Genomic DNA, 115,343 nt, shown 5'->3' on the forward strand with positions numbered 1-115,343 from the left:
TTGGCGACTTGTGGAGAAATAAAGCCTATAAATACAAGGATAACATAGAATATAGTTCCTTTGCCGTATCATAATTGATACAATATGGCAAAGGAACTATATTTATATAGATGGGAAGATATCGGATTATATCTAATTTGAAATAAAATTGTTAGTGAACAGAAAAACCCCCATTGCAAAGTGAAGTTTGCAAAATAATTCATAACCTTGCAAAGAAAATTTAATAATCTTGATTTCTAATATTTATGGCTAATTTAGAAAAAAGTTGTTGTTGGCATTTTGCAGAGCAGGCTGGAGGTCGTGAAGATGGTCCAAACAATCCTATGGATGGAAACTTCAAAAAGACACCTTATGCTTCGCTTATTCGAGAGTCTATTCAAAATTCTTTAGATGCAGCACTAGATGATAATCAACCAGTACAAGTTAATTTTGAAATTGGCAGAATAAGAGCCAACGAGTATGAGAGGTTTTTTGAATTAAAGGGTCATATACAGGGTTGCATTGATCATTATCCTTCGAACGATGATGCTAAGGAAACGTATAATCCCATGATTGAATATCTCACTAGTATGGAAAGGTTTGACAATCTTTATTACATAAAGGTTTCAGACTTCAATACAAAAGGTATGAATTACAAAAATAGAACTCAATCTGATTATACTAGTGAACCCTTTTATGCGTTTGTTAGAGCAGCAGGAGTTTCTTCCAAAAACGACAGCTCAGCTGGTGGTTCATTTGGTTTCGGCAAGGCAGCATATTTTTATATATCCCCATTGCGGACTATTTTAGTTTCAACGAAAACTCAATATGGTACACATTTTTTTGAAGGGGTAGCATCATTGTGTACACATCGATTTATGAACGATGGTAAGAAGTATGTTGCTGTTGGATATTATGACAATAACGATGGAGAACCTATAACAAAATACGATGATATTCCAGAAAAGTTTAAGCGCGATGAAACAGGGACTGACATTTTCATTATGGGACTTAAACTATCAAAGGACAAGGAAGAAGCCAATGGCGAAAAAACTGCGATATATAAAGAAATGATAGAAGCAGTATTACGCAATTTTTGGCTTGCTATCGAATTCGGAAAATTGGAAGTTAAAGTTGAAGATACTATAATAAATAAAGAGAATCTTCCTACTATCATGGAGGAGTATTTCCCAGATAAAGAAGATACAAAAAGGAGAGAAAGACAATATAATCCTCGCCCATATTGGGAAGCGGTTCATAATAAAGAATGTGATAGAAATCATGTTTATATAGAGAAGACATACCCCAAACTTGGTCTTGTTAAGTTCTATGGCTTGAAAGTTCGTGGAGCACAGGATAAAATTCTATATATGCGGCGCCTACACATGCTTGTTAAGGCTCGAAGGACTCAAAGTGCAAATGGAATATATGGACTTTTTCTCTGCGATAACAAATTCGGTAATAAAATTTTAAGAAATACTGAAAATCCTGCCCACAATGAATGGGCTGCTGGTAATTGGCAGATTGACGGCAAAAAAGCTAAAGATGGAATAGATGCTATAGAAGAAGTTGATAGATTTATTATAGACGTTCTTGAAGAAATATTTGCTGGTCGTGAGAAAAATGTCCAACAAATACAAGGATTGGAAGAATTTCTATATATACCTACCGAACCGACTGAAGATGATGACTTAGATAATGACTCTTTAACTGGGGAGCCAGTAGACGAAAGTGATGACGGAAATTCGATGTCAACAGAATTGTCTGATCCTATCCATACCCCAATTGAAGGAAAAACAGAATTAGGAAAGGTTCTGATATCAGATACAAGTGCCTACATACAACGTGACGAACATGGGAATGTTTTATCTGGTCACGGCATTCGAAAGAGGAGAAATCAAGGTGGAGGTGGAACAGGCACACGCAACATTGATGGACGTTATAAATCAGAAGATAAAGGTGTGAATGGTGAAGTTCTCCACGAAATACCTGTAACTTATAGAAGTTTTGCACAAAAGATAAATGATCGTGTTTTTCACACATTAGTCATTCATTCGGAATATGAAGTTGAAAAAGGTAGAATTGATTTGATGGTAGGAGGTGAACAATCTGATGATGTTATTAACATTGAGTATTGCTCCAAAGGTGATGTGCGCGATAACACAATTTCAAATCTTACGATTTCAAAAGGAAAAAATCTTTTAACGATAAGGTTTGCTGACAACATGAAGCATGCCGTAAAGCTTGATGCATATGAATCTAAATAACATATCACTTCCATACCCAGTTTTGGGCATAAGCGATGATATTTCACCATTGCTGCCTACCGATTGCGTTTCTGTATCAATGGAGCAAGATTTAAGGGATTATACGTTTAGTATCAATCTCAAATTCCAAAACGAAGATATAGAGCGTTTGATAAAGGAGGAAAAGGCAGAATACACTTGCGAATATTCATGTGCTAGAACTATGCTACGAATTTGTCTAAAATCAGATGAGCCTTCGTTCACAATAACTATACCAAGACGGAGTATTAACGCTCGCCTTGAATTTAATTGTTTCGTTTCTGTCAAGTCACCGATAAGCCAGTACGCCAATTCGGGCTTTAACGATGACTATTTAGGTTTCACCTTTGACCTGGAAGAAGGCGACATATTAGTAGCTTTCCCACAATTCCACTATGACGCGGATATAAAGTTTGACAGACTGCAAACAGCAGGTTCGTTTATGCAAATTAAGGAAAGCAATCTACATACGGAAGTCTTTTACGATATTTCTGGTGACAAAATAGATATTTGTCTTCCGACATCACATTATCAGTTGTATTGTCATCCTAAAGTTAAAGGAGCCATGGAAATCATCCATTCGTCGCTTGTAATGAACGCTCTTACCTACGCTTTACAAAATATACATGATCATGAAAATACGATGTGGGCAAGAGCAATTGACACAAGACTAAGGACAGAGGATGGATTTTCAATCGATGAATTAGAAGACGTATCCAAAATTCCCAGTTTAGCCCAACGTCTACTTAAAGATCCTTATAATCGATTATTCAACCACTTAATTTTAACATCAACTCCAGAGGACTAGATATGCAACTTCAACGAACCTTTAAGGAAAGTTATAAGAATAAGCTTCGCGACGCAGTAAAGTCTGGCGAAGCGATTGAACTGTACTCAAAAGATTCTTTTGAAATAGACAACCACTTTGTAAAAAGACTGGCAAATGTATATGAACCAGACTTTGACATAGGTGAAAAGATGTTGGAAACGTATGACGATGATTTCAAGTCCGCTATCACATTGTACGAAGCATATAAGGAAATTTCTCCACTTTTAGCTTCTAGCGAAACATTTTGGGTATATTTGACGCATACTACTTTGTTTAATTATACTCAACAACGCTGGCCAAATGTTTTGCGAAAAACTGCAACATCAAGTTATATATTAGACCATTGGTTTATGGGAGGAAATGGCTTGTTAAGAAATGCTGCCGCATCATTATGGTGGAGTATAAAGTGCACATATGATGAAGAACGAAATAATAGATATGAACTTTCCGAAATTTTATTTAACAACTATACCTTAAGAGTTAATACGTTTGGAATATCTACTATCATTCGCCATAAGGAAGCAATGATAGGTATTTTGGAATATATAAAGGAAAACCCTGAAGTTATGTTGTCGTTTGAAAATAGAGGAAGATTTATTTCTAAATATTTCAATCGATTGGGGGGGAGTAAAAATCTTTCATCTTTAGATAGAAATTACTTTAAAAAGATTTGTTATTCTTTACATGAAACAATAATGAGTATTACAACAAGGGAACAAACTCTAGATGAAACTTTATATTATGAATAGTAGTGATACTGTTTTAATACATGGTATTTCATATTCCTTAGTGAAAGTGTATCCTTATATAAAATTTCTAATCTAAAGTTAAGTATTAAGGTCATATTCAATATGGCCTTTATGTTCTTCATTTAATCTTGAACTATCATTTTAGGAAATAACGTAAAATGAAATAAATAATTTTGAAATGTAAACTTGTCCCGTTTTTTGTTAACTCTTTATTGTAAACTATATTCAGGGCAAGTCAGTTCGAGGGTGTTCACGGGTGTTCACAGTGTTCATGGGTATTCACGGTGTTCACGCGTTCACGATGTTCATTTCTCCATAGCGTGAACACGTGAATATTTTGGTGTTAAATCATCAAGGTGAAAATTTCTGCGAGCATCAAGTTTATTATTTTAATGATATCAGTATATATTTATTTTGATAAGTATCAAGAAAAGAAATGCTAATACAAAAACGTGAATAGGCAGTATATCAAGAATAAAACCACTGATTTCGCGGATGACACAGATTTTTTCCTCCATAAATTATCCATAAATTAAACCACGAATTAATCACGTAACCGAGCTTTGCTCGCTTGCCTCAGCAAGAATTAAACATATAATTTTATGAATAATTTATGGGCAATTTATGTCCATTCGTGGAGAACAAGCGTCACGTCCTTCATGTCCTTCGCGGGCAAGAAACTACTGAACTCACGTCAAGGTTATTAACTTGATATGATATTATTTATACTTGATACTATTTTATTCTTGATATTATCTCAAAGGCACCCGATGGAGAAAACGGCGATGTACTGTGTTTGATGAAAAGATTAAAACACGTTTGGCAATAGAGTACGGTTAATAAATATCTTCTATAGGGATAGTCTAAAGAATATGTAAATTGATGATATAAGTTCATGTTCACGTGTTCACGCTATGGAGAAATGAACACCGTGAACGCGTGAACACCGTGAACACCATGAACGCTTACAGAAACAAAGAAAATGAAGAAGGGCGCAGACACCCGCGCTGAAACGGTTTTATTGCAGGAACATGTTGTTCCCTTTATTTTTGATCTTTGCAAAATGTTCATTCAAAAAAGCATTTCCGTCAACTCGTGTTTATAAATTCTTAGTATTGTAAAAATTTTAAATAATTTTAAGTATGTTTTTACGATTTGTATCTGAATTGTTTAAACATATTTTGTTAATTTTGCAAACTGAACATTTTTATAACAAAACAAGATATATTTTAATGGCCGAAACAAAGAAAATCAAGACAGCCCTTATTTCTGTATTTCACAAGGACGGTTTGGATGACCTTCTGAGCGCTCTTCACGCCGATGGTGTGGAATTTTTGTCAACCGGTGGCACACAGCAGTTCATTGAATCACTGGGTTTCCCCTGCCGCAAGGTGGAGGACGTTACGGGCTACCCCTCCATTCTTGGTGGCCGCGTAAAGACGTTACACCCCAAGGTATTCGGTGGCATATTGGGTCGGCGCGGACTGGAAGGCGATGTGGAACAGATGGAGAGTTACGACATTCCTGCCATAGATCTTGTTATCGTTGACCTCTACCCCTTCGAGCAGACCGTTGCAAGCGGTGCGAGCGAGGCGGACATTATTGAGAAAATCGACATCGGCGGCATCAGCCTTATACGCGCAGGTGCAAAGAACTTCAACGATGTAGTCATCATTCCCTCCAAAGCCGAATATAAGCCATTGCTCGAGATTGTGAAGGCACAAGGCGCATCCACCACGCTGGAACAACGCCGCGAGTTCGCCACAAAGGCTTTTGGTGTGAGCAGCCATTACGACACAGCCATCCACAACTGGTTTTCCGGCAAATAAGACACGTTAATCAAAAAACAGAAAAAGACTCTACCATCAAGATATTATGGCAAAATTCAGCACATTCAAGATATTTGAGAAGTTTGAGAGCCTGAAGAACAGCCGCTTCCTCTCCAACCTCTTTTCGTTCACACAAGAACTCGCCATGGACCTCGGCACGGCGAACACCGTCATCATCAGCGACGGCAAGATTGCCGTAAACGAGCCATCGGTAGTAGCCCTTGACGTACATACCGACAAGATGGTGTCCGTTGGCGGACAAGCCAAGTTGATGTATGAGAAGACGAACAGCAAAATTCGCGTGGTCCGTCCGTTGCGCGATGGTGTGATAGCCGACTTCAACGCCTGCGAACAGATGATGCGCGGCCTCATCCGCATGGCTAATGACGGCAAACACCTCTTCACCCCGAGCCTGCGCATGGTGATAGGCGTACCGAGCGGCTCAACAGAAGTGGAACTGCGCGCTGTACGCGATTCTGCGGAACATGCCGGCGGACACGACATCTTCCTGCTCTACGAGCCTATGGCTGCCGCGATAGGTATTGGCCTCGACGTGGAAGCCCCTGAAGGCAACATGATTGTTGACATTGGCGGTGGCACCACGGAGATTGCAGTAATTTCGCTCGGCGGCATCGTATCGAACAACAGTATCAAGATGGCTGGCGACGACTTCACCACCGACATTCAGGAATACATGAGCCGCCAGCATAACGTGAAGGTCAGCGAGCGTATGGCAGAGCGCATCAAGATCAATGTTGGTGCTGCCCTGACCGACCTCGGTCCCAACGCACCTGAGGACTACCTCGTGCATGGTCCTAACCGCATCACAGCCCTCCCGATGGAGGTGCCGGTATGTTATCAGGAGATAGCCCACTGCCTGGAAAAATCCATTTCGAAAATCGAAGCCGCTGTGCTCAGTGCGCTTGAAAACACACCACCGGAACTCTATGCCGACATATACAACAACGGCATCTACCTCACCGGTGGCGGTGCTCTGCTTCGAGGTCTCGACAAGCGCCTCAAGGACAAGGTAGGCATCAACTTCATCGTGGCAGACGACCCATTGCTCTGCGTGGCAAAGGGCACGGGCATTGCGCTGAAGAACACGGAGCGCTTCCAGTTCCTCATGCGATAGAACACATATAATACTGAAAAAAGGTTTTGAAAAAGGGGTGGTTCCTCTAATTGGCATATAGAAGACAATTAGCGGAATCACCCTCAAATAACAAAAAAAGAAGACATTCCTCTCTCTCCACTGACCGTGCTGCCTAAGCAGGCACATCCAGTAAAAATGCACGATGAGAAATCTGATTGAGTTATTCCATAAGTACAACTACGTATTCCTCTTTGTCCTCTTGCAGGCAGTGAGCATGTTCATGTTGTTCAGTTTCAACGACTATCAGGGCAGTGTGGCACTGACATCTGCCAATTCTGCCGTGGCCACAGTTGACCGCCTGTATGGCGACATGGAAGCCTATTCCAAACTTAAAGGCACCAATGCCTCGCTGACCGACTCCATCACCCGTCTTCAGATGGAAAACAGCGTGCTGCGTCGGGAACTGGCAGCCGCCAAGCGCGACACGGCAGCCACAGAGCGCGAGGTGCTCAACACGCTCAACAAATACAGGCTCATCCCCGCCCTCGTTGTGTCGAACAGCAATTCCGACGACCTGAACAACTACATCATCATCGACAAAGGCGAGCGCGACGGCATCAAGGAATATTATGGCGTGGTGTCGGGCGGCGGCGTGATAGGCATTGTCAGCCTCGTAGGAGAGCGCTATTCGCTGGTGATACCTGTAGTAAACAGAAAATCGAGCATCAGTTGCCGTATTCGCGGCAAGGACTATTTCGGCTACCTGGGCTGGGACGGCGGCAAGAAACTCTACGGCTACGTGGACGACATTCCTCGCTATGCCGACGTGAAAGTGGGCGACTGCATAGAGACAAACGGCTACTCCGAGATTTTCCCACCGGGCATCTTCATCGGCAGGGTTACACGCATTGACGATGCCCCCGATGGTCAGTCCTACCGCCTCATCGTCAATCTGGGCATCGACTTTGCCAACCTGCGCAACGTTAATGTCATCGCCTCGTCGTTCAGGGCAGAAGTTGACACCCTGCGCAATCATGCAGCCATCATAGACGGGTCGGCAGAAGAAAAGAAACCCTAAAGCCATGAAGAAAGAAACAGTATGATTAAAACCGTATTATATCGCGTCAAGTGGTTTTTCTTGCTGTATTTCCTGCAAGTCATCCTCTTCAACCATATCCACATCTTCGGATATGCCACCCCCATGACGTACATCTTCTTCTTCATGATGCTCCCCAGCAACACACGTCATTGGATTTACGTGGCGCTCGGTTTTGCCATGGGTTTCCTAATCGACCTCTTCACGAACACCCCCGGTGTGGGCGCTTCAGCGGTATGCATCACCGGTTTCTGCACCCCTTGGCTGCTCAAACTCTTCGCACCTTCGGGCTATGCCTTTGAGGAGCCTTTCGAGCCATCATCGAGGACAATGGAATGGCTGCCGTTCATCCGCTTCACTGTGGCTATGGCATTGGTCAACACTTTTGCTTATTATCTGATAGAATCCTTCTCGTTCTTCAACATCGGTTTCTTATTGCTCAGCACACTCCTAAGCACCTTAATTACTGTGGTTTTCGTCTGCGGCATAGAATTCCTGAAGAACGGCACAAGCAAGAAGAAAGCCCCTTAACAACACCTGCGAATGCCAAACACGCTGAAATTCACGAATCGAAAGTATGTAATAGGCGGTATTGCAATCTGCATCATCGCCATTTACGTCATCCGGCTTTTTGCCTTGCAGATGCTCGACAACACCTACAAGCAGTCTGCCGATTCGAATGCTGTGCGGCGCGACGTGTTGTTCCCTTCCCGCGGTCAGATACGCGACCGCAACGACTCCCTGCTGGTTTACGACGAATCGTCCTACAACATCATGGTCAACATGATGGAGCAGCATGGTGTGGACACACTCGAATTCTGCAAGACCCTCGGCATCACGAAGCAGGACTACATCAACAAGATGCTTGATATTAAGGACGACAAGAAGAACCCTTCCTACTCTCGCTACAAGCCACAGGTGTTCATGACACAAATCAAGCCTGAGGACATCTCCGTGCTCCGCGAAAAACTGTTCCGCTTCAAGGGCTTCTACGTTGAGCGCCGCTCCATGCGCCACTATGCCGGCAGCGTTGGTGCACACATCCTCGGCGATGTGGGCGAAGCGAGCGAGAACGACATCCGCGAGGACTTCTACTATCAGAACGGCGACCTCATCGGCAAGTTGGGCGTTGAGCGTTCGTACGAAAAGGAACTGCGCGGCGAGAAAGGCGTACAACTCATGATGCGCGATGTGCGTGGCCGTACCCTCGGCCGCTATAAGGACGGGCTCTACGACACGAAGCCTGTGCCCGGAAAGGACATCAAACTGACCATCGACATCAAGTTGCAGGAGTTGGCAGAACGTCTGCTTCAGAACAAACTCGGCGCCATAGTTGCCATAGAACCCCAAACCGGTGAAGTGCTCTGCATGGCATCATCGCCCACATTCGACCCACAGCGCATGGTGGGACGGGAACGCGGCAAATATGTGCAGGAACTGACCAAGGACTCCATGCGTCCGATGTTCAACAGAGCCATCATGGGTGCCTATCCCCCGGGATCGACGTTCAAACCCACACAAGGACTGATAGGTCTGCAAGAACACATCATCACGCCCAACACCTCCTTCTCCTGCAACCATGGTTTTGAGATGAAAGGGCTTCATCTGAACTGCCACAGCCATCCCGCGCCGCTAAGCCTCGTGCCCGCGCTCGGCACATCGTGCAACGCCTTCTTCTGCTGGAACCTCTACCGCATGTTTAAGGACCGCGAGCATTTCACCTCTCAGGACGAAGCGATGACACGCTGGAAGGACCACCTCGTCTCCATGGGCTATGGCTACCGTCTTGGCATCGACCTGCCCGGCGAAAAGCGAGGCATGATTCCTAATGCGCAGTACTACGACAAATACCTGAAGAAATGGGGACCGCTGAGCGTCATATCCATCTCCATCGGACAGGGAGAGGTAACAGCCACACCGCTACAGATAGCCAACCTGGCAGCAACGATAGCCAATCGCGGCTATTTCTACACGCCCCACGTGGTGAAGGAAGTGGCAGGCGGACGCATCGACCCCAAATTCAGCGAAAAGCGCAACACCACCATCGATGCAGGCTACTACCGCTACATTGTGGCTGGTATGCGTAGCGCCGTGATGAAAGGCACCTGCGTCAACGCTGCCATACCCGGCATCGAGGTATGCGGCAAGACCGGTACGGCACAGAACCACGGCAAGGACCACTCGGCATTTATGGGATTTGCACCGATGAACGAGCCGAAAATCGCCGTGGCGGTATATGTAGAGAATGGCGGATTCGGGGCTGTATTCGGTGTGCCTATCGGGAAACTCATCATGGAACAGTATCTCAACGGCGAACTCTCGTCCGAATCGAAGTCGCAAGCCTCCGAGATACAGCACAAGCGCATCGACTATTCCGCACAGAGCATGAGGCGCGAGCGCGAGAAAGAACGCCAGAAGAAAGCCGCCCGCGAGAACAAGCGCAGAAAACAAAACTAACAACTCATCCCACCAACGGACAGAACAATGAGCACACCACTGCAAACACTCACCGCACGTAAGTCGACATTCTCGGTTGACTGGCTCGTCCTGTTGCTCTATCTGACACTTATCGTGTTCGGATGGCTCAGCGTGTGCGGTGCGAGCCATGAATTCGGCGATACCGACATTTTCAGTTGGTCGAGCCGATCAGGCAAGCAGTTGGTTTGGATTATATGCTCGTTCGGATTAGGTTTCTGCCTCCTCATGATTGACGAGAAATACTTCGACATGCTGGCAGCCTTCCTATATGTGTCGATGATGTTGCTGCTGCTTATCACGCCCTTATTGGCTACCAACACCAAGGGGTCGCTCTCGTGGATAAAATTAGGCCCCGTTAGCCTTCAGCCGGCAGAATTTGCGAAATGTGCCACCTCTCTCGCTGTGGCAAAAATGTTCAGTCAGTTCGGTTTCTCTTTAGGCAAACGTAAAGACCTTCTCAGGGCGGTGGGGCTCGTTATGCTCCCGATGGTGCTCATCGTCATGCAGCGCGAAACGGGTTCTGCGTTGGTTTACCTCGCTTTCTTCCTTGTGTTCTACCGCGAAGGCATGTATGGCAGTGTGCTATTCTGTGTGTTCGCCGCGGTGCTTTATTTTGTGGTGGGTCTGCGCTATGCCAACGACATCATGCCCGCCACTACTGCCTCTGTGGGCGAATACGTTGTGCTCGTACTGATATTCTTTTTCACCATAGGGTTTATCCACACCTACCTGCCGCGCGAAAGGCTGCGTAAGCCCTTAATATATGGTGTGGGCTGCTCAATAGCGGCTTATCTCTTCTCGTGGATAGTGAAGCCCTTCGATGTGAGTATCGTGCAGATCATCATTCTCGTTATGATGATATTCTATCTGCTTTGGCAGGGACTTACACTCCACAAACGCGCCTACCACCTCATTGCCGTCTTTGCCATAGGGTCGGTATGCTTCCTCTATGCCTCCGACTTCGCGCTGAACAACGTGCTTCAGGAGCACCAGCAGCAGCGCATCAATGTGCTTCTCGGCATCGACTCGAGTGTAACCGGCGCGGGCTACAATGTGCATCAGAGCAAGATAGCCATCGGTTCGGGCGGCCTGCACGGGAAAGGCTTCATGAACGGCACTCAGACCAAACTGAAATATGTGCCCGAGCAGGACACCGACTTCATTTTCTGCACAGTGGGCGAAGAGCAAGGCTTCATCGGTTCGGCAGCGGTGCTCAGTCTGTTCCTGGCGCTGATACTTCGACTGATATGGCTGGCAGAACGACAAAGCACCATCTTCGGGCGAGTCTATGGCTACTGCGTGTTGAGCATATTGTTCTTCCACGTCTTCATCAATGTGGGCATGGTGATGGGCCTGACACCAGTCATCGGCATACCATTGCCGTTCTTCAGTTACGGCGGTTCCTCGCTATGGGGATTTACCATCCTGCTATTCATCTTCCTGAGAATGGATGCCTGCGACCGCGTGCGACTCCATGTATAAATACAGCAACCTATCCGCAAAGCAAATGCCATGACGCAACAAGATAACGACAAGAAAAAGAAGATATTCCTCATCATAGGTGTAGGCGCCGTCCTGCTGCTCTTCATACTGCCTGCAAAGTATGCAGCCAATTCGAGACATACTGCTGCTGACAAATCTTCTGCCGAGAATGCACCGATAGCCATTCCCGACGTGGAAGAGACCGATACAGACAGCATACCCTTCGTCTCTTCTTCCATACCCGACTCCACACTCCACAACGATTCGCGCACTCCCGAGACCATGGGGCTTGAGGACGGCTATCGCAGCGGCATGGCAGACGGCAAGTCGCGGCTGTCGAGCGGGAAAAACGATGACAAAGGACCACAAAAGTCGCCGCAAGAGCAAAAGACATACACAGACAACTACCGCCGGGGCTATCAGGAAGGCATTGCTAAGAGCAAGGAGGGCGAACAGGCTCTCGATGCCAAAAATGACACACGAACCATAGAAGAAATGGCTGCAGAAGCCAGCAGTACCATACAAGGGGCTGTCATGGACTGAATACAGTGGATAGTGGAGAGTAATATTTACGTATGAGCTCCGGCGGAGCGATACAGCATAGGCAGGGGTGAAAGGAGCAAAGCGACTGAAACCCCTGTTATATGCAGTGAGAGAATGTGAGCCCGGTATGGGCGGCACAGAAATGTGAGCCCGGTATGGGCGGCACAGAAAAGTAATCACCACTTTTTGCTCCATTCTGTATCGCTCCGCCGGAGCTCCAATTGACGTTGTCATCATAACAGGGGTTCCATTCACTCCGCTCCGCTCCGTTCATTTCACCCCTGCCTATGCTGTATCGCTCCTCTGGAGCTCATACGTTATTTCCACTCTCAACTATCCTCGACACACTCCACTACAGCATCAGTAAGCCGGAGCTCATACATTATTTCCACTCTCAACTATCTCACGACTGTCAACTATCTCAGTCTCAGGCTATTTGCCACGACGGAGAGGCTGGAGAGTGCCATCAGCGCTGCAGCCCACATGGGTGTTATCTGCAGATCTATGCCGAAGGCACAGAGTGCGCCGGCTGCGAGCGGTATGCAGACAATGTTGTAGATGAAAGCCCAGAAGAGGTTCTGGCGAATCATGCTGACCGTGCGCCTCGACAGTGATACGGCGGCAGGTATGCTACGCAGGTCGTCGGTCATGAGCGTAACCTGTGCCACGTCCATCGCCACGTCCGTGCCCCGCCCCATGGCGATGCTGACGTCTGCACGTGCGAGAGCCTGCGTGTCGTTGATGCCGTCGCCCACCATAGCCACCACCTTGCCCTGACTCTGCAGTTCGCTGACCATTTTTTCCTTATCCTGCGGCAGGACCTGACTGCTATAGTGCGCCACACCTGCCTTCTCTGCCCAATATCTTGCGGCGTCTTCCTTGTCGCCGCTCATCATATACACTTCCACGCCTGCTTCCTGCAACTGCCGCATTGCCTCGGCTGCATGGGGTTTGAGCGACTCGCGCGCTTCGAGGGGCAGATTATCGGCTTTCGTAAAGTCAACGTTCTGGTTGGGAATGGTCAGTGTGCCTGTCTTGTCTATTACCACAGCATCCACCTTCCTCAGCAGTTCCAACGCCGCAGCATCTTTCACGAGCACCTGCCGCTCTGCCGCCTTGCCTATGCCCACCATGAGGGCAGTAGGTGTGGCAAGCCCCATGGCACAGGGGCATGCTATGACGAGCACCGACACGGCAGAAAGTATGGCACGCGGCAGGACCGCCTGTCCGCCGATGCCCCACCAGAGGAGGAACGTGAGCAGCGTGATACCGATGACGACGGGCACAAAGACGAGTGCAGCCTTATCCACTATGCGTTGCACGGGAGCCTTGGAGTTCTGTGCCTCTTCCACCATGCGGATGATGTGTGCGAGCGTTGTGCCTTCCCCCACTTCCTGTGCACGAAGGTGCAGCCTGCCCTGTGAAGGTATGGTGCCTGCAAGCACCCTGTCGCCCTTGCGCTTGGCAACCGGGGTGGGCTCGCCCGATATCATGCTCTCGTCCACATACACGGCATCTTCGGTCATGAAACTCTCTGCTTCGACCACTTTGCCGTCAACGGGTATCTTCTCACCGGCACGCACTTCGAGCAAGTCGCCCTTCTCAATGGTGGAAATGGGTACGAGCACCCCACCTTCTGCCAGGCGTGCCGTCTTTGGCGAAAGTCCCATCAACAGGCGGATGCTGGCGGACGTGGCATCCTTTGCCTTCTCTTCCAACAGTCGCCCTGTAAGGACAAAGGCGATAATCATCGTTACGGCATCGAAATACGTATGCCACTCCATACCGCGCGCTCCCCACACGCGCTCGCCCCAAATGGTGTTGAACGCGCTGAAGCAGAACGCCACAAAGGTGGACATTGCCACGAGTACGTCCATGTTGGCTGAGAAATGGCGCAACTGTCGCAAGGCAGAGACATAGAACTGCCTACCGCAGACCACAATGCAAGCCAAAGCAAAAACAAGGCACATCCAGTTCGCCATTGTTGCGTTACTCACAAATGCAGGAAGCATGGAAGTACACATTACCACCGCTGCAAACGTCCATGCGATAATCATCAGCCGCTTCAGACGGCGGTATGCCTGTGCCTCTATCTGTTCTGCAGAGCGGTCCGCCTCTATCACCATGTCGTAGCCTATGTCGCTCACGGCGGTTTTCATCTCCTCCGGTGTGATGACAGCAGGGTCATAGTCCACTGTGGCAGTGCGGCCCACGAGGTTCACTGCGGCATAAGAAATACCGTTGAGCGCATTCAGCCTGCGCTCCACATTGGCGGAACAGGCAGAACACGCCATACCGGAGACTGGGAAGATTTGGTGCATGGGGGCTTCTCTTTGAAGTTAACGAAGTTAGTCCTTTGAAGTTATTGAAGTTATTGAAGTTATCGCTTTGCTCGAAGTTAACGACATTACCTTATGCTGATTTATTTATCGGTACAAAGTATCGTCGTTAACTTCGATAACTTCGTTAACTTCGAGCGTAGCGATAACTTCAGAAATTTGAGTCAGGGATTTATTCCACATAGAAGCGTCCTGCACCTTCGATGGCATCCACGATGGCATCCTGGCTCACTTCGTCGGCACATTCCACCGACACCTGCTTCTTCTCAAGGTCGGCTTCAGCAGCACTCACACCGCCAATCGCCATAAGAGCAGCCTCCACACTCGCCTTGCAATGGGCGCACTTCATGCCTTGCACGTTGACTATCTTCTTTTCCATAATAATACTTTAATACTTGTTATTTTTAAAAACAGGAATCTAAAAATATGGTCTTCTACATTCTGCCTGAAAAGTATTTCCAAAGCGGTGCCACCATGAGCGCCTGCCGAAACTCGCCACGCGAGAGCATGTCGTACACCTTTTCCTTGGGATAAAGAAACACATCGATGTCCTCTGTCTCGTCAAGATGCTGAGCATCGATTTTCTCTACATCTACAGCCAGAAAACTATAAGACAGATTTGTCATCGCGCTGGCATTTGGGGCTATACTCATCAGTTCTGTCCATCTGCCTCCGCCAAAGCCTGTTTCTTCCAACAGTTCCCGCTTTGCAGCATCGAGGGGTGCTTCGCCTTGCTCTACCACACCTGCCACAAGTTCGAAGCATGTCTGCCTGATACCATAACGATATTGACGGACAAGAACGAAATCGTCATCCTTCGTAACAGCAATAACGTTTACCCAATCGGGGTATTCCAGCACATAATACTCCGGATGTATTTTCCCATTTGGTAAAAGGAGTTTATCCCTCCTCGCTGTAAGCCACGGACGACGAAACAGATATTCCGTCTCAATTACTGTCCAGGATTTGTCTTTCAGTTCCATTTCCATTTAAAAAGCGAAAAAACAAATGGTCATGCCATTCGTCTTTTCGCCAATGATATTATTATCGCTTTTACTTCACGACAAATTTCTTTCCATTCTTGATATAAACGCCCTTTGGCAGTGCTGAACCGGCATTGACACGCTGACCGCTGATATTGTAAACAACATTGTCTTCTGCGCTTTGCCGGTCTGTCGCTATAGTGGCAATAGCTGTTGTAGTACCACTGCCGTTAGCGATGCAGAGTTTCGGAGCACCGCTGCCTACCATTTCTCCGTCGAAGAAGGCTCGGAAAGGCGATACTGATGCCGTTGCAGCAAGCACAAAGTTGGCACCTTCAGCATCGATGGCATAGGCATTGGAAGGCGTTGTGTTGTAGTAGCAACCCTTGTAGCAATATAAAGAAGTGTAGGCCTGTGCCAAGGAATTACCTTCTACTTGCGCATTTTGTGCAGCAAATTTGAGAGGTACGTTCTGCAGATTCCATTTGCTACCCCATCTGTTGCCCGGAACAGCAATGATGTATGGCTGATTGGCTTCAAGTTCCTGCACAAAGTCGAAGTAAACACTGTCGTTATCGTCGATACCTACGAATTTCTTAATCCAGAGGTTCTTTCCTGTTTCTGATTCGCTCTTGAACCATTCCAAAGCGGTTTCCGTATTATCTGCCACCTTGCTTACACTTGTTGCAGCAAACGGGAGTACGAGTGTTTCCCATCCTCCTACGCCGTTAGTGCCAAGCAGCGGGGTGCGTGTATAACTGATGTTGGTTGCCGTAAACGTTTCTGGTGCATAGAACGGCTGGCCATCGGTCAGCGTGATATTTGCAGCAGTACCGTCAATAATCACGTTCTTACCATTCAAGCCTGTCACGTTATCTGTCGATTTTATGTAGAAGAGACAGTTTGGATTGGCATTGGTTGCATTCACGCTGACTGTGCCGTTGCCTCGCAGGTCAACTGCGGCAGCAGATGCCGGCACGGTGTAGGAAGAAGTGAACGCTCCTTGTGTCAACGTGCCGTCGAAACCATAGATATTCCTGCCGGAAACGATATTGATTGCAGAACTGTTTGTACCAATAAAACCGGTCGTTGTACTGTAAAGATAGAGATAAATAGCATTATAGTCTGTGACTGTATAATCTACGTTAAACGTCTGCGAGCCACCCGGCGCTATGTTGACGTCTTCCAGAGAAGTGTTGTCAAAACTGTTGAGATAACCGCCATCCGGATAAAGATACAACAACACGAGCGGACTTACGAAGACTTCTGTACTGTTATTCGTTACCGTCATAGTGCCTTTCACCACGCCATTGTATGCCGTTGACGGCACGTTGTAGGAAACCGTAAGGGCAGAATAGTCGCTCTTGTTTTCAGAAATGGAGATTTGAGTGGTGTACAACACATTTTCTCCATTGGCGTCTGCCGTAATCCAAATGTTGTAAGTGGCTGCTGATGTTGGGGTGAAGAACAGTTCAAATTCATCAGAACTGTTGCCCTTTATTGCTATACCTGTTCGGTTTACGGGATTGCCTTTTTCAGCAGTAGTGCTGGCAAAGAGATAAATCGTACCTGAATATTCCTTATCGCTTGAGTTGTCAATGCTGACCTTCAGTTCCTGTTCGATATTCACGTATGCAGCACTCATGTCTCTCAAAGAAGAAACGGTGATAGGCAAAGACACCACATGTACTTGCGGACTTGAATAGGTAACCGATCCGTTGTTCACGGTTACAGGCAGATAATAGTTGCCTTCGTTCCACAGCCAGTTTTCCGTACCTGATACGCGGCTGACCGGAATCACCCAATAGGTGCCGTTGGCTCTTGAAGAAAGATTGCTCAACGAATAGCCCCCTGATGAAATATAGGATGACGGATAATATGAATTTACACCTATGCTCACATTGTTTCTGAGATTGCTGTAAGCATACTGCCCTATCATTTCTATAGCACCTGTCGTTTGGTCATAGATACCGAATGCGATGTCAAATTCGCGCTGTCCGCCTGTTTCGTTGTAGATGCTGTAAGCAATGCGGTTGTTATTCACCACCATGTCTTTTGTTGTCAGTCGCAGCCCTGAAGTTGATGCATCAATGTCGCTTTCATACGAAGGCACCGTACCTACTCCTGCAGGACGCATTCCTAAAATACCGCCACGCGACATGGAATACCCGTCGGAAGAACTACTGGCACCGGTACCGGCATTGCTATTAGGGCGTAGCGTTACGAGCCTGAAATACCCGTCGCAACTTCCTTTCCATCCCCAGTTGATGTGGTACAGGCCTTCGCCGTCGTAGCCGTCGCATATAAAGGCATGACCGCCACCATCTGATTGACCTGAAAGGTAAACAGGTCTGCCTGCAGCGAGTTCACCATAAACAAGATTCTCCCATTTTGCAATGGAAAAGTTTGACGCGTTATGAAAAGTTGTGCTGGCATCAAATCCGAAATAATTCACGAGAGCACCGGGCACTCTCTCCGAAGATGCTCCCGAAGAATTAGCATAAGACATATTCACCGACTGCCCGCAATAGAGCATCAACTGTGCCACAGCCGTTGCACCGGCACCTGTAGCGCTGCTCGAATACGTGTCCTGCATATTTGCCCAATCTATCGCCGTACCTGCCGGAACAGCGGGTAGCGTTACGTCCTGACTGCCATTATAGGTGTTGGTCAATTCCGGGATAGCCGAAGTGGTGGCATTTGGAGTTTTCCAATAGTTGAGCAACTGAGCCATCGCTGTAGCCACACAACCCGTAACGGCATTTGTGCTGCTCTGCGTACCATTGGAATAATAGTATTTAGGACAAAGGTTGTTGTATGGCGCAGTTTGTCCCCATTTTGTAGTTATCAAGGGTGAGATGGATTTCTTTGCCGTTTCTGTTACTGCCATCAGTTTCGGTGCATTTGCCGTTGTGGTGGCGTCGTCCGTCGAAGCGGCTTCGCCAAGACTTTCCACGAAAGCGGCATAACCATCAAGGACTTCCTGCAAGGCTTCAGGTATGTCGCCGGAGAGATTGCCCTGGTCGGAATAGCCCACAATTTCTTCGAGACGTTCGTCGCCACTGACAATGACGAAACCGCCATTGTTCTTCACGTTGAAGATATAATATGGTGCCACTTCGCCTGCATCTTTCAAGTTTCCTGCATCTTTCAGTGATGCGCTGTGCCCTTTCGACTCAAGGAACTGTGTCGCCTTCTTGCGGGCGGCTGTGCGTGAGATGGTTTGTGCTTCAAGACCAAAGATAACCGCACTGCATAATAAGGTCAAAAGAAATTTTCTTATCATAACTTAACTGTTTTTTCAACTTTTGGTACCGGGATTCTGAATATCACCACCACCGGGCTCCGTTTCTTCGCCATTGAGAATGATGTTCACCATAGCAACAAGGTCGCTCACACTGATGGTGTTGTCGCCATCCATATCCGCATTAGTCAGCACGAAATCTGCTGAATTGATGCCGAGGATATAGTTTACTGCGGCTACAACGTCACTCACATTAACCACACCGTCATTGTTGGCATCTCCTTTTTTGGTGCTTTCTACCTGCGCAGTGTCAGCATAGGCATCTAATGAGCCTACTGACAAAAAGGCTGATAATGCAAAAATAACTGTAAAAATTTTCCTCATAAGTTTAATGGTATGTTCTATTAATTCTGATTATTGTTTGTATACTTCAGATATGTTCCATGTTGGCCGTTTTACGTTTTGTTTCCGTATCTTGCTCTTTTTCACTCGGTCACGTAGCCCGCTACGCTCCCTCATTCAAGAAGGCAACCTACTGAAAACGAACCGGTAAAACGTCTCAACATAATTAATAGAACATACCTAATTAGTTTGTTTGTCTTTTCCTTTATTTATAATTTTTTGCAAAAATAAGGAAATGTCTTCTTTTTTGCAACATTTTGAATGATAAAAAAGTAACAACATGCTCCTGCAATAAAACCGTATCAACACGGATAGTTGTTTGCCAGTCTTCATTTTCTTTTATTGGTGCATTTTGGACCATATTAAAACTTTTTACGTTTTTTCTCTTTATATTTAAATTAAAATGTGTAAATTTGCAACAATTTCGTACTTACTCACAACGAATAGACGATCAGACAGGAGTAGCACAAAAACATGAAGAAGATTCATATTTAAACTTTTTAATTAACTAATCAACATTATTAACTAACTAAATCCACAACAATGAAAAAGATTACATTTCTTTTGACATTCTTGCTGACAGCAGTTGTCGGCATGTGGGGTCAAACCGGACCAAACGGCTCTACGCAGGTTTCCAGCGCAGAGATTACAACCGGTTATTATTACCTCTACAACAATGGGGCTGCCAAGTTTTTGAGTGGTAGCACCGGCGCCTACCAATGGGTGGACGAAACCAGCCTGACTGGCGATGCCGGTCTCTGGTACATCCAAAACGAGGGTGCAGGATCTGACGGAAACATCAGATATTATGTTCAGGTTAAGGGCAGTAACAACTACTTCGGTGGTGTTGGTCCCGAATGTCCGCTTAATTCATCGGGAGTTTACCAACGCATCAGTGTTCGAGAAAGCGGTGCCTATTACACACTCTCCGGTCATCAGGTAGTAAGTCAAATTGGTAACAAGACAGCCATTAAGTACAACGGTACATCAGGTAATCTGATTTATCGTAATGGCGGTGATATAAATAGCTCCAGTTTCCCCACAGAAAGCCAGTGGGTAATATACAAGGCAGCTGTCTCCATCACTTACACCATTGCAGTGACAGGCACAAACGATGCAAATGCCGGTGTTCAATATCAAGGCACCAACTATACTAACGGAAGCACTTTCTCTACGAGCGACGACATTTCTGCTTCTGATTTCACCGCCAATGAAGTAACCGGCTACAAAGCCACAGTTACCGTCAACGGCACAACAATCAAGGTCAACTACGTCGAAGCAAAATACGCCGTTGACTTCACGGATCTCTATGTAACCAATACGTCAGTTGCTACAACGACAGATCCTATTGTAGAAGGTCAATGGTATGTGCTCACCCAGATTCGTAACGGCGAATCTCCCGCATACGACAATGGAACAGGAAACAACATAAAGCGTGCTCAAACATCTGTTACGGCAAACACTCTCTTGGTAACCAACACTCCTGCCAACGACATTAAGAAGTACTTAATCCGCTTCTTTAGCACGGGTGAAGGCAATGGCTACAAAATCCAGTTCGGAACAGGCAACTTCTGGTACGGCACAGGAAGCGGAAACGGTGCCCATTTGTACGCAAACGCTACAAATTCCACTGCGTTCCTTGTATACAATGCTACACAGACAAGTGGTAACTCCACAGGTTGGGCTATTAATGAAACAACCAATGGCACGACATACGGCAGAAAAGTGGACAACAACGGAGCTGGTGAAACCGTCGCTTTCTGGGATAACGGCCAGACAAGCAGTGGCGGTAACAACGTATGGAAACTCTATCCTGTTGAACTCGGTGCGCTTGTTCGCGATATTAATTTCAATCTTGAAATTACTGACGGCACTGTAACCAAGACATTCAGCAGTGTTACGAAGCCCGAAGGCACAACCATTTCTGCTATGGACTTCTTAGGCATCTCTACTCAGTACGCCACTTCTACAAGCCACACGCTCACCACAGCCGATGATGGTCAAACCGTAACGCTTACCGTAACTCCAACGGCGGCATTACCAGTGGCGAATGGTGCATACTACGCATGGCAGACAGCAGTTGGAAACAATCCTTCATACATCCATGTTGACGAGAATGGCGCAGCAGTAAACCCGAACGGTTACTCTATCAACCTGACAAAGCCTGTTACAGTTGACCACGTATGGCAAATCGAGGGTAACATCATAAACGGTTTCTCTCTCAAAAACGACAAGACAAGCCAGTATCTCGGCGGCCGCACAGCAGCGGCTGGTTATATGGCAATGGAAGCTACTCCATCGCTCTTTGCTCCCGTTTACAACAATGCAACGACTTTCAAATGGAAGAATGTTGATTACGGCTACTGGATTGACCGCGCCAGCGCAAAACCTTACGCACACACATCAGGTAATAACAACTCGCTGACACAACTCTACCCTGTAACGTTCGCGCTCTCTGACGCAACGGCTGGCAACATCATCGTAGGTGGCGACACCATCTCTGACTTCACACAAACTTACTACATCTCCAGCGATGCTACAATTGCCCTTGTAGCGCAAGACTTCTCCATCCTCGATTACAACGGCTCAGCCACAGTTGCAGAAGCCCTTGCAGCCCTCGGCGCAGCAGGTGGCACACTGACCATCAACGTAACACAGGAAATGTCGAACGTGACCATCAACGTTGTTAAAGACGGACAGACTGTCAAGACCGTAACCGTTGAAAACGTTGCAGCAGGACGCGCTGTTGACGTAGCAGAAGCCATCGGTGATGTACCTTACGTAACAGGTTACGATCCCGCAACGATTACAGCAACTGCCGACGATCAGACTGTGAATGTAACCTACACTTCTTCTCTGCCATTCACATTGGCAGCCGACCCGACAAGCAGCGAGGCACCGACATACGCAATGACGCTCCGTGAAAAATATGCTCACGGCAATATTGCCTTATCGACTTCTCAATACGACATCACAGACGAATACCTCTGGACGTTCGGCGGTGATGAGTTCAATGGCGTGACCGTTTACAACAAGGACTTCGGCTACATGAACGTAGGCTCTGAATCAGATAACAGTGTTGCCACATTCAGCAGTACTCCGACGCTCTTCACCATCAAGCCTAACTCAAACCAGGCTAATGGTTTCAACCTCAACATTCCAAACACGAATGCCTATATCAATCTCCGCGGTGATTATGTCAGCACATGGCTCAGCGATTATGCTGACGGTGAAGTAGGTTCTTGCCTCGTGGCTATACCTGAAGCAACTCATCTTGCAAACCTCATCAACAAACTGGAAGACTACTTCCATACAACAGACTTCGTAGGTGCCCTCGCTTCTGCTGATACCGCTGCACTTCGCGTGGATTACGAAGCACTGAAGGCTAATCCTACAAAGGCAAACTATCAGACATTCAAGGCTGAACTTGAAGCCAACTTTATAGATATCACTCCCGGTGCATACTACATCGTACGCAGTGCATTCTCGGGCTTCTACACAAACCAAGGTGAATATAAAGCATGGTACTACTCTGCTTCTACAGGTTCTGTGAAATGGAAAAACATGGATGCATCACCTGAATATCAGGTATTCCAAGTAGTTGCCAACGACAACGGCGATAACGTATTCTATAACCCAATGGCAGGTGTTTATCTGACTGCTGCTGATGGTTCTGTTTCTTCCGACATCAATGCGGCCAAGGCATTCACACTCACGGCTCTCGGCGGTGGACAGCAAAACATCCTCTTGGATGGCATTACTACACCTATCCACGCTGCAGGTCACAACAATGGTCAAGGTATTAATGGCAATTTGACTAACTGGTCAGGTAGTGCCAACTCTGCTTCTTCATGGTACATCATTCCACAAAACATTGAAGAAATCACACTGATTGCTCCCACAGGTGTGGCTGAAGGCGAAGAAGTAATACAAGGTTTTGCTAACGCAACAGATGCACAGTTGCCTACTTCCATCGGCGTATTCACCATTACAGAAGACCTCGCAGCAGGCGCACACCTCGATACGATTGCTTCAGGTAAGATTGCAGCCGGTCAGGGTTATCTCATCAGCGGTGTGAAGGGTGCTAAAGTGCCTCTCCTGCCCGTAGCAAGCGCAGTTGAAGCACCTGTAGGTAACCTCCTCGTAGCAGGCCAAGGCACCATAGTGAACGGTGGTTACATCCTTGCATACAAGAAAGGCGACACAGAGGCTAAGTTCTATCAGATAAATGGCCTTACAGTACCTGAGAACCGTTCATACCTGCCCGAAGGCACACCTACCCGCGGACTTGAATTCCTCTTCGGCGGTCTTGGTGACGATGTAACAGGCATCAACGGTATCACGACCGGTGCTGAAAACGGAGCCATCTACGACCTCCAGGGACGCCGCGTGAACAACGCTCAGAAGGGTGTTTACATCATCAATGGTAAGAAAGTGATTAAGTAAATCAAACCGGATTTTCCGGGAGTTCCGGTATCGCCGGAATTTCCGGAAAACCGGAAAATTCCAAAAAAAACAAACAAAAACAATGAAAAAGACTTATATCACTCCTGCTACAGCGATTTTCGAAATGCGCCACGAGAACGTCATCGCCACAACCATCCCTAAGGATAACAGCGGCGAAGGCATCGGCGACACCAACCAAGACGGTTTCGACTTCGCACCGAAAGATGACAACAGTTGGACCGACGGCAGTTGGACAAAGCCCTGAGGCGAGCCCTCTTTCTAAAATAAAAAACCACCGAGATCGGTGGTTTTTTTTATGCTTTGATTGTCCTTGCTTATCTTCTGCGCTTCTTTGACACTTTGTCAACGCATGAACCGCGGTTGACAGGTGCGCCATATACGCCATGCTGGGGAAGAGGTTGTCCTTTACGGTATTCCTGAGGACGAACACTTACCTTACGACGTGCCGGTGGCGGTGGCAACGGACGACGTGCACGGCGATATTTACTCTTACGATACTTACGGTTAGGAACCTGCATCACTTCATCCTGACTATTGGTTTCGGCTGATGTAACAACGGGCATTCCGAACATCATAACCGCCAACAGAGCCAATAACATTTTTTTCATGGTTTTGACGTTTTAAAGGGTTTAGTAGAAAGTTGTTAATTCACGAGTGATATTAGTGCAAATTTAATAAAAAAAAAGTAAATCCATCTCTTCTGGGCATTTTTTCGAGGTTCGTAGGTAAAATTGTGGTAAATTTGCACATAGTGATAAATAAGCCGTTAAACCGCCACAAGGCACAACACAAAAACATTATGCAAACAGGAGACAAAGCACCCGATATTCTGGGACGCAACGAAAAGGGCGAAGAAATACGCGTAAGCGACTTCAAGGGCAGAAAACTCGCCCTCTATTTCTATCCGAAGGACAACACCCCCGGCTGCACCGCTGAGGCTTGCAGCATACGCGACAACTATGCCGCCCTGCAGGCTGCCGGCTATGCCATTGTCGGTGTGAGTGTGCAGGACGAGAAATCGCATCAGAAATTCATAGAAAAGCACGAACTACCCTTCCCCATCATCGCCGATACAGACCACACACTCGTGGAAGCATTCGGGGTGTGGCAAGAGAAGTCGATGTGTGGCAGGAAATACATGGGCACCGTGCGCACCACCTTCATCATCAACGAGGAAGGCATCGTGGAAAAGATTTATGGTCCCAAGCAGATCAAGACGAAAATCCACGGCGAGCAGTTGCTGCAAGGTTAGTGTGTCATATAGGCGACTTTCAGGACGCTAACGACACGGATTTAACACGAAGGCATTACCGCAGACTTTTGAAGCAAATTATATCTTCGCTTCGCTTGATGACTACGCGAATAAAAAGACGACCTCCGCTACACCTTATTTATATGTAGCGGAGGTCGCTGTGTCTTATGTCTTGCAGAGTATTTCTTACAGTCTGCCGTCCACGATTTCCTTGGGCAAGAAACTCTTGACGTCGAAAATCACATGATTTTCCTTCACGAGCGCCTTCACGTCGAGGTCGTCGAACTTGCTGTGTGCCACAGCGAGAATGGCTGCATCGAATTTACCTTCGGGCAGTTGGTTCGTTACCTTGATGCCGTATTCGTGCTCTACGATGGCTGGTACAGCCCATGGGTCGTAAACGGTGATGTTCAGGTTGTACTCTTGGAGGGCTTTGTAGATGTCGATAACCTTCGTGTTGCGCACGTCGGGGCAGTTTTCCTTGAATGTGAAGCCAAGGATAACGATTTCCGAGTTGAGCACCTGAATACCCTTCTTGAGCATGTGCTTCACAGTTTCGCTTGCCACATATTCACCCATACTGTCGTTCATGCGGCGACCGGCGAGTATGATTTCCGGATTGTAGCCATAGCGCTGTGCGCACTGTGCGAGGTAGTATGGGTCAACACCGATGCAGTGTCCGCCGACGAGACCTGGCTTGAAGGGCAGGAAGTTCCACTTGGTGCTGGCTGCTTCGAGCACGTCTGTCGTATCAATGCCCATCTTGTTGAAGATTTTGGAGAGTTCGTTGACAAAGGCAATGTTGATGTCGCGCTGCGAGTTTTCTATCACCTTTGCAGCCTCAGCCACCTTCATGGTCGGTGCCAGATGCGTTCCTGCGGTAATAACCGATGCATAGACTTCGTTAACCTTCTTGCCGATTTCGGGTGTGGAACCGGAGGTAACTTTCTTGATGTGCTCCACTGTGTGCTTCTTGTCGCCCGGGTTGATGCGTTCGGGGCTGTAGCCGGCGTAGAAGTCCACATTCATTTTCAGACCGCTGACTTTCTCCACCACGGGGATACACTCGTCTTCCGTTACGCCTGGATAGACCGTGCTCTCATATACCACGATGTCGCCCTTAGAGATGACCTTGCCCACCGTGGTGCTTGCGCCGTAGAGCGGTGTGAGGTCGGGATTGTTGTTTTCATCTACCGGTGTGGGCACTGCCACTACATAGAAATTGCAGTCGCGTATTTTTTCGAGGTCGGTGGTGCAGATGAAGCCATGGTTGTTGATGGCATCCTGCAGGAGGTCGTCTGCCACTTCGAGCGTGGCATCGTGTCCTTTCATAAGGGCATCCACACGAGCCTGATTCATATCGAAGCCCACTGTTTCATACTTTGTTGAAAAAAGTCGTGCAAGCGGCAGGCCTACATAGCCAAGACCGATGACACAAATTTTAGTCTTTTCCATTATATTTGTTTTTTCTTGTTTTGTTTTCAGAGATTTTCCCAATACCAGCGTACAGCCTCCCTGAGGCCCTCCCTCATGCTGTATTTGGGGTCGTAGCCCATGAGTTGGCGTGCCTTGTCGATACATGCCAGTGAATGCGGAATGTCGCCAGCGCGGTTTGGACCGTGGGTGGGTTCTATCTTCCCTATTTCAGGGTCGAACTCAGAGAGGAATTCACGGAGATAGGACACGAGTTGGTTGAGTGTGGTGCGTTCTCCGAATGCGGTGTTGTAGATTTGGTTCACTGCTTCGGGGTTTTCTGTAGAAATGGCGAGCATGTTCATCTGCACCACGTTGTCGATGTAGGTGAAGTCGCGGCTATATTCGCCATCGCCGTTGATGTTCGGCGCTTCGTGGTTCATGAATTTCTTGACGAAGAGCGGTATCACTGCTGCGTATGCCCCGTTGGGGTCCTGGCGGCGTCCGAACACATTGAAGTAGCGCAAGCCAATGTATTCCGTGCCGTATGTCTTAGCAAACACGTCGGCATAGAGTTCATCGACATACTTGGTAATGGCGTATGGCGAGAGGGGCTTGCCGATAACGTCTTCCACCTTTGGGAGCGACTTGCTGTCGCCGTAGGTAGAACTGCTTGCTGCGAAGACGAAGCGCTTCACTCCTGCGTCGCGTGCTGCCACGAGCATATTGAGAAAGCCGCCTATGTTCACACTGTTGGTCGTGATGGGGTCGTTGATGGAGCGCGGCACAGAGCCGAGTGCTGCCTCGTGGAGCACATAGTCCATACCCTCAACCGCCTTGCGGCAGTCGTCCATATTACGGATGTCGCCCACTATGAGCGTGAATCTGTCGGGATAGGCTTCTATCAGCGGTAAGAGATTTTCGATATGTCCCGTTGCAAAATTGTCAAGACACACCACTTGGTCGCCATTCTTAAGTAAATGTTCACAGAGGTTTGAACCTATAAAACCGGCACCACCGGTTACTAAAACTTTACGCATGTGAGTATGTTCAGTTTATTCTAAAGCGTCTCGTCAAAACGGCCAGACAATTATAGCTTAATTAAGTTTTGCAAAGTTAATTATTTTTCAATAATTATTTAAAAATTATTGAAGAATATGTGTTTTGACAGGTGTGTAAGTTGCACATTTCAAACTATATATGACAATTTACAAAGAAAGGAGACACTCCTACCCACAAAATCGGGTGAAGTGTCTCCCTTGACAAATTGGTTGTTATTTATAACCTGCGGTCTGTTTATTTTACATAAACTTTCTTGCCTCCCTTGATGTAGAGTCCCTTACCTGGCTTGCTCACTCTGCGGCCTTGCAGGTCATACCATGCGTTTTCGTCAACAGTTACATTTCCGGCAGAAACGGTGTTGATGTCGGTTGCGATAAGTCCGCCGTAGAAGTAAATTTCGCTCAAGGCGAGGAATGAACCATAGCCTGTGGGGAACGTGATGCGCACATACTTCTTCGTTATCGGAGAAGTAAGGATGGCGCCAGTTTTTTCCTCATCTGTCAGGTTGAGGTTTTCTTCCACGATTTCCCAATTCTCATTGTCGTCAGACTGTTCTACAGTTACCTTCGAAGCACGGTAGTTCGTTCCGCGAGCGGGCAGATATTCGAATACCAAACTCTCGACGTCGATCAGGTCGGAACGTTCGATGGTAACACTGTGTGGATAGCCCGTTGACGTTGAATATTGTGAGTGCCAGAAGGAATTGACGTTGCCGTCGAGTACATTAGAAGCAGGAGAATTCTCTCTCGACGTCTCTTGGTCAGACCATGCTATTACTCTTCCACGCTTGCTGTTGTCTATCTTATCTCCGAGTGGTTCAAACACCTGAGACGTTCCAAAGTTGAGCGAGAACACACCCTTTGTGTCAACCCATGCATCGCCATCAGGACCGAAGCCTGTACGAACACCTGTCAGGTTGTTGCCACTACGATCGATGGCATCACCGCTACTCTGATTGAAATCGTAATAAAGTTTCAAAGCACCCTCATCGAGCGATGACATCACGTCAAGAATCGGCGAGTTGCTGTAAATCTGGATGCGAGACTGCCCCAAACGCTTGTTCCATACACGGAGTTCATCGATGGTACCAGTCATTGGCGTGGCTTCACCACCCAATACCAGGGCATTCCAATAACTGCTAATATCCGTAACAGTTGCTAATTTCTCATTGTTTATGAGATTACCGTCGCGATAATAGAAGATATTTCCTCTGAAGAAGCAGATGGCATAATGGTGCCATCCTGTCGTGAGGTATCCGGATGCAGAATTAGATGTTTCACCATTCACTGTGGTCGTTACTGTTCCGTTAGCAGCGCTCGTAATGCTGTAATCATTCGCACCACCATTGATACCTAATGAGTTGTCGCTCACTGTACCATTAGGATTGAACCAGAATTCAATGGTCCATGCCTCTGTAACGTCGGCTGGTGCAGGAGCGGTCAGTTTCTGATTACCTGTGAAGAAAAGACCATTCTTAGAGTCTGCATTACATACCGTAAGTACTCTGTTTGCAGACGTTGTACCCACACCATATTCATTCATTGCCGAATAATTGAGGTTATAAACACCTGGCTCGCTTGGTGAGATAGTAGTATTCAGACCCATCGCAGCCGTCTTGAGTTGGTCGGATACAAAACGCCAACAAGCGCTCGTTGGATCATAACTACTCTCGTCAGTCAATGTGGCGGATTCACCCTTAACGATGATGCTTGGATAGATACTGAACTTCGCCACAGGTGCAGAAGGCGACACTGTTACTTTCTTTGTGCTACTATACTTAGTTCCGTCGGGACCTGTAACAGTCAGTTTTACGTCGTACGTACCTGCAGCAGAATATGTTACAGCAGTAGTTGACGTTGTTGCCACCGGATTATCGGCTCCTTCCATTTCCCAAAGGTATGAGCAGCCTGGAACAGTGTTGTCACTTATAAGACTCAGACGATCGCTTCCATTGATTTGCCCGGCTGACATTCTGAATTCTGCAGATGGTGTTTCTCCCGCACCTACCTCGAATACGAGAGTGTCGGCAGCCGTTACTCCTTGTATATCAGCAACAGTAAGAATTGCAGTCTTTTCACCTGAAGTCAGGAAAGTAACAACGGGGCTTGCCACATTGTATGTCTTACCATCAATGGTCCATGTCTTGCTTACGGCAGTGATGGCACTCACATCGGTGAAGGTTACAGGAATACCCACTGCAGCGTTCTCAACAGCATTTATCTTGGCACGAAGTTTCGGTGGTGATGTACGGAAACCTGTGTCGCTTGTCCAATCAGAAGCTACTGTACCATTGGAGGTAATGAACGAGGCATGATGGCCTCCTACACAGTCGCGGAACTTCGTTTCGCCATTTTCCTCGATGGTATCCATCTTGTAGTAAGCCAGAAGACCCGCATACTGACTCGGGTTAAGGAGAGGGTACTGATATGCTGTAAGAAGCTCATTCCTTGTACGTGCTACGTTCCAAATACGCACTTCATCGATTTGTCCGTAGAGAGCATTGTTTGAACCACTATGTGAACCGAATTCGAAAGAACTCGTGCTGGGAAAGCCGCTGTAACTGCTTGAAGTGAAAGTGCCTTTCTGAACGCCATTAACGTAGAATGTCATGGTTTTCCCATCTACAACGATGGCAATATGTTTCCAAGATCCTACTGTCAAGACGTTTGATGTAGAACCACGTTCAGAACCGGTATTCCAACCCCAGGCCATGGAGCCGTCAGAATTTGCATGAGCCAGGAACTGTCCCCAGTTAGGACCAATCTGCTGATTATAGTTCTTAATTGTAGATGGCTTAATGCGGAACTCAATGGTACCTGTTGAAAGACCATTTGCAAACACGTCGGGTATGGCAAAGCCACCATTATTGAATGTACCTACATAATTGTCAACGGCATTGTCTTCCACCCTTGTTCTGACTGCTGCCTTGCTCTCTGTTGACATCACATCATGTCCGTCAATGTTATAGAGCGCTTTTACGGTATAAAGCACACCTGTTTCTATTGCCGTAGCCAGTTCTGTGGTCGTAGTTTGTCCTATTTCCTGATCGCCTTTATAAACATAATATTTTACAGGTGTCTGACCGGTTCCTTGCGGAGCATCCCATGTCAGACCATTTCCCGTAATCGACAGGTTGGTGGGCGCTACAGCACCTGTACCATTAACAACTACACTCATTATTACCTGCTTGCCACCGCCAGGGATATTCACACTGTCCGTCTCTAATACGAAAGGTGTTTCAATACCATTGGGATCGAGCGTGTAATCCATAATTGAAGCCTCATATACAGCACCCGTTCCTTCTGCATTGTTCTTTGTGTTTACAATGAAGAAGTATTTCAAAGGCTGATTTAAGTCATAATTCTCACTTACGTCAGTCAAGTCATAACCGAACTCCATCGGCTCGTAGTGCAACTGGTTATCTGCCCAGCAGCCCAACATCGGAACCATAGGTTGTGGGTCATCACCCGGATAGCCCTGATAGTTGAAGTGAACAAACGCTGTACGGTCTTTCGGTGAAGTGGCATTAAGGTCGTTAGAGACACCACCGCTAAGACTCATAGAAGAGCGCTGTGTATAAGTCATCTTCAATTTGATGACACGTTTCGGTTCATAATTCTTGCGGATAGTGTAGATTTCCGGCCACCAGCCTTCGCCGCTGCTATAGACAGTCTTGCCGTTCAGTTCAATGGGATGATTCACGGCACCTGCCGTGGCATACGGATAATACATGAAACCACCGTTGCCCCAGCCGGAACCCCAGGAATTGACGAAAATCCATGCGCCGGTCTCGTTCTGATTGAGAGCATTATTTTCTTCACCGTATTTGCCGTTGCCATCAAGGTCGAACTCAATGCGGTCGTCCCATCCGACAAGAGTAATAGCATGGTCAACCGACTCTCCCATATGAGTCAGATATTGCTTTCCTACCACGCCGGCAGCAGCATTAGCCTTTGTGTTGGCTATTGTTCCTGTACCGGCACCGCTGATGCCACAACCCAAACCGAGGATACCACCGGTTGCAAAACTCTCGTCACCATTGTGGTTGTAGAGCCACCGCTTTACAGCGAGCATACCCTCTGGAGTGGCCGTACTGGTGGGGAAGTTACTGGTATGCTTCAAACGATTCTTCATGGCAGCATACCATCTGTCATAACCTTGCATCCACCCACCGTCACCTGTAGCACCGGACTTAACTAATGCCTCCTCGAAACCATAGATTGAACTATACGGGAAACCGCCGTATGTGGGAATGTTAGGCACACCCGTAGCTACAGCCATCTGGTCCTTCGAAGAGCCGTTGTATGAGAACGGATAGACGAAATTAGGGCAAAGACGGTTTTCATTCAACTTACCGCTTACATGACGATGAGCGTTAAGTTCGTGCGTCAGCATATAGCCAATGCGAGATGACGGACCACAAGAGCCACCCGCCTGATTGAACACTGTCGGGAAATACATTGTTTCGCCGTTGTTCCAATGATCAGGGAGAACAATCTCGTCCTTCAGACCACGAGCCTTGTTTCCATCCACCATTACCGACCAATTCGGACGGAAGGTGTCATCATAATCGGGATATTTCGAACGGTCAACGTTATACTTGGGCGGCTGTGCCATACCACCCATAAACATACTGCCGAGCAAAAGTCCCAAAAGTAATCTTTTTGCTTTCATAAGTTCTTGATATTTAACTGGTTTTACTTATTTCTATTAAACATAGTTATTCAAGATAGCAAAAGTACAAACTATTTTTTCACTAAAAAAATTTTTACCTCAATTTTTAACCTCTACTTTTCAAAACCGCAACTTATCTCAAAAAAAACGAAATAGTGCGCCCATGGATGTTGAATTTATAAAAAATAATTAAAGGTACTTATACACTCGGAAAAATTGCTTACTTTTGCAGAAATTAAACGGAACTTAAAAATTAAGATGTCATGAGAAAAATTACCTCTCAACTATGCGCTCTCGTCGTTATCATGCTGGTAGCAATAAGCACCAGTGCTTATGCGGCAGACACGAAACTGACGGTTACGAACGCAGTTGCAACGAGTTACCAGTCGGGTGAAGGCATAGAGAAAGCCTACGATGGCAACACTTCCACAATCTGGCACAGTGCCTACTCGGGAACTTCATTCCCCGTGAACGCCACGTTCACACTCTCCAGCACATCGCACGTGGACTACATCAAGTACACACCACGTTCGAGCGGTACGAACGGCAACTTTCAGGAAGTAACGGTGTACGTTTCTTCTGCAGCAACGACGACCTACTCGGACGTTACCACAGAAGTAACTACGGTCAATCTCCAAGGCAGCAGTAGCGAAGCCTACATTTACCTTGGCAAAACGGGTGTGGATAATGTACGCAGCGTCCGCCTGTGTATCAAAAGCGGACAAGGCGGATGGGCAAGTGCAGCAGAAATATCCTTCTACAAGGCAGACAATACCATGCAGAATGAACTTGCCAACTATTTCGACGATGCACTCTGCACACAACTCAAAAGCACAGTTACAAGTGCAGACGGCATAGGGAACGAAACAGTGAAAACACTTGTAAGTTCATTGCTTTCTGACGCTGACGGCTACAAGAAATACCGTGTTGGAGAATTTGAGCCTTATGAAACTCTCTCTGTCCTTCGTTCTCGTCTGAAAATCTCTGCAGAATACTGCGCCTACGAGAACCCAACAGGTATTTATTTCAAACCCAACGAATCGATTTACATCCTTGCTCAAGACATACCTTCTTCCGAATCTGTGTCCCTGATTATAAAGAACTGGGGCAAGGCGAGTGACGACGAGGCACAGTCGCAGTCGAGTTTCATGCTGCACAACGGTCTGAATGTCATCACACCGACCCACAGAGGAAATGGCTATGTATCGTACTACAGCAACAATTACGCCACATTGTCCAACGTAAAACTTCACTTCATCAACGCCACTGTAACAGGCTACTTCGACCTTGATCGCGGTGACACAAATGCAGACTGGAAGAAACTCCTGAGCAATGCTACGAGCGACATTCTCGATGTACGCACCAAGCGTCTGCAAGTGGCTTTCCCACTCGAGACATTCAAAGCCAACTGCCCCAACAATGGTGTGGAACTGGCTAAAGCATACGATGAGATTGTTCGCAGGGAACGCGAAGTGATGGGACTTCTCTATTACAATAAGGAACCAAAGAACAGACAATTCTTCCGCGTGGTACACAGCGGCTTCATGTTTGCCGACAACATAGGAGCAGCAGTGGTCAAGAGCAGTGTGGGAGCATGTATTTCAGGCACTCCTTCAAGCCTCGACTTCTGGGGAATGGCTCACGAACTCGGTCACAACAACCAACTCACCCGCAGTTTTAAATGGAGTGGTTGCGGCGAAACAACGAACAACATCTACTCTGCATGGGTGCAATACAACCTGGGCAACAAGAACAGCCTCCGCCTTGAAGACGAGAAATCGGGTATAGACGACTATGCAGGCATGAGAGGCGGACGTTTCGAGGCATATCTTGAAGAGGGTGTTCGCAAAGGTATCAGTTGGCAACTTCAGGACGGACCCGACTATCATGGTGCAACACCAACAATAGTGAATGTTCAGAACGAAGATTATAACGGCAATAAGTTGTCCACCTATTCTAATGTGGAGACACGCAACTATGACCACTTCCTGAAATGCGTGCCACTATGGCAGTTGCAACTTTACACACATCTTGCAGGCCGCTCACCTAACATGTACGGAAAGGTAATGGAAGGCATGCGTAAATTATCAGACAACAGCCTAAGCAACGGAAGATTGCAAGTACAGTTCATGAAACTCGTTTGCGACAGCACACAGATGAACTTCCTGCCTTTCTTTGAAAAAGCCGGCATGCTCCGCCCCATCAACGCATACATTGAGGACTACAGCAAAGGATGGCTGAAGATAAATGCATCAATGATCAACACCCTGAAGAGACACGTCAGCAGTAAGGGCTATGCAGAAATAACCGACGAAGTAAACTACATCACGGCTCACAACTGGCAGACTTATGCCGAGCGCAAACCTTTGGAAGGCTCCACATTGGGCAGCGGTTGTACAGCAAGCGGCAGCACTGTCAGAGTGGATCACAGTGTATGGAAAAATGCCGTGGCATTTGAAACCTATAACAGCGAAGACTCGCTCATACGCATCACCATGTACGGGCTCGGCAGCAACGACAGTCACAGTTTCACAACAGTGCTATATCCGCAGGCTGAAGATGCAGCATACATTATGGCTGTGGGATACGACGGTACACGCATCCGCTGCTACGAAGCGGTCAGCAAAACCTTCAAGCCAGGCAATAAAATCTACCGCATTGTGAGCAACGTACGCAACAAGCCCATCACATCCGTTGCAGTTACTACCGACATCAATGGTAACTATTCAGACGACATGTTGAACAATGCCGCTACTGCAACTACCACAAGTACGCTCACCGACGTACACCAACTCTGGCGCTTCGAGCCTGTGGGCGATGGTTCTTACTACCTCGTCAACCTCAACACAGGTCTTTCCATTGGTGGTTCTTCAAACAGCAATGCTAAATTTATGGAAAAAACCGCAGCAGGCGGATACACCCTCGTTAATCAAAGTGATGACGTTTGGGCACTCTACAACAAGACCAACGGACAATACCTCAACAACTATGGTGGTGCAAGCGGTACAAACCTTGGCTATTGGAGTGGCGGCACAGGCGACAACAACAACCTTTGGAAACTCGAAGAAGTGCCTGAGATTAAGTTGTCTGTTGCCTCATCATTACTCACCTCTGCATATCTCCCCTTCGCTATACGCATGCCAGAAGGTCTGACTGCATACACAGCGATAGAAATGACAGTGAAGGACGGTACAGATGTACTCGTGCTCGAACCACTGCCAGGAGGACTCGTTCCGGCATACACGCCTGCAGTACTTATTGGTGAGCGTAAAACACACACCATAGAAGTAGTGCCCGACGACAACACCGCAGCACCTTCGGGCAACCTGCTACGCGGCACACTCCTCAAGATGACCGGCATCACAGCAGGCACTGTAGCCAACATTACGAATAATAGTACGAGCGGACAAGGTATCTATATAGGAACTGTTACCACAGTGCCCGCCAACCGCGCCTACATGCTTGCAAGCGACCTGCCGACACTGACATCGCCCGGAAACGGACTTGTCTTCTCGCTCAACACCACGGGCATTGAAAATGCTGTCATACTCGGCAATGGTGCAGACAACACGCTCTATAACCTGCAAGGTCAACGCGCGATGCGTCCAACGAAGGGTATCTACATCACAGGCAGTGGTAAGAAAGTTTATATTAAATAAAATTATTCACTTCACTGTCAATATTAAATCACCGACATGTTTGTGTCGGTGATTTTTAAATACTAAATATTTCGTTTTGGCACGGTTTTCGCATATAACCCTTTCTGAAAGATAAAAAACATCTTTCTATATTCAGCAAGAAACAATAAAAACAACTATAAAAATCAAAACATCATGACAATCAAACCATTGGCAGACCGAGTACTGATTAAACCGGCTCCTGCAGAAGAAAAGACAGTTGGTGGCATTATCATCCCCGACACAGCAAAAGAAAAACCGCTTCAGGGCGAAGTCATTGCAGCCGGAAACGGCACCAAGGACGAAGAAATGGTGCTCAAAGCAGGCGACAACGTGCTTTACGGCAAATACAGCGGCACAGAAGTGGAACTCGATGGTGAGAAGTACCTCATCATGCGCCAGAGCGACGTTCTCGCCGTTATCTGTTAATCATTCTTCCAAAGACAAACTAAAGAAAAGAAAAACAAAGTCAACAAACTATTAAATTCAGAAGACAATGGCTAAAGAAATTAAATATAACGTAGAAGCGCGCAACCTCCTCAAAGAGGGTGCTGACGCATTGGCAGAAGCCGTAAAGGTAACACTCGGTCCTAAAGGCCGCAACGTTGTTATCGAAAAGAAATTCGGTGCACCCCGCATCACGAAGGACGGTGTGACCGTGGCAAAGGAGATTGAACTCGATGGTACATTCGAAAATGCTGGTGCACAACTCGTTAAGAGTGTTGCATCCAAGACTGGCGACGATGCCGGCGACGGAACAACCACAGCAACAGTTCTCGCACAGGCTATCCTTGCAGAAGGTATGAAGAACGTGGCAGCCGGTGCAAATCCCCTCGACGTGAAACGCGGCATCGACAAGGCTGTAGCAAAAGTTGTAGAAAGCCTCAAGAAGCAAGCCGAGCAAGTTGGTGAAAGTTATGACAAGATTGAGCAAGTGGCAACCATCAGTGCCAACAACGACGAAGAAATCGGCAAACTCATCGCCGACGGTATGCGCGCAGTAAGCGTAAACGGCGTTATCACCATTGAGGACGCCAAAGGACGCGACACCGTGCTCAAGACCGTTGAGGGTATGCAGTTCGACCGTGGCTACCTCTCACCTTACTTCGTTACCGACGCAGAAAAGATGCAGTGTGTCATGGAAAAGCCTTACATCCTCATCTACGACAAGAAAATCTCTAACCTCAAGGACTTCCTCCCCATCCTCGAACCTGCAGTACAATCGGGCCGTCCACTCCTCGTTATTGCAGAGGACGTTGACAGCGAAGCGCTCACCACACTCGTAGTGAACCGCCTGCGCTCACAACTGAAGATTTGCGCTGTCAAGGCTCCGGGCTTCGGCGACCGTCGCAAGGCCATGCTCGAGGACATTGCCGTACTGACTGGCGGTGTGGTTATCAGCGAAGATAAGGGGCTGAAACTCGAACAAGCCACTATCGAAATGCTCGGTTCTGCTGAGAAGGTTACCATCACGAAGGAAAACACCACCATCGTGAACGGCGAAGGTCGCAAAGAAAATATTGAAGACCGTATACATCAGATTAAGAACGAAATAGCCAACACTACTTCTTCTTACGACAAAGAGAAACTTCAGGAACGCCTTGCCAAACTCAGCGGTGGTGTTTGCGTGCTCGAAGTTGGTGCAGCCAGCGAGACAGAACAGAAGGAAAAGAAAGACCGTTGCGACGACGCACTCTGTGCTACTCGTGCTGCCATTGAAGAAGGTGTGGTAACCGGTGGCGGTGTGGCATACATCCGCGCACAGGCTGCCCTCGAGGGTCTCACCGGTGCCAATGCCGACGAAACAACAGGTATCAACATCATCCGCAGAGCCATTGAGGAGCCCCTTCGCCAGATTTGCACCAACGCAGGTCTTGAAGGTGCTGTGGTTGTGAACAAGGTGCGCGAAGGCAAGGGCGACTTCGGCTACAATGCCAAGACCGACACTTACGAAAATCTCCGCGCAGCCGGTGTGGTTGACCCCGCCAAGGTAACACGTGTTGCCCTCGAAAATGCTGCAAGCGTGGCAGGCATGTTCCTCACCACAGAATGTGTGATTTGCGACAAGAAGGAAGAACATCCCGAAATGCCTATGGCTAACCCGGGCATGGGAGGCATGATGTAAAGACCTTCATCAGATAGTCTGAACATATAAACATAAAGCACCGCTACCAACATTCTGGCAGCGGTGCTTTATGTTTGGAGATTTCTGAAAACTTTCAATTCACAAACGTCTTCTTTCCATCCACAATGTAGAGTCCGCGTTTGGGTTTCATAACACGGCGACCTTGCAAGTCGTAGATGCCTGCAGCCTTAGAGGTTTTTATGACAGAAGGCGTTTCGATACCTACTGTAGAATTATCCACATTGCGATAGACTGTGTAGGATGCAAGATTTTTCGTGACGTTAATGCCGCTGAACGTGCCACTCTCGCCATAATTCTTCATTTGGAACACGATGCGGTCTTTGTATACATAGATTACAAGAGCCTGCACAATTCGCGAGTTTGAGGTGTTTACCTGAGTATCAATGGTGTTCAAGGCATAGCGCATAGACCCCATGAAAGCCGAAATAAACGAAGGTTCTCCTTCCGGTGCTTTTTCAATGTTCCATATCACTTTGTCATTTCGTGCCATGGTCAATTTGTCGCCCTCAGGCGTAATGCGCACACTCCTAAGCATCTGATAAGCGGTACCTTTGTTCACCAACTCGTTACCCATAGCATACGAATTGGTAGAATTGTTGACTACAACGATGTATTTTCCGCCTATTTTCAGAGCGCTGCAAAGATTTGCTGTGATAGTATCCGCCGAAGCATACTCCACCTCAAAGAATTTCACTGTTCCGCCATCAACACGGGTAACAGATCCGCTTCTGCCCAGACCTAAAGGCAGACCATCCAACTTCACTGTGGCAACAGTGCCGTTCATAGACAGTTCGCACAGCATTGGTTTGTCCGACATACAGGTGCTTCGGGAGTCGTAGGAAAGATACCTGCCATCTTCCTGATTGCGCAGACACACGATACCGTTCGTAATGGGGACTATCCCTGCAATCTGACCACTGTCTGCAGCCAATTCCCAAACGGCTGTTTCACCAGGACTTAAGTCGAAATATACATTCGGACTGGTGATTGGGCTCAGCACTTTCACACCATTGAGACGTGAACTGTTTCCGCTTCCTGTTCCATCGCTACACAAAGCATAATAGAGGTTGTCCTTCGTTGCCTGAGCCACGAAAATAAACTTCTCACCAGGTACAAAATCGCTGAAATTCTGCACCCTTCTGCCATATACCCTCGTAGATGTGGAACGCACATATCTGTAAACATAGATGGGCACAGCAGATTCGCCGCCCGAGAATGTGGCAGAACTACCGCAGAACAGGTATCTGTCCGCAAATTGAAGGATGAATGCATTTGCATTGTTCGATGCTGCAGAAATCATTACTTCTGTGGGCGCGTCTTGAGTTGACAGATTGTTCTCAGTAGAATAGTTGAGATATTTGCCGCTCTGCATACTCTTGAAGGTAACCCGCGCGACACTGTCTGAACGGAGGTTCTCGAGAGGTCCATCCACATGTGTGGAGTCTGTCGTAGAGATGATGTTACCGGCATTGTCGTAACGAGTGATTCGTTGCGACGTACGATAGCGCGAATAGGCATAGTCGGTATGATGGTCATGCCCATAAAGCATGATGAGATTGGGGTGCTTTGCCAGTTCCTGCTTGAGTTGCCACCCCGTACTTCTCGGGTCTTTACACTCTATTCCCTTGGAGTAGGCGCTGATACCCTTCGAGTCGCCAAAAGGAATGTGGAGCAAGAAAAACACAGTCTTGTCGGGATTGTCGGCATAAATCTCCTGCAACTTCATGATAGCCCAGTTCACTGACTCCTGACTGTATTGGTAGTCCCATGCGTCAGCCCATTGGTATTTTCCGCAGTTGAGTACCACGAAGTCGAAGCCATCCACCACATAATGAAACGCCGCAAGCACGGAAGTCTTTCCCAACGTACCATTGTCGCACGTCTCGTAGAATTTGTCATCGTCGGAAAGTGGATACACGTCCTCCTCCATCACGGGATAGTATTCCGCTGAATTGTAAGGCTTCGGCAGTCCATTAAGGTTGGCTACTTCATAGTCGTGGTTACCTGTGGCATAAAGTACAGGGCGAAGGGTGCGCGTATCTTTGAATCCTCCGCGTGTGGCTTGCCGCATCAAGTCGCGTATGCGCTCCCAATGGGCTTTGTCAATGGTACAGTCGCTGGTATAGTCGCCTCCCATGATAATAATATCAAGGTCTTCGTCTGCCTTCATCTTAGCCATCGTGTTGAGCACAGTACCGCGCACGCGTATGGAGTCTATGGCACAAGAGATGAGTTCTTGCTGGTTGTGTAAATCCGACAGACATCCTATAGTCAGGAGAGGTTTCTCATCCACTGATTCTCCGCTTTCAGTCTGTGCTTTTAGCGTCAAGCCGCCAAAAGGTGCAAAGATAATAAAGGATAGAACCAATAATAAAGTAGTCAGTTTTTTCATGGTAAATATATGTATGTTGCCTGTATGAGGCTGTTAATCGATGTTGAAAGATAGTGTGTCGCCACGCGATGTGCCCATACCGTTTCTAGCAAATGCAGTGCAACTGTATGCGCCAGGCTCCAACGAGTCGGCTGTGGCGCGGAAAATGGATGTAGAATCATCCGACAGCACCTTCACCGCGGAAAGGTTGTCGGACCAATACTCGAACCCACATTCGCGTATGCTACTGTTAGGTGAAGCCTCTATCTCACCAGTAACGGTTACAGCCTGATCTGCCACCTCCACATTCAGCGTTCTCACGGTGGGCTTAAAGGGCTGTTCACCGGAACGGTCTTCGCCGGTACATGATGCAGCAACGGCAAGCACAATACCCGCCGCAAGTATCTTGCAAACTATGATGAGGTCCTTAAATTTCACGTGAAGTTCCCTTTGGGGCTGCAAGTTACAAAAAAAAACCGAATTAGTTCACTATTCTTCGGCTTAAACGCATATCCAGCGATAAAACATCTTCTGTCTCTGTTGTTATGGCAGCCCTTGCGTCGATGCGATGCCCTACTACCCAGAGGATGCCATTATCGTCACCCACAACGAGTGTTTTCATCTTTTCCAAGCGCGAAAGTTTCTTATCAGTAAGGTAGTCGCTCACGAGTTTCGAGCCTTTCATGCCGTAAGGCACAAACCTGTCGCCTTCTTCAGTGTTTCTCACCCACAACCTGCCCACGACGGCACGCTTATCAAGTTTGGCGCACCATGGGCGGATCTTGTCTATCAAGCGGTTGTCTGTTACAGCCACAGAGAGGGTTCCGAAGCCCAGCAATTCCAAAGAGCCTTCGTCAGGCAGGAACGCCTTTGCCAAGGGGCTGAAAGCAGGACAGTATTCAAGGTGGGAGGCGGACTGTGTGCAAATATGCGTGGCACTCTTGTACAATGCCCCTACCCTGCCGTTGAGTTTCGCTATTTCGTCCACCTCCGTCGAAGAAAACTTGCCTTCGAGCCAATGCCGCACGATGAGGTGACCGTACGGCTCCGTTCTGAGCCAATCGAGCGGCAGACGATGGATGCCGTTCACAACCGTTTCGTGCGCTGCGATAGTTTTCTGCAGATGACTCTCAGCAAACTGGAAATATTCGCGCAAGTGGTCTGCCGTTTGCTGCAACGAACTGTCGATGGAAGGGTTTATAGTGCGCAGGAGAGGTATTACTTCGTGGCGTATTTTGTTGCGCTTATACCGCGTATCGGTATTGCTGCTGTCCTCCACATATTTTGCGCCGCAGGCTTTCAGGAAATCGAGCACTTCGCTCTGACTGCATGTTATGAGTGGTCGCACCACATTTCGGTCGTTCTTCAGCGACATACCGCACAGTCCTCGCAGCCCTGTGCCGCGCAAAAGATTGAGCAAAAGCGTCTCGTTGCTGTCATCGCGATGGTGCGCCACGGCTATGCATACGGCATCATGTTTCTGGCGCAACTGTTCAAACCAGTCGTAACGCAGTTCGCGAGCCGTCATTTCTATGCTCCATCCGAGCCGCGAAGCCTCGTTCTGTGTATCAAATTGCACCATTTCGAGAGGAATATCTTGTTCTTCGCAGAATTGCCGCACAAAGTCCGCATCGCGCTCGCTCTCCTCGCCCCGCAATCTGAAGTTGCAATGCGCTGCCACCAACCGACAGCCAAGTGCCTTTAGCGCCAGCACCATAGCCACGGAGTCGGCACCACCGCTCAGACCGGCTATAACGAGCCCGTCGCCCACGAACTCGAGAAAGCCCGTGTTGACAATTTTTTCAAGGAGTGGATGCTGCGAAGGTGTACTATTCCTTTTCATAATGGAGTTTTGAGAGCGTCAATAAGATACAGAAGTGTTGAAACCGGCAGCACGCAGGATGTCTGCAATGCGGTCCAGGTCCTCGTGTGTGGCTTTCCGGAGGTTGGCGTCGGGTGTCTCACGGTCGATGGTGTAGATCATCACCTGCTGCGGACGGATGGTCTTCAGGGCGTCCAGCCATGGCAGTACGAATTCATCGCTGGTGTTGTCCACCGAAATGCCGTTGTGCATACCTTTCATAAACATGGTCTGCACGATGACATGTCCATCGAAAGCCACCATAGCCCTGACGATTTCTTCTACATCATACTTCCCCACGGGGCGGTCCGTGAGGCGGATATATTCGGCATCCACCGTATCGAGTTTCAGGATATTATCATCCACCTTCATGAGCGCATCATGCACGGCGGGGCGCATACACTGCGTGGCATTGCTCAGTACGGCTATTTTTGCTTTCGGACAGTAGCGGTTGCGCAACGCGATGGTATCGTCGATGATTCCGGCAAAATCTTTATGAAGCGTGGGCTCACCGTTGCCTGCAAAGGTCATCACATCGGGCAGCACGCCCTCTGCCACCATCTTCTGCAACTGTCGCTCAAGCGCTGCTGCCACTTCGGCACGCGTGGGACGCGGAGAATGTGTCACGTGGTCCTTGTTGAAACCGCACTCGCAGTAGATGCAGTCGAAACTACACTGCTTACCGTCGCCCGGAAGCAGGTTGATGCCCAGCGACACACCGAGCCGACGGCTGTGAACAGGTCCGAAAATCGGAGAAGGATATATTATAGTTGACATGACTAAATGCTTTTATTGGGCAAAAATAATAAAAACTGAAGGAACACGTACACGAACTGAAATGAACCACGAACGATACTTAGCCTTCTTCCTCCATGAATTTCCATAAAATAGCCATCAATTTAACCCACAGCAAAAGACCACAAAGGACAAATTCTCTGCTTCGCGATAGGGTCTCGGAACTCCGAAAAAAACCACGAATTACAAATCAAGATTACTCGCTTGTTAAAGCAAGGATTTCATAAATTTTGCCATTGCTCCGCTTGGCGATTACACAGATTGTGGCGAGAACAGTCAACGTTCTACTCTCCCACTCCCTAAAGGTCTTCGCTATTCAAATCTTCGTTCTTTTCAGAGTTGAGAATGATATAATGCTTCTATCTATTCTCCAGATTATGAATGTTATTCGACCAATAAATAGGTTTGTCGGGATTTAGGCGAAAGTTCTCTGCATAAGACTTACGAATAGGAAAAGGTTCTTGAAGAGCTCTCAGAGGTATGCAGTACAAGTCTGCAGGGTGGTCGGGTGTTCCTCCTACACCGAGCATCACGACTACTGACATATTTTTGTCACGCGAGAACTTGTTGTAGTCGTCAATCTTATATTGTTCCACCCACGACACCTTCATGTCGCCATTATACTCGTGCCACGATGAGCGATATTTGCATTCTATGGCAAACTCTTTATTAGTGGCTTTATCACGGAACACTATATCGCAATATTTGTTACGCTCCGCTTTATGGTACTGTCCGCTATAATCGTTCACTTTTTCTATAAGTTTGAACTGTCTGGGGTTGAGCAGATTTACAACGTATTCTTCGAAGTCCTTGCCCATCTTGTAATTCTCATTGACCACTGAACTCGTTTCTTTCTGCGATTTGCTGTCTGAACGCGCCACAAAATAAATGCCTAATGCGAGACAAATTGCGCCGATTATTATAAGAGGTATTCCCATTTTCTTCATTATATCAGTTTGATATAGATTATTTTACACTTTCTCCCAGCTCCAAGAGCCCCTCAGCAGCAAGGAAGTCTTTGATATTGGCGATGATTTGTTGATATTGCGGTGCTGCGGTGTAGCCGGTCTGCTTGCGCATCATTTCCTCTACGGCAGCGGTGGAGTGCTGGTAGCCGCTGAGTTCGTTCTGGAACTGTGTGCGGTGTACGGCGTTGTTTCTGATTTCCCTTTCCCGCTCTCTGCGCAGGCGTTCACAGACTGCGGTCATGAGGGGTGTTACTATGCCGTCCTGCAAGTCGTGTCCGCGCATGTAGAGATAGGTTGTTTCGGGTGTCAGACCCTTTTGCAAGAGTTCGTCGCGCAGGGGTTTGTACGTTTTCTTACCTTCAGGAAATTCCTTGTAGAGTCGTGATATCTTGGCATTGACGCGGTGCTGAAGCGCATTGAGTTTCGCTTCCGGATGATAAAGGTTGACATCATTCAGACCTACGATATTGAAGAAGTCGAGCAACGAGAATTTCTTGTACTGCCCATACCGATATGCCCAGACGTTCCATACGAAGAGTGGCCAGATGATGCGCGAATAGGCTGTGAGGAAGGATTCGAAGTCGAAAATGCGGTGGTCGTTGAGCGTCGCCATGACGCACACGCCATGCAGCGATGGGGCGTAACACTGGAAGTTTTCTATTGCATAGACGTAGGTGTGGAAGATGTATTTGTTGCTGCACACTTCGACACTGGTGGGTGTAGAGCCTTCAATGAGGTAGTCGTAGTCGGCGTCCACACAGGCGATCATGCAGCCGCCGAGTCTGTCGCCGAGTTGATTGCCGATGGCTATTTTCTTTCCCTTGCCGAGCGACTCGTTGGAGGGCAGCATCACCTCAAAATAGAATTTTTCGTTCTCGAGGGGTCGAAGCAGGTTGCTCCAAAAGAAGATGTCGTTGTAACTCTCCACGTATGCCACGATTTTCTTGCGCGCACCCGCCCCGTTGAGTTTATTCAATGCGGAAACATAATCCGAATTGATATAACTCGTCAGGCCACCACCCATGTTAGTGGTACCATAAGCAGCGTTTCTGTTTCTTTTTCGCGACATGTTGCAGATAATTGTTGAAAATAGCCCTTATGTAGTTATATTGTCTACTTCGGTCACGGCATGCTGCCAATCTTTCATGATTACACCGGGCGAATGCGTGGTAAGTATGATTTGTGCGTTAGGATTGAGCGTGCGCACCATCGTGATGAGGTCTTTCTGCCATTCGAAGTGAAGGCTTGCCTCGGGTTCGTCCATCAGGAAAACGTATGGCTGCATGTCTTCCGTGAGTGCCGTGAGGAGAATAATCAGCATTTGTTTTTCACCGCTTGAGAGGAGGTATGGTTTAAGCACCTCTTCGTACTGCAGGAATTGCAGTTCGTTGCTCTGGCGGTCCACTTTCTTGCCCGTCCCTTCAAAGAGTTGGTCCACCATATCCAAGAATTTCGTCTTCATGGCAGAAGCCTTCACTGCCTGTTCATGCGCATCGGGCGAGCCGCTCGTGAGCAACTGAATCATTCTGTTACCCACATTCACCTGATAGTGGAGATAGCGGCGCTGCAACTGATAGAGTTGCCAATCGAGTTCTGTCACGATGCGTTCGTCTGTGATGACCTGTGTGCGCCCGTTGTCCATCAGTATTCTGTCGAAACTGCGGATAATGTCATAACGTATGCATGTGGCATCACTGGGGTCAAACACCACCTTGACATCGGCGAACTCGTTTTTTACTATCTCTCCTGAATATGGTGCGTTGCGCAAGTTCTGCACGATGCGGTTGAGGATGGTGCTCTTCCCTGCGCCATTCTTACCGCTAAGCACGTTCACATCGGGGCGAAGCGTCCATTTAACATGACGACGTCCGCTCCACAAACTGCGGATTTCAATCTTTGAGATATAATTCGCGTATTTCATAATCTGTTCCACATTAGGTTTTACGCAAAATTACTCATTTCATGCGAGGAATGTGTTTTTTTTTCGAAAAAAAGTGAAAACAAACTAAACTAATACCGTCTTTTTGCGTCTAATTATCAAATCTGCAAGTTACAGAACGCTTTGCATGAAACCAAGATGGGAAGAACGTGCGGAATTACTGACGATAACTCAACAGTAATGCTGCAAGTTTTCACTATATGTGTATATAAAGTCTATGTCTCTTTGCTGAAATAAATAAAAAACTTACATACTTATGAGAAGGAAACTCTTCTTTTTAGCACTCGTTTTCATCACCGCACTGACCTCACAGGCGCAAATCACCGTAACCGGTACAGTATTCGACGCTGATGAAGGCGAGCCTTTGGAATATGCCGTAACTGCCATCATGCGCGACACAGCCATTGTGGGAAGGGCAAACACCGACGAAAAAGGTGTGTTCACCATCCCTGTCAAAGAGCCAGGAATGTACAAACTACGCATTTCTTACATCGGCTATTCCACATTCTCTGCCACTTTCAATGTGGAAGAAAACAAAGAAGTCGTTAACCTCGACACCGTCCTCCTTGGTTCAAAAAACAGCACAGGCAACCGCGCCATCGTTACAGCCACAGTGGCAAAGGTGCAGCAGGTGGAGGACACAACAGTGTACAACGCTTCAGCCTATCGTGTGCCGGAAGGTTCCACTCTTGAAGCACTCATCAAGCAGTTGCCCGGAGTGCAAGTGAGCGACGAAGGTACCATCACATGGAACGGGAAAACCGTATCGGAATTCCTCATCAACGGCAAAAACTTCTTCAAAGGTAACACCGATGTGGCAATGAAGAATCTACCGACTGACCTCGTTAGCAAAATAAAGGCATACGACCGAAAGAGCGACTATACACAGCAGACAGGTATTGACGATGGAGAGGAAGTTACCGTGATGGACATTTCGACCAAGCGCGAGCTCAACCAATCATGGATAACCAACATCACGGGAGGCTACGGTACAGAACACCGCTACAGTGCACAACTCTTCATCTCTCGTTTTACTGACAAGAGCCACATCTCCCTTATGGCGGCTGCCAACAATGTCAGCGACCGAGGATTTGGAGGACCCCGAGGATTTGGAGGCTCAAACGGATTAACTGCTTCAAAGAGCATTAATTTCAGCGCAGAGTGGGACAACGGCAAAAAACGATTTGCGCCAGGACGCTTTGAAATCGAAGGCGACATCCGCTTCAACCACCGCAGCACAGACGTATATTCCAGAACAGCTTCTGAAAGTTTCCTCTCAACAGGTTCAACAAGTTCTGTACAATCCTTCGGAGTAAGCCAAAGCCAAACATTCGGGTCTAATACAAACTTAAATGCAAACTTAGAACTGGATTGGAGCCCCGACTCGATGACAGCCATCTCATTTGAACCCACCATGTCCTACTCCAACAGCCGAAGCAACGGTACTAGTCTCAGCGCCACATTCAACGACGACCCCTTCACACTTGAAAACATTGTCAGTACAGGCGATGTGCTTGATAGTATATTTGCCACAAACGTAATGCCCGCGCTACGTGCCATGACTGTAAACCGCAACACGAATTATAGCAAAAGTAAGAGCCATAGCTTTAGTACTAACGCCCGACTCAACATGACACGCAGAATAGGAAAAAATGGGCGTAACTTCAATATCAGCCTCAACGGAGGATTTGGTAACAGCAAAAGTCGCTCTTTCTCTATTTCAAACATTGACTACTTCCAGCAAGATAGGACCACATTCCAAAACATCTATTCTTATAATCCCTCAAAAAATTGGAATTATAATGTGCGTTTAGGCTATGTAGAACCGCTCGGAAAGAAATGGTTTGCAGAAGCACGCTATCAATATTCTCATCGATTCACCGACGGAGAACGTCAACGCTATGCCCTACACGAAATGGATGATACAACTTACAGATACAATTCATTCGACTGGGCATTAGAAAATTTCGGCTCAGCACCCACCGACGCTGAAATACTCTCTGCCATACGCGACGAAAGAAACAGTCAGTATGCCAAATACCACTATTCTAACCACAACATTACACTCGGCATACGCTATAATGGTGAAAAAATACGCACTAACATCGGTGTATCGCTTAACCCACAGCACACAAAGATGGACTACAACCGCCCCGCACTGCTTGACACCGTGGTCACACGCGACGTTTTCAACGTGTCGCCCGAATTCAACTTCCGCTATAGTTTCTCGCGAACAAACAACCTTGAATTCCGATTCCGCGGACAGGCTTCACAACCATCTATGACCAACTTACTTGATGTATGGGACGACTCTAATCCTCTCAGCATATCAGGAGGTAACCCCAATCTGAAGCCTTCATGGGCAAATTCTTTCAATGCCAACTATCGTGGCTACAACACAGACCGGCAGCAAGGCATCAACGCGCGATTAAGTTTCAACCAAACGCTCAACTCCATCAGCAGTCGCACCGTCTATGATGAAGCAACAGGTGTGCGCTACACAAGACCAGACAACATCAACGGAAACTGGAATATCAATGGGAACTTCATGTTCAACACGCCAATTGATGCTCAAAAACTATTTAATGTAACCACATACACCGACTTCGGGTTCCAACGACAAGTGGGTTATATGAGTACATACAGATCAGGGAACAACACACCCATGCTCTATGATGCCGTGTACACACCACGCCTAATGGATGCTGAAACCACAAACTATCAAGAAATATTCGATAGAGCCACCAGCACTAGTACAAAGGGGAATACTCGTACATTCACATTAAACGAAGCATTGACGCTAACCTACAAGCACACATATTTTGACATAGGCGCTAACGGAAATATAAGATATCAGAACGTACGCAGCACATTGACCTCAAACAACAAATTGGACACTTGGCAGTTCAGCTACGGACTAAATGGTAATCTCCATACAAACATCGGTATTTCATTCTCCACAGATATTCGAATGAGTTCGCGTCGCGGCTATTCATCTAAGGAAATGAACACCAACGAACTCCTCTGGAACGCACAACTTTCATACAGCTTCCTCAGCAACAAGGCAGCCACCATAAGACTCCAATGGAATGACATCTTGCAAAGACAGAGCAACATCAGTCGCAGCATTTCAGCCACAAGCCGAACCGACAGAGAAACTAATGCCATCAACTCTTACTTCATGGTAAGTTTCACCTACAAACTCAACATCTTCGGCGGCACAAGCAGAGACAAACAGCTCCAACAAAGGAACGGACCAAGCGGTCGACGCCCAGGCGATGGTCCTCCTCCAGGTGGCAGAGGAGGTGGCAGACCTGGTGGAGGTGGCGGCTTCGGAGGAGGCGGTGGCTTCGGCGGAGGCAGGGGCGGCTTCTAAGGCATAACATTACCCCACTATATTAAAGAGCGGATCATAAAAACGATTATGACCCGCCCTTTTGTTTTGTTCTGAAACCAACGTTAACCTGCAGCCAATTTCTTGCGGAAGAAATAGGTGCGCAGTCCGTAGATCATGACGATAACGAAGCAGATGAGCGGAAGCACAAACGACACGTTCACTGCAGCCATGCCGGCTATCTCCTTCCGGTCAATAATCATGCCCTGGAGTGGCGGCATGAGCGCACCGCCCACGATTGCCATCACGAGGAAAGCCGCACCGAGTGTGGTGTCTTTGCTGTCCACATTCTCAAGCGCAATGCCATAGATGGTGGGGAACATCAGCGACATGAAGATACTGATGCAAACGAGGCAGTAAAGACCAACAATACCTTCTATGAGAATAGCGCCGAGCGAAGCACAACCAGCCCCTATGGCAAAACATGCCAGCAGCAAACTGGAATTCACATACTTCATCAGGAATGTACTGATAAAGCGCCCTGTGATAAACATTGCCATGGCAGCGATATTATACATCTGTGCTGTTGCCTTGTTGATACCTATGTTGTCTGCATACTGGATGATGAATGTCCACACCATGATTTGCGCTGCCACATAGAACATCTGGGTGATGACACCTTCACGATAAATCTTGTTGGATACAAGGTTTTTCAATGTCTGCGCGTTGCTTATCTTCTCGCCCTGAATGTTGGTCTGCGGCATCTTGGTCAGGATGATTATGACGAGCAATGCCACTACCACGAGACCGATGGCTACGTATGGGTCGCGGATGATGGCAAGGTCGTGCAAGCGGATGCCTGCCTTCTCAGCGTCGGAGAGCGACGGGAAGATAATCTCACCTGCTGCATTCCTGCGGTCGGAAATCAACTGGGGCAGCACTATGAACGATGCCACGCTCATGCCGATGATAGAACCCATCGGGTTGAACGACTGCGCGAGATTGAGCCGTCGTGTAGAGGTCTCTTTCGAACCGAGTGAAAGAATGAACGGATTGGCTGTCGTCTCGAGAAAGGCAAGTCCGAAAGTTAGGATGTAGAGCGAGAGGCAGAAGAAGGTGAATTCCTGGTATGCCGCTGCGGGAATGAACAGGAATGCACCGGTGGCATAAAGCGAAAGTCCGAGCACGATACCGCTCTTGTAACTGTATTTGCGAATGAAAAGCGCTGCCGGCACAGCCATGGTGGCATAGCCGCCATAGAAAGCGAACTGAACCATCGAGGCCTTCGTGGCAGAGAGTTCCATCACAGTTTGAAATGCCGCCACCATGGGGTTGGTAATGTCGTTTGCAAAACCCCACAGGGCGAAGAGGGAGGTTATCAGAATAAACGTCTTGAGATATTTTTTCTCAACGAGTTTTTGCCTGATGCCTCCGTTTTGAAGATTATTTTCCATGCAAAAAATGTAATATTTCTGTTTTAATTCTGTTCAAGTAAGTCCCATTTGCTTGAAGTTAACGTAGTTAATGAAGTTATCGCTTCGCTCGAAGCTAACGACGTTACCTTATGCTGATTTTATTTATCGTTCCAAAGTATCGTCATTAACTTCTTTAACTTCGATAACTTCGATAACTTCAGAAAGTTGAATTGTTTTGTATTGACATTTGCACCATGATGTTACCGATGGCTGTTGCTTCCTTTTCACAAGGCACCACACGGCAACCAGTCTTTTCTGCTGTCAAACGATTGAGCAAGACATTCTGCGAACCGCCGCCCACCACATAGATGGTATCTATTGTCTGTCCGCTGCATTGCTCCAACTTTGTCTTGACATCGGCATACTTCGCTGCGAGCGACATGCAGACAACACGCATGAAGTCGCCCTTGGTTTCGGGTACCTGCATTCCGCCATTTTTGCAATAATCACGAATGGCTACCGACATGCTGCGCGGTTTGGAGAAACACGGTGCATCCACGTCCACAATGCTGTCCACTGTACTCTTTTCCGCATCGGCAATGAGCGATGTGTAGGTATAATCCTCACCTGCTGCCTTCCATTCCTGTTCCAGGTTCTGGAGGAGCCAAAGCCCCGTGATGTTGCGCAGGAAACTGATGTGTCCGTTGGTAATGCCTTCGTTGGTGAAATCGGATGCCAGGGCGTCAGGTGTAACGATTGGCGACGGTGTGTCGATGCCCATAAGCGACCATGTACCACTAGAGATGAAAGCCCAGCCGTCGGACACTTCGGGCGATATGGAGGCTATGGCGCTTGCTGTGTCGTGACTGCCCACGGTAACGACCTTTATCCCCGCAGGAGCACCTACTTCTTCTGCCACATCGGGCAGGAGTTCGCCGAGAATGGTTCCGGCTGGCGCAATCCTTTGCATGATGCCAATAGGCAGTCCAAGGCGACTGAACACCTCTGCGTCCCATTCCTGCGTGGAAGGATTAAGCATCTGCGATGTCGTGGCGATGGTGTATTCGTTCGCCGCCACGCCGCAGAGGTAGTAGTTGAATAGGTCGGGCATGAACAGCAATTTGTCCGCCACTTCGAGCGCCACATCGCCACGTTCCTTCATCGCCAAAAGTTGGAAAACGGTGTTGATTTCCATGAACTGATTGCCAGTCAAGGCAAAGAATTCTTCTTTCGGAATGGATTGGAAAGCCTTGTCAAGCATGCCTGCGGTACGAGCGTCGCGGTAGCACACAGGATTGGCAAGGAGCGAGCCGTTGCGGTCAATCAGTCCGAAGTCCACACCCCAAGTGTCGATACCTATGGAAACAATATCGTCATACTTTGAGAATGCCTTTTTCAGCCCTGTCTTGAGTTCTTCAAACAAGGCAAGGAAATCCCAGTGGACTGTTCCGCCGAGTGTTATCTGACGGTTGGGGAAGCGATGCACTTCTGTAAGCGCGATGCCCGAAGGCGTGCTTTCTCCCACAATGACACGCCCGCTTCCTGCACCGAAATCTGCTGCAATATATTTCATGTAAAAATACGCATTATGATGGTTACTTTCCCAGGAACGTGTGTTCGATGTCTGCCACTTCTTCCGGCGTGAGCACGGTATGACGGAAACCGCTGCGAAGGACTATCTCGCAAGCCATTTCAAGGAACTCTGCCTTCTCTATTGCCGCATTGAAATCCTTACCTACAAATACCTGTCCATGCTTAGCGAGGAGCACAGAATCATGGTCTTTCATGGCTTCCACAACGGCATGAGCCAATTCGGGCGAGCCTGGACGATAATAAGGGATGACAGGCACTTCCTTGCCCACATGGCATGGTAGTTCTGCCGTCACGTTCAGATTCTCTGGTTTGGGATCCATGCAGGCAATAGTTGTGGCACAAATGCTTTGGCAATGAAGCACCACATTCACATCGGGCCTGTTTTTCAGAATTGTGAGGTGGAAGCCACTCTCCATCGACGGACGCACACCGTTGAGCGACTGTCCTGTCTCAATGTCGCAAATCGCCACTTGGTCTTCACGCAGTTCCGGAATCCACGACCCTGTGGCAGAAACGAGCGCCACATCGCCTACGCGCCACGAGAGGTTGCCGCTCGAGCAACGTGTCAGACCATGATCACCGACCTTGCGGGCCGCAGCCACGAATGCACTGATTTGTTCTTTACTGATGTTCATTACTTATACTTATTCTAATTGCTTGAAGTTATCGAAGTTATTGAAGTTAAATGGGTTATTTGTAGAGTGGACCGAAGTTCTTGCAAGCACGGAAATCGCTGCCTTCGGGTTCCATGCCGAACGCACGCCATGCGCTAGGACGGAAGATGGTGTCTTCTTCCACATTGTGCATGCAAACAGGGATACGAAGCATGGAAGCGAGCGTGATAAGGTCGGCACCGATGTGGCCGTATGCTATTGCACCATGGTTAGCACCCCAATTATCCATCACGCTATAAACATCCTTGAAGGCACCCTTGCCTGTTACACGAGGCGCGAACCACGTTGTGGGCCATGTCTTGTCTGTGCGTTCGTTGAGCACCTTATGCTGTTCGGGAGTGATGTCCACGGTGTAGCCTTCTGCCAGTTGGAGCACAGGACCAAGACCTTTTACGAGGTTCAGACGCATCATCGTGCAAGGCATACCGCCCTTCGAAAGGAAGTTGGACGAATAGCCACCTCCACGGAAATAGTCGCGGTTGGCGGGATACCAGGTTGTAGCACCGAGTGTAGCCTTGATATCGTCTTCGTTCACGTCCCAGAAGTGTTTCATTTCGGGCTTGCCTTCTGCATTGGTCATCTGACCTGCTGCGTCGAGCGAACATGAACCGGAATTGATGAGGTGGATGATACCCTTTGCAGCACCGCCCTCAAGAGGCTGTCCCGTTACGCGCAGCACACTCTCCGGGCTCCAGTAGGTGCGTATATCTGCAAAGATAACGGCACGGTTGGTCAGCAGTTTTCCGAAGAGCATGGTTACGCCATTGCAGGCATCGTTCTCCGTAGCGAAAGCAAAGGGTTCCTGCGGACCGTTCCAGTTGAAGGAAGTGTTCATCAGTGCTTCGGGGAAGTCGCCGTTAGGCATGTGGTCGGTCCACTGGCGCTGTCCCTGGAAACCGCCGCAGATAGCGTTGTGGCCGAGTGCTTCTTCCTTGAAGCCCAACTCGCGGAGTTTGGGATTGCCCGTCATAAGGTCCTCGAAGATGAGACGCATCTTCACCACGTATTCCCAGTCGGCATCCTTCTCTTCGCGCGTCTTCACCTTTTCAGGACGGTTGAAGTCTTCGCCCTCGTTGGGCATACAGTTGGCGCGTGTCCATGCCATTGCCTTCTCGTATTCTTCCTTGTCGTAGATGCCCTCGTTCACACGGCGGATAATTTCTGTCATATCCACCTGTTCGTTTCGCATACCGAGGTATTCCTGGAAGAAATTGGGGTCAACAATAGACCCGGCTATACCCATTGCCACGTTACCGATGCTCAGGTAACTCTTGCCCTTCATCTGTGCCACGGCTATACCGGCACGCGCGAAGCGGAGCAGTTTCTCTCGCACATCTTCAGGAATAGTCTTGTCGTCGGCATCCTGCACGTGGTGGCCATAAATGCCGAAAGCAGGCATACCTTTCTGCGTATGCGCTGCAAGCGCTGCGGCAAGATACACAGCACCCGGGCGCTCGGTTCCATTGAAGCCCCAGATGGCTTGCGGCACCTCGCCGTCGTAGTGAATCACTTCGCTCACATAGCACCAGCATGGCGTTACGCTGACCACCACACCCACGTTGTTGTTCCTGAACTTCTCGCTGCAAGCAGCAGCCTCTGCCACACGACCGATGGTGCCGTCGGCAATGACACACTCCACGGGGGTGCCGTCGCTGTACTTCAGTTCTGAAGAAAACAGGGCAGCAACATTCTTTGCCATGTCCATCGTCTGGTCTTCCAAACTCTCACGAACGCCATTCTGGCGACCGTCAATCACTGGGCGAATACCGATACGCGGATTCTCGCCGATAAACCTTTTCTTTGTCATTGATGGTATTGATTTTAGTTGTTATTGTTCTTTCTGCAAAAAAGCATGTAAAATTAAATAGTTTTTGAAAATCATAAAAAAGTTAAAAACCGCTAAACGATATTAGTGTCCTGACGCACATTTGGCTAACACCCAAAAAGCAAGACAAAAAACCACAAAACCTATTATTGACATTATAATATTAGTACCTACTTCTGTTGTTCTTTGTGTAATTGTCCTTGTCTCTACCATGAACTTATTACATATTGCATAAACACCATATTTTACTGTATTTATACAACTTTCTTCAAAGCCCTGAATTGTATATTTTTTACTAAAACAATTAATCCTATTCTTTGCTTCAATGGCTGCTTTTTTTATTCTCAAAACATCTTCATTTGCATATGAACTAAACGATTGAGCATACAAGTAATGATAAGATATATTTTTTGTCTTATATTTATCACTCATACTTATAATCGCCATGTTTAGATTAGCACAAGCTTTTAGAATATTGATAGCGGTGACTATAGTATTAAGATTTCTATAATAATCTGAATTCTTATTATATCTTCTGTCTCCACTTTTAAATTTATTCATCGTCTCTGATACATAACTAGGGTATTTAAAATCTGCTCTCTGTTTATCATTCATTTTAGAAAAACTATCAACTAAATCATTAAAACCAGTTAAACCTTGAAGATAGACTAGAGCTTTATCCATTTTTATTAGTGGATAATAATTTAAAACTTCATTGCTACTCATAATAAAACCCTTTGACAGAATTAAAGTTTATAAGATTTTAATGTACACATCGTTGATTTTTAGCAATGTACAGTAACATTAACATCAACTAAAATCAACTAAAATCACCTACATGCACAACTTCTACGCAAAATTACCATAATATTTGATTTCGCAAGCACTTATCTAAAGATTTAGTTAACGTAGTTGTATGTAAAACAATAAAAACGGGATATTCCGAAAAGGAATACCCCGATTGGTGTTCTGTCCAAGGAAGGCTCAGCAACAATTGGTCAGTGCATTTCCACAGAGCCATTCTGCCTGTATCCAGCCTACCTGTTTGCCATCAGAAGTGGTACACTTCACCCAGCCACCTCGTACTTCAAGCGGATGGAGGGTCATCTCTTCCTTGATGGTGTACACCTTCTTGCTTTTGGTGTTCGGCTGTTGGTAGAGATAGAGCATCTCACCGCCATAGTTGCGTGTTCCTACGACTATCACCGAAGAGTGTATCCAGTAGCCGGTGCGGGAGCCGGTGAGTTTCGAAAGGCCCTCATACCCATCTGCCACAGAGAAGTACGAGTTGTCGCAGATGCGCCACCACCCATTCCGGGGCTCTTCCACTTCAAGCATGGCAATGGTGCTTTGTGGTATGCGGTGAACCACCTTTCCCTTGGGCGAATTACGTATATTCGTACTTGAGCCGGAGTCATCGCTCACGTACACGCTGAGCGACTGTGCGTTGATGCCCACTGCTATGGTAAGCAGGGCAAGCAGCAGAAAAAACCGCTTCATAATTGACGATGTTACCTGTTTGGGATTAATACTCCATTACTGCGGGCAGTTCCTTAGCCTGAGCCACCATCTTCTCTACTTCCTTGAGTGCAGGAACGCGGTTCACGAGGTTCTTCTTGGCATTCACCTCCTCGAGTTTGGGTTGCAGGTTGGCTGGCACGCGGTTCCGGAGTTCTTTTACGGTATCAACACCTGCTGCCTCAAGCAGTTCGGAGAACTGTGGACCTACACCGTCTATTCTCATCAGGTCGGCATGGTTAGTCCAAGTCAGGATAAGTTTACCGCTGATGCCTGTAGCCTCTTCCAGAGCCTTTCTGCCGGCAGGTTTTGCACATTTTTCAAGCAGTTCCTCTGTAGTGTTAATGCCTGCTGCGGTGAGTTTCTCAGCATAAACAGCGCCGATCCCCTCAATGTCAATAATTTTGTAGTTCATGATGTTTGATTGTTTGTTAATAAGGTTGGTTCATTAAAATAGTTGATGCCACAAATTTAAGAAAAAAACGGAATATGACGCATTTTTACAATAAAAAAACATTTACGACAAGATAATTTTACGACTGTTCAACTATCAACTATACTGCGCCATAGGCTTAATATCACAGGTTGAAAGATACACAAGACTCTCCACCTGCCATTCTCTGCTTATAGATCTGTCAATAGGAAAGCCCAAACATCCATAATAGTAATAAAATAGCCTATCTGTTCTTCCATACTTTAAGCTTTAACTGTTATTCGGCTGTAAAGATAAAAAAAATGTTTCCAAACATTAAATTTTATAAAAAAAAGTGTTTCCAAACACTAAATTTTAAAAATAGAATGTTTTCAAACACTAAAAATCGCTTTTCTTAATGTCTGCAAACACTTTGTAAAACTATCAGATTATTCATTGATAAAGCAGTCCTGTACGGACGCAAAAACTTTTTCACCACCTGCTATCTTCCAACTCACATAGTTTTACTACCTTTGCCCTGATTCTGAACGCATGAGACGAAACAGTATTGACATACGGCGCAGATGGTTTGCTTGGTTGTTGCTGGCGGTTTTTATCGTTACCCGGGCGCTGATGGCGTTCCACACTTACGAAGAGACACGCTTTTCGCACACCGAGTGCAATGCCTGTGTGCAGCACGCTCCGACGCACCTGCATGAAGGGCATCTCGGCATGACGGGGCATCCCTGTCTGCTGTGCGAGATGTCGTCGTTGCCGTATGTCGTAGCGACTGTGTTGCTGTTCGTTCCTTGTCAGCGCTTTGTATATTTCTTGAAATCCGCTGTGCGCCGTACACGTTTGCAGTTGCTGACGTACACCGTGCCACACCGCGGGCCACCTGCCTTGTTGGCTTAATCCCCCCAAAATCTTTTTCTGCGCTATTTCACAGAGCAACAGCCTTATCTCACGGCAGTTGCCATTTTGGCGTAATAATAACTCAAAAGCAAACAAGGTGATAAAAACAATAAAAATCTCATCGCATATAGCAGCAATATGTCTGTTGCTTGCCTATGCCTTGCCGGCAGTGGGGCAGATTGACACGACTGAAGTGCGGCAGCGGGCAGTGGTATTCGGCAGCCGCCAGGCCCGACTCTCGAAGAGTACGAGCCTCACAGCCGTTTCGGTCAGTCAGGACTTCCTCGATACACATTTCACCGGTAACATCGTGCAAGCGCTGGAGCACGTGCCAGGTGTGCAATCCATGGACATCGGCTCGGGCTTTTCCAAACCTATGATACGTGGTCTGGGCTTCAACCGCATCGCCGTGGCAGAAAGCGGAGTGAAACAGGAAGGACAACAGTGGGGCGCCGATCATGGTTTGGAAATCGATGCCTTCAATGTGTCGGCAGTGAACGTACTGAAAGGACCCGCATCCCTGATTTACGGCAGTGATGCCATGGGTGGTGTTATCGACATCAAACAACCAAAATATCCCACGGAGAACAAAGTGTTCGGCGAACTTTCGCTCCTCGGCAAGACTGTGAACGGCTCATTAGGCGGTTCGCTGCTTTTGGGCTTCCGCAAGGACGCATGGCTCGTGCAGGGCAGATATACCGAACAGCACTTCGGCGACTACCGCGTGCCTACCGACACCGTGCTCTATCTTACACAGAAGTTGCCCATCACGCACAGGCGACTGAAAAACACGGCAGGATTTGAGCGCGATGCAAGCATTTTCGCAGGCTACAAGAAAGGCAATTACGAAGGCAACCTTATGGTGAGCAATGCCTTTCAGAAGAGCGGTTTCTTCGCCGGTGCCCATGGTGTGCCCAACATTGCCTCACTTATCGACGACGGCAAACGCTACAACATAGAACTGCCATACAGCAAGGTGAACCACCTGAAAGTGCAGACGCACCAAGAAGTGAAATGGAGTAAATTTGCGCTCTTTGCCGACCTTGGCTGGCAACACAACCACCGCGAGGAATGGAGTGCATTCCATACCCACTACGGCACCCAGGCTGCACCCTACAAGGACCCGGACAAGGAACTGATGTTCAACCTCCACACCCTGTCTGCCAACGCTGCCCTGAAATGGCAAACAACAGAAACATTTTCCCAGACCGTCGGCACAGGCGGGCAATACCAAGACAACACTATTGGCGGCTATGGTTTCCTACTGCCGGAATACAACCGCAAAACGGCAGGCCTATTCTGGCTGGGAGAATGGAAACCCTCCGAAAAAATCACGCTTACCTGCGGTTTGCGATACGACTGGGGGCACATTTCTGCAAAGCCCTACGACAACGTCTATCTCGCCGACTATCTACGGGAACAAGGCTATACGGACGACGTTGTAGAAGAGAACAGATGGTCGTCGCGACGTGTCAGCCGCAGTTTCAGCGATGTCAGCGGAGCGATGGGGCTTGTTTGGCAACCTTCACCGATTCACCTCCTGAAAATAAATGTGGGGCGCAGTTTCCGACTGCCCGGCGCCAACGAATTGGCTGCCAACGGCGTGCACCACGGCACATTCCGCCACGAGCAGGGCGACAACAATCTCTCTTCAGAGCACGGCTGGCAATTCGATGCAGAATACTCTCTTTCTTTGGGCCCTATACTCATCTCTGCATCGCCCTTCGTCAGTCTTTTCGACAATTACATTTTCCTGCAACCTACGGGCGAATGGTCCTTGCTGCCCGATGCCGGACAAATCTACCGCTACAAGGAGGCCTCCGCCACATTCATTGGCGGCGAACTCTCTGCAAAGGTCAATCTCTGGAAAAACCTGAGATACGAATTCAGCGGAGAATATGTCCACACAAGGAACAACGACGCCAAGACAGCACTCGCCTTCTCTCCCCCCACCACCCTGCGCAACACGCTTTCCTGGGAAGAACGGGAGTTTGCCATCAGTGCTGAACTGCAAACCATTGCAAGACAGAACCACATCGCACAGAACGAAGACAAGACACCGGGCGCTACCCTGCTCCACCTCAGCGCCAATGCCTGTCTGCACATACTGGGCACCTCGGCACACATATCACTGAAAGTGCATAACGTATTCGACAAGAAGTACTACAACCACCTGAGTTTCTACCGCAAGGTGGAAATACCGGAGCCCGGCCGCAACTTCTCCTTAACAGTAAAAATACCCTTTTCAATAACAACAAAATAATACAACAATGAAAACAATGAATATCAAGCACGTTATCTTTCCTGTAATCCTTTCCTTCCTGACTTTTGGCACCACATCGTGCGGCGGCGACGACGGCGACACCACCAGACCAACCATCAACGTCATAGCACCAGAAGAAGACGCCACACTTCTCATCGGCGACGAGGACGGTGTACTCTTCAAGGCAGAATTCAGCGACGACACAGCCCTGAAGTCGTACAAACTGGAGATACACAATGCCACGAACGGACACACCCACGGTGCGCCGAAACTGCAAGAAAACCCAGTGTATTTCACTTTCAACAAGTCGTATGAACTCGGCGGTGTGAGAAACGCCAAAGTCGAGCACCGCGACATCGTAATCCCCGAAAATGCCACACCCGGACACTATCACCTGATGGTTTATGTTACCGACGTAGCCGGCAACCAGACCTACATGGCGCGCGACATAGAACTCTCGCATGATTCGTCAGTGCATGAGGAATAATTTTTGCCAAAGACAATAAAATGCGACGGTTAAGAGCAATTATTCCCAATATTGTGTAACTTCGCATTAAATATAAAGAAATGTCGAAAGAGTCTGATAAATTCCTTATATTAGGCGAGAAGCCCATAGGCAAATTACTGTGGCAATATGCCACTCCTGCCATCGTAGCGATGGCGGCTGCTTCCATATACAACATTATCGACGGCATTTTCATAGGACAAGGTGTAGGACCTGAAGCCATCATCGCCCTCGGCCTCACCATGCCCGTCATGTCGCTCACCGCAGCATTCGGCGCTATGGTGGGTGTAGGTGGAAGTACGCTCATGTCTGTACGGCTCGGACAAAAGGAATACGAAACCGCCAAGAAGATACTCGGCAACGTACTGGTCATGAATGTGGCAATGGGGCTTATCCTCGGTGGCTTGCTTTGGGCTTTCATCAAACCTATTCTGCGTTTCTTTGGTGCAAGCGACATGACCATCGGACCTGCATACGACTTTATGACTGTCATTCTCATAGGCAACGTCGTGACACACCTCTACCTCGGGCTTAACGCGCTCCTGCGCTCCACGAACCGACCGGAAATAGCGATGTATGCCACATTTGGGACAGTCATTCTCAACTGCATTCTTGCCCCACTTTTCATCTTCGTCTTCAACTGGGGCATACAGGGCGCAGCGACTGCAACGGTAATGGCGCAGTTTATTATGCTACTCTGGCAATTCTGGCTGTTCTCTAACAAGAACGACATGATCCACATACAAAGGCAATACCTCAAAGCCGACAGAAAAATCATTTCACAGTCGCTCAGCATAGGTATGTCGCCTTTCCTGATTAACCTCTGCGCATGCCTTGTGAGCGTATTTATGACGAGAAGCCTTACCCACTACGGCGGCGACTATGCAGTAGGGGCTTTCGGCATTGCCAACAGGTTGCTTATGTTTATCGTCATGTTCGTCATTGGTCTTAATCAAGGTATGCAACCCATAGCGGGCTACAACTACGGCGCAAAGAAATACAACCGCGTAATCGAAGTGCTCAACAAGTCGCTCATTTTCGGCACGGCTTTCACATTGATAGGCTTCATCGTGGCGATGTTCTTTGCTGAGCCTTTCTGCGCCATGTTTGCCAAAGACGAACCAAAACTCATAGAAATGTCGGCACATGCCATGCGGATACTCTGCATGTTATTCCCCCTCGTGGGACTCTGCATCATCGCCACGGCATTCTTCCAGAGTCTCGGAAAACCTACCATCAGCATTTTCCTGTCACTCACACGACAACTCATCTTTATCTTACCAGCCATATACATACTGCCTCGAATCATGACGGACAACCCCGTGGACGGTGTGCTTTATGCCTTCCCCGTGAGCGATGGACTCGCCTTCATCGTGGCTGTTGTCATGCTCATAAGAGAGGTAAGGAAATTCAAGAAAATAACAATTCAAACAACCACATAGAAAACACAGGACGTATGGAAAAAAAATCGCCATTCATTATAAACATCGGGCGGTCGCTCGGAGCAGGCGGACGCTACATTGGCAAGAAACTTGCCGAACATTTCGATATTAGTTATTTCGACAAGGAAATACTCGCGCTCGCTGCAAAAGAGAGCGGATTCACACCCGAAATCTTCGAAAAAAGCGATGAAAACAAAGGTTTTTTGCGCTCATTGATAAACAGCATAGCACCCACCATGAGCGGCGACTTCTACAGCAACCAGATTTCCGACGAATCGCTATTCAGAATACAAAGCGATGCCATACGCAAGGTGGCTGCAGACCGCTCATGCGTCTTCATCGGACGCTGTGCCGACTATGTGTTGCGCAACCACCCCAGATGTGTCAATGTTTTCATTGCAGCCGATGAAGAAGACCGCATCAAGCGCATCATGGAAAACGCACAGACCGACGAAAAGACGGCAAAACGCATGATGACACATGGCGATACGAAACGCGCCAACTACTACAACTTCTATTGCAACGGAAAGTGGGGTGCTGCCGCCACATACGATCTCTGTATCAATTCAAGTGTGCTCGGACTGGACGGAACATTCGATTTCATCAAGGATTTTGTCATCAAGAAACTGGAACTCGACAAAGACTGAACCGCCATGACACGCATCGGACTTCTATCTGATACCCACGGCTTCTGGGACAGCCGCTACGAGCAGTATTTCGCAGAATGTGACGAAATATGGCATGCAGGAGACATCGGGACAACGGAAATTGCAGATCGTCTGAATGCCATAAAACCACTCACTGCGGTATATGGCAATATCGATGGCGAAGATTTGCGCCGATGCTATCCGGAACTTATCAGATTTAAGTGCGAAGAAGTGGAAATCCTTATGAAGCACATCGGTGGTTATCCGGGAAACTACGACAGGAGCATACGTCAGAACATTTTCAACAACCCGCCTAAACTCTTTATTTCCGGGCATTCGCACATTCTGAAAGTGGTTTACGACAAGAACCTGCAACTCCTGCACATCAACCCGGGGGCAGCAGGCATACAGGGCTGGCAGAAGGCAAGGACTCTCGTGCGTTTCACTATCGACAGGACAGAAATCAAAGACGTTGAAGTCATCGAACTCGGCGTTGACAGTTGAGAATTGATAGTTGATAAGGGCGACAAAAAAAACATAAAAGTTACATGGCTATAGGTTACACCTGCCCACCCTCTTTATATAGGGCGATTGAGCACGATGTAACCTATAACCATGTCATGTCATCTTGTCAGAAAGAACAAAGCACACCCTTTGCCATCAAGTTGACTGTACCTTCTCAAGGGTTGTGCACATAAAGGTTATTCATGCCGTCGTATGTGGCTTTGTACCTGATGAGCGTAACGGCAGAAGTATTGCCTTCCACAAGCAGTCCTTGCTGCGTCTGCAGGCTGTATTTGCACTTGCATCGCGGGCAGAAGAGTGTGGTGCGCTCGTCAGAAAACTGCAGTTGCCGCGTGATATAGTTTCTGTTGCAGTTGGGACAGGCGAGGTCGTAGGCAGTGAGTTGCTGGTCGAGCACGGGCGTACCTACAATAATACCTGCTATAAAGATGGGTGTAAGGCGCTGGTCAACGGCAGTTTTCGTATATGTAAAAGTTCCTGCCACATCGTTGCACTCGAAGATGTAGTTGTTCCCCGAGTTGCGTATGGTGCAGAACGTGCCGGGACTGCCGCCCAATGCGGCTTGCAGTTGCGGCACAGAGAGACTCTGTTGGAACACAAAGTTGGCACGGAAGTCACTATATTCTTCCTGTGCATCACAGCCCGCAAGCAGAAATGCTAAAGAAAGCACCAATAACGACCAAGAAAATCTCATTTGTACAAAAATATGGTGTTTCTACACAAGCGCCAGCATACGCGCCACACCATCTGCAGCCTTCTTCAATGGACCTGACACCGCGGCTTTCATCAGGAAGTTTACTTCTGCGCCTATCGTTACGCGTATTTTGCAGGAACTTTCATCAATCGGCACGAGTTGTATCCACATATTGAGAGGTATCGGTGTGTTTTCGGCTTCCATTTTCACAAGTTTGGGTGCATCGCGCTCAATGATGCGGAGCATGACGTCTCCCAATGGTGAAGATATACTCATTGTGTCGGTATCGAAAGTCATGCCATCAATCATCTTGCGCGCCTGCTCCTGCTTTTCTTCGTCTAATTCCTGACTCATTTTCTCTGCAAAGGCAGGGTCATTCAGTTTTTCCTTTATTGCGGCAAGATTATTAAGATCGGAAAACTTGGCGTATGCCTCATCTATGGGGCGTGCCACTACATGTATTTCGCTTTCGTATTTTGTCATTACTTATTTTCTTAAAAAAGACGATTAACTACTTTCCCCACTCTGCCGGATTTTTTCTCCATGCAGCGAGAGTCTCTATCTGTTCCTGTTTGATGTAGCCCGTTTCTGCTGCCACTTCGATGACGGCATTATAGTCCGAGAGCGTAAGGAGTTTTACATTGGCATCGGCAAAGGCGCTTGCTGCAACATCGAAGCCATAAGTGTAACTTGCCACCATGCCAACAATCTCGTTACCATTCTTACGGATGGCATCCACTGCCTTCAGACTGCTTCCTCCTGTCGAGATAAGGTCCTCCACTACTACCACTTTCTTTGCGGCATCGAGTTGACCTTCTATCTGGTTGCCCATGCCATGGTCTTTCGGTTTGGGTCGTACATAGACGAAAGGCAAACCGAGCAAATCCGCCACGAGAGCACCTTGTGCTATGGCTCCGGTAGCCACACCAGCCACCACTTCTGCCTCGCCGAAGTTTTCTGCCACAAGACGAGCCAACTCCAACTTCACGAATGTGCGGATGTCGGGATATGACAATAGTTTGCGATTATCGCAATAGATAGGAGACTTCCAACCGCTTGCCCAGGTAAATGGTGCTTCTGGGCTCAGTTTCACGGCTTCTACAGCCAGGAGTTTCTGTGCAAAGAGTTTTGCTAACATAATGTTATTGCGTATTAGTTTCGTTTCGTTTTGTTTTCTTTGTGCAAAAATACATTTTTCCTATGAACCGCGCGATTGCTCTTATCTAAATTTGCGTACATGCACATTCAAATAACAAAAAAGTTGGGAACGACATTCGCTCCCAACGTGAAAACTGAAAATATCTTCTTAATACTCTTTAATACTCTGCGTACAACTTGATGTAGTCCCAGATGGCATCGATGGCGCATTGGCGCATATCTACTCTAAGGCTGCCATCGTTGTACACATTCTCCACTACCCTGTACAGAGCACCCCAATCGCTGTCCATCAGTTTCTGGGCTTTGATAAGGGCTGCGATGTAACGGATGGTGAAACTATTCGTCCGGTCTTTCTTTACTGCCATTTCAGCCAATTCGACAGCCTCGTCCACATTGAAATAGTTGCTCATCGCCTTGGCATAAGCACAGACCACGAGTGTACCGGCGTCCAACTTCTTGGCTAAACTCTTCATGTTCTTCGCCTTGTAGCGCTTCATCAGATACGTGCCGAACTGGTCGCCTGTGGTCAGACCGTTAAAATTCCAGCCGATGGCATTGACTACTGCCACGCGCTCGTCAACGGGTACATTCTTGTCTGCCAGATAGTTCATCACAGTCGGGTTTACCTCTCCCGGATTAGCAATAGCCTCTGCCACCATGTCTATGTCATTATAGCAGTGAGCAAAATCAGAGGATGTCAGCGGAGAGTCGGCATGGGCAGCCACTGTACCTACGCACGCCAGAAGCATGCTCAAAAAGATTTTACTAATTGTTTTCATTTTATTTGATTTTAAGAGATTTCATGATTTGTTTAGCAACATCTCCGCCAATTCTTTCGGCATCTTTATTATCATAGTAGATGACCACAGAAGCACGTTTCATTCCACTGAAAACCTCTTTTTTCGTCGTAATAGCCTCACCATCCTCACTCTTGCGCTTATAGTAATAGTAGTTGTCGCCACATTCTTCTTCAACGAATTCACCTTTGCCTCCCATTTCCTTCTCACTTTCAAAATTCCTCTTCACACTCTCGGCAGTCCATGGATCACCAAGGGAACCATCATTACCGCCGCTGGTTTCAATACGGATGGCATCTATCGAATTGGGGTCGCTAACGAAAATGGTACCACTTTCGGCTCCCACCGTAGGATCTTGACGGGTCATCCAATCCGGTATGTTAACCGAATATCCCATTTGTTCATTGGTGTAGGTGGTAAAACCTTTAGGATTCTCTTCTGCCGCAACGGCTGTGGAGTCTTTGCCATCTGCGCCATTTGATTTGTTGTTGCCACACGAAATAGTAAGTAGACCTGCCGTTACGATGACAAAACTGAAAAATGTTTTTTTCATTGTAAAATGTCTAAATAGTTAATACTTAAGTGTTTCTGAATCTTTGGCAAAAGTAATAATTATATGTGAGAATAAAAAAATTTATAGCATATTTTTTGGAAACCGAAAAACATACGGTGCAGAGCATCTATCTTCCCAACGAATTATTTATCTTTGCAACACCATGGAAAAATATGAAGAAAATCGCGGCAGGGAACTTTTCAGCCGCGGAAGAATAGAAGTTATTTGCGGATCGATGTTCTCCGGCAAAACCGAAGAACTCATCCGACGTCTCAAACGTGCGCGCATAGCCAAGCAGAAGGTGGAAATCTTCAAACCTGCCATCGACACCCGTTACAGCGAAGAAGACGTAGTGTCGCACGACTCCAATGCGATTGCTTCCACCCCTATCGACTCATCGACATCGTTGCTGCTAATGACGGACGAAGCCGACGTGGTAGGCATCGATGAAGCACAATTCTTCGACGAAGGATTGGTCGGTGTGTGTAATGAACTCGCCAACAGGGGTAAGCGTGTCATTATCGCAGGACTTGACATGGATTTCAAGGGTGTGCCTTTCGGACCTATGCCTGCACTCTGCGCCATAGCAGAAGACGTTACGAAAGTGCATGCCATCTGTGTGCGCTGCGGCGACTTGGCATACGTGTCGCACCGCACCATAGCCGACGAACGGCGAGTGGTGCTTGGAGAGAAAGCCGAATATGAGCCCCTCTGCCGCCACTGCTACGAACAAGACAAGAAGGACAAAAGCAACACTCCACACAACCTATGATTTACGATATTTTCAAGGAAATCAACAATGTTCCCCGCCCTTCCTGGCATGAAGAAAAAATAGCAGACTGGCTCTGCAACTTTGCCGAGACACACCATCTCGACTATGACCGCGATGCCAAAAACTGCATCGTTATCAGAAAACCCGCCACAACAGGCTGCGAGAATGCCGAACCCATTGTTCTCCATGCACACATGGACATGGTCTGTGTGGCAGAAAAAGGAAAAACTTTCAATCCGCAGACCGACCCTATTGAAGCCTACATAGAAGATGGCTGGATGAAGGCGCGCGGCACCTCGCTTGGTGCTGACAACGGTTTGGGACTTGCCATGGCGCTGGAAGTGATGCGGAGCAACGACCTTGTACATGGTCCGCTCGAACTTTTTATCACTACAAACGAGGAAGACGGCATGACAGGAGCCGCTGCAGTGTCGCCAGACTTTGTCAAGGCACGCAAGATGATTGACCTTGACTCGGAAGACTACGATACCATTACCGTGGGTGCTGCAGGTGCATACTTGCAGACGGCGGAACTGCCACTAACTCATGAAGAGACAAAGCCCGGTTATGATTTCTTCGTTCTCAGCATAGAAGGCGGACTCGGCGGACATTCCGGTGTGGATATAGGCAAAGGGCGCAACAATGCCGTAAAGACCATGGGACGCGTGCTGTCGGCGATAAAAGAAGCATGCCCTGACCTGCAACTCTGCACCATTAATGCAGGAGAAGCAAATGCCTCCATAGCCGCCAACGCAGAAGCCGTTATCGGTGTTCCAAAAGAAAACAGTGAGATCATTGAAGCGATGACAGGTACACTACTGCCGGTCAACCCCAATGACCCCAACATGAAACTCGCCTGTACCTATGCAGAACGCCCTGCAAATGCCATCAGCGACAATGCAACTGACGCCTTACTCGAATGTCTTGAAGCATTGCCTTTCGGTGTACTGAAAATGAGCGAGCACATGGCTGGGACAGTGGAAACATCGAGCAATGTGGGAGTCTTAAAGACGGAAAAAGACCACTTCTTCATCAGTGCGCACTCACGGAGTTTTGTTTATGACGATATGGTTGCTCTGGGTGAGAGCATCTGCCAGATATTTAAGAAATACGGAGCAAAGACGAATTTTATAATGTCAACGCCCGCTTGGGAAGAGAACGCAGAGTCGGACTATGTTCATCTAGTGGAACAAACTTTCATCGATGTATTAGGATTTAAGCCAAGAAAGGTGCAGATGCACTTTGTGATGGAAATGGGCTATTTTGTAGAAAAATTCCCTGGTATAGAAATCGTGCCTATCGGACCACGTATCATAGAGCCACATTCCACGAGCGAAAGGGTGGAACTCTCCACTGTGGACAATATCTGGAAAGTGCTTGTAGAATTATTGAAACGCTTAGCACAGGCTTAGGACAATCAGTCCCAGCCCTCATTGTCATTATTCTCCATAAAACGCGACATGCCGTTATCGTGCATGTCGTTTTCTGATGCAGGATCAAAGCCACGCATGCCGTCGTCCTTGAAACTGTTATCTTCCGTATTGGAACGACCAGATGAAGCGCGCCGCCTATGAGATGAAGACGCACTCTTCTCAGAAGTTCCTGAAGAGGAGGCCTTTAACTTTTCATCTGATGATTGGGGAACACTGTCAACGACTGCCCCAATCGAATCATTCGCCGCAGTGTCAACTGATGCTTCTGACGTATAGCCTGGGTCGTATTCAAATGTTTGCTTCGCTTTCTCATCCTGTCCGCAACTGCAAAGTACAAGCGCGAACAATAGCATTGCAAAAGGAAATATTTTCTTCATAATCTGTATAGGTTTGTTCAGAGAATCAGTTCGTAATCCACCACATCGAGCCATTTGTCGAATTTCCGACCAACTTGATGAAACTCAGAAACTTTTCTGAAACCAAGTTGTTCATGGAACTTGCAACTGGCTGTATTTTCTGCCGTGATACATGCGATGAGCACGCGAATATCAAGTTGTCGGCAACCTTTTATCAACCGTTCCATCAGCATACGTCCATAGCCTTTGCCTAATACTTCTTGTGTGAGATAGACTGTGGTTTCATAAGTATGGCTGTAAGCCGCACGCTCTTTCCATGGGTGAGCATAGCAATAGCCCACTATCGCACCATCTTCTTCTGCTACAAGCACGGGAGCCTCTCGGCTGAAAGCGGTCAGACGGTCTCTCATTTGCTCTGCACTGACTGCAATGGTTTCGAAACTCGTGGTTGTATACAGCACGTAATAGTTGTATATTTCGGCTATAGAAGCAGCGTCTTCCGCACGAAATGGGCGTATCATGTCAACAGTATTCTTTAGAAAAATGCAATAATGGCTATTACCGCAATGGCAGTGTAGTGAACGATAATGACAGGCCAAGGCTCTTGGTCGTATATCTCTCTGATGGGCAACAGGTTCCATTTCTTTTCTAACCTACGATGAACCCTTGCATAGCCGTGATACACTAATGCACCTACCAAGCAGCCCCAAATCATTCCAACAAGTACATCGCCCACATAATGCACACCAAGATACAGGCGGGAATAGCAAAATGCCAATGCCCATATCGCTCCGGCAATAATTACCCATTTTCTTCGGAAAATAAGTCCTAACATGGTTATTGCACCGAAACTGTTTGCGGCATGTGCTGAAAAGAAACCATAAGTCCCGCCATGGTATAAATGGCCTGCGCTATCCACGTAGAGATAGAGTGAATCTATGATATCGGGATTATGTGAAGGTCGTAATCGGGCAAAAATTGGTTTGAAAACATTTGAGGACACCCAGTCGGTCAATAGCCCCATGATGACGAAGGCTGTCAGAATGAGCAATACTTCTCTCCATTTCTTTGCCTTCCAAGCAAAATATGCCACAATTGTAAGAACAGTGGCAATCCACGTAAACTTGCTGGAAAACATCCACCAAAACCGGTCGATATTGTAACTTCCATCATAGTTTATAAAGAGGATAAGTTCGTTTTCTAATTCTTGTAATTGCTGCATTTCTTAAAAAATCGCTGCAAAGATACAAACTCTTTTAAACTTTTTTAACCGTAAACAGTCTTAATGACTAAAATTATAGTGTATTGTTTTGAATGGCCACTGAAAAGTCAGGAGTTTATACAGCAATACATCCATTCACAGGCTATCTAAATTTTATGAACAGAATTATTTTTACCCTTTTCGCAGCAATGCTCTCTGTTATAGCAATAGCACAAGGCAGTGTTCGCGGAAATGTTTATGACGAGACGACCCACGAGCCTTTGTCGTTTTCTAACGTCCAGATTATGCAGGACAACAAGGCCATCAAAACATCTACAACCGACGTTGAAGGTGCATTTGCCATCACAAACATCCCTTTTGGTAAATATAACATCAAAGTGAGCCATCTCGGCTATAGTTCCGAGAGTTGGCAAGTTGTACTCGACTCCGTACACCACGCCGTGAAGTTCGACACGCTCACATTCGTAAAGACATCTGAAGGTACGGCTGTTGTAACGGCACAGCGCTCAACCATGCGTCTTGAAGTGGACCGCAAGTCGTATAATGTGGACCAGACAATAGCCAACACAGGAGCCACTGCCGATGAAGTGCTTGAAAACATTCCTTCTGTGGAAGTTGACCAAGATGGCAACATTTCTCTTCGCGGCAATTCCAGCGTTGAAGTATGGATTAACGGACGTGCCAGCGGACTGACCAGCGAGAACCGCTATGAAATCTTGCAGCAACTCCCTGCAGAAAGCATTGAGCGCGTAGAAGTCATCGACAATCCTTCTGCCAAATTCAGCGCAGAAGGTTCGGCGGGCATCATCAACATCGTGCTGAAGAAAAACCGCAAGGCAGGCTATTATGGTTCGGTACAAGTGGGGGGCAACACCAATGGCGGTGCTAATGCCAGTGGAAACATCAACTACAGTAGTTCTAAATTCGATGCCTATTTGAATCTCGGCTATCGCCACCGTCACAACAATCGCGGTGGAAGTTACAGCCGCCAGACCTACACCGACGAAGACATCTTCCAGAATTATGACGGTAAGAACCAAAGTCGTGGCAACAACCTCTTCACACGGGCAGGCATAACCTACCACGCAACACCAAAGGACGACATCACCCTTGCCGGCATGATGATGCAGGGCGGTCACAACCGTGTAAATTCCACTCTCTACCGATACGGCACACTCAGCACCGGCATAGAAAACAGCAATATGTTCCGCCGCACAGCCACCGACGGCAATATGCAAATGTATCACGGCGAACTTGTGTACCAGCACAATTTCAGCGAGACGCATTTCCTGAGTGCTTCTGCGGAATACAACCGCTGGATGATGAACGATGAAGCGGTTTATCAAGACAGTACGACATACGCAGATGGCATAACTCCTTCAGAATACAGTTACCAACTCCGTCCCAACCTCATCCGTAACAGGTCAATGGAGTTCAAATTAGACTACGAAAACCAAATCACCGACAATTTCAAACTGCAGACGGGTTACGACGCAAGGCTCAGCCACGAAAACACACCGCAAAGCATGGAAGCCGACTATACCGACTGGAATGGTGCACACCTCGTTATGGACGAGAATTTCTTCAACCGCTTCATCTATTCGCTCGATGTGCATGCACTCTATGCCACGGCGTCTTTGCAGTTCGGGAAACTCGGCGTGATGGCAGGACTGAGAGGAGAATACTGGAAGGTCAACACTGAGAGTTATAACTATGAACAGGAAACGGACCGCACCAAGCGTAATCCCGCGTTCAAGAAAGACTTCTTCCAACTCTTCCCGAGCGTCTTCCTCAACTACCAACTCTCCAAGGCAGACCAGATACAACTCAACTACTCCAGACGTCTGCGCCGTCCGTTTGGCGGACAGTTGAACAACTTCAAGAACACCCGCGATGCTTCGATTATCGACATGGGTAATCCACACCTTGAACCTGAATACTCCAACGCACTCTCGCTCAACTATCTGCGCATATGGGAACTCCATTCGCTCAGCGTCAGTGCATACTACAGACCGACGACCAACGTCATGCAGCGCATACAGTATCGCAACAACACCGACGGACTGATGTACCAGACCAACGAAAATGTATCAAAAAGCGTGAGCACAGGTCTGGAAATAGTGGCAAAGAACAAACTCTTCAAAATCCTCGACCTCACCACAACAGCCAATTTCTACTACTTCAAGATGCACGGCTACAACTTCCTCGTGGAAGACCAGATAGTCAGCGGAAAGGGCAACGAGAATTTCTGCTGGAACCTGCGCTCCATGGGTAGTTTCACACTCCCTGCCAACTTCACACTGCAACTCACTGCCGACTATCGCTCCCGACAGTCAACCGCACAGGGCTTCCGCCGCTCAAACTTCAGTTTCGATGCAGGATTGAGAAAGACCTTCCTCAACCGCAAATTCACCGTTGCGCTCAACTGCCGCGACCTCTTCGACACACGCAAGTTCCGCAACGTTACCGTTACCGACCAATTCACACGCGACCAGAAATTCTGGCGCGGTGGACGCAACGTCAACCTGACCCTCACCTGGAACTTCGGCAACATGAAGCAGAAGCCCAAGAAACGCCAGGCACAGCAGCAGGACGACATGGACATGAACGGCGGCTACGACAACGGCAGCGAAATGGAATAAGCATGTTTTCCTAACCATTTAGCCGGACAACCAATAAACAAGGTCGCCCGGCTTTTTAAATTTTTCTTCAATCGCACTTGACAAAATTTTGTAACAGAAGACGCCAACGCCGGAAAAACGTCCAATGTTTTTCTCTAAAAAATTGTTAATTTGTGCAGATGTGAGTAATTTTGCACACAAACAATACAGATCTTATTATGGATTGGCTCATTAATATTTTTACTGACACAAGTTCCTTGGCACATATCATGGTGCTTATTGCCATTGTCATTTCCGCTGGCGTGGCATTGGGAAAGGTCAAATTTGCAGGTATCTCGCTAGGTGTTACATTCGTTCTCTTCGTGGGCATCCTTGTGGGGCATATCTATACGCACTCCGGTATGGCTAATGAGGAAAATCTTGCAGCGCCGGGGCAAGTGCTCAACTTCATCCAGGACTTCGGACTGATTCTCTTTGTCTATTGCATCGGTCTGCAAGTGGGACCGGGTTTCTTCCAGAGTTTCAAATCGGGCGGCGGCATGAAGATGAACTACATCGCCATAGGCATCGTGCTGCTTAACGTGGCTGTCATGCTGGGGCTTTACTATCTCGTTTTCGCATCGAAAGGCGACAAGAACGATCTCCCCATGATGGTGGGTGTGCTCTACGGTGCCATAACGAACACGCCCGGTCTCGGTGCTGCACAAGAAGCGCTCAAGACTGTTGGCGGTTTCGGCGACCTGAACATCGCGAGCGGCTATGCCTGTGCCTACCCGCTTGGCGTTGTGGGCATCATCGGCTCAATGATTCTTCTGCGCTTCATCTGCAAAATCAGCCTCAAAGATGAAGAAGAAGAAATCAGAAAATTGCAGGAGGACAATCCTCACGCAAAACCACACCGCATGAGCATCAAGGTGACCAACCACAGCATTGACGGTAAGAAACTCTCACAAATCAGGGAATTCCTCAACAGGACATTCGTCTGCACACGAATACTCAAGGACGGCAACTATATCACGCCAAGCCACGACACCGTGGTAGGATATGGTGACCTCCTCAACCTCGTCTGTGCAGAAGATGACAGCGACGCTGTTCTCGCATTCCTTGGCGAAACCGTTGAAGGTTACGACTGGAAAGAGGAGCGCAGCGAAACGGTGTCCAGGCGCATACTCGTTACACAGAACAGCGTAAACGGCAAGACGTTTGGAGAAATGCACTTCAGTTCGGTGTATGGCGTCAATGTTACGCGCATCACCCGTCAGGGCATGGAACTCTTCGCCGACCGCGCACTGCGCATACAGATTGGCGACCGACTCCTCGTCGTGGGCGAGAAGGAAGCCGTAGAACGTGTGGCTAACGTGCTGGGCAACAGTGTGAAACGCCTTGACCACCCCAACATCGGTGCCATCTTCCTCGGCATACTCCTTGGCATCGTGCTCGGTATGCTGCCCATAGCCATACCCGGCATGTCGGTGCCTCTAAAACTCGGACTCGCAGGCGGACCGCTCATCATAGCCATCCTAATCGGTGCATACGCCTACAAACTCCACCTGAACACCTACATGACGAGCGGTGCCAACCTGTTCATCAGAGAATTAGGTCTTGCGCTCTTCCTCGCCGCAGTGGGCATAAAAGCCGGAGCAACATTCTGGTCAACGGTTACAAATGGCGACGGACTGACATACGTGTGGTGCGGTTTCCTTATCACCACCATTCCACTGCTTATCATGGGATTCGTGGCAAGAAAAGTCTATAAGTTCAATTACTTCACCCTCATGGGTATGATGGCAGGTGCCACCACCGACCCACCCGCACTGGGATATGCCAACATGACGTCATCGACGGACGCGCCCAACGTGGGCTACTCCACCGTCTATCCGCTCTCCATGTTCCTGCGCATACTCTGTGCACAAGCCATCATTCTCTTCCTCTGCACATAGCGGGTGCCAGGAAACCTTGAATGTGAATCTATCATGATGTAAATATGAAGACAAGATTTAAGAAGAAAGGGAAAATCATAGACATCGGCATCACAGCAGTGGCGGGTGCGCTCTCTGTGGGCGTTATGCTCTATGGGGTTTACCATTTTGGTCTTAGCGAGGCTTGGCCCGAATTAGTGCTTAACGTGTTCTACATAGCGTGCCTGGCGATGATATGGATGTACTTCTTCAATCGTCTCGATGCCCGGAAGTTCAACTATTGGTGTTCAGTATGCATTGGCGTTACGGTTTTGCTGCGCGACATCCTCTTCCCGCCCCCACTATCTTGCTATGCTCTCCATTTGGCATGCCTCACACTCTCAGTGCTGCTCTTGCTCATGCTTACCTTCTTCTATGCCCGCAAAAAATGGAAGACGTACTCTAAGCGGAACCTGTGGATGATTTTTATAGTTGACATGGCGATTGCTGCGCTCTACAACTATGTGATTTATACAAATCCCATCAACGAATACACCAACTACCTGCTCACGGAAATCTGGATTCGCCCCACCATCACGTATGGACTCGTGGCGTGTTTCGTGTCGGAGACGGAATAGAAACAAAACAGGAAATAAAACACTATGTTAGGTAGCATTATCGGCGACATCGTAGGCAGTGTTTACGAATTCAACAATATCAAGACCAAGGACTTTCCTTTCTTTTCTTCTGGATGCACCTTCACGGACGACAGCATCCTCACCCTCGCCACAGCCGACTGGTTGCTCCACGGGGGAGACGTGGCACACTATTACAGCAGATATGCACAGGAATACCCAAGCCCCATGGGCAGTTATGGCGGCGGCTTCCTCTGCTGGATAGAACAGACCAAGGCAGGCATCTTCAGCCCGTACAACAGTTGCGGAAACGGTTCTGCCATGCGCGTGGGACCCGTAGGCTGGGCTTTCGACACAGAGGAAGAAGTGATGCAGGCTGCCAAGACTTCGGCAGAATGTACCCACAACCATCCCGAAGGCATCAAGGGCGCACAAGCCACAGCGCTGTGCATTCTCATGGCTCGACAGGGGAAAGACAAGGAAACCATCAGAAAGGTCATTGAAGAAAAGTTCCACTACGACCTGCAATTCACCTGCGACAGCATCCGCGACACCTACGGCTGGGGTGCTGTGTGCCAAAACACGGTTCCGCAGGCGATAGTGGCGTTCCTCGACGCAGAAGATTTTGAGGATGCCATACGCAACGTCATCAGCATCGGTGGCGATTCCGACACACTGGGCTGCATCACGGGAAGCATAGCCGAAGCCTTCTATGGCATACCACAGGACCTTCGCGACGAGACTTTTGCCCTGTTGCCAAACAATTTCGCAAAACTGGTCAGCGATTTTGAAAATAAATACAGAGACAGCACTCTCCATAAAAAATAATATACCATGTTAAAAGGAATTTCACCACTCATCAGTCCCGAACTGCTTAAAATATTGGCAAGCATGGGACATGGCGACGAAATAGTGCTCAGCGACGCACATTTCCCCGCAGAATCGTTCAACGACAGGGTTATCAGAGCCGACGGACTGCGTGTGCCCGAACTGTTGAGAGCCATACTCCCTCTCTTCGAACTCGACGCATACGTGGAGCATCCCCTCGTGATGATGGCTGCCGTACCGGGCGACACACTCGACCCCGCTGTGGAAGAATCCTATCTCAAAGCCGTGAACGAAACGAACCCGCAAATCAAAGCCTTCGGACATGAAGAGCGTTTCGCCTTCTACGAAAGGACAAAGAAAGCCTACGCCGTACTCGTTACCGGCGAAACGGTAAAATACGGCAACATTATCCTCAAGAAGGGCGTAACACCCATAGAATAACGCCCCACCCCCTCATCAGACCGAATTCCGTCTGATTTCTAAAAACAAAAAAGCAACCTGCACGTAGGATTTGATTCCTTATGCAGGTTGCTTACCAAGTGTCCTCCATCTTACAGATTTTTTTCTCCCGGATTTTAGCGTTTGTAGCAATCACCGAATTATTTTCTGCCACCTTGCTTGCCGAAACCACCTGATTTGCCTTTAGAATCGTGGTTGGAAGCCTTCCCTTTGTCGTTCTTCTGTCCGTGTCCTACATTGCCGTGGTTCATGGAGCCGTGGTTGTTGGAGCCGTTATTCTTCGCCCCTCCATGCTTCCATCCTGCGTTTTTATCGCCATGGTTTTTCCCTGCCTGGAGTTGGTATCCCTGTCTTGCAAGAGCATTGCGGATTTGGCTGAGCGAAACCACTCTGTCGTTATAAACCACGATGAGCGAATGGTTGGCCCTGTTCCATCTGGCATTCTTCACTCCTTTTATGCGCAATGCAGCCTTTACTATTTTACTTCTGCTGAGACTGTTGTAGTTGTAGATGGCTATTGAGGCACTTTTCTCCTTGTGATGTTGCATTTCGATAACTGCGTTCTTGCTGTTTACACCGGCTTTTGAACTGTTATTTGCACTTGCCGAAAGGCTGAAAGAGGCTGCCATAGCCAATGCGATGATGTAATGATAGCGTTTCATGACTTTTCTTTTTTATCAGGTTTGACTTTTTGTTTTACTTAACCTTAGCAACGGATTTTTAGAAAACCCGAATTACTTTTTCGGTTTTATAACATTATGACGAATGAAAAATCAAAAGGTTTAAGAAGTGTTTTGAAAAGATTAAGTGATTATTTGTTAGTCAAGATTTTAAGAATCAGAGAATTTGTCGCTTCGCGATAGGGGTAAGGAACGCTAAGAACACGGATTTAACACGAAGACTTGTCGCCCATCCTGACGCGAATGTTGCCATTGATCCACTCGGCGAAGACACGGATTGCTGCGCTGCGAACCTTAATTCTCTAATTCTTGAAAAATAAAAAAAATGCCGCCCATATATCAATACAGGCGGCACTTTCTTGAAATGTATGTAATGATTACTTCACCATTATTACCAATTCCAGTCCCAATAGTTGCTGGAAGTACCTTCGTCCATATCTAAATCTAAATCTAACTTTCGCGTATCCCAGCCTCCCGGATCAATTACGGGGGGAGCACCGCCGGGACCATGGATGTCGCCACCGGTATTGGCAAAGAATTCTCCAAAGGTGAATGGTATCGTTCGGCACTGAGGCTTTATATAAATCTTCTTTGATTCCATAAATAATATAGTTAAATATACTTTCTATGTTTATTTTATGACAACCTTACGTCCGTTATTGATATAGACACCGCGCTGAGTAGGCTGGTTATTGAGTTTTCGCCCTTCAATGGTGTACCATACATCCCGAACAGGACTTGCTTTCACGCCATTCAGACCGGTTGAAATCTCACCAAGTCCGCTGCCCATGTGGTCTTCATCCACAATAACCATACGGTTGGTCGGAGAAACTGTTGGATTATACAGGTCTTTCATGAGTACAGAACTGTGTACGCGGAAGTATGCGCGGTTTGCTCTGGTATAGCCGGGATTTTGTGTCTGAACGAAGTAGCCGTTGCTCAAGCCGAAGGAGATGAAACCGTCTGCATATTCGTCTCCATTCATCACTACAGATGGGCGACCTGATACGTAATAAGGTGTATAATCCCACTCGCCGGAATCCTGTTGGAAGTATTTGCGGGCAACCGAAACCTTAAGCGGATTCGAAGCAGAGTCAGTTAAATAAGTTTCTTGCGTTACTGTTTCCCAGAATGGCCAGACGTATGTAGGCTCTACACAGGGCACGAGGATGTTGCCGTGGTCGGTGTGGTTGTCATGGAAATCATGACGAGCTTTAATTTCACCAATGTCCGTACCCCATTCCTGTATGAGGTCGAAGATATCAATCCACTGGCGGCAGTGCCAGTCTTCAATATGTGCTAAACCATAGCCCCATGTTACACCAAGTTCTGATTGTGGTAGGGTATTCTTTTCGTTTCCGCAATAGACAGTATCTCCCTTAACATAGGATACACCTTTAATCGTAATGTCTACATCTGTTACATATTTGTGGGTACAAGGTACAAAGCGATAGTAAAGTAATTTATGGAGACCATCTGAACCAATCTCTGTTTTATCATTAATTTTAGAGTAATTGGGAGTAACCCATTGCACACCAGTCGGATTGCCGAGCAACGTCCTCAGATAACCTGTACCCGCTTCACAAGCCTCAACCCAATTTATAGCAGCAGGAATGGTGAATCTATTAAATCCTGCTGAACAGCGATAGGGCCTTCCAGAACTACTTGTCCAATAATCGTATTTCTTTACGGTAATAGGAGCTGTAACTTCATACTTCTTTTTACCATCACTACCCTTATCTGGTGATGCTCCGGTGCCAACAGCTTCATATAAGGAGGTGCCATCAGTTTTAGCAGCCCACTTTTTATAATAACCTATTGGGACAGTAACCGTTTTACTGAAGTCAATTGTGATAGGATTACCTGCACGGTCTCTCATGTTCAGCAAGTCATATTCCTTTATCTCATAATCTGTGCCTGCATCATTCCATACGGCAATCTGACGCCATCTGGCAGTATGGTCGTTGAAATCGAGCCAGGGCTTGCCTGCCATGTCTCGCAGGTTTTCGTCTGAGTCGAACGTCAGCAAACGGCTGTGGATATTGACACGGGTCAGACTGGTTGGAGGATCAGTCACTCCTGGACTGCCAACCTCTACACCAAATTTCTGTGGCACTGTCTTTATCAGTTTGGCAATCTCCCCGTAGTCAGCATAGAGCGGCATAAGATAGATGGCTGGTTGTGTGTAAGCAAACAACATGCCTTCATCCGGCGGCAGGATGGCATCTTCAACTTCCATCGTTGCAATCTTGGGTACATCGTCATGATTTTCATTGTCGAAATATTGGTGAGCCGTGCGTGGGAACACATGCTGCGCGCCATGTACGGTGCTGTCGTTTGGATCTATATAGAAATCAATGGTAGGTGTCCACAGCGTTTTGCTTTCACCCATGTTGTTCGTTGTATTAGAGGAAGCCCAAGTGTCAACCGTACCGCCGTGGGAGGGTTTCAACACATAACTATCTAATGTCCAAGACGTGCTGGCTACCCACCAGGGAGCTTTCGAATAAGTGTAAGTGCCACCATCCTTGCTGGTGTAATGGCCGTAATTCGGTTTGGTATATTCTTTGGTCAGATCGAACTTCACGCGATACTCATGATGACGATATTCCTTGCTGAACAGACCTAATATTGGCAGAAGTTGTTCATTCTCATCGATGCCATGTACATAACGCTCTCCACAACTCAAAGGCACAATGATGCGCACGCGATGGGTAGAATCAGTATCGAAGGGCCGACCGTCCGAAATGATACGAGGAGGAACTTTGGCATTAAACTCTACAGTAACGTCTGTCCCGTCCTCGTAGAACGAGCGATAACCCAAAAAGAGTCCATTGGAATTGACAGGATTCTCGGGGGCAGCATCTGTTCCTGCCACAAAGGGAATATAAGAGATGTTGTTTTTAGCAAATGCATATTGACCAATGCTATCAATGTGAGTAGGCAAGTCGAAGCGTCCACCCGCACCCAGGTTGTTACCATAGAAAGCATAACTCCCTATCTTTTTCAGACTTGCAGGGGGAAGGAATGTACTAATGTCGGCACCCTCGAAAGCGTTGTCGCCAATTCGGGTTAGCGCCATGGTTTCGCCAGTAGGATCGCCACCAGATGCCACGAAAGAAAGGTCGGTGAGTGAGGTGCACTCGTAGAATGCACGGTCGGAAAGTTCCTGAATGCTAGGACTTATTATCACTTCTGTAATATTGTGGCACTGAGCAAAAGCACCCTTGCTTATTTTCTTCACCAATGGTGTCTTGTTCATATCCACTTTCGTGATATTATCCCAACCTTGGAAACAACGCTCGCCGAACTCGCGGAACTTGGCTGAATTTATCACCTGATATATGGAGTCGTATTGCGCGTACGACATGGCATAATGACCAAGGGATTCAATGTTATTGTTGGCTACCCATTCCTCGTCAGTGCAGGTTTCGCCGATGAAAGGATATACATTGCTGCCCTTGTGGAACGAAATTTTCTTGGGAGCGGAGAATCCCGTCCTGCGCAGACCGCTGTCGCCGATATAGGTGATGCCCTTCGGCAAGATGAAGTGCGTGTGCTCCACATCACTGAACGCACCGAAGTCGATGCCGACCACTTTGAGGATAAGGTGACGGCCTTTATACGTTGCGCCTAATTCATTTTCGCTATCAGCGAATTCCTGGTCCAGCATAATGAAGCTGGGAATGGTAATCGTCCGGCTTCCACCCGGCACGTTCGCATAGCTTGCCGCATTCTCTGCAGCTGTCTCACTACAGAATGTGGGTGTCAAGTACATACCGGTAATAAAAGACTCTTCATAGGACTCATATTCCGGTGAGTCTCCACTTTCCTCTGCTTGGATCTTATTGCGAACGTTAGTCAACTGACCTGGAGTGAGACCCTTGCCAACCACAACGTAGCCACCAATGAGTTCACCATTGTGAAAACCGACCGTTCCATTTGGCCTTAAATCCGGATGGTTAGTTCCTCGCCCTTGCCACTCTTCGTCTGGAGTGCCATTGGCTGTGCCGGTACGCAGCACGGTGAAATACACGTCTTCTTCCACACCGCCTTCACCAATAGGCTTGAAACCGCCCAAATAAACACGGGTAGGTGCATCATGAGTAAAGTAGCCTGTGCTGTTGCAATAGTCATCCTTAAAGATGGCACGATAAGGAGTGGTCAGACAGAACTGATCTTTATTCGGGTCTTCTGCTATTCCTGAGCCAGCCAGCGAGGTGGAGGTCCAAGTCGGCGACACAGAAGCCCTGATTACAAGACCATGACCACCGCCATACAGAGAGTCTTCACCCGCAGAAGTTTTCGGGTTTGCATAAGGAACAGCGGAACCTAAATTCTCATAATAAGCACGATTCTTCACTGTCTCTTGCGCTGCAACCTGAAGCACCGTTAAATTGCCGAGAAAAAGGCAAAGCAAAATGAGTAATGTCTTTTTCATACACATAAATTATTTGATTATTGTTTATTTTCTGATTTTCAGATTGTGATTTGTATCAGTCAATCTATTATAATTTTTAATTAATATTTCAACACAATCTCTCCGTTAATCTCTCAATCTATCTGTGATAAATAATAAGAATCAACAAGAAAGGCCGACAAGGTTTCTAGAGAAAAGCCTGAAACAGGATTTAACCTGATTAAACAAGCATACTCCAACTTGTAATTTGCAAATATATTTTTTTTACGTTAATTTTATACAATCAGACACTTTTTTTTGATTGATTTTTTTATTGTTTTTATTGCAACTATCACATTTTGCAATATGGAGTTAGCAAAATAAGGTGTAAAAACTGGTATTGGTGTCCGGTAAACGGGCTGAAAGCCCCAAAGCCCATAGCCCGGGACAACGTCCCGGGTGAATGTGATTAAAGGCATTGGCGCGCTGTAAGCGCAAAAGCAGATATAAAGGCAAAAAGTTTTGGCGTAAAGACTTGATTCATAATGCTTTTGTCCTTTCAGGACGTACTCAACTACATCCATATACCCATGGCGTTGCCATGGGCTATGTGCTGTAAGGCTTTCAGCCTGATTCAGAGCACTAAAACTGACGCTACAAAGTAAAAGCGTAAGCCCCCATAGATTACCCCTACCCATAAAACACCCATATAGAAAGGCTTATGACTGAGTCCATAAAACTTTTACCGGACACCAATAAAAAACTAACAGGGATGACGCTTCGCGATAGGGGTAAGGAACGCGAAAGACACAGATTTAACAAGAAAACATTATCGCTCATCCTGATACGAATTATGCCATTGCTCGGCCCGGCGAAGACGCAGATTGTGACAGAGAATTCTCAACTATCAATGACTATCTACTCCTTAATATATAATCCCCAGTCGTCAAATTTTGCTTCAAAACATACAATAATAAGCAAAAAAATCATTTAGTTCAATTTGAACTATTTATTTCAAAACTTTTTCTTAACTTCGCGCTGATTTTTGAAAAAATAAAACAGGGTCAGGCACTTGGTCTCTGCCACTGAGTTGGCGAAGAGGCAGGAAACCCTCCCCGAAATAACAATACAATGACTCAACAACAAAACAAAATCAAGAAACTCGTCGAACTCCGTCAGCAAGCACGCTTGGGCGGTGGCGAGAAAGCGATTGAGAAACAACATGCGAAAGGCAAACTCACTGCCCGCGAACGCATAGACCTCCTGCTCGACAAGGGCAGTTTTGAGGAAATGGATATGTTCAAACTCCACCGTTGCCACTACTTCGGCATGGAGAAAAAGCAATATCTTGGCGATGGTGTGGTATGCGGCAGCGGCACAATCAACGGCAGACTGGTTTACATCTTCGCTCAGGACTTCACCGTGAACGGAGGTTCTCTCTCCGAGACCATGGCGCAGAAGATTTGCAAGGTGATGGACCAGAGCCTCAAGATGGGTGCACCATGCATCGGACTGAACGATTCTGGCGGTGCTCGTATTCAGGAAGGCATCAACGCTCTTGCAGGCTTCGGCGAAATCTTCCAGCGCAACATCGAGGCAAGTGGTGTGGTACCACAAATCAGCGGTATCTGCGGTCCATGCGCCGGTGGAGCGGTTTACAGCCCGGCGCTGACCGACTTCGTCGTGATGCTCGAAGGCGTGAGTTATATGTTCCTCACAGGTCCGAAAGTGGTGAAGACCGTTACTGGTGAGGATGTCAGCCAGGAAGAACTCGGTGGCGCGAGCGTACATAGCACTAAAAGCGGTGTGTGCCACTTCACTGCAAAGAACGAAGAAGAATTTGCAGCCATCATCCGCCAGTTGCTCAACTACATTCCGCAAAACAACCGCGAACGCGCACCGCGCGTACCTTGCAACGACCCCATCGACCGCAAGGAGGATCTCCTCAACGAAATCATTCCCGACAATCCCAACCAAGCCTACGACATGTACCAAGTGATAGGCGCTGTGGTGGACAACGGAGAATTCATGGAGGTACACCGCAACTTTGCCAAGAACATCATCATCGGCTTTGCACACTTTAATGGTCAGAGCGTGGGTATTGTTGCCAACCAGCCAAGCGTTTATGCCGGTGTGCTCGACTGCAACGCATCACGCAAGGCAGCACGTTTCGTACGCTTCTGCGACTGCTTCAACATTCCTATCGTGTCGCTCGTTGACGTACCAGGCTTCCTCCCGGGTACGGGACAGGAATACAATGCCGTTATCGACCATGGCGCAAAACTTCTTTACGCATACGGCGAAGCAACGGTGCCCAAGGTTACTGTCACCCTGCGCAAAAGTTACGGCGGCAGCCACATCGTGATGGGCTGCAAGCAACTCAAGGCGGACCTGAACTACGCATGGCCCTCAAGCGAAATCGCCGTAATGGGAGCCGCAGGTGCTGTGGCGATTATCGACGGCAAGGCTGCTAAAACAGCCGAAGACCCCAAGGCGTTCCTTGCAGAGAAAGAAAAGGAATACAACGAACTCTTCTCCAACCCATACAAGGCTGCAGAGTTTGGCTATATCGACGACGTTATCGAGCCGCGCAACACACGTTTCCGCATCTGCCGTGCTCTCGCACAACTGGAAAACAAACGCGAGACACGTCCTGCAAAAAAACACGGCAACATACCTTTGTAATTCCACATACAAACGTACACCAACTCAAAGAATTTCAAGAGTATGAAAACATTTAAATATACCATCAACGGCAGCGAACTTTCGATACGCCTTGACGAGAAAAGCGGCACCATTGCCGAACTGCAGGTGGACGGCGCTTTCCCCACACCAACTGATGAGGAAATGAAGCAATACGCTGCAGTCATCGCCCTTGCACTGATAGAATATCAGGTGGAGGATGTGCACGATGATGAAGCAGGCGTCATCACGCTCAGCCACACCGAGAGTTCATGGAACAGTCCCTACGAACTGATGAACAGGCTCGATGGCAGAATATAGAATTCCGAAAAAATCAAACAACGATGAAACAATATAAATATAAAATCAACGGTTCCGAGTTTGACGTTACCATCGACAGTATCAATGGTAACAAAGCAAAGGTTGAAGTAAACGGTCTGCCTTTCGATGTAGAAATGATTGGTAGCACACTCGTGGAAAGCGCCCTGCCCGATTCTGTATCAGAGGGAGCCAGCGCGCCTGTATCCGCTCCTGCCGCTCCTGCACAGGAAGCACCAAAAGCAGCAGCGACAGCACCTATGGGTGCCGGCGAAGGCGTAGCAGTGAAAGCGCCCCTCCCTGGTGTAATCACAAGCATCAAGGTGGAACTCGGTCAAAGTGTGAAGAAAGGCGAAACAGTTGTCGTGCTTGAAGCCATGAAGATGGAGAACAACATTGCAGCCGAGAACGATGGTGTTGTCAGCGGTATTGCCGTACAGACAGGCGACAGTGTGCTCGAAGGCACAGTGCTCATCACCATCGCCTGACACGTATTTTTAACTCCAAACGCCTGCGGGTTGTAAGGACACGATGCCTTGCAACCCGCAGGTGTATCAATACAGATTACCGCTATATTGAAAATATGATAACCACTCTGCCACTACTTCTTCCAGAAGAGTTTCAGGGGGTGTGTACGGTGTTGGCTGTCGATGGCACGCAGTTCGTAGCAGCCGCGGGCTATACCGTAGAGATAAAGCCTGTCGGCATTGGGGTGCCGGAGCACCGCTCTGCCTGCCATGTCGAGAATTACGAGTTCTTCGGCATCCACATTGCCCACGTCCATCACGCCATCCACTTCTGCCATATCCTGCCGTTTGTTGCTTTCTATGTTCTTTCTGAGCGTATTCACCAAGGCAGGTTTGCTTTCGTTACCATATCGGTCAACAGCCGTAACGGCAAAACAGCCGCGAAGTTTATCGGGCAAGGCTGGCGCATAGACAAATTCTGTGGTTTTAAGGTTTTCTGCAACGATTTGCGCAAAATCCAAGTTTTCAGAAAGTACGTCGGAACGATATACATTATAGTGTACGGCATCGGGCTGTGCGTCCCAACTCAAACGTATATCCCATTTGTTCTGCGTGGATTGCAGGCGCGGTGTGGCGGGCAGTTTATTGCTTACCCACGTCATGGGCGGTATGCGTGCACTGCGCGAGTAGAAATGGTCTTTGCAATAGTCGTAAAGACCTTTTTCGTTGTTCAGCAGAAATCGTGTGCGGAAATAAGCCTGCCCCATACCAAGCCAGCGCAGGAAGTTCATCTCGCGGGTAATCACATCGAGGTTCCAGTTCTTTTCGTTCTTGTTCAGGAAATAGATGCCCAGTCCCGGCACGATGGGTTTTTCGTTGGCACGTTGTTGCCAATCCACAGCAAAAGGATAAAAATGATCACCCGTGAAGTACATCATCGGCATGAGCATATCCATCAGTCCTTCGTCGAGCCATGCCACACAATCCTGATGTACGGCATCGCGTGCGTTCCAGCCCTTTGAACTATGAAGGGGAAGGTCGCAGTACTTGCCCACCGGAGAGCAACTCAGTTTTACCCAAGGTTTTACGGAACGCACTGCATCGTGGATTGCACGAACTGTCCGCGTGACATTCTCCGAGCGCCACTGGTTTCGGTTTTGTCCTTTGCCGTATTTCTGATAGGTCTTGTTATCATTGAATGGTATAGACGATTCCGGATAACGGATATAGTCGAGACTTATGCCGTCCACATCATAATTTTCCACGATTTCCTTGCAAATGGAGGCGATGTAATCGGCTGTGCCAGGCACTCCCGGGTCCATCATCCACTGGTCGTCACAAAGTTGGCACAATTCAGGACGTTTTTTAGGCAATGCCGCATTCCCGAGTTGCTTCGCTGCCGGCAGTTTGCAAATGGGGAAACACACCACCCAGGCATGAAGTTCCATGTTGCGCTTATGACATTCCTCTATAGCGAACGCCAGCGGATCGTAACCGGGCGCTCTTCCTGCCCTACCCGTCATGCAAGCGTCCCACGGCTCTATTTTCGACGGATAAACCGTTGTACTTCTCACACGCGCCTGCATCACCACAGTATTGATACCGCATTGTTGCAACTCATCGAACATCTGTACGAGTTCGGCTCTCTGCCGCGCTTCGCCTTCTGCTGTTGTGGCAGCACTCTTTGGCCAGTCGAGATTCATCAGTGTGGTCAGCCAAACCGCCCTTACTTCATACTTAGGTTGCGGCATTTGGGCTCTCATCGCCTGCACTGCAAGAAACGTCAATGCAAGGACAAAGAAAATTCTGTTTATCTTATTCATGATTATGGTATATACTATTTAGACAATGCCCTGTACATACTTTGCATTTCGCTGACCGACACACCTGCTGCCACGGCGCTGTCGAGGTCTTTACGAGCAGCAGTCATGCGCTTCAGCGTGATAAGTATCTTCGCGCGCCCCACATAGAGGGTACCATCATTGGGTTGCGCTGATATGGCGGCATCATAGTCGATGAGCGCACGGTCCAGAAAGCCCATCCTGTACAGAAGTTCTGCCCGTGCCACCCGTGCGTCAGTGAGTTCGGGATAGCCCTGCACAAGCGCATCAAGCCGCTCAAGTGCCATCTGTTGCCGCCCATCGTTCTCGTCCACCAATGCCAACAACAGCCGCGCACTGGTATTTTCGGGATCTTCATACACGATGGCCTCCAAGTCGTTCCTCGCATCAGCATAGAGACGCAGTCGCATCTCTGCTGCCGACTTCAGGAAACGCACCTGCTTCGTGTTTATATCACTGCGCTTGCTTTCGAGCAATATTTTACAATCTTCAAGTGAGCGACGATAGTCCTTCATTTCGTGGTAGCACTGCGCACGCAGGAAACGCACATCGTCCATGTCCGGGTCGGCTTTAAGTGCCTCGCTGAAATACGTTTCCGCCTTGCGATAGTCGTTTCGCACGTATGCAATGCGTCCGAGATTTGCACGCACCACATGGTTGCCTTTCGCATCAGGGCGCAACTTTAGTGCTTCCTTGAAGAGACTTTCGGCCTCGGAAAGGGAGTCTGCATTAAGGGCATTAAAAGCGAGTGTGAGTCGGTCATTGTATGCCAGAGAGTCTTTCTTGATGCGTCGTGCAACCGCTTCATCGAGGTTATAGTCGTCGGTGGTTTTGTTGCGCACCTTGCCACCCTTGCTCAAATCAATAATGGTTTGCGCAGAGGCAGTGCCTGTCAAAAGCAAAAACAGGATGAAATATGCAATTCTTTTCATTGTGTGCGAAGTTAGGCAAAACCAACCATATTTATCCCTTATAAGACTGTTTTTCGTTCATAAAAATAGTTAAAGCGTTTCATGGCTTGGTGTTAGTTCCTTTCCGATGGATGCGAGATAAAGTGCCATGAAAGTAATCAAACCATTGAGCATCAAGAGTTCGTAGCCAAAGGTATATCCCCAAAGACGGGGTGAAGAATAATCGAGCGCTGCACAAATTAGTGGTGCTGCAATGCAGATGTAAGGTATTGATTTTCTTCGCACGGTGCGTTTCGTGAACATTCCGAAGGCATAGAGTCCAAGCAAGGGACCGTATGTGTAGGACGCCATGACATAGATGGTGTTGATAACGTTTTGACTACTCAAGACGCGGAAAAGCAAAATAAACGTCAGAAAGGCGAGAACCACAGCAATGTGTACGCGCTTTCTGATTCGCTCGGCATCGGGTTTGGAGCGCCCTTTCTGTTCCACACCAAGGATATCGATGCAGATGCTTGTGGTGAGCGACGTCATAGCACTATCGGCGCTTGAAAATGCTGCCGAGACAATGCCTATGGCAAAAGGGATGATGACTACGTTTCCCAACAGCCCGCTTTTCACCAATGCGGGCATCAGTTCGTCGCCTGTGGCCGTAACGGCGTGTTGGTTGGCAAAGGTGTAGAGCAAGATGCCTAACACGAGAAAAAGGAAATTGACTGGCAAGAAACAGATGCCGTATGCACACATATCTTTCTGTGCATCCCGTAGGCTGCGACAAGTGAGGTTTTTCTGCATCATGTCCTGGTCAAGCCCAGTCATGACCACCACAACGAATATGCCACTTAGGAATTGCCACCAAAAGTATTGCTTGCTGCCTATTTCCCAACAGAACACTTGGTTCATCCCACTGTTATTGACTACATCTATTATGCCTTGCGTAGAAAGGTCCATCTTCACGATAACGATGACGAACATCACCACCAAAGCCAGCAACAGACACAACGTTTGCAGGGCATCGGTGTGCACAATGGTCTTCATACCACTGCGACGTGTATAAAGCCAGATGAGCACGAGTACAATTATCACCGTCAGCGAGAAGGGCACACCCAACGGCTCGCTTACAAATTCCTGCAGTACCACACACGCCAGATACAAGCGCGCTGCAGCCCCCGTGAGCCTACTCATCACAAAAAAAGAGGCACCCGTGGTCTGTGCGGAAGCACCAAAACGTGTGCGCAGATAACTGTAGATGCTTGTCAATTTCAGGCGATAGTACATCGGCAGCAACACGAATGCCACAAGTAAGTAGCCGAAGAAGAAACCGGCACACATCTGCAGATAGGTCATGTCCGTCTTGTTTACCCAACCTGGCACACTGACAAACGATACCCCGCTGATACTGGCGCCAATCATACCGAACGCCACCATGCCCCATGAAGAATGACGACCTGCACGGAAAAATGCATCATTGCTGCCCGAGTTCCTCATGCGATACGAAATCCACAGGAGGAGAGAGAAATACGCTAAAAGCGTAAAAAGCATAATGAGTCCTGTCATCTTCTATCTTTAAAATGCGCCACTCCGTTACAGAAAGGATGGCGCATTGCGTCTTGTTTTTTGTGCTTATAATGTATGCAAGATAGAAACTATCTGATTTCTTTTCTTCCGTTGATGACATAGATGCCCTTGCCCGCCTTGCTTACGCGGCGACCCTGAAGATCGTAGGTCGCTCCGTTGGCGGCTTTGCCTGATGTGTGCAATGCGATGCCCGTTGGCTGGTCGTCATATATCAGGTTGTAGGCATTGCCGGAGGTATTCACCATGCTCGAAAGATATAGCCCTTCAAATTCGGGTGTGGCCGGTGTAGCCAACTCTTCGATGGGGCAACTGTAATACTTCTTGCCGAGAGCTGTGCCACTTACTGTCATGCAGTTGTACGTGAACAGGCGGACGGCCTTTGGCAGCCAGCCCGTCCCCTGCGGACGTATGGCGCTGGCATCTGAGCCGATGGTGCCCGGTTCGCTCGTGGAATGGATTGAAATGGGATAATAGCGGAGAGGCGTGGACGAAGACGTGGCAGCATTCGTGATGATGAAATCGCCCTCTTCAGGGTTATACGTCAGGGTGATGTATCCACTTACCGTATTGACGAGGTTTCCGAGCTTTCCGGTAGCGCTTGAAGCCGGACTGCCCACATAGCGTCCACGTGTTGTTGCACTGACGAGCCGCATATTGACGCTCATCTCGGCACTGGTGTTGGCACGTGCAGCATTCACTACCCATGCGTTCTCTGCAAAGACTTCTTCGGTGTTTCCAAGGTTGGAATTCCCCTCCCTGACACAGATTGTGGCACCATTGAAGGTGTCCCATGTGTTTGCAATAAGGATAGTGTCATCTTTCTGTGGCAGCAAGATGGAATTCTTTACCGCTGCCAATGCTTCTGCTACTGCGTTATCATTGTCAGCACTCAGTGCAGCATTCAGTGCATCAACCGTTTCTTGTGAAAATGCGCCATAGTTTTTTTCAGTCTCTGAGGTGTAGGTTCTGGCTTTCGTCAACAAGGTTTGTGCTTCCTTGCGCATCTGCTTAGTACTTGTAATGTCCGATATGTCAAAAGTAGGCACGAATGTCCAGAGCCCCCCATTGCCGCTGGCAGGGTCGGTGTAGCAATTCACACGGTAACCCTTGCCGCTCATGGAATGGTTCATATATTGACTGGTGCTCTGGTCACTGCAAATGGTGTAATAGTAATTGTCTCCCTGAGCACCATATCCTCCACTGCCGAGTATGAAATTATAATGCTTTGCACTGTTGTCGTAACTCCAGTAGCCATTGGTGTTGAATGCTGTAGCGTTCTGCTTGAGTGAACCGTCCGGCAAAGCCTTGCAGACTAAAGCATATTTGCCGGGGTTATTAGGGTCCTCCTCGAATGCCCACATCTGGTAATCGTAGGCAGCATCCGTTGTGGCTGCCTGGGTGTTTGTCCAGAGTTGTCCTACAGCAGGAGAATAACTGCTATAGGTGGTCAGAAGCGGAGAGCCAGAACGAATCAGTTCCCAACAACGGTTTGCGCGCTCATCGGTGGCTTTCGTTACAATGCGGTAATATTTTTTGCTGTCCCCGCTCAAACCGGTAGAACTCACCGGATATACACGGTCTTCATCGCTGGCGGTGGGTTCCGCTCCCTCATATTCAATGAACTGTGGATGGTAGTTGTATCCACCCATCCTGAGCATGGCTGTATCCTGCTTCATGCGATTGACAAACTGGTTGAAATTCTTGCTTGCCAATGGTGTCCATCCACTCTCAGCAATACCCATGAGGCGCGGCAGGGCAAGGTGCTCAAGATGGTCCACATCGCTCACGTGTTCGCACCAGAATGTGCCTTGCACACCGTAAGTAACGCCATTGTCAATAGGCTGGTAGTTGTACATGATTTTCAGGTTGTCCGCCTGTCCGTACCCTGCACCATAGTCCTGCGTATTAGCCTTACGGTTGATGTAGTAGCTGGCATTAGTCTCCCATGGGGTGATGATACATTGCAAGCCAAGATTTTTTGCCTTAGCGGCAGAATTAGCAGTAGGATTCCAGCAATAAACGATTGCGCCAGTCTGCGCTACCAAATCAGTGTTAGCATTACCTGCGGTAATTGCTTCATTCCATACGCTAACTTTCTTGCCGAGTGAGACAAGATGGTCGCTCATCTCTTTAATAAAAATGCTCTGCAACTGTCTGTAGTTTGACAATCCAAGACTACTTACCTTTGCCTGACATTCTGCATTATTTTCCCAAGCCGTTGTAGGACACTCGTCGCCTCCGATGTTGAAGCGTTCGCCCGGGAAGAGTTCTGCCAATTCGGTGATGACATCCTTACAGAACTGCACAGTGCCCTCATTAGCCACATTGAGCACATCGTTGTACACACCACCGCTAATTTGTACGCTGTGGTTGCCGTTCGGCGTACAACTGTATTCGGGATAGGCAGCAATGGCTGCACACATGTGCCCCGGCATATCTACTTCAGGCACAATGGTAATATGGAGTTTCTCGGCGTATGCCACGACGTCGCGAATTTCATCCTTCGTGTAGAAATAGGGTCCATACTGACTATTGGTCCAGTACTGGCCATATTTCAAACTACTGTTCCACGAATTGCTGCGAGTGGCACCAACGGTGGTCAGTTTGGGATACTTGTCTATCTGCACGCGCCAGCCCTGGTCGTCGGTAAGGTGCCAATGGAAGAAGTTCATCTTATAGTATGACATCAGACGCAAGATTTTCTTCACTTCATTGACATCGAAGAAATGGCGGCTCACATCGAGCATAAAACCACGGTACTTGAAGCGTGGAGCATCCTTTATGGTTACTACAGGCACAGTGTATTCGCCTGGTTTGAAAATACCGAGCATCACGTTGCCGGGCATCATCTTCTTAAGCGACTGAAGACCATAGAACACACCCACTGCAGTGCTGGCCTGCAAACTGATTTTGGAAGAGGTAATGGTAAGATTATAACCTTCAGGATCAGTCACAGAACTTGAATAAAGCACATTAACAGGTGCGCTGTCGTCCGAAGCCACTGTGGCTGTCAGGCCGGTTGCATTGCTAAAATCCGTAGCGAAACTCTTTACTTCCGTCATCTGAGCAGCATCGAGATTGATGGTGTTGATGTTGAAAGTCTTAGGGAATACGAACATGCCGCTACCTGTCGTAATGGACTTAGGCCAAGGCGTGAGATTTACCGACTGTGCTTGCGCTACGATAGGAACAAACAACAGCAGTAAGGTGTAAATAAGAGATCTTTTCATCTTTTTCATGCTGAATGGTTTAAGTTCGCGCAAAGTTACGATTTTCTGACAAGGTAGCCAAATAGGCCGACGCAGGACATGCGGACTTCCGAGAAAGAATTGTCTGATTTACAAAAACTTGCCGCCTTGCTTACTACAAGAGTCTGCAAAGCGGCAAGTTGTTTTGTCTTTGTTCTTGATTTCCGTTATCAGTCGCGTCGGGAGAGGAAAATCATGATGTAGTAGAAGAGTGTGGCTAATGAGCCGAGGGCGGCTGCTACGTAGGTGTAGGCTGCGGCGTGGAGGGCTTCCTTTGCCATGGGCAGTTCGGTGGCGTTTGCCGTTGCCGAAGATTCCAACCATGCCGTAGCGCGGCGGCTGGCATCGACTTCCACCGGCAGTGTTACAAAACTGAACAATGTGGTGGCTGCAAAGAGGATGATGCCTAACAGCAGCAAAGCGGGGAATACTTCTACGAGCAACATACCACCAAGAAGCACCCACATCACGATTTTCGACGAGAACGACACCACCGGCACGAGGGCGGTACGCATACGCAACGGACCGTATGCCTTCGCGTGCTGCACGGCATGTCCGCATTCGTGCGCGGCTACGGCGGCTGCCATGATGCTGTAATTGTTATAAACGCTCTCGCTGAGGTTCACCGTCTTGTCAGTAGGGTTGAAATGGTCGGTGAGTGAACCGGGAGTGCTCGTTACCTTGACATCGTAAATACCGTTTTCACGGAGCATCTTTTCTGCCACTTCGCGCCCTGTGAGGCGGGAAGAGGTTGGTACTTCTGAAAATTTCTTAAACTTTTTCTGCAGGTTGGCCTGAACAAGATAACTCATCAGGGCTACACCGCCGAATATTAACCAATAAAGTAGCATATTTTCCTATGTTGAATTGTTGTATAACTATCGTTTGGGCAACTTCTGTGCCAATCGCCTGATTTCTGCGCTAAATTAGTCATTTCTCACGGCATGGCTTAAATTCAAATAAGAAGTGCAAGACTCGTCCTGTGGGATTCACTGATTGAAAGGTAAGTCAGAGACATCAAGTAGCAACATAAAAGCAAAAGGGAGATTTTCATCTCCCTGAGATTAACTACTTTTGTGTTGCATATGAAATATAAACAGCTAACCTCGCAGCAAAGGTACACAATCCAGAACGGATTAAAGCAAGGATTGACCAAAAAGATGATCGCCGCCCTCATAGAGGTGAACGAAAGCACCCTTTACAGGGAAATCCATCGAAATGGCGGTGCCAAGGTTTATAATGCAGAAAAGGCACAGCGCGAAGCAGACCGCCGCAAGACGCGTCTTCAGAAACCGCGAAGATTCACACACGCCCTTAAGCGGGAAGTCATAAGTCTGCTGCAAAAGAAATGGTCGCCCGAACAGATATGCGGGTATATAAAGAGACAAGGGCGCGAATGCGTCTCCCATGAAACAATATACGCATTCATCAGAACCGACAGGAAGTGCGGAGGGATGCTTTGGAAACTCTGCCGTCACGCAATGAAGAAGCGACGGAAGACAGACAAGGGAAAACGGATTCCCATAAAAGACCGCGTGAGTATAGACCTTAGGCCGGAAGAGGCAGACGGCACGCGTTTCGGAGATTGGGAAATGGACACCATAGTCGGTAAGGATGGGAAAGGAGCGCTAGTTACACTCTACGAGAGACGTACTGGATATGGGATGGTCAAAAGGCTGCCTGATGGAAAAGAGGCAAAAGGCGTGGAAGAAGCAGTATACAGAATGTTGATTCCTTACAAGAAACAAGTACTCACTATTACTACAGATAATGGAACAGAGTTCGCCAGGCATAGTCAATTGGCAAAGAAACTCTCCACGAAAATCTTTTTTGCACACCCTTATAGCTCATGGGAAAAGGGAGGTGTAGAAAACTACAACAAACTCGTCAGACAATATATACCTAAGGGAACGAATTTAGAACAATACACAGACAAATATCTTATGGAAGTACAAAAGCAAATTAACAGCAGACCAAGAAAAAAACTCAACTTTAATAACCCAAAAAACGAATTTTACAAACTTTTAGACTAATATTGCACTTGCTACTTGAATCTACGTGGCGAATTTTTATTGACAAAACCACACGAAAAGGGACAGTTTTATTCATATAAATCTTAAATTTGCACTTTTTAACTTTTTCTGTTTGATTATTTGATAATGAAGCAAAGAAGCCTACTGTTATTGTTCGTTGTGTTGCTCCTGACGTCGTGCGACATGTTTGAGGCGCATCCTTACGATGCCCACGTCTCTGGTGAGCGCGAAGTGAACAAACGCAACATAGCGCGCATAGAGGACAGCCTGCGGGGCAAGAAGAGTTTCCGCTTCGCCATGATCAGCGACACGCAGCGATGGTATGACGAGACGGAGGACGCCGTGAAGGCACTCAACAGGCGCGACGACATCGACTTCGTGGTGCATGGTGGCGATCTATCCGACTTCGGCATGACCCGAGAATTTATCTGGCAGCGCAACATCCTGAGCAAACTCAAGGTACCATATATTTGTGCCATCGGCAACCACGACCACCTCGGCACGGGTGAACACGTGTTTCGTGAGATATTCGGCGATACGAACTTCGCCTTTACTGCGGGCAACGTGCGCTTTATCGTACTCAACACAAATGCTTTGGACTATGACTATTCGGAGCCCATTCCCGACTTCTTCTTTCTCGACGGCCAGAAGGCTGATTTTCCTGCAGAAGCCGAAAAGACCATTTTCCTGATGCATTGCGCGCCTGGTAGCGAAATATTCAATAACAACGTGATGAATGTGTTCGAGCAATATGTTCTGAGTTTTCCTAACACATTGTTCTGTCTCTATGGTCACTCGCACAATATCAGCGTGAAAGACCTGTTCGGCGATGGTTTGCTGTATTATGAGTGTCCGAACATTGCCAAGCGCATCTACCTGCTCTTCACCATTAACGAAAACGATTACACCTATGAGGCAGTGGAATATTAGTAAGATGTTGGCAAGTGGCTTCCTGTTTCTCACTTTGACAATGGGAGTGCATGCAGAAGACATTTCGCCCAACGGAATGGCCACGACGGCAGATGGTGATTCGTTGAATATCTGTTTGCAAGATAGCACCATAAAGAAAACCGAGAAACCAAAGAAGCCAAAGAAACGCTACGACGACCGCATAGAGAGTTACAGAAACTTATTCTTGCGATTGATTCCCACTCATAGCAAATTGCAGTTTTATGGTGATATGGGACTGGCTAATCTGGGTATAGGTTGGGACTATGGCAAACACTCGCAATGGGAAACGGACGTATTATTCGGTTTCATACCGAAGAACTATTCCGGTTCTGTGAAAGTTACGATGACACTCAAGCAAACTTTCAACCCTTGGAGCATCAATCTGGACAAAAAAGGATATTTCACCTTCGAACCACTTCAGACAGGTTTATACGCAAACTTTGTTTTTGGCAACGAATTTTGGGTAAACAAACCTTCAAGATATCCCAAAGGCTATTATGGTTTTATGAGCAAGATGCGCTTTCATGTATTCCTTGGAGAGAGTTTCACTTACGACATACCAGACCATAAGCGCAGTTTCATCAAGTCAATCTCTGCATTAGGCGAAATCAGCACCTGCGACCTCTATTTATCGAGTGCCATACCCAACAAATATCTTGGACTCGAAGATTGGTTAAGGCTGTCCTTTGGACTTAAATTCAGGTTCCTTTGACACGTCACATCAAGACACTACAGAATCATAATGATTTGTAAATAAAAAATCAAAACCGCCACGTTTAGCATTGCTTCGTGGCGGTTCTGTAGTTCTGGAAAGTTATATAAATCAGTATTTATTCTGGCAGGAAGAGCAGGATGTCCTTCAGGTTATTTGGGTCTTTCCAACTCCACCAGCGGTCTGCCATCTTGTTCTTGAAAGCCTCCTTGAAATCCTTACTGATGTATGGCTTAATGGCCGTTTCGTTTGCAGGTACAATGGTACCTTTCACACTGAAGAAATATTGATCCTTGAGCGGATAGCCCTTTGAATCCTCCCATTTATCGCCATCAGTTTCCAAAAATGCCGAAGGACCATACAGACCACCATCTATCTCGAAGAATGGCAGATTGGCACCACCACGTGTTTCTTCATTGTATTTCTCAAGGTCCACAGTAGTCACACAAAGGAGAAAATTGTAGTTGCGCTGCGAAACGACTTTTGCCATCCGACGGTCGGCATAGTTGATAATGATATATTTTGTACTATCGTCAAACTGCACGCCAACGATGCTGGCATTGAGTGCTTCCTTTATCTGATTGCTGTCCTTATAGACCAGAGTTGACTTACCCAAATATATATTGGCATCGGCTTCCACCGATCTGTTGAAACTCTGCAACACCTTTGCCTTGCGGAATTCGGGGAAGGTCAGCAGACTGTTCACACGTTTCTCCACTTGAAGTTGCTGTGCAAGGGCAGGTAGCATCATAACAATGACGAGGAGACTGACGAAAATTCGTTTCATAATGTGATAGTTGTTTTACGGTGCAAAAATAAACACATTTTTTCGATTTACGCAGTCGCATAATGCTAAAAAGAATTAATAATGCTTTTCTGTCCTTTGATAGAGTTGAGTATTGTTTAGACAGAATAAAATAGCCATCGCCTGACTGCGATGACTATTATATGTGATTTTTTCTTAATACTGCAAAGATTATTTCTCCAGTTCAATACCCACAAGCATGCCGTCGTAACTGCCGAGGAACGAACTGAGCGCCTTGATGGAGGCACTGCCCGTCAGTCCGCCTGCTATGCTGAGCAGATTCTTGAGTTTGTCGCCCTCGATGAGCAGACTGATGCCTTTCATGCTCTGTGCCACATGTAAGTTCACCTTCTTGATTTTCATCACGTTGAGCGTAATCATCTTCTTGTTGGTGTCCAGCGTATAGGTCCCCGAAATAGGTTTGTTTGCTATTCTTCCGCTGAATGTCTTGTCGGAATTGAACTTGAAGGTGCAGGAATTACTATTGAAGCCTGCGGCGGAGAGTTTTTGGTCCAATTGTCGTTCTATTTCGTTGGCAGAAGCCGTACCTGCCGCCTTTTTAAGCATATTCTCTGATTCGAACACACAACTTGAGCCGGCATAGTGCCAGTCGCCTATAATACTGTTCTCCGACACTTTACCACTGCCAAGAATGGTGTTGAGGATGTTTCCGAAACCTAAATTGCCGTTCGAAGAAGTGGCAGGCTTACTGGTTGTCCCCACTTTCGAGGTTGGTGTAGTACTGCCTTGGTTGAATACGTTTCCAAATTGACCGAGCCCTTGTGTACCCGTGCAGGAACACAGCGTCAACAAAGCGGCTGCCATCATAATTTTTTTCATCTTAAATATGGTTTTAATGTTTATATAACTTTCCTATCTCAAAAATCCCAACGAGAGAACTATCATACTTGCCACTACGATCAAGATCCAGTCAATCCACCCCATTGGGGCTGTGCCGAACAGATCGCCGCCGAAATTGACAATCATCACCTGTACGACCACTATGATTGCTGCCACGAGCAAGAGTCCTGTGCATTTTCCGAGCCCTGCGAGAAGGCCTTTGTCGCTGTAAAGTGTGCGTGAGTTGAAGAGGTGCATCAGCAGGAAGAACACAAAAAGCGTGGAAAATGCGCTTTCTTCTATGCCGTTGAGGTGGGCGAACGCAGTTGCTTCAGCGCGTGCAGACCAATCGAGCAGATTGCTGCCCACTTCGAACCAAGAAAAAGCAAAGAGCAAGCCGACAAGCAGTACGAAGCCCACGGCGGCAAAGGCGCCTATGCGCATCCACATGCCGCGCGTTACCAGTGGTGTGTCTTTTTTCTTCTGTGCCTTTCGTCTCATGATGCCTTGCGAAGCAGGAAGCGAAGCCAGGGCAATCGCGCCGAAAGTGTCCATTATCAGGTTGACCCACAGCAGTTGGATTGCATTAAGCGGACTATGCACAGAGAGCACTGCACTCAACAGTATTACGGCTCCAATCAGAATGGATACTGACAGTTGGAACATGATGAACCGGCGGATATTCAGATAAACACTCCTTCCCCACATCACAGCCTTAGCAGCACTCTGGAATTCTCCATTGAGCAGGGTGATGTCGCTGGCATCCTTCACCATCTGCGGACTACTACCACTTGTCAGACCCACGTCCGCCTTCTCCAGCAGACCTATATCTGCCACTGTGGTACCCGTAACAGCCACAGTGTGTCCCACCGCCTTGAGCAGTACTGCGATGCGTTCTTTGTCAGAAGGCAGAGCGTCGCCCACCACCCTAACATGCTCCAGACGGGACTGCAATTCGTCATCGCTCAAATCGCGAAGGTCAGAAGCACTGACTGTTTCTCCGTCTGAAAGATGACTGATATTTTCTGCCAACACTTTTGCCACGGCAAGCGGTTTCTGAGTAACTATTTTCACCTCGACTCCCGCCTCTTCAAATTCTGCAAGCGTAGCCAGCACATCGTCGCGCTCGTGGAGAGCAATGCTCATATAGCCTTGGAATGTAAGGTGTCCAGACACACACGTCTCGCCGTCAATGCCTTTTTCTGTCGCGTTGAGTTCCTGACAGGCGAAACCCACAGTGTAAAGACCATTCTGCTGCGCTGTGAGAATTTCCTGCTCAAGCACTTCGCGCTGGCTACCGTCTGCCGTATCAGCCGACATGGACAGCACAGTCAAGGCGTCGCCACAAACATACACTATTCTTGCACCAGGCACCTCACCGGAGAACACTTCAGTGGCTGAATAGCGCCGCTCGGAGGAATAGAGCAGACGGTCCACTACGAGTGCGTTCAGGCGAAGCATTTCATAACTCTTGTCGGTCGATTTCTTCCATAGCCATTTCAGAAGCGCGGCTTCTGTAGGATCGCCCACAGCCGAAACCTCACTGTAGTCTGAAATGTCGAGCCATGCCATTGTGTTGACCGCAATGCCTTCCGAAATAAGCCGGGAGGATTTGTCCGTGCCGAGTTGCTGACCATCAATACCCAATATGTGAGATGCTGCAACACTCCTGTCATCAGAGAGTAACCAGTCGTCTGCCTCTACGCATACAACGGAGCAGCGCCCCATCGTTTCGCATGCAGCCGACTTCCGCACGAGGATAGAAGCCTTGCGCAACTGGCGCATGCTCAGGGCGAGTGCCAGTGTACTGCTCATTGACAAGCCTTCGGGAACAATGCAAACCACCATGGTGAGCGCCAAGAGCAAGGTATTCACGAAGTACGACCAAAACTCCAGATTGGCACTTGCGCCATCACTCAGGAAATGCACCGTTCGCAGCACTACAATCGCCACAGCCAGAGCGTAGCCCACATAGTTCATCAGACGCTCAAGACGCGCTGTGCGCTGGTTCAGTGGACTCTGATTGCTGTTATCTATGGTTGGATGCACATACACACCATGGTATTGTGTGCGGTTACCTACGAATTGCACACGGAAGATGCCGTGTCCGCGAAGTACCTTACTGCCACGAAGCACGTATTGAGTGGCTGTAGATTCCTCACCTTCCCGGGGAGACTGTTTTGCTACTTTCTCACCACCGCTGAGTTGCGACTCATCGACAACGAGCCTCACTGCCTCGAGCAGTTCGCCGTCTGCCGGCACTTCGTCGCCTTCACTGATGAACACGAGGTCGCCCACTACGATGCTTCTGCGCTCTGTTTCCGTGAGACAGCCGTTGCGAAGCACCTTAACCGGCGCACGGTCGTCTGCCTTGGCTATTTTCCTGAAAGCACATTCGCAGCGGTATTCCAGCCAATAGCCCACCCCGACAACGAGGAGGATGGCAACAAGGATGCCGAGTGGCAAAAGAAACACGCCTGCATCGCCAGAGCGGTTGAAGCCACCACTCATCGGTGTGGAAAAATATTCCAGAGCGGCAAGGACGAAACTGGCAAGAAGTGCCAGAAGCATCAGGCGTACAATAGTGTCGTTAAGTTTTTCTGCGAGTCCTTTCAGCGCAAAGTGCCGATGAAAGGGCGTTACGATGTTCATGCCGTATTTGCGGCGGTTTTCCTCCACCTGCTCCTTACGCAATCCCTTGTAATGTTTATTCTTCATGAGTGCTACTCAAATATACTTTTATGGTGCAAAAATACTATTTTACTGCGTTTTCACCATCACAGAGGCTAAAAAACGTGCAGCAGGGTGTCCTATGGGGTATTTTATAAATCCAAATCGGTCATCTGATTTATTGTCAGAATAGTATAGATTTTGGTGGTTTGGCTTTTTGGCACTCGAAGGCGTAGCGGGCTACGTCGAGAGTGACAGACAGACAAAACGCCAAAATATATGCTGTTATGACATAAGAGACCATAAAACCCCATTTTTCGGTCTAATGACCGATTTGGGATAAAATAAGTCCCACCACGACGAGTATGCCGAAAATCATCATGTTGCGGCTCGTCAGTGCCAGCACCTTATTGAGTGCCTTACCTGAAAAGATGCGCGTCATCGTCCGCCAGGTGGTAATATGTGGCAACAGGTATAAGGCACCTATCATGACACCCCATGCACCATCAACAGCCACAGGCACCAGACAGACCACTCCGAGCATGCCAACTGCCAGATAATAATAGCGTCCGAAGCGTTCGCCAAGCACGGAAATCAACGTATGCTTACCGCTCATGCGGTCAGTGTCGCGGTCGCGGTAGTTATTCAGGACAAGCAACGTGTCCACCACAAGCCCCACCGCTGCACTGAGCCAAAGCGCATGACTGCAGATGTTGCCTGCCTGCACATAATAGGTGCCACAAACCGGTACAAAACCAAAGAACACCCATACCAGCACATCGCCCATACCGCAATAACTCAACAGGGTGGTATAGAGAAAAGCGAACACGATGCACGCCACACCCAAGCCAACGAGCCACCATGCCTCACTGCATCGAGAAAGGAATGTCTGCCAAAGCAGTGCAAGTCCTATGCCGCCGGCAAGCACGATTGTTAATGCTATCCCAATTTTCATGGCTGACGGTGTAATCCAACCTTGTGCACAAGCGCGCTCCGGGCCCAGACGGTCCTCTCCGTCAGTGCCTTTCAGGAAATCGAACAGGTCGTTGATGAAATTCGCTGCCACCTGCATCACAAGGGCGAAAAGCACACACAAGACAGCCGGCAGCATCTTCCCCACTCCATCGGTATAAGCCAACGCTATGCCCAAAGCAACGGGAAGCACTGCACCCGACAATGTCTTGGGGCGACTCGCCAGGAACCATGCCATTAAAGAATTCTTCCGGACTGTATTCATGCAGAAAAGGTGGGACAAGGAATTATTCTCCAACGACAGCCTTCCAGGCCGCCATAAGTTGCTGATAGTCTGCCATATCCTTCATGGGTTGGAAGACAGGGTCTCTGCCAAGACTCTTGTAGTGCGGATAACCATTCTCCTTGAGCAGTTCAAGATAAAGCAGAGCCTTGTCATATTGCCCCTGAATGGCTCGTGTTTGAGCCATTGCGAGCAAATCATCGTTATCATCAGTATCTGATTTCCCAATAATTTCCTCCACCTGTTCGGAGTTGCCTAAGTAAGCGTTTACAAGCATTATATCTCTTTCTTCAACTTCTTCTCCTTCTTCTGCCATCTTGAGAACTCTATTGAATTCCTTCTTGGCTTCATCCTCACGTTCCATACATTTTAAGATTACACCACGAAAAAGCAAGGCTTTAGACTTTTCCTTCATGTCATCGAATTCAAGCGCTTTGTCGATGGCAGCGAGAGCAGCCTCCATGTTGCCATCATAGTATTCTTCCGCTGTCCGGATAATGTAGGGAAAAGAACCTCCATCGTTATCGGGGAAATTAGCATTGAGCACACGCATCAGTTTTTCTTTTTCCCCTAATCCTTGTAATACTTTTATTTCCAGATTGAGATAATCATCATCTTCCTCGGACGCATCTTTATTTGCCTCTATTACCTCCAAAGCCTTGCTGTAAAGCCCATTGTCGTAGTAGGCCTGAGCAAGTCGGAGTCCAACACTTGCACCCTCTTTTTCGTAAAGATTCTGAAAATAGGCCAAAGCCGCCTTCCGGTCGGGTATCTTTCCGTAAACGGCGCGCTCCAATATATTCCAGATAAAGGATTCTTCGTCGGCATTCCGCTCTTGTATTTTGGAGAGCAATGTCTTATGCTCATATTCGATGAAAATACTGAGCACGGCTTCTATTTTTTCACCACCTTGCATGCCGCCTGAAATCCAATATTGGAAGGCATCGAGCAAGTCGTCTGCACCACAGCCGGCATTGTCCGTCTGAAAGTATTCCACGGCACGTTCCACGAGGTAATCTTCATTCGTCGGATTCGCCGCGATTGCCATGCTGAAATGCTCTATAGCCTCTTTGTGTCGCTCCGCATTTGCGGCCCTTTTGCCCAGTTCTTCATGAATTTCCGCATTCGTCGGATCAGCCTTCAATGCCTCGGCAAGCGTCTGTGCAGCCTTTGCAGAATCGCCCTGTTCCTCATAGATTTGAGCAATCACTAAGTAAGGACCACCTGCCTTCGGGTCGGTTTTCTTCGCCTGCTCGAAACATTTCAGAGCGTTGCTGTTGTCATTCATAAAAGTGTATGCCAACCCTTTCGCCATATAGCAGCCTACGAGGCTTTCCTTATCGCCCTTGGGCAGAGCCTTGGCAGCCTTGGTCAACGAACTGATGGCACCCACATTGTTCTCATTCAGCAGATAGATGCGCCCCAGCAGCAATGCAGCATAGCCGTTCGTGGGATTGGTTTTAACCTCCTTTTCGAGCAGAGACATGGCGCGATCAATGTCATTGCCGCTCTGCACGGCTTCGAGGGCTTGTGTGTAGTTAGGAGTGGCTTCCGCTTCTTCTTTCGGCATCTGCGCGTGCATGCCCGCAGCGAAAAGCAAAGTCAGGATGATGATGAAGAATATTTTTTTCATTTGTAGCAGTTTTTCTTTGCAAAATTAAAAAAACTTATGCTTCTTCATGGCATCAGATGAAAGAATTTCATGGTTTCTTTTCGCTTTTCTCCAAAAAATCATAACTTTGCACCCGCATTGCCCGAATGGTGGAATGGTAGACACGAAGGACTTAAAATCCTTTGGCCAGAAATGGCTGTGCGGGTTCGAGTCCCGCTTCGGGCACTGCCAGGCAGAGCAAAATGCACTGTGCATACACAAATGAGGAGGTCAGTGGCACTGCGCACAGGCCTCCTTGATTTTTCTTTTCGATGTTTATGAAAAAAATACTTGTCATCGATAATAGCGCCATGCTACGGGAGGGCGACAGATATGTCTGCCACGGTGGAATAGGATCGTTTTCAGAGGAGTTGCGCGATTGCGGGAATAATGTAAAACTGTTTCAGATGTCCATCCCGAATAAAGGCACCATCAGTACCTTCGACATCGAGGAACACGGCTTGCAGTTTGCACATGTAAAGCGGGGGAAGAATAAGATTCTTACCTATCTGAAGTTGTTTTTCAAGGGAACAATCGAACTGTTCCGGCACGATTTCGTCTATTTCTACTATCCTTCATCGCTGCGTTTGCTGACAGTGATCTGTGCCATCTTCCGCAAGCGCTACGGGCTTTATGTGCGCGGCATGGTGGGTATTGACGACAAAATTTCGCACTTCCTGTACCGACATGCCGACATCGTGCTGACAGGCACCGACCTCTTCACGCACAACATTCAGGCGCAGACCAAGAAGGCTGTGGTGGAGACCATCAAGCCCATGGTGGACCTTTCAGAGGATGACCTCTGCCGTCGTACGCATACTGCCAAGCCCACGTACAACGTCTCTTTCCTTGCACGCCTTGATCTGGAAAAAGGGCTGATAGAACTCCTTGAAGCCACTCGCCGGCTCACCGACAACGCAGATATACCCGATTTCCATCTCAACATCTATGGCGACGGCACACCCACAGAAATCATACGACAGAAGATAAATGAGTTGAAACTCAACGACCGCGTAACCATGCACGGAAGAGTAGAAGGAAAAGAAAACGTGCTTGCAGCACTGCGCAAGGCGGACATATACATCCTGCCAACCTACCACGAAGGCTTCCCGCGCACACTCTACGAAGCCATGATGAGCGGAGCACCCATCATCACAACGCTTGTAGGCGGCATACCGGGACTGATGAAGGACGGCCACAACTGTCTGGAAATCAAACCAAGAAGTGCGGACAGCATCGAAGAGGTGCTCGGACGGTTCCTCACTAACTACACCGACCTCGCCAACGACCTTACAGAAAACGGTTACAATACCGTCCTCCCCATCTTCGACAAGAACCGACCAACACACGCTGCACAACTGCACCGACTCATACATCGCAACGACTGATAGACCTCTTCAGAGAGTTTTTCGTAAAAAACATGGTCACTACACTTTGTCGTTTAAAAAAATCTTTCTAATTTTGCCGCGCTTTAGAGTCCGAAGGGGCTAAGTCAAGTGGTGCCGAACGGCATCCGCCTCCCGGAAAAATCCGTTTAAATGATATAATAATGTACGCAATCGTAGAGATTAACGGTCAACAGTTCAAGGCTGAAGAAGGCAAAAGACTCTTCGTGAACCACATCCCCACAGCAGAGGAAGGCCAGGCTGTTGAATTTGAAAAAGTCCTCCTCGTTGACAACGAAGGCACAATCACCGTAGGCACGCCCGCCGTAGAAGGCGCAAAAGTAGTCTGCGAAGTTGTAAAACCGCTCGTAAAGGGCGACAAAGTATTGGTGTTCCACAAAAAGCGCCGCAAGGGTCATCGCAAACTCAACGGCTATCGCCACCAGTACACAGAGTTAACTATCAAACAAGTAATTGCTTAATCAAAAAAATCAGAAACAATGGCTCATAAAAAAGGTGTCGGCAGTTCAAAGAACGGACGCGAATCACACAGCAAAAGATTAGGCGTTAAGATTTTTGGCGGACAGGCTTGTGTAGCAGGCAACATCATCGTGCGCCAGCGTGGTACCGTACACTATCCCGGTACAAACGTTAGTATGGGTAAGGACAACACACTCTATGCCCTCGTTGATGGCATCGTGAAGTTCCGCCGTGGCAACCGCGACCGCAGCGTCGTATCGGTTGAACCAAAAGCAGAAGCATAACGCAAGAAAAGGTTTCAAAAGACAATCAGATTAAAGAGGAAACGTCAATAGGCGCTTCCTCTTTTTTGAATTGTCTTTAATGTGAGTTCGGTATAAGCATTTTTTGCTGACGTTCCACAAGACGGTTGTAAGAGAGCGTATTTGGAAACTCTTTGCGCATATGCCGGCAGATGTAACCAAGGTAGAACGTTTTCAAATTCCTGAAATGGGATGTATGAAAAAGTACGAGCATTGTCATAATCTCTGCGTCCGAAACACGGCAGGAGCGGTTGCGATGCTGTTTTCCATCCGCAGCAATAAGGTGTTTTTTAGTTCCGGATTGAAAATTTTACAGAATTCGTCAAAAATACAATATATTTCTACTAAATTTGCAGTTGTCATGGGAGTTGAGATTATATTATTAATTAATTGATTTTCAGCGATAAAGATATAACAAAATTCTCTCTCCCACAAATTTTTCCGACATTTTCTTATGTCGAACTCACATTAAATATATGAACAAATCACAATACGAGAGTTTATCAAAAGAGCAATTGATTGATAAGATACTAAAATTGGAAAAGGAGCGATATGGCCTTGTTTGGGAAGACAAAGAAGAAGATGTCGCGAAACGGTGTGAGTCTAAACTTCCTTTGTTGGAGAAGGATTGTTCACGAGAGATTGTCTGCGACCCTTCTTTGCCATACAATATTATTATTGAAGGAGACAACTATCATTCTTTGTATGCACTAAGTTTTACACATAAAAAGAGTATTGATGTAATATATATTGATCCTCCGTATAATACGGGAAAAAAGAAAGAGTGGAAATACAATGACAGTTGGGTCGATGAAAATGACAAATATCGGCATAGCAAATGGTTGTCTTTTATGAGTAAAAGAATGCGGCTAGCTAAGAACTTGTTGAAAAGTTCGGGTGTCATTTTTATTTCTGTCGATAATAACGAAGTTGCTCAATTGAAACTTTTGTGCGATTCTATTTTTGGAGAAAAGAACTTTTGTGGGCAGATTATTTGGCGAAAGAAATCAGGGGGAGGACAGACTGATGATTTTTTTGTTACTGAACATGAGTATATTCTGTGCTATAGAAGGACATCTGCATTTATGTGGATCGACGAGACAATACCAATGTCTGCCAAAGGCTACAAATCAGAAGATGAGAAAGGGAAATATAGGTTGGTGAAATTGGCAAAATGGGGTTCTGCTGCTAAACGTGAAGATAGACCAACCATGTATTTTTCTATAAAAGCGCCAGATAAAAAAAGAATATATCCTATTGCACCTGATGGAAGTCCTGGCCGATGGAGGGTTGGGAAGAAGAAAATGAAGAAATTAATTGATGAGGAGCTTGTGGAATGGGCTACAGATGATGATGGCGTGTGGATACCCTATGAAAAAATATATTACGATGGTGACGATGTCAAAGTCTTGAAGAATCGTAGTATCTATTATTATGTTGCAGAAACAGGAGATGCTACGCGTTTACTTACTAAATTATTTGGAAAGAAAGATGTTTTTGAAAACCCAAAGCCTATAGAACTGATAAAAGAATTGCTGTCACATAGTAAAAATTCTGTTGTTTTGGATTTCTTTGCAGGTAGTGCTTCAACTGGTCATGCTGTATTAGAAATGAACAAAGAAGATGGTGGTCATCGTAAATTCATTTTGTGCACGAATAACGAGAATAATATATGTACGGAAGTTACATATCCAAGAATTGAAAAGGTTATAAAAGGATATTCTAATGTGCAGGGAATACCTGCTAATCTGAAGTATTACACACAAACGTTTGTACCTGTAATTTCATCGGATAGTGATAAACGGGAATTAGTTAACCGCAGTACAGAGATTCTTTGTGTAGCAGAGGATTGCTTTGAAGAAGTTCGTAGAAGAAATAAAGGAACTTTTGATTTCTCTATTTTTAAAAGTACGGAAAAACAAATGGCAATTATTTATGATGAAGATAGCATTGGTGATTGTGTTGACTACTTAAACAATAATAAAGTCAAGCAGAAAACTGTTATCTATGTGTTTAGTTATGACCACACTTATGACACAGAAGACTTTGTGGAACTAAACATTGATTACTCTGTAAAGCCAATACCAGAAGCTATAATTAACGTATATCGTAAGATTTCAAAAATGAAGAAGAAATGAAAGAAATACCATATCAAAAGGACTACATCAGTAAACTCGCCAATACAGCAAAAGAATTAATAACTGACGAGTATAGAGATAGTGCCACCATCGTTTTCAAAGCACCAACAGGATCCGGCAAGACTTACATGGTTTCGCAGGCGTTGTCTCAGATGGTGAAAGATAATCCAGATTTTGCTTTCTCTTTCATTTGGATTTCCGTTAATAATTTGCACGAGCAGAGTTTAAATAGTTTGTCTCGATACTTTGAAGACGAAAGACTGCTTGAGTGTATAACCAATATGGATTTGAATGATAACACGATTGAACAAAACCAAATAATGTTCATTAACTGGGAAAGTATCAACAAAGAAAACTCTTTATTCCGTGTTGATAATGAACAAAACTGGAATTTACAATCCGTTGTAGAGAACACAAAAGATATAGGAAATACAATTGTATTGTTGATTGACGAAAGTCATAGGAATGCAAGTACGGACAAGTCTAAAGAACTGATAGATATTATCAGTCCCAGACTTATTATAGAAGTTACCGCAACCCCTAAGAACACATCGGGGACACTAATTGATATTCCGTTAAGAAGAGTTATTGACGAGGGTATGATAAAAAAAGAAGTCCACATTAACGACGAAAAACCTTCTTCAATTAAAAACAATGAGGATATATTAACAATGGCATTGCGGAAACGCATACAACTTCAAACCGCATACAGGAGTCTTGGAAAAGACATCAATCCGCTTTTGTTAGTTCAGATACCTAATAAAAGACCTAATGACGTCATCAATCCAGAAGATGAGATTATTGGATTCTTGAGCGAACAAGGTTTGACCGTTCAAAATGGAAAGGTTGCGCTTTGGCTATCCGAGGACCATCGGAATAAAGAGGAAGTGGAATTGAATAGTAGCCCTGTTGATGTGCTGATATTTAAGGAAGCTATAGCACTAGGATGGGACTGTCCGAGAGCAAGCATTCTTTTCCTTCAGCGTGAATGGAATAATGAAAGATATGAGTTTAATATTCAGACTTTGGGCAGAATTATGCGTATGCCAGAACAGACGCATTATGATGATAAGCCAGAATTAAACTATGGATATGTTTATACTGCGTCAGATAACTTTACCATTGTCGAAGATTTGGCAAAGGATTATGTAAGTCAGCAACGATTAACAATTGACCACGACATATATAGTTCGAGGCCCAAACTATTCAGTGAGCATATTCGTCGTAAGAGAGAACTAACAAGGTTGTCGGGTGATTTCAAAACCGTTTTCTTTCAGGCTGCACAAGAATATGAGTTAAAAGACAAAATCAATTGTGATGTTACACAAATTTCGAAAACTATAAAATTGGATGCTATCTTCAGTGAAGTAGATAAAGAACAAGCAGCGAAATTTAAGGATAAGAAACAAATTGTTAGAAGCAAGGTTGAGATACAAAGTATGTATGATGGATTTTTGCGAAAAATGGTGAATCCCTATGAAATTTCTCGCTCTCAGAGTATTCTTAAAACGGCTATTCGCAGTTGGTTTAAAAATGTACTTAACATTGCCGATGATGATGTTATTCAACTGATTGTAATGAGTTCAAGTCAGAATAACAATGCCCATTTTAAACAAGTTATAGAAGAAGCTAAAGGTCTTTATAAGAATTTACCGACAAAGAAAGATGAGATAACAAAAAATGAGAATTGGGAAGTGCCAAATTCTGTTGATATATTCTCTAATTGTGAGGAAGTCAGACCCAGTGCTAAATCTATTTTAAAGCAAGAAGATACAGGGTGCTTTATTGCAAAAAAAGACAAGAATGGGAAAACCGAATTGTCCACACCTGAAAAGACTTTCATATCAAATTTAGAAGAGGCTGATGACTACTTGCAATGGTGGTACAAGAACGGTAAGAGCGAGAGCAAATATTTTTGCATTGCATATCAGAAAGAGGATGGCTTTTATTATGGTTTCTTCCCTGATTTTATTCTTAAGACCAAAAAAGAGACTATCATTATAGAGATTAAAGATGATAAAGATTTCAAAGCTGACAATTATTATAAATTGTTGGCAGGAAAACAATATTTAGAGAGGCTTGAGAGCGAAGAAAAGGTTCGTTTCTACATCTTATCTCCTAATTGTTATTATGACTTCTTCAAGAAGTTAAACGATATGGATTTAGACAACTATGAGTCCATATATGAACATAATTTGAGGAAGTTCATTAAGAGTCAGCAATTGCAGATTCAAGATAAAATGAAGAGCAATGAGAAACTGACCAAATTAGAAGAGGAATATCGAGAACTATTTGAAGAATATGATAAGTCTGTCTCTGCATTAGATGATGAGAAACAGAAACGTGAGCTGCTTGAGTTAGACCTGGAAGAAGCAAGAATAATTATTGAGCAATATAAGACAAATCTTGACGTGTTATCAAATGTTTCTAAACCTTCTACAAATACAATTGGAAAGATTGGTATTGACTCCCCATTCCACATTTGTATATTAGGAGAGGTTTCTAATCAATCTCAAATAAGATACGAGTTGAATTCCTATTTTGCAAAGATTGGAGTTTCAACGACGGAGTGGGATGTAGACTTTATCAGTAATACGAAATTAGAGAATGCCAATATCTATAAATCATTACAGAAAGGGCAGACAAAATATGATTTGATTGTAATTGGTCAAATTCATCATCACTCAGGCAAAGGAAATCAAAAGGCTAATATTATTTCCGAACTGAAGAAGGAGAAATACATCCCATTCATTGTCGGCAGTTCTCCCAAAGATGTTTTGACACCTGATAAGTTAATAGAGCAGTTGAATAAATACCTACTTGATAATTTCAAACAGACTATAGAACTATGTGTTATAAAAAACAATATTTTCTAATTATTGGCTAACTCCCAAGCACTTAGTGGGTAACTGCAATATAGATAGTGGGCAACTCGAAATGTGATGGTTTTAAACAGAAGAAAAGAGAAACGATATGAGTAAGATATCAATTCGGTTTTATAAAGACCATAAGGTACGTGCTGTTTGGGACGAAGAGAACAATCATTGGTGGTTCTCGGTTCTTGACATATTGGGGTCAATCAACGAACAAGATGACCATGAGAAAAACCGCAACTACTGGAAGTATCTGAAGTCCAAGTTACGGAAAGAACAGAGCGAGGTGGTTAGTAACACTACCCAACTGAAACTGACAGCATCTGACGGAAAGAAATACCGAACAGACGTCATCAGTCAGGCTGGCGTGGATAAATTGGCAAAAGCCATCCGGAACCAACAGGCAATGGCCTTTCTTAACTGGTTTACCTACAGCGACAACACCATTGACGGGCAGAGCCGGAAGAAAGCATATACGCTATGGGAAAGTAATCTGGTGGCAGACAAAGACGTGGGCAAGGTGAAGTCGCTGCAACAGATCCATGCATACCTCTTTGGTGGGCTCTACGATTTTGCTGGCAAGATCCGTACGAAAACAATCGCAAAGGGCAATACCCTGTTCTGCTTGGCAGAACATCTGCACAATTATCTGAAGATTGTTGAGGCAATGCCAGAAACTACATTCGATGAGATTGTAGAAAAATATGTGGAGATGAATGCTGCTCATCCTTTTATGGAAGGTAACGGGCGAGCGACACGTATCTGGCTCGACATGATATTCAAAAAGCGTATGAAGATGTGCGTGGACTGGAGCAAGATAGACAAGAAAGACTACCTTGATGCCATGATTGCAAGCCATACTGACAGCTGTCGTATTCACGAGTTGCTGAAAGGTGCCCTGACAGACAAGATTGATGACCGCGAAATCTTCATGAAAGGCATTGACTATTCGTACTATTATGAACAGGAATAACGATTGATGGAAAAAATACCAAATGTTGGGAGTGGAGTATCTTGGCAATCGGGAACTGCTGAAACTGAAAAAGGCGGGTTTCTTGGCATCAAGCACCATCTCGCCGGAGACGGTGCTACGGTGCTATGACTGGGCAACGGAGATGCGCAATCAAGGGGAGTGTGTTGTCAGCGGCTTAAGTAGCAAGTTGGAACAAGACGTGCTTCACTTCCTGCTGAAAGGTTGTTAGCCAATCATTCTTGTACTGGCTCGGCGGATGTATCGGAATGTCCCCGATAGATTGAAAGAACCGTTGGCGCAAAACCGTCTGCTGATAATCTCTGTCAGTAATGCCCCCCACCAGTCCAAGGCAACGGCAATGGTCAGGAACAGATATGTATGCGAAATGGCAGATAGTATATGTTTTGTGGGAGTAAATGAACAAAGTAGTCTGTATGCCTATAAAAACGAATATCTGAATAAACTTTCAAAAAGTATATGACAAGATTTAACTAAATTCGGCTTAAGCGACAAAAAGGGACTTAAGCCCAAAATCTACACCAAAATAACTCAAAAAACATATAAGCATAATTTACAGAACACTCCCTGAAAAGATTGAATGCCTAATATTACATCGATAATTGCGAATAGTTCGTGCGTATTCGTTTGTAAAAGAAAAAAAAGGTTTTATACTACTCCACAGGCAAAATCTCGACACCGACGTCGGCTATGCCTGTTACTTTTTCGGGGTTCATGGCGTGGCGGATCTTTATTTTTCCTGTTGCGCCTTTTTGGTAGGTAAAGGTTTTGGGGATGGTGGTGGTGAGTTGCCGGAGCATGATGCCGTCGCCTTGCGCATCGCCTTCGTTGTTGGTTACCTCGTATTTTATGGTGTCCTGAAGAAGCACGGTGGCACTGTCCTTCTTCCATTCCTGTTCCACGACGAGGTAGATGTCGAGGAAGGGATATTCCTCTGCCGTGCTGGTGCGGAGCCCTACGCTGAGTTGGCAGGTTTGTGTTTTCCGGATTGTATCTATGTCGAAGCACAGCGTGTCCGCCCGTTTCCAGCCTCCTATGGGGGTGGAACGGTACTGGTGGTAAACCGGCATGCGTGTGCATGCGGTGAGGATGAAGATGATTGTTGCTGCAATGGTTGCTCCTTTCTTCACGCTGTATCTTTCTGTTTTATTGTCAGTTGTTCGGTCCGTTCATTGCGCCTCGCTGCTGATTTTGGCGACGCTTTTTGTTCTTGTTTTTCTTCTTTTTCGACTTGTCAAAGCGTGTGAGACTTTCCTGCTCCACGAGGTCGGTGGACCTGGCGGGTTCTACCGGTCCGTCTGCTTCGAGGTGGATGGGCTTTTGTCCGTTCTTGTTGAGTGCTATAATCTCCAGAGCCCTTTCGCGCGGAATGGTAACGAGGTTCACTGCCATGCGACGGTCGGTGCTATAGGTAACCATACCCGAGAGGATGTCCGCCTTGAAGAGGTAATAAGTGGCGTCTGCTGTTTCGAGTTGTATGTCTTTTGCCGGTAACATGCGCTGCGCCTCCATATACTGGTCCACTTCATAGTTGAGACAGCACTTGAGTTTTGCGCATTGCCCTGCGAGTTTCTGCGGGTTGGGCGAGATGTCCTGAAAGCGTGCGGCGGCTGTAGATACGCTGTTGAAGTTCTTCATCCACGTAGCGCAGCAGAGTTCCCTGCCACAAGGTCCTATACCTCCGATGCGTCCTGCTTCCTGCCTAGCACCAATCTGCTTCATCTCTATTCTTACACGGAAGGTCTCGGCGAATACCTTGATGAGTTCGCGGAAATCCACACGTCCGTCGGCTATGAAGTAGAAAATGGCTTTCTGCCCGTCCGCCTGATATTCCACGTCGCCAATCTTCATCTGCAACCCGAGGTCCTTGGCTATCTGGCGCGCCTGAATCATGGTGTCCTGCTCAAGGCCTTTCGACTCTTCATACTTATCAAGGTCCATCTGACGCGCCTTGCGGTATATGCGCCGGATTTCCGTGTTGGGTCTGAGCGATGCTTTCTTCATCTGCAAGGGCACGAGCGAGCCCGTAAGCGTAACGACACCTACATCGTGCCCGGGACTGGCTTCCACAGCCACGAGGTCGCCCTTGACAAGATCGAGGTTGTTCTCGTTGTGGAAATACGCCTTGCGGGTGTTCTTGAATTGCACCTCCACGAGGTCTGTCGTGTCGTTGTTGCCCGGCACGTCAGCCATGTAGTCGTATGTATTCAACTGCTTGTCCTGCCTGCCGCATCCGTTACAACTGATGCCTCTGAGGCTGTCGCAGGTCTGAAAATCTTTCATAATGTTGTTACTTATTTCTTTATAAGCATAATTATTTTTAACGCAAGGTCGAAGAACACAATCTTTGCGTTCCCGTTACTTGATATGTCACGTTCTGCATCGGCGAGTTCGTCCATCATGCCATAGACGTTTCTTTCGTTGACAAATCTGGAAAAGTTCTTCGCAAATTCGCTTTCTTTCTTCGACATGTAGATGAGTTCCTGCTCACGGAAGTTGTAGATAAAGTTTTCGCGCACGAGGTTCTGGGCATAGGCAAGAAATCGCTTTTGTCTTTCCCTGCCCCACTCTGCCACTCTGTCTGTCCACTGCGAGAGGTCTCTCACTTTCCTGCCGTAGCCCAGGCGCATGAGCATGACGAAGAAATCGAAGAAGGTCTCGTTCTCCTCGCTGATATGTATCTGCTGCAATGCCCTGACATAACTCCCTGCCGACTGATGTGCTATGATGGCGGCATCATCGGGCTGCAACGCATTGCGCTGCCGGAGGGCGGTGGAGATTTCGCCCTCTGTGAGCGGACGGAATTCCATGCGGCGCGTGCGGCTCAGAATGGTGGGCAAGAGGCGGTCGGGATGGTTGGAAATGAGGATAAATGCCGTCTGCGGAGTGGGCTCCTCAAGTATTTTCAGGAGTTTATTGGCAGTTTCCACATTCATCAGGTCCGCCTGCCATATAATCATTACCTTATAGCCGCCCTGCTGCGAAGTCAGGCTGATTTTGCGGAGTATCCGGTCGCTCTCAGCCACGAAGATGTGTACCTGCTGATTTTCCACATTCAGTCTCTCCTGCCAGTCGGTCATTGCGAAATAGGGTGTTTCTTCTATCTGCTCGCGCCATTGTGAGATAAAGTTGTCACTGAATTTCTTGCTCTGATGAATAGGAAAGACGAAATGGAGGTCGGGGTGCTGGAGTTTATTGGTCATCTTGCATGCCGTGCATGTCCCGCAGGCTTCTCCATTCTGAGGATTGGTGCAGAGAAGTGCCGAAGCGTATGCCAATGCCATGGGCAGTTTGCCCACGCCCTCAGGTCCGTGAAACAACTGCGCATGAGGTATGTTTCCCGTGCGTAGTTGCTTGAGCAATTGATCTTTCACTTCTTCCTGTCCGATGACTTCTGAAAACTTCATGTCGCTGATTGTTATCGTCTGCTAAATCAAGGGATGTTCTATAAATTAGGTTTGAATGATTTTTGAGTTATTTTAGTGTAGATTTTGATTTATGTTCACAGGTGCGTAGCGTGCTATGTACCAAGGACTTAGGTCAAAAGATGCACAAAAGAACCAATAATCATCAAGACTAATCATAAGACTAAACCCTAATTCATAGAACAGCCCATCAATATACCGCTCGTGCTATCTCCCTGATGCTTTCCGCAGCACCCATGGAATAGAAATGAATGC

Annotated in this window: 93 protein-coding genes, 1 tRNA gene and 1 pseudogene (2 of these 95 running past the window's edge); 45 read left to right on the forward strand and 50 right to left on the reverse strand. The window is 47.3% G+C overall.

All coding sequences use genetic code 11. The features are described 5' to 3' along the window. The 11 genes from C7Y71_RS05390 to C7Y71_RS05440 form a co-directional block, all read left to right on the forward strand. Positions 1-22, forward strand: partial view of a beta-N-acetylhexosaminidase gene (locus C7Y71_RS05390; RefSeq protein WP_146739316.1) — the end only. 2,090 nt of this gene lie to the left of the window's left edge; only the last 22 of its 2,112 coding nucleotides appear in the window; its start codon lies off the left edge, out of view; the stop codon is at positions 20-22. A gap of 223 nt (positions 23-245) precedes the next feature. After that, positions 246-2,246: a hypothetical protein gene (locus C7Y71_RS05395; RefSeq protein WP_111897365.1), complete on the forward strand. Its 2,001-nt coding sequence runs from the start codon at positions 246-248 to the stop codon at positions 2,244-2,246. Beyond that, entirely contained in the window at positions 2,233-3,072 is an 840-nt protein-coding gene (locus C7Y71_RS05400) for a hypothetical protein (RefSeq protein WP_146739317.1), read from the forward strand. Before C7Y71_RS05395 ends, C7Y71_RS05400 begins: the two co-directional genes overlap by 14 nt. 2 nt (positions 3,073-3,074) lie before the next feature. Further along, entirely contained in the window at positions 3,075-3,842 is a 768-nt protein-coding gene (locus C7Y71_RS05405) for a DUF6339 family protein (RefSeq protein WP_111897367.1), read from the forward strand. 1,232 nt (positions 3,843-5,074) lie between these two features. Continuing rightward, positions 5,075-5,671 (forward strand): IMP cyclohydrolase, encoded by a 597-nt coding sequence (locus C7Y71_RS05410; protein WP_111897368.1) that lies wholly within the window; start codon positions 5,075-5,077, stop codon positions 5,669-5,671. A gap of 46 nt (positions 5,672-5,717) precedes the next feature. Then, a complete protein-coding gene (locus C7Y71_RS05415) occupies positions 5,718-6,806 on the forward strand; it encodes a rod shape-determining protein (protein ID WP_111897369.1) in 1,089 nt (362 codons plus the stop codon). Positions 6,807-6,969: 163 nt separating this feature from the next. After that, positions 6,970-7,845 (forward strand): rod shape-determining protein MreC, encoded by an 876-nt coding sequence (gene mreC / locus C7Y71_RS05420; RefSeq protein ID WP_111897370.1) that lies wholly within the window; start codon positions 6,970-6,972, stop codon positions 7,843-7,845. A 21-nt stretch (positions 7,846-7,866) separates the two neighbouring features. Next, positions 7,867-8,394 (forward strand): rod shape-determining protein MreD, encoded by a 528-nt coding sequence (locus tag C7Y71_RS05425; protein WP_146739318.1) that lies wholly within the window; start codon positions 7,867-7,869, stop codon positions 8,392-8,394. A 12-nt stretch (positions 8,395-8,406) separates the two neighbouring features. Further along, complete coding sequence (mrdA, locus tag C7Y71_RS05430; RefSeq protein ID WP_111897372.1) at positions 8,407-10,320, forward strand: penicillin-binding protein 2; 1,914 nt, start codon at positions 8,407-8,409, stop codon at positions 10,318-10,320. Positions 10,321-10,347: 27 nt separating this feature from the next. Next, entirely contained in the window at positions 10,348-11,823 is a 1,476-nt protein-coding gene (rodA, locus tag C7Y71_RS05435) for a rod shape-determining protein RodA (RefSeq protein ID WP_111897373.1), read from the forward strand. Between the two features lie 30 nt (positions 11,824-11,853). Then, positions 11,854-12,366, forward strand: coding sequence for a hypothetical protein (locus C7Y71_RS05440; RefSeq protein WP_111897374.1), 513 nt, complete (start codon positions 11,854-11,856; stop codon positions 12,364-12,366). A 416-nt stretch (positions 12,367-12,782) separates the two neighbouring features. Here C7Y71_RS05440 and C7Y71_RS05445 read toward each other — a convergent pair whose 3' ends face one another. From C7Y71_RS05445 to C7Y71_RS05465, 5 genes are all read right to left on the reverse strand, one after another. After that, positions 12,783-14,687, reverse strand: coding sequence for a heavy metal translocating P-type ATPase (locus C7Y71_RS05445; RefSeq protein ID WP_111897375.1), 1,905 nt, complete (start codon positions 14,685-14,687; stop codon positions 12,783-12,785). A 190-nt stretch (positions 14,688-14,877) separates the two neighbouring features. Next, positions 14,878-15,084, reverse strand: coding sequence for a heavy-metal-associated domain-containing protein (locus C7Y71_RS05450; protein ID WP_111897376.1), 207 nt, complete (start codon positions 15,082-15,084; stop codon positions 14,878-14,880). 55 nt (positions 15,085-15,139) lie between these two features. Further along, complete coding sequence (locus tag C7Y71_RS05455) at positions 15,140-15,688, reverse strand: NUDIX hydrolase (RefSeq protein WP_111897445.1); 549 nt, start codon at positions 15,686-15,688, stop codon at positions 15,140-15,142. A 70-nt stretch (positions 15,689-15,758) separates the two neighbouring features. Then, a complete protein-coding gene (locus C7Y71_RS05460; RefSeq protein WP_111897377.1) occupies positions 15,759-18,974 on the reverse strand; it encodes a C10 family peptidase in 3,216 nt (1,071 codons plus the stop codon). A gap of 15 nt (positions 18,975-18,989) precedes the next feature. Continuing rightward, positions 18,990-19,316: a dockerin type I repeat-containing protein gene (locus tag C7Y71_RS05465; RefSeq protein WP_146739319.1), complete on the reverse strand. Its 327-nt coding sequence runs from the start codon at positions 19,314-19,316 to the stop codon at positions 18,990-18,992. Positions 19,317-19,877: 561 nt separating this feature from the next. Here C7Y71_RS05465 and C7Y71_RS05470 point away from each other — a divergent pair. Continuing rightward, on the forward strand, positions 19,878-23,780 hold the full coding sequence (locus C7Y71_RS05470) for a hypothetical protein (protein ID WP_111897379.1): 3,903 nt from the start codon (positions 19,878-19,880) through the stop codon (positions 23,778-23,780). Positions 23,781-23,862: 82 nt separating this feature from the next. After that, positions 23,863-24,045, forward strand: coding sequence for a hypothetical protein (locus C7Y71_RS05475; RefSeq protein ID WP_146739320.1), 183 nt, complete (start codon positions 23,863-23,865; stop codon positions 24,043-24,045). 70 nt (positions 24,046-24,115) lie between these two features. Here the strand turns inward: C7Y71_RS05475 and C7Y71_RS05480 are convergent, their stop codons facing one another. Further along, a complete protein-coding gene (locus C7Y71_RS05480; protein WP_146739321.1) occupies positions 24,116-24,409 on the reverse strand; it encodes a hypothetical protein in 294 nt (97 codons plus the stop codon). Positions 24,410-24,600: 191 nt separating this feature from the next. Here C7Y71_RS05480 and bcp point away from each other — a divergent pair, with 191 nt between their 5' ends. After that, positions 24,601-25,053, forward strand: a complete 453-nt coding sequence (gene bcp, locus C7Y71_RS05485) for a thioredoxin-dependent thiol peroxidase (protein ID WP_111897446.1) — start codon at positions 24,601-24,603, stop codon at positions 25,051-25,053. A 186-nt stretch (positions 25,054-25,239) separates the two neighbouring features. Here bcp and C7Y71_RS05490 read toward each other — a convergent pair whose 3' ends face one another. The 3 genes from C7Y71_RS05490 to C7Y71_RS05500 all read right to left on the reverse strand — a co-directional run bounded on the left by C7Y71_RS05490 (position 25,240) and on the right by C7Y71_RS05500 (position 32,202). Beyond that, positions 25,240-26,508, reverse strand: coding sequence for a nucleotide sugar dehydrogenase (locus C7Y71_RS05490; protein WP_111897381.1), 1,269 nt, complete (start codon positions 26,506-26,508; stop codon positions 25,240-25,242). A gap of 26 nt (positions 26,509-26,534) precedes the next feature. Then, complete coding sequence (locus C7Y71_RS05495; RefSeq protein WP_111897382.1) at positions 26,535-27,506, reverse strand: SDR family oxidoreductase; 972 nt, start codon at positions 27,504-27,506, stop codon at positions 26,535-26,537. Between the two features lie 256 nt (positions 27,507-27,762). Next, positions 27,763-32,202, reverse strand: coding sequence for a LamG-like jellyroll fold domain-containing protein (locus tag C7Y71_RS05500; protein ID WP_111897383.1), 4,440 nt, complete (start codon positions 32,200-32,202; stop codon positions 27,763-27,765). Positions 32,203-32,465: 263 nt separating this feature from the next. Between C7Y71_RS05500 and C7Y71_RS05505 the strand changes: the two genes are divergently transcribed. The 3 genes from C7Y71_RS05505 to groL all read left to right on the forward strand — a co-directional run bounded on the left by C7Y71_RS05505 (position 32,466) and on the right by groL (position 38,004). Continuing rightward, positions 32,466-35,861, forward strand: coding sequence for a M60 family metallopeptidase (locus C7Y71_RS05505; RefSeq protein WP_111897384.1), 3,396 nt, complete (start codon positions 32,466-32,468; stop codon positions 35,859-35,861). 174 nt (positions 35,862-36,035) lie between these two features. Further along, entirely contained in the window at positions 36,036-36,308 is a 273-nt protein-coding gene (locus C7Y71_RS05510; protein WP_111897385.1) for a co-chaperone GroES, read from the forward strand. A 67-nt stretch (positions 36,309-36,375) separates the two neighbouring features. Beyond that, positions 36,376-38,004 (forward strand): chaperonin GroEL, encoded by a 1,629-nt coding sequence (gene groL, locus C7Y71_RS05515; protein ID WP_111897386.1) that lies wholly within the window; start codon positions 36,376-36,378, stop codon positions 38,002-38,004. Between the two features lie 94 nt (positions 38,005-38,098). Here the strand turns inward: groL and C7Y71_RS05520 are convergent, their stop codons facing one another. The 7 genes from C7Y71_RS05520 to C7Y71_RS05550 all read right to left on the reverse strand — a co-directional run bounded on the left by C7Y71_RS05520 (position 38,099) and on the right by C7Y71_RS05550 (position 45,944). Continuing rightward, positions 38,099-40,417 carry a metallophosphoesterase family protein gene (locus C7Y71_RS05520; protein WP_111897387.1) on the reverse strand — a complete coding sequence of 773 codons (2,319 nt, stop codon included), beginning with the start codon at positions 40,415-40,417 and terminating at the stop codon, positions 38,099-38,101. Positions 40,418-40,450: 33 nt separating this feature from the next. Next, complete coding sequence (locus C7Y71_RS05525; protein WP_111897388.1) at positions 40,451-40,834, reverse strand: hypothetical protein; 384 nt, start codon at positions 40,832-40,834, stop codon at positions 40,451-40,453. A gap of 43 nt (positions 40,835-40,877) precedes the next feature. Further along, positions 40,878-42,239, reverse strand: coding sequence for a tRNA lysidine(34) synthetase TilS (gene tilS, locus C7Y71_RS05530; RefSeq protein ID WP_111897389.1), 1,362 nt, complete (start codon positions 42,237-42,239; stop codon positions 40,878-40,880). Between the two features lie 18 nt (positions 42,240-42,257). Further along, on the reverse strand, positions 42,258-43,034 hold the full coding sequence (locus C7Y71_RS05535) for a radical SAM protein (RefSeq protein WP_111897390.1): 777 nt from the start codon (positions 43,032-43,034) through the stop codon (positions 42,258-42,260). A 377-nt stretch (positions 43,035-43,411) separates the two neighbouring features. Further along, the gene (locus tag C7Y71_RS05540) at positions 43,412-43,999 is read right to left on the reverse strand and encodes a hypothetical protein (RefSeq protein WP_111897391.1); all 588 of its coding nucleotides are present in this window, start codon (positions 43,997-43,999) and stop codon (positions 43,412-43,414) included. A gap of 19 nt (positions 44,000-44,018) precedes the next feature. Beyond that, a complete protein-coding gene (locus C7Y71_RS05545; protein WP_226943578.1) occupies positions 44,019-45,089 on the reverse strand; it encodes a DUF4435 domain-containing protein in 1,071 nt (356 codons plus the stop codon). 27 nt (positions 45,090-45,116) lie between these two features. Then, positions 45,117-45,944, reverse strand: a complete 828-nt coding sequence (locus C7Y71_RS05550; RefSeq protein WP_193215991.1) for an AAA family ATPase — start codon at positions 45,942-45,944, stop codon at positions 45,117-45,119. A 271-nt stretch (positions 45,945-46,215) separates the two neighbouring features. Here C7Y71_RS05550 and C7Y71_RS05555 point away from each other — a divergent pair, with 271 nt between their 5' ends. Next, positions 46,216-49,335, forward strand: coding sequence for a TonB-dependent receptor (locus tag C7Y71_RS05555; protein ID WP_111897393.1), 3,120 nt, complete (start codon positions 46,216-46,218; stop codon positions 49,333-49,335). An 83-nt stretch (positions 49,336-49,418) separates the two neighbouring features. On the opposite strand, the gene fucP is transcribed toward C7Y71_RS05555, so the two are convergent. From fucP to C7Y71_RS05595, 8 genes are all read right to left on the reverse strand, one after another. Further along, on the reverse strand, positions 49,419-50,747 hold the full coding sequence (gene fucP / locus C7Y71_RS05560; RefSeq protein ID WP_226943579.1) for an L-fucose:H+ symporter permease: 1,329 nt from the start codon (positions 50,745-50,747) through the stop codon (positions 49,419-49,421). Between the two features lie 178 nt (positions 50,748-50,925). Beyond that, entirely contained in the window at positions 50,926-52,281 is a 1,356-nt protein-coding gene (locus tag C7Y71_RS05565; protein ID WP_111897394.1) for a rhamnulokinase, read from the reverse strand. Between the two features lie 22 nt (positions 52,282-52,303). Next, positions 52,304-52,936: a class II aldolase/adducin family protein gene (locus C7Y71_RS05570; RefSeq protein ID WP_111897395.1), complete on the reverse strand. Its 633-nt coding sequence runs from the start codon at positions 52,934-52,936 to the stop codon at positions 52,304-52,306. Between the two features lie 55 nt (positions 52,937-52,991). Continuing rightward, on the reverse strand, positions 52,992-54,782 hold the full coding sequence (locus tag C7Y71_RS05575; protein ID WP_394366618.1) for an L-fucose isomerase: 1,791 nt from the start codon (positions 54,780-54,782) through the stop codon (positions 52,992-52,994). 102 nt (positions 54,783-54,884) lie between these two features. Next, positions 54,885-55,484, reverse strand: coding sequence for a hypothetical protein (locus C7Y71_RS05580; RefSeq protein WP_111897396.1), 600 nt, complete (start codon positions 55,482-55,484; stop codon positions 54,885-54,887). A gap of 300 nt (positions 55,485-55,784) precedes the next feature. Further along, on the reverse strand, positions 55,785-56,300 hold the full coding sequence (locus C7Y71_RS05585; RefSeq protein WP_111897397.1) for an SH3 domain-containing protein: 516 nt from the start codon (positions 56,298-56,300) through the stop codon (positions 55,785-55,787). Between the two features lie 25 nt (positions 56,301-56,325). After that, entirely contained in the window at positions 56,326-56,733 is a 408-nt protein-coding gene (locus C7Y71_RS05590; RefSeq protein ID WP_111897398.1) for a DUF4332 domain-containing protein, read from the reverse strand. Positions 56,734-57,222: 489 nt separating this feature from the next. Next, the gene (locus C7Y71_RS05595) at positions 57,223-57,654 is read right to left on the reverse strand and encodes a hypothetical protein (protein ID WP_146739324.1); all 432 of its coding nucleotides are present in this window, start codon (positions 57,652-57,654) and stop codon (positions 57,223-57,225) included. Positions 57,655-57,745: 91 nt separating this feature from the next. Here C7Y71_RS05595 and C7Y71_RS05600 point away from each other — a divergent pair, with 91 nt between their 5' ends. From C7Y71_RS05600 to C7Y71_RS11815, 6 genes are all read left to right on the forward strand, one after another. Then, positions 57,746-59,908 carry a TonB-dependent receptor gene (locus C7Y71_RS05600; RefSeq protein ID WP_394366622.1) on the forward strand — a complete coding sequence of 721 codons (2,163 nt, stop codon included), beginning with the start codon at positions 57,746-57,748 and terminating at the stop codon, positions 59,906-59,908. Positions 59,909-59,924: 16 nt separating this feature from the next. Further along, the gene (locus C7Y71_RS05605) at positions 59,925-60,395 is read left to right on the forward strand and encodes a DUF4625 domain-containing protein (protein WP_394366623.1); all 471 of its coding nucleotides are present in this window, start codon (positions 59,925-59,927) and stop codon (positions 60,393-60,395) included. Positions 60,396-60,475: 80 nt separating this feature from the next. Further along, complete coding sequence (locus C7Y71_RS05610; protein WP_111897402.1) at positions 60,476-61,855, forward strand: MATE family efflux transporter; 1,380 nt, start codon at positions 60,476-60,478, stop codon at positions 61,853-61,855. 14 nt (positions 61,856-61,869) lie between these two features. After that, a complete protein-coding gene (locus tag C7Y71_RS05615) occupies positions 61,870-62,502 on the forward strand; it encodes a cytidylate kinase-like family protein (RefSeq protein ID WP_111897403.1) in 633 nt (210 codons plus the stop codon). A 6-nt stretch (positions 62,503-62,508) separates the two neighbouring features. After that, positions 62,509-63,006, forward strand: coding sequence for a metallophosphoesterase family protein (locus C7Y71_RS05620; RefSeq protein WP_111897404.1), 498 nt, complete (start codon positions 62,509-62,511; stop codon positions 63,004-63,006). 44 nt (positions 63,007-63,050) lie between these two features. Next, the gene (locus C7Y71_RS11815; protein ID WP_193215978.1) at positions 63,051-63,200 is read left to right on the forward strand and encodes a hypothetical protein; all 150 of its coding nucleotides are present in this window, start codon (positions 63,051-63,053) and stop codon (positions 63,198-63,200) included. Here the strand turns inward: C7Y71_RS11815 and C7Y71_RS05625 are convergent. From C7Y71_RS05625 to C7Y71_RS05645, 5 genes are all read right to left on the reverse strand, one after another. Continuing rightward, positions 63,182-63,721: a hypothetical protein gene (locus C7Y71_RS05625; protein ID WP_146739326.1), complete on the reverse strand. Its 540-nt coding sequence runs from the start codon at positions 63,719-63,721 to the stop codon at positions 63,182-63,184. The two genes, C7Y71_RS11815 and C7Y71_RS05625, sit on opposite strands and share 19 nt — an antisense overlap. Before the next feature lie 21 nt (positions 63,722-63,742). Further along, on the reverse strand, positions 63,743-64,204 hold the full coding sequence (locus C7Y71_RS05630) for a hypothetical protein (RefSeq protein WP_111897406.1): 462 nt from the start codon (positions 64,202-64,204) through the stop codon (positions 63,743-63,745). Between the two features lie 28 nt (positions 64,205-64,232). Continuing rightward, on the reverse strand, positions 64,233-64,859 hold the full coding sequence (pyrE, locus tag C7Y71_RS05635; protein WP_111897407.1) for an orotate phosphoribosyltransferase: 627 nt from the start codon (positions 64,857-64,859) through the stop codon (positions 64,233-64,235). Positions 64,860-65,037: 178 nt separating this feature from the next. Beyond that, positions 65,038-65,658, reverse strand: coding sequence for a hypothetical protein (locus C7Y71_RS05640; protein ID WP_146739327.1), 621 nt, complete (start codon positions 65,656-65,658; stop codon positions 65,038-65,040). Position 65,659: 1 nt separating this feature from the next. Beyond that, complete coding sequence (locus C7Y71_RS05645; protein ID WP_111897409.1) at positions 65,660-66,229, reverse strand: hypothetical protein; 570 nt, start codon at positions 66,227-66,229, stop codon at positions 65,660-65,662. A gap of 163 nt (positions 66,230-66,392) precedes the next feature. Between C7Y71_RS05645 and C7Y71_RS05650 the strand changes: the two genes are divergently transcribed. Both C7Y71_RS05650 and pepD read left to right on the forward strand, forming a co-directional pair. Next, entirely contained in the window at positions 66,393-67,001 is a 609-nt protein-coding gene (locus C7Y71_RS05650; RefSeq protein WP_111897410.1) for a thymidine kinase, read from the forward strand. Beyond that, entirely contained in the window at positions 66,998-68,413 is a 1,416-nt protein-coding gene (gene pepD / locus C7Y71_RS05655; RefSeq protein ID WP_111897411.1) for a beta-Ala-His dipeptidase, read from the forward strand. The genes C7Y71_RS05650 and pepD overlap by 4 nt, the downstream gene beginning before the upstream one ends. A gap of 5 nt (positions 68,414-68,418) precedes the next feature. On the opposite strand, the gene C7Y71_RS05660 is transcribed toward pepD, so the two are convergent. From C7Y71_RS05660 to C7Y71_RS05670, 3 genes are read right to left on the reverse strand one after another with little or no spacing between them, the layout of a single operon-like run. Continuing rightward, the gene (locus C7Y71_RS05660) at positions 68,419-68,811 is read right to left on the reverse strand and encodes a hypothetical protein (RefSeq protein ID WP_146739328.1); all 393 of its coding nucleotides are present in this window, start codon (positions 68,809-68,811) and stop codon (positions 68,419-68,421) included. Between the two features lie 17 nt (positions 68,812-68,828). Then, a complete protein-coding gene (locus C7Y71_RS05665; RefSeq protein WP_111897413.1) occupies positions 68,829-69,311 on the reverse strand; it encodes a GNAT family N-acetyltransferase in 483 nt (160 codons plus the stop codon). A gap of 14 nt (positions 69,312-69,325) precedes the next feature. Next, complete coding sequence (locus tag C7Y71_RS05670) at positions 69,326-70,012, reverse strand: phosphatase PAP2 family protein (protein WP_111897414.1); 687 nt, start codon at positions 70,010-70,012, stop codon at positions 69,326-69,328. A gap of 155 nt (positions 70,013-70,167) precedes the next feature. Here C7Y71_RS05670 and C7Y71_RS05675 point away from each other — a divergent pair, with 155 nt between their 5' ends. The 5 genes from C7Y71_RS05675 (at position 70,168) to fucU (ending at position 76,435) form a co-directional block, all read left to right on the forward strand. Beyond that, the gene (locus tag C7Y71_RS05675) at positions 70,168-72,654 is read left to right on the forward strand and encodes a TonB-dependent receptor domain-containing protein (RefSeq protein ID WP_111897450.1); all 2,487 of its coding nucleotides are present in this window, start codon (positions 70,168-70,170) and stop codon (positions 72,652-72,654) included. 197 nt (positions 72,655-72,851) lie between these two features. After that, positions 72,852-74,573 carry a putative transporter gene (locus C7Y71_RS05680; protein WP_111897415.1) on the forward strand — a complete coding sequence of 574 codons (1,722 nt, stop codon included), beginning with the start codon at positions 72,852-72,854 and terminating at the stop codon, positions 74,571-74,573. A 44-nt stretch (positions 74,574-74,617) separates the two neighbouring features. Then, the gene (locus tag C7Y71_RS05685) at positions 74,618-75,169 is read left to right on the forward strand and encodes a hypothetical protein (protein WP_111897416.1); all 552 of its coding nucleotides are present in this window, start codon (positions 74,618-74,620) and stop codon (positions 75,167-75,169) included. Positions 75,170-75,193: 24 nt separating this feature from the next. Next, on the forward strand, positions 75,194-75,994 hold the full coding sequence (locus C7Y71_RS05690) for an ADP-ribosylglycohydrolase family protein (protein ID WP_111897417.1): 801 nt from the start codon (positions 75,194-75,196) through the stop codon (positions 75,992-75,994). 6 nt (positions 75,995-76,000) lie between these two features. After that, positions 76,001-76,435 (forward strand): L-fucose mutarotase, encoded by a 435-nt coding sequence (fucU, locus tag C7Y71_RS05695; RefSeq protein ID WP_111897418.1) that lies wholly within the window; start codon positions 76,001-76,003, stop codon positions 76,433-76,435. 158 nt (positions 76,436-76,593) lie between these two features. Here fucU and C7Y71_RS05700 read toward each other — a convergent pair whose 3' ends face one another. From C7Y71_RS05700 to C7Y71_RS05710, 3 genes are all read right to left on the reverse strand, one after another. Further along, positions 76,594-77,115 carry a heavy-metal-associated domain-containing protein gene (locus C7Y71_RS05700; RefSeq protein WP_146739329.1) on the reverse strand — a complete coding sequence of 174 codons (522 nt, stop codon included), beginning with the start codon at positions 77,113-77,115 and terminating at the stop codon, positions 76,594-76,596. Between the two features lie 409 nt (positions 77,116-77,524). After that, entirely contained in the window at positions 77,525-77,734 is a 210-nt protein-coding gene (locus tag C7Y71_RS05705) for a hypothetical protein (protein WP_111897420.1), read from the reverse strand. 30 nt (positions 77,735-77,764) lie between these two features. Next, positions 77,765-81,574, reverse strand: coding sequence for a leucine-rich repeat domain-containing protein (locus C7Y71_RS05710; protein ID WP_193215979.1), 3,810 nt, complete (start codon positions 81,572-81,574; stop codon positions 77,765-77,767). A 1,089-nt stretch (positions 81,575-82,663) separates the two neighbouring features. Between C7Y71_RS05710 and C7Y71_RS05715 the strand changes: the two genes are divergently transcribed. The 3 genes from C7Y71_RS05715 to C7Y71_RS05725 are packed head-to-tail and all read left to right on the forward strand — an operon-like array spanning position 82,664 to position 85,020. Next, the gene (locus C7Y71_RS05715) at positions 82,664-84,217 is read left to right on the forward strand and encodes an acyl-CoA carboxylase subunit beta (RefSeq protein ID WP_111897423.1); all 1,554 of its coding nucleotides are present in this window, start codon (positions 82,664-82,666) and stop codon (positions 84,215-84,217) included. Positions 84,218-84,259: 42 nt separating this feature from the next. Beyond that, positions 84,260-84,535, forward strand: coding sequence for a hypothetical protein (locus C7Y71_RS05720; RefSeq protein ID WP_111897424.1), 276 nt, complete (start codon positions 84,260-84,262; stop codon positions 84,533-84,535). Between the two features lie 23 nt (positions 84,536-84,558). Continuing rightward, a complete protein-coding gene (locus tag C7Y71_RS05725) occupies positions 84,559-85,020 on the forward strand; it encodes a biotin/lipoyl-containing protein (protein WP_111897425.1) in 462 nt (153 codons plus the stop codon). A 113-nt stretch (positions 85,021-85,133) separates the two neighbouring features. Here the strand turns inward: C7Y71_RS05725 and C7Y71_RS05730 are convergent, their stop codons facing one another. The 5 genes from C7Y71_RS05730 to C7Y71_RS05750 form a co-directional block, all read right to left on the reverse strand. Then, the gene (locus C7Y71_RS05730; protein ID WP_226943580.1) at positions 85,134-86,822 is read right to left on the reverse strand and encodes a glycoside hydrolase family 10 protein; all 1,689 of its coding nucleotides are present in this window, start codon (positions 86,820-86,822) and stop codon (positions 85,134-85,136) included. A gap of 14 nt (positions 86,823-86,836) precedes the next feature. After that, a complete protein-coding gene (locus C7Y71_RS05735) occupies positions 86,837-87,772 on the reverse strand; it encodes a tetratricopeptide repeat protein (protein ID WP_111897426.1) in 936 nt (311 codons plus the stop codon). 69 nt (positions 87,773-87,841) lie between these two features. After that, entirely contained in the window at positions 87,842-89,308 is a 1,467-nt protein-coding gene (locus tag C7Y71_RS05740) for a sodium:solute symporter (protein ID WP_111897427.1), read from the reverse strand. Positions 89,309-89,397: 89 nt separating this feature from the next. Beyond that, positions 89,398-92,559 carry a beta-N-acetylhexosaminidase gene (locus C7Y71_RS05745; RefSeq protein ID WP_193215980.1) on the reverse strand — a complete coding sequence of 1,054 codons (3,162 nt, stop codon included), beginning with the start codon at positions 92,557-92,559 and terminating at the stop codon, positions 89,398-89,400. 188 nt (positions 92,560-92,747) lie between these two features. Further along, positions 92,748-93,428 carry a zinc metallopeptidase gene (locus tag C7Y71_RS05750; RefSeq protein WP_111897429.1) on the reverse strand — a complete coding sequence of 227 codons (681 nt, stop codon included), beginning with the start codon at positions 93,426-93,428 and terminating at the stop codon, positions 92,748-92,750. A gap of 234 nt (positions 93,429-93,662) precedes the next feature. Between C7Y71_RS05750 and C7Y71_RS05755 the strand changes: the two genes are divergently transcribed. From C7Y71_RS05755 to C7Y71_RS05765, 3 genes are all read left to right on the forward strand, one after another. Next, positions 93,663-94,610 (forward strand): IS30 family transposase, encoded by a 948-nt coding sequence (locus C7Y71_RS05755; RefSeq protein WP_151908877.1) that lies wholly within the window; start codon positions 93,663-93,665, stop codon positions 94,608-94,610. A 126-nt stretch (positions 94,611-94,736) separates the two neighbouring features. Then, entirely contained in the window at positions 94,737-95,540 is an 804-nt protein-coding gene (locus C7Y71_RS05760) for a metallophosphoesterase family protein (RefSeq protein WP_111899394.1), read from the forward strand. After that, a complete protein-coding gene (locus tag C7Y71_RS05765; RefSeq protein ID WP_111899393.1) occupies positions 95,521-96,273 on the forward strand; it encodes a hypothetical protein in 753 nt (250 codons plus the stop codon). The genes C7Y71_RS05760 and C7Y71_RS05765 overlap by 20 nt, the downstream gene beginning before the upstream one ends. Positions 96,274-96,391: 118 nt before the next feature. Here C7Y71_RS05765 and C7Y71_RS05770 read toward each other — a convergent pair whose 3' ends face one another. From C7Y71_RS05770 to C7Y71_RS05790, 5 genes are all read right to left on the reverse strand, one after another. After that, on the reverse strand, positions 96,392-97,060 hold the full coding sequence (locus tag C7Y71_RS05770) for a hypothetical protein (RefSeq protein WP_111899392.1): 669 nt from the start codon (positions 97,058-97,060) through the stop codon (positions 96,392-96,394). 189 nt (positions 97,061-97,249) lie between these two features. Further along, complete coding sequence (locus tag C7Y71_RS05775) at positions 97,250-97,918, reverse strand: lipocalin-like domain-containing protein (protein ID WP_111899391.1); 669 nt, start codon at positions 97,916-97,918, stop codon at positions 97,250-97,252. A 33-nt stretch (positions 97,919-97,951) separates the two neighbouring features. Continuing rightward, complete coding sequence (locus tag C7Y71_RS05780; RefSeq protein WP_111899390.1) at positions 97,952-100,636, reverse strand: HAD-IC family P-type ATPase; 2,685 nt, start codon at positions 100,634-100,636, stop codon at positions 97,952-97,954. A 274-nt stretch (positions 100,637-100,910) separates the two neighbouring features. Beyond that, the gene (gene menA / locus C7Y71_RS05785) at positions 100,911-101,825 is read right to left on the reverse strand and encodes a 1,4-dihydroxy-2-naphthoate octaprenyltransferase (protein ID WP_111899389.1); all 915 of its coding nucleotides are present in this window, start codon (positions 101,823-101,825) and stop codon (positions 100,911-100,913) included. A gap of 22 nt (positions 101,826-101,847) precedes the next feature. Continuing rightward, positions 101,848-103,476 (reverse strand): tetratricopeptide repeat protein, encoded by a 1,629-nt coding sequence (locus C7Y71_RS05790; protein WP_111899388.1) that lies wholly within the window; start codon positions 103,474-103,476, stop codon positions 101,848-101,850. 119 nt (positions 103,477-103,595) lie between these two features. On the opposite strand from C7Y71_RS05790, the gene C7Y71_RS05795 reads away from it, so the two are divergent. From C7Y71_RS05795 to rpmA, 4 genes are all read left to right on the forward strand, one after another. Continuing rightward, positions 103,596-103,680: transfer RNA gene (locus C7Y71_RS05795), tRNA-Leu, on the forward strand. A 92-nt stretch (positions 103,681-103,772) separates the two neighbouring features. Continuing rightward, on the forward strand, positions 103,773-104,882 hold the full coding sequence (locus tag C7Y71_RS05800; protein ID WP_193215981.1) for a glycosyltransferase: 1,110 nt from the start codon (positions 103,773-103,775) through the stop codon (positions 104,880-104,882). Between the two features lie 161 nt (positions 104,883-105,043). After that, positions 105,044-105,361: a 50S ribosomal protein L21 gene (gene rplU / locus C7Y71_RS05805; RefSeq protein ID WP_111899386.1), complete on the forward strand. Its 318-nt coding sequence runs from the start codon at positions 105,044-105,046 to the stop codon at positions 105,359-105,361. Positions 105,362-105,379: 18 nt separating this feature from the next. Further along, positions 105,380-105,643 carry a 50S ribosomal protein L27 gene (gene rpmA, locus C7Y71_RS05810; protein ID WP_111899385.1) on the forward strand — a complete coding sequence of 88 codons (264 nt, stop codon included), beginning with the start codon at positions 105,380-105,382 and terminating at the stop codon, positions 105,641-105,643. Between the two features lie 91 nt (positions 105,644-105,734). Here the strand turns inward: rpmA and C7Y71_RS12160 are convergent. Further along, positions 105,735-106,024 (reverse strand): annotated as a pseudogene (locus tag C7Y71_RS12160) (IS982 family transposase); the annotation flags it as partial. Between the two features lie 113 nt (positions 106,025-106,137). Here C7Y71_RS12160 and C7Y71_RS05815 point away from each other — a divergent pair. From C7Y71_RS05815 to C7Y71_RS11995, 4 genes are all read left to right on the forward strand, one after another. Then, positions 106,138-107,799, forward strand: a complete 1,662-nt coding sequence (locus C7Y71_RS05815) for a site-specific DNA-methyltransferase (protein WP_111899383.1) — start codon at positions 106,138-106,140, stop codon at positions 107,797-107,799. Beyond that, the gene (locus C7Y71_RS05820; RefSeq protein WP_111899382.1) at positions 107,796-110,675 is read left to right on the forward strand and encodes a DEAD/DEAH box helicase; all 2,880 of its coding nucleotides are present in this window, start codon (positions 107,796-107,798) and stop codon (positions 110,673-110,675) included. The genes C7Y71_RS05815 and C7Y71_RS05820 overlap by 4 nt, the downstream gene beginning before the upstream one ends. A 97-nt stretch (positions 110,676-110,772) precedes the next feature. Then, a complete protein-coding gene (fic, locus tag C7Y71_RS05825; protein ID WP_111899381.1) occupies positions 110,773-111,645 on the forward strand; it encodes a protein adenylyltransferase Fic in 873 nt (290 codons plus the stop codon). 22 nt (positions 111,646-111,667) lie between these two features. Then, positions 111,668-111,874 (forward strand): hypothetical protein, encoded by a 207-nt coding sequence (locus tag C7Y71_RS11995; RefSeq protein WP_226943581.1) that lies wholly within the window; start codon positions 111,668-111,670, stop codon positions 111,872-111,874. Between the two features lie 442 nt (positions 111,875-112,316). Here C7Y71_RS11995 and C7Y71_RS05835 read toward each other — a convergent pair whose 3' ends face one another. The 4 genes from C7Y71_RS05835 to metF all read right to left on the reverse strand — a co-directional run. Further along, positions 112,317-112,793, reverse strand: a complete 477-nt coding sequence (locus tag C7Y71_RS05835; RefSeq protein WP_111899380.1) for a gliding motility lipoprotein GldH — start codon at positions 112,791-112,793, stop codon at positions 112,317-112,319. A 22-nt stretch (positions 112,794-112,815) separates the two neighbouring features. After that, entirely contained in the window at positions 112,816-113,946 is a 1,131-nt protein-coding gene (locus C7Y71_RS05840; protein WP_111899379.1) for a PSP1 domain-containing protein, read from the reverse strand. A gap of 11 nt (positions 113,947-113,957) precedes the next feature. After that, positions 113,958-115,070 carry a DNA polymerase III subunit delta' gene (gene holB, locus C7Y71_RS05845; protein ID WP_111899378.1) on the reverse strand — a complete coding sequence of 371 codons (1,113 nt, stop codon included), beginning with the start codon at positions 115,068-115,070 and terminating at the stop codon, positions 113,958-113,960. Between the two features lie 208 nt (positions 115,071-115,278). Further along, positions 115,279-115,343, reverse strand: the 3' portion of a protein-coding gene (metF, locus tag C7Y71_RS05850) for a methylenetetrahydrofolate reductase [NAD(P)H] (protein WP_111899377.1). 895 nt of this gene lie beyond the right edge of the window; the window shows 65 of its 960 coding nt (coding positions 896-960); the start codon falls outside the window, past its right edge; it ends in the stop codon at positions 115,279-115,281.

The organism is Pseudoprevotella muciniphila (genome assembly GCF_003265305.2).
In the GTDB taxonomy this organism is placed as follows: domain Bacteria; phylum Bacteroidota; class Bacteroidia; order Bacteroidales; family Bacteroidaceae; genus Alloprevotella; species Alloprevotella muciniphila.

Coding starts and splice junctions, on each gene's coding strand:
- C7Y71_RS05630 (WP_111897406.1), bottom strand. CDS start 64,204: ATGACAAAATACGAAAGCGAAATACATGTAGTGGCACGCCCCATAGAT.
- C7Y71_RS05495 (WP_111897382.1), bottom strand. CDS start 27,506: ATGCGTAAAGTTTTAGTAACCGGTGGTGCCGGTTTTATAGGTTCAAAC.
- fucP (WP_226943579.1), bottom strand. CDS start 50,747: ATGGAAAATAATCTTCAAAACGGAGGCATCAGGCAAAAACTCGTTGAG.
- C7Y71_RS05815 (WP_111899383.1), top strand. CDS start 106,138: ATGAACAAATCACAATACGAGAGTTTATCAAAAGAGCAATTGATTGAT.
- C7Y71_RS05475 (WP_146739320.1), top strand. CDS start 23,863: ATGAAAAAGACTTATATCACTCCTGCTACAGCGATTTTCGAAATGCGC.
- C7Y71_RS05780 (WP_111899390.1), bottom strand. CDS start 100,636: ATGAAGAATAAACATTACAAGGGATTGCGTAAGGAGCAGGTGGAGGAA.
- C7Y71_RS05680 (WP_111897415.1), top strand. CDS start 72,852: ATGGATTGGCTCATTAATATTTTTACTGACACAAGTTCCTTGGCACAT.
- C7Y71_RS05610 (WP_111897402.1), top strand. CDS start 60,476: ATGTCGAAAGAGTCTGATAAATTCCTTATATTAGGCGAGAAGCCCATA.
- C7Y71_RS05750 (WP_111897429.1), bottom strand. CDS start 93,428: ATGCTACTTTATTGGTTAATATTCGGCGGTGTAGCCCTGATGAGTTAT.
- rpmA (WP_111899385.1), top strand. CDS start 105,380: ATGGCTCATAAAAAAGGTGTCGGCAGTTCAAAGAACGGACGCGAATCA.
- C7Y71_RS05450 (WP_111897376.1), bottom strand. CDS start 15,084: ATGGAAAAGAAGATAGTCAACGTGCAAGGCATGAAGTGCGCCCATTGC.
- C7Y71_RS05500 (WP_111897383.1), bottom strand. CDS start 32,202: ATGAAAGCAAAAAGATTACTTTTGGGACTTTTGCTCGGCAGTATGTTT.
- C7Y71_RS05415 (WP_111897369.1), top strand. CDS start 5,718: ATGGCAAAATTCAGCACATTCAAGATATTTGAGAAGTTTGAGAGCCTG.
- C7Y71_RS05665 (WP_111897413.1), bottom strand. CDS start 69,311: ATGATACGCCCATTTCGTGCGGAAGACGCTGCTTCTATAGCCGAAATA.
- menA (WP_111899389.1), bottom strand. CDS start 101,825: ATGAATACAGTCCGGAAGAATTCTTTAATGGCATGGTTCCTGGCGAGT.
- C7Y71_RS05460 (WP_111897377.1), bottom strand. CDS start 18,974: ATGATAAGAAAATTTCTTTTGACCTTATTATGCAGTGCGGTTATCTTT.
- C7Y71_RS05480 (WP_146739321.1), bottom strand. CDS start 24,409: ATGAAAAAAATGTTATTGGCTCTGTTGGCGGTTATGATGTTCGGAATG.
- C7Y71_RS05775 (WP_111899391.1), bottom strand. CDS start 97,918: ATGAAAAAAATTATGATGGCAGCCGCTTTGTTGACGCTGTGTTCCTGC.
- C7Y71_RS05755 (WP_151908877.1), top strand. CDS start 93,663: ATGAAATATAAACAGCTAACCTCGCAGCAAAGGTACACAATCCAGAAC.
- C7Y71_RS05465 (WP_146739319.1), bottom strand. CDS start 19,316: ATGAGGAAAATTTTTACAGTTATTTTTGCATTATCAGCCTTTTTGTCA.
- C7Y71_RS05625 (WP_146739326.1), bottom strand. CDS start 63,721: ATGAGATTTTCTTGGTCGTTATTGGTGCTTTCTTTAGCATTTCTGCTT.
- C7Y71_RS05650 (WP_111897410.1), top strand. CDS start 66,393: ATGGAAAAATATGAAGAAAATCGCGGCAGGGAACTTTTCAGCCGCGGA.
- C7Y71_RS05410 (WP_111897368.1), top strand. CDS start 5,075: ATGGCCGAAACAAAGAAAATCAAGACAGCCCTTATTTCTGTATTTCAC.
- C7Y71_RS05565 (WP_111897394.1), bottom strand. CDS start 52,281: ATGAAATATATTGCAGCAGATTTCGGTGCAGGAAGCGGGCGTGTCATT.
- C7Y71_RS05620 (WP_111897404.1), top strand. CDS start 62,509: ATGACACGCATCGGACTTCTATCTGATACCCACGGCTTCTGGGACAGC.
- C7Y71_RS05570 (WP_111897395.1), bottom strand. CDS start 52,936: ATGAACATCAGTAAAGAACAAATCAGTGCATTCGTGGCTGCGGCCCGC.
- C7Y71_RS05685 (WP_111897416.1), top strand. CDS start 74,618: ATGAAGACAAGATTTAAGAAGAAAGGGAAAATCATAGACATCGGCATC.
- C7Y71_RS11995 (WP_226943581.1), top strand. CDS start 111,668: ATGTTGGGAGTGGAGTATCTTGGCAATCGGGAACTGCTGAAACTGAAA.
- C7Y71_RS05715 (WP_111897423.1), top strand. CDS start 82,664: ATGACTCAACAACAAAACAAAATCAAGAAACTCGTCGAACTCCGTCAG.
- C7Y71_RS05505 (WP_111897384.1), top strand. CDS start 32,466: ATGAGAAAAATTACCTCTCAACTATGCGCTCTCGTCGTTATCATGCTG.
- C7Y71_RS05700 (WP_146739329.1), bottom strand. CDS start 77,115: ATGAAACGCTATCATTACATCATCGCATTGGCTATGGCAGCCTCTTTC.
- C7Y71_RS05455 (WP_111897445.1), bottom strand. CDS start 15,688: ATGGAACTGAAAGACAAATCCTGGACAGTAATTGAGACGGAATATCTG.
- holB (WP_111899378.1), bottom strand. CDS start 115,070: ATGAAGTTTTCAGAAGTCATCGGACAGGAAGAAGTGAAAGATCAATTG.
- C7Y71_RS05440 (WP_111897374.1), top strand. CDS start 11,854: ATGACGCAACAAGATAACGACAAGAAAAAGAAGATATTCCTCATCATA.
- C7Y71_RS05520 (WP_111897387.1), bottom strand. CDS start 40,417: ATGAAAAAACTGACTACTTTATTATTGGTTCTATCCTTTATTATCTTT.
- C7Y71_RS05675 (WP_111897450.1), top strand. CDS start 70,168: ATGAACAGAATTATTTTTACCCTTTTCGCAGCAATGCTCTCTGTTATA.
- groL (WP_111897386.1), top strand. CDS start 36,376: ATGGCTAAAGAAATTAAATATAACGTAGAAGCGCGCAACCTCCTCAAA.
- mrdA (WP_111897372.1), top strand. CDS start 8,407: ATGCCAAACACGCTGAAATTCACGAATCGAAAGTATGTAATAGGCGGT.
- C7Y71_RS05730 (WP_226943580.1), bottom strand. CDS start 86,822: ATGAATAAGATAAACAGAATTTTCTTTGTCCTTGCATTGACGTTTCTT.
- C7Y71_RS05745 (WP_193215980.1), bottom strand. CDS start 92,559: ATGAAAAGATCTCTTATTTACACCTTACTGCTGTTGTTTGTTCCTATC.
- C7Y71_RS05545 (WP_226943578.1), bottom strand. CDS start 45,089: ATGTCGCGAAAAAGAAACAGAAACGCTGCTTATGGTACCACTAACATG.
- rodA (WP_111897373.1), top strand. CDS start 10,348: ATGAGCACACCACTGCAAACACTCACCGCACGTAAGTCGACATTCTCG.
- C7Y71_RS05585 (WP_111897397.1), bottom strand. CDS start 56,300: ATGAAGCGGTTTTTTCTGCTGCTTGCCCTGCTTACCATAGCAGTGGGC.
- C7Y71_RS05840 (WP_111899379.1), bottom strand. CDS start 113,946: ATGAAAGATTTTCAGACCTGCGACAGCCTCAGAGGCATCAGTTGTAAC.
- C7Y71_RS05445 (WP_111897375.1), bottom strand. CDS start 14,687: ATGCACCAAATCTTCCCAGTCTCCGGTATGGCGTGTTCTGCCTGTTCC.
- C7Y71_RS05690 (WP_111897417.1), top strand. CDS start 75,194: ATGTTAGGTAGCATTATCGGCGACATCGTAGGCAGTGTTTACGAATTC.
- bcp (WP_111897446.1), top strand. CDS start 24,601: ATGCAAACAGGAGACAAAGCACCCGATATTCTGGGACGCAACGAAAAG.
- C7Y71_RS05725 (WP_111897425.1), top strand. CDS start 84,559: ATGAAACAATATAAATATAAAATCAACGGTTCCGAGTTTGACGTTACC.
- C7Y71_RS05590 (WP_111897398.1), bottom strand. CDS start 56,733: ATGAACTACAAAATTATTGACATTGAGGGGATCGGCGCTGTTTATGCT.
- C7Y71_RS05425 (WP_146739318.1), top strand. CDS start 7,867: ATGATTAAAACCGTATTATATCGCGTCAAGTGGTTTTTCTTGCTGTAT.
- fucU (WP_111897418.1), top strand. CDS start 76,001: ATGTTAAAAGGAATTTCACCACTCATCAGTCCCGAACTGCTTAAAATA.
- C7Y71_RS05400 (WP_146739317.1), top strand. CDS start 2,233: ATGAATCTAAATAACATATCACTTCCATACCCAGTTTTGGGCATAAGC.
- C7Y71_RS05740 (WP_111897427.1), bottom strand. CDS start 89,308: ATGACAGGACTCATTATGCTTTTTACGCTTTTAGCGTATTTCTCTCTC.
- C7Y71_RS05395 (WP_111897365.1), top strand. CDS start 246: ATGGCTAATTTAGAAAAAAGTTGTTGTTGGCATTTTGCAGAGCAGGCT.
- C7Y71_RS05705 (WP_111897420.1), bottom strand. CDS start 77,734: ATGGAATCAAAGAAGATTTATATAAAGCCTCAGTGCCGAACGATACCA.
- C7Y71_RS05710 (WP_193215979.1), bottom strand. CDS start 81,574: ATGAAAAAGACATTACTCATTTTGCTTTGCCTTTTTCTCGGCAATTTA.
- C7Y71_RS05735 (WP_111897426.1), bottom strand. CDS start 87,772: ATGAAAAGAATTGCATATTTCATCCTGTTTTTGCTTTTGACAGGCACT.
- C7Y71_RS05765 (WP_111899393.1), top strand. CDS start 95,521: ATGAGGCAGTGGAATATTAGTAAGATGTTGGCAAGTGGCTTCCTGTTT.
- fic (WP_111899381.1), top strand. CDS start 110,773: ATGAGTAAGATATCAATTCGGTTTTATAAAGACCATAAGGTACGTGCT.
- C7Y71_RS05580 (WP_111897396.1), bottom strand. CDS start 55,484: ATGGATAAAGCTCTAGTCTATCTTCAAGGTTTAACTGGTTTTAATGAT.
- C7Y71_RS05670 (WP_111897414.1), bottom strand. CDS start 70,012: ATGCAGCAATTACAAGAATTAGAAAACGAACTTATCCTCTTTATAAAC.
- C7Y71_RS05640 (WP_146739327.1), bottom strand. CDS start 65,658: ATGAAAACAATTAGTAAAATCTTTTTGAGCATGCTTCTGGCGTGCGTA.
- C7Y71_RS05790 (WP_111899388.1), bottom strand. CDS start 103,476: ATGAAAAAAATATTCTTCATCATCATCCTGACTTTGCTTTTCGCTGCG.
- C7Y71_RS05800 (WP_193215981.1), top strand. CDS start 103,773: ATGAAAAAAATACTTGTCATCGATAATAGCGCCATGCTACGGGAGGGC.
- C7Y71_RS05490 (WP_111897381.1), bottom strand. CDS start 26,508: ATGGAAAAGACTAAAATTTGTGTCATCGGTCTTGGCTATGTAGGCCTG.
- C7Y71_RS05470 (WP_111897379.1), top strand. CDS start 19,878: ATGAAAAAGATTACATTTCTTTTGACATTCTTGCTGACAGCAGTTGTC.
- C7Y71_RS05535 (WP_111897390.1), bottom strand. CDS start 43,034: ATGTCAACTATAATATATCCTTCTCCGATTTTCGGACCTGTTCACAGC.
- tilS (WP_111897389.1), bottom strand. CDS start 42,239: ATGAAAAGGAATAGTACACCTTCGCAGCATCCACTCCTTGAAAAAATT.
- C7Y71_RS05405 (WP_111897367.1), top strand. CDS start 3,075: ATGCAACTTCAACGAACCTTTAAGGAAAGTTATAAGAATAAGCTTCGC.
- C7Y71_RS05770 (WP_111899392.1), bottom strand. CDS start 97,060: ATGAAACGAATTTTCGTCAGTCTCCTCGTCATTGTTATGATGCTACCT.
- C7Y71_RS05555 (WP_111897393.1), top strand. CDS start 46,216: ATGAGAAGGAAACTCTTCTTTTTAGCACTCGTTTTCATCACCGCACTG.
- C7Y71_RS05510 (WP_111897385.1), top strand. CDS start 36,036: ATGACAATCAAACCATTGGCAGACCGAGTACTGATTAAACCGGCTCCT.
- pepD (WP_111897411.1), top strand. CDS start 66,998: ATGATTTACGATATTTTCAAGGAAATCAACAATGTTCCCCGCCCTTCC.
- C7Y71_RS05760 (WP_111899394.1), top strand. CDS start 94,737: ATGAAGCAAAGAAGCCTACTGTTATTGTTCGTTGTGTTGCTCCTGACG.
- C7Y71_RS05615 (WP_111897403.1), top strand. CDS start 61,870: ATGGAAAAAAAATCGCCATTCATTATAAACATCGGGCGGTCGCTCGGA.
- C7Y71_RS05540 (WP_111897391.1), bottom strand. CDS start 43,999: ATGAAGAAAATGGGAATACCTCTTATAATAATCGGCGCAATTTGTCTC.
- C7Y71_RS05720 (WP_111897424.1), top strand. CDS start 84,260: ATGAAAACATTTAAATATACCATCAACGGCAGCGAACTTTCGATACGC.
- pyrE (WP_111897407.1), bottom strand. CDS start 64,859: ATGTTAGCAAAACTCTTTGCACAGAAACTCCTGGCTGTAGAAGCCGTG.
- C7Y71_RS05605 (WP_394366623.1), top strand. CDS start 59,925: ATGAATATCAAGCACGTTATCTTTCCTGTAATCCTTTCCTTCCTGACT.
- rplU (WP_111899386.1), top strand. CDS start 105,044: ATGTACGCAATCGTAGAGATTAACGGTCAACAGTTCAAGGCTGAAGAA.
- C7Y71_RS11815 (WP_193215978.1), top strand. CDS start 63,051: ATGGCTATAGGTTACACCTGCCCACCCTCTTTATATAGGGCGATTGAG.
- C7Y71_RS05645 (WP_111897409.1), bottom strand. CDS start 66,229: ATGAAAAAAACATTTTTCAGTTTTGTCATCGTAACGGCAGGTCTACTT.
- C7Y71_RS05820 (WP_111899382.1), top strand. CDS start 107,796: ATGAAAGAAATACCATATCAAAAGGACTACATCAGTAAACTCGCCAAT.
- C7Y71_RS05575 (WP_394366618.1), bottom strand. CDS start 54,782: ATGACAAAGAAAAGGTTTATCGGCGAGAATCCGCGTATCGGTATTCGC.
- C7Y71_RS05660 (WP_146739328.1), bottom strand. CDS start 68,811: ATGAAGAAAATATTTCCTTTTGCAATGCTATTGTTCGCGCTTGTACTT.
- mreC (WP_111897370.1), top strand. CDS start 6,970: ATGAGAAATCTGATTGAGTTATTCCATAAGTACAACTACGTATTCCTC.